A 112,137-nucleotide genomic window follows, 5' to 3' on the forward strand; every position below is an offset into this window, starting at 1 on the left:
AGATGTGACGATAGTTCATGCTTGGGTCCAAACGATCCGGGGGACGGCCGAGCGGCCATCCCCCGAAGCTTGGTAGCATATTCTCTTGCTTCGTGCGGCCCCCCGGAGCCCCACGGTTACCGGCGTTGCGCGAGAGCTAGCCAGCCATCGGATGGATGTGGGACGGGATCGTCGCACCGCTGCTGTAGGTGCGGTCAACCTCGCCCTGGACGGGGCCTCCCGTGCGCTCGAGCTGCGGGGCGATCTCGGCGGGATCCTTCACGCGGCGCGAGCGGCCGTCGAATGCGGCGCCCTGCTCGATCGATAGCAAATGGCTGTGAATATCGCCCTCGACCTCGGCGCCGGCATGAAGAACGACGTGCTGGCCCATGATGGCGCCGTTGACGCGGCCGAACACGTCCACGGTCTCCGCGGCGATGGCGCCCTGGATGATCGCTTCCTTGCCCACCTCGAGCTGGCGGCTGTGAAGGTCGGCCTGGATGTTGCCGAGAACCTTGAGCGAGCCCTTGCAGCGGATGGTGATGGTCTGTCCCTCAATCGACAGATCGTTGCCGATCACGGATTGGGTTGGAGTGCCTGCCGATGCGACGGCGTGCAGATGCTGTTTCTCGACACCGGGACCGCGGTCCATTCTGCGCAACTGAGGTGCGGGGGCTTCGGCTGGAACGGGCTCGGGCTTGCGACTGAAAACCATACTCACTCTCCCTGACGCTACACATGATCCGCACGCGCCATGCTTGCGGCTTGAGTTCGTCGAATTCATGTCAAGACTTTTGCTCGCCGCGAGACCATGGCGGACGTATGTGGAAAGCTCGCGAACGGCCCGTTTCGGATTGCGAAGATTCGATGCCATGATGCGGCGGGCTTCCCATCCGCGCCCGGCGGGTGGACGTTCGGAGGCCATGTTTTCATGACCGCCATCGACGAGGAGATGAGACCGGCGCGCGAGGCCATGGCGCGCGAGGTCGCGCGGCTGATGGCGGAGCTGGCTCCGCGCCTCAACCACAAAGCTCTCTCTGATCGCGTGCTCCGCGTTCTGGCCGACGTGCCGCGCCACCTTTTCGTTCCGCCCGATCGCATGTCCGAGGCGTATCTCAACCGGCCGGTGCCGATCGGATACGGCCAGACGATCTCTCAGCCTTTCATCGTGGCCCTGATGACGGACCTGCTCGACATCGGGCCGGACGACAGGGTCCTCGAGATCGGAACCGGATGCGGCTACCAGACCGCCATTCTGGCCGGGCTCGCCCGCTCGGTGTTCACGATCGAGCTTTGCCGGCCGCTCGCGGAGCGCGCGGCGAAAACCTTCGAGGCCATCGGACTTACCAATGTCACCACCCGCGTCGGGGACGGCTATCTCGGGTGGCCGGAGGAAGCGCCGTTCGACGCGATCGTGGTGACGGCCGCTCCGCCGAGCATTCCCGACGCCCTGCTCGACCAGCTCAAACCGGGCGGACGCCTGGTCGTGCCGGTCGGCGATCGCTCGCAGCAACTCATTCTCGTCGAAAAGAGGAGAGATCAATCGACGATCTTGAGAGAGATTATTCCGGTGTGCTTTGTTCCGCTGACGAGGCGGGACGACCGGCCGGGATAGGTCAGCGGGCTGAAACCTGGACCACAATCCGGCACCGCGACGGGCGCGCGTGGGGGAGCTTTTCAGGGAGACGACGGAATGGACGATCTCGACAGGTTCGAACCGGGGGTTCACAGCTTCAGCGGCACGGTGCGCACCTGGGCCATGAGCACGGCGGAACTCGTGACGGACAGCGGGCTGGTGGTGTTTCTCGATACGCGCGGGCAACAGCCCCTGCCGCCGGGCACGCGCGTCGCTATCGACGCGCGCAAGTACCGGCCCTGTCATTTCGTCACGAAAGTGACGCCGATCTAGTGTCTCTTCGTGTTGTCTTAGCTTCGTTTCAGATCCTGGCGACGAAGCTGTCGACGACGCGCTTCCGTCCAGCGTGATCGAACTCGATGGTGAGCTTGTTGCCGTCGACCTCGGTGACCGTGCCGGGGCCGAACTTCTGATGGCGCACTCGATTGCCCACCTTGTAGCCGGCGCCCTCCGCAGACGATGAGGCGATGAGCTGACCTTCGATGGTGATGGTCGGCTTCATGGGACGCATGCCGGCCTGGCGCTGGCGGTCCGCGTCCCGCGACCAGTTGCTGCTCTGAGACTGCTCGTAGGATTTCGCGCGCTGCCAGCCCGGCGTGTCGTAGGTCGAACCAAAGCGGGGCTGGGCGTCGTCGAAGCGGCTCTTGCCATATCCGCCCCGGCCGAAATTCCCGCCTTCGAACGGGTTTCCGAAGTTCTGATAGGCGCCGCCGAAGGGGCTCTTCGTCTCCTGCACCTCGGTGTCGCCCTCGGGCAGATCGTCCACGAAGCGCGAGGGAATGGCGGACTGATAGAGCCCGCGCGTGCGGCGGTTTTGCGCGAACGAGACCTTTGCCCGGCGCCGCGCGCGCGTGATGCCGACGTAGGCCAGACGGCGCTCCTCCTCGAGGCCCTTCTCGCCGCTTTCGTCGAGCGAGCGCTGGTGCGGGAAGAGGCCTTCCTCCCAGCCGGGAAGGAACACGGTATCGAATTCCAGCCCCTTGGCGGCATGAAGCGTCATCAGGCTCACGCGCTCGCCGTCGTCGCCCTGCTCGGTATCCATGACGAGGCTGACGTGCTCCAGGAACCCTTCGAGCGTCTCGAACTCGTGCATGAAGCGCACGAGCTCCTTCAGGTTTTCGAGACGCGACTGGGCCTGCGGGCTCTTGTCGGCCTGCCAGTGCGCCGTGTAGCCGCTCTCGTCGAGGATGAGCTCGGCGAGATCGGTGTGCTTCATGGTCTCGATCAGGCCGCGCCAGCGCTCGAACTGGAAGACGAGGTCCGAGAGCGATTTGCGGGCCTTGCCGCCCAGCTCCTCGGTCTCGACAATCTCGCGGGCCGCGCGGAACAACGGGACGCCGCGGGCGCGCGCCAGGGTGTGAATACGCTCGACGCTGGTGTCGCCGAGACCCCGCTTCGGCACGTTGATGATGCGCTCGAACTTGAGGTCGTTGGCGGGATTGTGCGCCACCTCGAGATAGGCAAGCGCATCCTTCACCTCCGCGCGCTCGTAGAAGCGCGGGCCGCCGATCACGCGATAGGGCAGGCCGGTGGTGACGAAACGGTCTTCGAAGGCGCGCATCTGGAACGAGGCGCGGACCAGAATGGCGATCTGGTTCAGCGAGTGGCCGTTCTTGCGCAGTTCCTCGATGGTGCTGGTGATGGAGCGGGCTTCCTCCTCGTCGTCCCAGACACCCATGACGGTGACTTTGTCGCCCGCCTCTCCGTCGGTGAAGAGGGTCTTGCCGAGGCGGCCCTTGTTGCGCGCGATGAGGCCGGAGGCAGCGGAAAGGATGTGCCCTGTCGAGCGATAGTTGCGCTCGAGACGGATGACGCGGGCGCCGGGGAAATCCTTCTCGAAGCGGAGGATGTTGTCGACCTCGGCGCCGCGCCAGCCGTAGATCGACTGGTCGTCGTCGCCCACGCAGCAGACGTTCTCCGAGCCCTGGGCCAGGAGGCGCAGCCAGAGATACTGCGCGATGTTCGTATCCTGGTACTCGTCGACGAGGATATAGCGGAAGCGGCGATGATAGTCGGCCAGCACATCGGGATGCTCCATGAACAGCCGTAGCGTTTCGAGCAGCAGGTCGCCGAAGTCAGCCGCGTTGAGCTCCTTCAGGCGCTTCTGGTAGGCCGCATAAAGCGCGGCGCCCTTGCCGCCCGCGAAGGCGAAGCTCTCGCCTGCCGGCACCTTGGACGGCGTGAGGCCACGGTTCTTCCAGCTGTCGATCAGGCCTGCGAGCTGACGGGCGGGCCAGCGGTCCTTGTCCAGCCCCTCGGCCTCGATCACTTGTTTCAGGAGCCGGAGCTGGTCATCGGTATCGAGGATGGTGAAGCCCGACTTGAGGTCCACCAGCTCCGCATGGCGGCGCAGGATCTTGACGCCGATGGAGTGGAACGTGCCGAGCCAGGGCATCGCCTCGACGGCCCCGCCGACCAGGCCGCCGATGCGATGCTTCATCTCGCGGGCGGCCTTATTGGTGAAGGTAACAGCGAGGATCTGATGGCTCATGGCCCGGCCGGTCGCCAGGATATGGGCAATGCGCGTGGTGAGAACGCGCGTCTTTCCGGTGCCGGCGCCCGCCAGAACGAGCACAGGGCCATCGAGCGCCTCGACGGCTTCGCGCTGCTCGGCGTTGAGGCCCTGGAGATAGGGCGGCATCATCGCCGCGCGCGCGCGCTCGGAGATCGACTTGCGCGGCGGCGCCGCGTCCGGCGCCAACGGCAGATCGAACGGCGGAAGATCGTCCTCTCCGCCTGCGTGCGAATGGCCCGGGGTCGCGTCCGAGTGCAAAGGACGGCGGGCAGCCTGTTTGTCGTCGTGCATGGGGGGCATCTATAGCACGTGCTCGGCGGCATCAATCGGGCGCGCAAAACCGCCCACATGACAAAAATATAGGATGTTCCTGGGCTTCCGCGAGGGAGGTTCGGAGCCGCAGCCATCGAATCAGTGGAATTCCCGGAAGCTCCGCCATTCTCGCGCTTTGTGCGGCGATCCGGTGTCCATATGCCGAAAAATGCTTTCGGGTGAGGCTCCTCCCCAGGAAAATGCCCCAATTGGGGGTCACACTTTTCTTCACTGTTGAGCTATGGTGTTGCGCAGTTGGCCGCCGCGTCGTTATGGCGGCCGCGCATCCGATCGGCCCCCTCTGCCCCGGACCAGCCGGCGGCGCACGGTGAGGAATGGCCGCCCGGCGCGCTTTCTGGAGCGTGCTTCGGCCCGGCAAGGGCCGGACGCTCCAAGTCATTTGCTTGTCGCATTTTCCAAGACGATTGGGGGTCTATTTCGTCGGAAAATGCCCAAGGGGGAGCCAACCTCTACGGCGTCGGGGCCTTCGGGTCCCAGAGGCAGAGGTGCGAAACGGTTTTGAGCAGATAAGACGCGGATGAACAACGCCCTTCTCTATCTCGGCGGAATTCTCATCACGGCCTTGGCGGTTCTCTTCGCAGTTCCGCGTTTCGTCGATTGGAACAGCTACCGGGGCATCTTCGAGGAGGAAGCCTCCCGCATCCTCGGACGCGAGGTTCGCGTCGGCGGTGCCGTGAACGTGCGTCTCCTGCCCGCGCCTTACGTGAGCTTCGAGCGCCTCAGGATCGCCGACCTCGGCGACGACGGCGGCAACTCCATCATCCGCGTCGAAAGCTTCACCATGTGGCTCTCGGTGCCGCCCCTGCTCAGAGGCGTGCTCGAAGCGCATCGGGTGGAGCTGCGCCGCCCGGTCATCAACCTTGCCACCAACGAAAGCGGCAGCGGCAACTGGCGCACACTCGCGATCACGCCCGGCGCCTTCCGCTTCGCGCCGAAGGAAGTGGCACTGCAGTCGGTGCAGATCACCGACGGAGCCGTGATCATCGCTGGGCCTGCACGGAACGAACTGGCCCGCTTCGACGCCATCAACGGCGAGTTCAATGCCGAAGCGCTGGAAGGGCCGTTCCGGTTCAAGGGCGAGGTCAACTGGGACGGCGCGCCACGCAATCTGCGCGTCTCAACCGCGAAGATCGACAACAACGGCGATCTCAGGTTCAAGGCCGCCGTGGACGTGGTGGGCAGCGCAAACTCCTACGTGCTCGACGCGCGCCTGAGCGACATCAAGAACACGCCGACGCTCGACGGAGAGCTGACGGCGAAACTGGCGCTCGGTTCGGGCGCGCAAGCTGCCTCCACCAAAGGCGCCCCCTCGCTCGAACCGGTGGCGGCACCGGCTGCCGAGGCGCCACACGCGGGTGGCCCCGAGGCCATTCCTCCGCTCGCGCCTGCTTCCAAGACCGCGGCCTCCCCCGGCGGGGCCAGCGGCTTCGAGCTCAAATCCAAGATCAAGGGGACGACACTCGGGTTCGAGCTTTCGGACATCGCCGTTTCCCTCGAAGCGGGCGCCACGCCCCAGCTCATCACGGGAGACGCCAAGGTCGGCTGGGCCGACAAGCTCAGGCTCGACGTGCAGCTCGCCTCGCGGTGGCTGGATCTCGATCAGCTCTCTCATGCGGCCGATCCCCGTATGCCGCTCGAAGCCGGGCGCAGCTATTTCGAAGCGCTGGCCTCCGTGCTTCCGGTGGAAGCCGATACCAATGCGCAGCTCGATTTCGACCAGCTCACGCTTGGCGGCGAGCCGATCAGCAACGTGCATCTCGCAGCTTCGCGTGCAGGCGGCCCTCTCGAACTCAAGGGCGTGCGGGCCGATCTGCCTGGCGGAGTGCGGCTCGAACTCGACGGCATCCTGACGCCCACGGGGAAAGTGCCGCGCCTCGACGGCGCGCTGTTCGTCTCCGGCAAGAGCCTCACACGCTTCCTCGCGTGGGGGTTCGGAGCCACCAACGTCGCGCGTGACCGCAACGACGGATCGTTCTCCATCGACGGCAAGTTCGCGCTCGGCGACGAAACGCTGGCGCTGACGGACACGGCGGTCGAGTTTGCCGGAACGCCGCTCACCGGCGAAGTGAAGCTCGATCTCGGCCAGCGCAAGAAGCTCGCCATGACGATCGAGGGACCGCGCGTGGACGTGGCGCAATTCGGATCGGGGCTCGTGGGTCTCAACGCATTACGCGAGCTCCTGTTCGGCGGCGACTCGCCGACGGTGCCAGCGGATACCGGAGCGGCTGAGCCGCAGGTGAAGTCCACGCTGTTCGACCCCGCGACCGCCGATCTCTCGCTCGATCTCAAGGTCGCCAAGCTGCTCGACGGGCCGCGCGTCCTCAAGGATGTCGACGCCGTGGTCCGGCTGGAGCGCGGCACGCTGTCGATCCCCCGCCTCCGGTTCTCGACGCCGGAGGGGCTTTACATCGAGGCGGAAGGCGAGGCGAAGGATGTTCCCGCCCGCCCGCAGGGTGCGATCCGCGGCCTGATCTCAGCGCCGAATGCCGCGGCAGGCCGCGCGTTTCTCACGCTTCTCGACGTGGAGGACGCCTCTCTTCCCACCTTCGACCGCTTCGCGCGGCTCGCGCCGTTTCGCCTTGCCGGTGCGCTCGAACTTTCCGGCGGCGCCGCAAACGCCAGCACGCTCGACCTCGACGGTACGCTCGGAGGCGGGCGCGTGAGCGCATCTCTGCGTCTGGATGGCGGCATCGGCCAATGGCGGACAGCGCCCCTCGACGTGCAGGCCAGCGCCGAGAACCCGGATGTCGCCGCGCTTGTCGCGACGTTGTTCGATACGCAGATCAAATCCACGGCCGCCGAGCCGCCCCGCAGCGGACGAGTCGTGATCAAAGCCACGGGCGTTCCTGCACAGGGTCTTCTTTCCCTTGCGGATGTGACGGCCGAAGGGCTGTCACTCGGCTATCGGGGGCAAGTGAAGCTGCCCGCTCCCGGCGACACGCAGCTTGCCGGCGATCTCAACGTTTCGGCTGCGGATGCACGCGTGGCGCTCGCGCTGGCGGGCGTCTCCGCAGCGGAAGGCGCCGCCGGTGTTCCGATCGGGGGCACGGTGCACGTTCGCCGCGAGGGACCTCTCCTGACGCTCGGCGGAGAAGCGATTACGCTCGGCGACAGCACCGTTTCGGGCGACGTGGCGCTCAAGAGCGAAAACGGCAAGCAAACGATCGACGCGAAGCTCGTGGCCAACAATGCCTCGTTCGCCGCCCTGCTCTCTCCCGTTCTCGGCAAGACGGACGCGCTCGCACTGGATGCGCTCAGCGAGCCCCCTGCTCCGCAACCGGCGATCCGTGGCCAGACCGGCAAGAGCGGGCAGGCGGCGCGGATGCAGGCGGGCGCGGAGACACAGGCTCCGCGCATCGTCTGGCCGGAGCAGTCCTTCGATCTCGCTCTGCTCGATCACCTCAGCGGAACGGTCGACGTCAAGATCGGCGCTCTGGCTGTGGAGCCCGGGCTTTCCATCGGCAACGCGCACGTGATTGCAGAGCTTCAGCCCGCCGCGATCAGAATTGCGAAGCTCGAAGGCGAGGCCGTCGGCGGACGGCTCACATCCGAGCTCGAACTGGGCAGGGCACCTGCGGGCGTGACGCTTACCGGCTCTCTCAGGATCGACGTTGCGAGCAAGTCGGCCCCGGCTGCGCCCGACGCCACCGCTGCCCCGGCGCAACCGGGTGATGCGGCGGCGTTCGCCGTCTCCTTCACGAGCCGCGCCTTGAGCCCGGCTGCGTTGCTCTCCGCCGTCAGCGGCAAAGGCGAACTCACGATCGGCGACGCGACGCTCAACGGCAATTCGCCCGCAGCGGTCTCGGCGGTTGCACGCGCCGCGCTCACCGGGCAGGGGCCAAGCAGCGGCAACGCCCTTGCCGAGGCCGTGAAGGCCTCCCTCAAGCAGGGCGAGGTGAACCTCGGCAAGATCTCGATCCCGGTCGAGATCAGCGACGGTGCGTTGAAACTCGAACGGGTGCGCGTCGAAATGGGCGAAGGCCGCTCCACCTTCAACACCGCTGTCGAGCTTGCTACCATGAAGGTCGACAGCGAATGGCAGATCGAGCCCAAGCTCGACAAGGGACTGGCCGTCAATCCTTCGCGCGCCTTCCTGCCGGCCGTGACCGTCGTCTACACGGGCAAGCTCAGCGAGTTTGCAAACCTCATTCCGCAGGTTTCGACCGGCGCGCTCGAACGCGAACTCGTCGTGCGCAAGATGGAGCTTGACGTGGGCGAACTCGAACGCCTGCGCAAGCTCGACGAGGAGCGGGCGCGCCAGGATGCAGAGCGGCGCAAGGCGCTGGAGGAGGATCAGGCCCCGGTCCAGTCGGCGCCTTTCCCGCTCGAGCCGCCGCCGGGCGGCGCGTCTCAGATCCCCGACAACGGCGAGCTTCCGCAGGGCGCTGTGGCAGCACCCGGTGCGGAAGCTGCCGCGCCCGAGGTTGCGCCTTCGCCTGCAGCGCAACGTCCCGCGCCGCGGCGCAAGCGGCCAGTCGAGGAGAACTGGCGTCCATTCCAGACGCCTTACTGATCGTGGGAAGATCCAAGCCGGAGGCGCGCGATCAATCGCGGTTGCCGCCGTCGTAGCTGGTGACCGCACCGGCCATGCGCACATAGTCCAGGATCCACACGCGCACGGCACTCGAAAGGCCGGCGTCGCCGCGCCGCTCATCGATGCGTGCGATCAATCCAGCGAGCGACACGCGCTCACGGGCTGCCGCTTCCTTGAGGGCCTCCCAAAAGGCGTGCTCGAGTGAGATCGACGTCCGGTGGCCACGGATCGAGAAGGAGCGCTTGACCGGGCGGACCGAACTCTCGGTCATGAGCCGGCCCCGCCGCCCTTGCTGTCGTCATCGTCGGGGTCGCTGCCTGGACGCTTGTGCGCATCGAGCCGGCGAAGCGTGAGGGTCTTTTCCGTTTCCAGCCGCTCGCGCTCGGCCTTGGTGCGGCCGAACTTCACCCGGTTCTCTTCCGCCTGCTTCACCTTCGCCAGGCGATCGCGCGCCTTGCGGGCCTTGCGGAGGTTCACGATCTCTGCGGACATGGCGGTTGATCTCAGCAACGACAAGATCGGGTACGGCGCGAAGCTCAGGCTCTCCTGCCGCACCAGACCCTATCACGGATTCGACTTCACGCACCGCGACGGCAAGCGCGATGCTCCAGCGCTCACTCCGGTCCGATCATCCGTTCCGGGCGCACGATGGCGTCGAAATCCTCGGCGGGAATGCCATCCGCGATGGCCTCCTCGCGCAGGGTCGTGCCCTTTTTGTGCGCCGTCTTGGCGATCTTGGCGGCGCGGTCGTAGCCGTACTTCTCCTTGAGCGGCGTAACCAGCATCAGCGAGTTCGCGAGGCCCTTGGCGATGTTGTCGAGGCGCGGCTCGATGCCGACCACGCAGTTGTCGGTGAACGACACGGCCGCATCCGCCAAGAGGCGCACGGACTGCAGGAAGTTGTAGGCCATCATCGGATTGAAGACGTTGAGCTCGAAATGGCCCTGGCTGCCCGCAAAACCGATGGCGGCGTTGTTGCCGTGAATGTGGGCCGCGACCTGCGTCATGGCCTCGCACTGCGTGGGGTTCACCTTGCCCGGCATGATCGACGAGCCGGGCTCGTTCTCGGGAAGCGCAAGCTCGCCGAGGCCGGCGCGCGGACCCGAGCCGAGGAAGCGGATGTCGTTCGCGATCTTGAAGCAGCTCATGGCAACGGTCGTGATTGCGCCGTGCGTCATCACCATCGCATCGTGCGCGGCGAGCGCCTCGAACTTGTTGGGCGCCGACGTGAACGGCATCTTGGTGATGGCGGCGATGCGCTGCGCCACAAGCTCGGCAAAGCCCTTGGGCGAGGCAAGGCCGGTGCCAACCGCCGTTCCGCCCTGGGCCAGCTCCATGAGCGCGGGCATCGTCATCTCGATGCGCTTGATGCCATTCTCGATCTGCTGGGTATAGCCGGAGAATTCCTGCCCGAGCGTGAGCGGCGTCGCGTCCTGCGTATGGGTGCGGCCGATCTTGATGATCTTGGCCCAGGCCTGAGCCTTGTCGTTCAGCGCATTGCGCAGGTACTGAAGCGCTGGCAGGAGGCGATGGTGGATCTCCTCTGCGCAAGCGATATGCATGGCCGTCGGGAAGGTGTCGTTCGACGACTGGCTCATGTTGACGTGGTCGTTCGGGTGCACGGGCTTCTTGGAGCCCATGGTGCCGCCCATCATCTCGATGGCGCGGTTCGAAATCACCTCGTTGGCGTTCATGTTCGACTGAGTGCCGGAACCGGTCTGCCAGACGACGAGCGGGAAGTGCGCGTCGAGCTTGCCCTCGATTACCTCCTGAGCGGCCTTGACGATCACGCCGCCGATCTGCTCGTCGAGCTTGCCAAGGGCCATGTTGGTCTCGGCTGCCGCCTGCTTCACGATGCCGAGGGCACGGATCACGGGTGCAGGTTGCTTTTCCCACCCGATCTTGAAGTTGCCGAGACTGCGCTGCGCCTGGGCGCCCCAATACTTGTCGGCGGGTACCTCGATCTCACCGAAGGTGTCGGTTTCGACGCGAACGGCTTGCTTTGCGGCGGTCTTTTTCTCGGTCATGAGCGGCTGTCCGTGATGGAGCGGTTAGCATTGGGCGTGGCCATAGCACGGGAGCGCGCCGGGAACCAAGGCGACATGGCGTGAAGAAGACATGTCGCATGGGGGGGTGAAGGGAGGAATGCGCCCGGGGCGGGCCGTTCAGCCTCATGCGGCGGCGGGCAGCGACGGCCCTCGAATTTCTCCCGCCACTGGCTTGCTCGGGCCTCCCGGGCGCGCACCGGAGATCAGCCGTTCTCTGAATATTTACAGGGTAGCGGATATAGTCCCCACTATATTTGTCCAATCGGCGCGCGGCGTATCAGCGTGATTCATTATGTCAGTTCTTGTTAAGATATTCGTCTCGGGCCGCTATCGGCGGCTCATCGATTTAACGCTGTGGCTGATCATCGCCGTGGCGTTGCTCGCGGCTGCCTTCCTCTTCGCGCGCCATCAGCTTCGTGACTCGCTCAAACGCGATGTCGCGGCCGATCTCGCTCAGCTCGACAAGCTTCACCAGGACGTGACCTCCGCCTTCGACGTGCTCGATAGCGAAGCGACGGCTCAGCCTTGCAGCGAAGAGTTCCTGCGCCAGCTGCGCCGCGTCGCGTTCAGGCCCGACGGTCTCAACGAGTTCATCTACGCGCCGGGCGGGATGGTGACGTGCTCAACCAGCATTTCGGGAACGCAGCGCCCTCTTCCCCTGGGAGAGCCGGACATTCCTCAAGTGTCGCCGGGTTCGATCTCCTACTGGATCGATACACGGCTCGAGCATGTCGGCCTACTCGGCATGTCCGGCATCGTCGTTCATCGCGATCCTTTCGCGATCGTGATCCCGCTGCAAACGTTCCGCGCCGGCATCGATGGAGCGGGGGAGAAAGAACTGGTCGCCGTCGGACCGAATGGCCACGTGTGGCATGTGAGCGGCACGCGAGATCTCTATCAGGAGGCCGCCGCCGCACCCGACGACGGGCTGATGACGGCGCGCGAAACGCTCTGCGGAAAAGACCACTCCTATTGCATCACCACGAAGTCGAACCTCGCCAGCATCATGGGAGAGTGGCAGGGTGAAATCCTGATCGCCATCTTCCTCATCGCCTTCTACGCCGTGTGGCCTGCCAGCACGCTTCAGCGCTGGCTCAACTCCTACTGGTCGCTTCCGGCCCGCTTCCGCCGCAACCTCAATATCGACTCCGTGATCTGCGCCTATCAGCCGATCCTCGATCTCAGGACCGGACAGATTTCGGGCTGCGAGGTGCTTGCGCGCTGGCGGGACGTGGACGGCTCGGTCGTCGCGCCGGACAAGTTCATCGACATCGTCGCGCATTCCGGACAGACGCTTGCCTTCACGAAGATGGTGGCGGATCGCGCGCATCTCGAGCTTTCGCAGGCACTCCCTGCCGCGACGCGGCTGCAAGTGAACTTCAACATTTTCCCGCGCGACCTCGACAGCGAAGAGCTCAAGTCGGTTTTCAGCGCCTTCGACGGCGACCGCGAGCGGTTCCAGATCGCGCTCGAAATCGTCGAAAGCGACGCACTCAGCGTGGAGGTGGCCGAACGGGAGATCGAGGCGCTCGGACGTCTCGGATTCCGCACCTACATCGACGACTTCGGAAGCGGGTATTCCAGCATTCATCGCGTGGCGTCGCTCGCGATCCACGGCGTCAAGCTCGACCGCTCGTTCGCCATGGCGCCAAGCGAAAGCATGATGGCGCGCATGCTGGTTCATGCGCTCGACATGGTGGGAAGCTGCGACCGGGAGATCGTGGTCGAAGGCGTGGAAACACAGGAGCGGCTGGATCTTCTGCTCGAAAGCGGCAGGGTCGCCTACGCGCAGGGTTACCTGATCTCTCGTCCCCTGCCGATCGAGCGGCTGGCGGAATTCCTTGCCAAGCACGATCCGGCCGCGTTCCTTTCGCGCGAGGCCCGCGAGGCGGCCTAAGGCCGTGCGCGAGGCCGTATCGCCGCAAACGGGTCAAGGGCCGCAAGCGGCGCGGCCCTTTTCCGTGGTGAGCGGCAAATCAACCATCCCATCGAGGCTGGCCGATCAACTACGAGCGGTAGGCGCGGCGCACGAGCGCGGCGTGACGCTGCTCGGCATTGCGGATCTGAATGCGCTCGGAGAAGGTGAGCTTGCCGTCGCGCCAGGCGCGGGCTTTCAGGGCCGAGAGGTTGGCGGCGCTGCGCGCGATGGCAGCCCGCTCGAAGCCGGAAACGCCCTTGTGCTTCATGGCGTACTGCGGGCCCGGCTTATAGCCGTTGGTGTGCTTGTAGCTCGGCGCGGCGACCGATACGCCGGCGGTCATCACCAGCGCGGCGAACGTGAGAAGGGCAGTCTTGGTCTTCGTATGCATTTGTCGTCTCCACTCTGTTTCTGGCCCGGCTGCCGGTGGATGCCCCGGCTTCTCTCTCGGGCTTACAAACAGAAGAACGCCAGGCACTGCGCGCTTCCGTCTCGAAAAAATGAAAAAATTTCAGCCACTTAGCTGCCATCTTCCTGAACATCCATTCATCTGCGCGATAGGCGCGGATCGCACCTAAGGAACCTTCCGGGCGGGTGCGTTTTGTCTTGTTGCGCCGGGTCGCATCTGCGCTCGGCCCAAGGAGATTCCGTCATGCGTATCTTCAAGATTTTCAGTCCCGCGATCGCAGTCTCAGCAGTCCTGATCTGTATCGCTTCATTTGCCTCCTCCTCCCTCGCAGGCCCGCTCGCTCCCGCTCAAGCCGCCGCCACGGCCGAGGCCCAGCGCGCAGGCGCCCTCCCCGTCGAGAGCATTGGTCATCGGCGCTGGTATGGTGGCGGCTGGGGATGGGGTGGCTATGGCTTCTACGGCCCGAGCATCTACATCGGACCCGCCTATAGATATGGCTACGGCTATTACCCGCGCTATTACGGCTACTACGGCGGTGGGTATTATCCCCGCTACTATCCGCGCTACTCCACCTACTACGATGACGGTTACTATTACCGGCCTTACCGCGCCTACCATCGCCGCTGGGCGCGCGAGCGCTTCGAGCATCCGCTCGGCCGCCGCTGAACGCAGTCGGGCCTCCGCACAAAACATAACGCTTCGGACCTTGGGGTCCGAAGCGTTCTCATGAGCGGATGCTCGCGATCTCTATTTCTTGCGAAACTTGTCGAGGCTGACGATCTCGGCGCCGCCCGATTTGGCGGGTGCCTCGGCATCGGCACCGCCCTCGCCGGCCTCATCGCTCGCGGCGGCCGGGCGCTTGGTCGCGGACTTGGCGGCCAGCGGTGTCGGCGAGGGAGGCGCTGCGTTGGCAGCAGACGTCTCGATGGATGCCGGAGCGGCCTCCTCCTCGGAGGCGGGCGACTTGGTGTCTGCCCCATCCTCGGCGACCTGAGATTTGCGTGCGCCGCGCGGCGTCTTGCGCGTGTGGCTCGCCCGTGTCGCGCCGGGCCGCGGTGCCATGCCGTCGAAGGAGTTGCCTTGCGCCTGTGCGCGGCCCTCAGGCGTGGCGTTCGGATCCTCGAACTGGAGGCCAAAACGCACGGACGGATCGAAGAACACCTTGATGGCCGCGAACGGCACCACGAGGCGCTCGGGGATGCCATCGAACGTCAGCTTCACCTCGAAGCGGTCCTCGGTCACGGCGAGGTCCCAGAAGCGGTGCTGAAGGACGATGGTCATCTCGCGCGGATATTTCTCCTTGAGGCGCTTCGAGAGAGAAACGCCAGGAGCCTCCGTGTCGAAGGAAATGTAAAAATGGTGGTCGCCTACCAAGCCGGACTTCGCCGTGCTTGCTATGACCTTGCGTACGACTCCGCGCATCGCTTCTTGCGCGAGTCCCTCATAGTCGATCGTCGACTCAACCGTCATGCCGTGCCGCTTCGTCCCCGATCGCGCCTCGCGTCCCCCAGGATCGCAAAGATGAGAGCGCAAAGAATGAGTGGGAGGCTTCTGTTGCCCGGTGCCCCCCAGACCGCGCCTTGCTCGGCTAGGAGCGAGGACTTTAGTAGTTAGGCATTTCGCGCCGCATTACGCAGCGAGAGCAGCCTCAGCATAGTTGTCATTGGCAACTATTCTGAATGACCCGATGACGGTGGTATCATGCCGGGCAAAAGCTAAACCCTTTACACCCTCGTCGATCCTAGTTCGCCCCCATCACCAGCTCACGGAGGAGGGTCCGTGGCCAAGTCCCAGGAGGCCTTTGAAACCCCATGAGCTTGTGGTGGAGGCGCCGGGTACTGCCCCCGGGTCCGAACGGCTTATTACGGTCGCGTTTATCGCCATAGCCGGACGAATCCGGCGATCTAAATATATGCCGGGAGGATTAGAAATAAAAGTGCCTCAAACCCGGCCCTTCCGCTGCCAAGTTGTCGCCGGATAGCAGCAAATGGCATAAGGCATCCCTCCTATCCACCTCGAGCCCTCACGCGCAAGGTATTCCCGCCATGTCCGACCCCACACTCGCCGACGGCGACAGCGCGACTTATCGGCCCGATACGCCGTGGCGGCCGGCGGGCGCGCTCCTGGTTGCACTCGTCGTGAGCCTTGCGCCCATCCTGGTCGGAATTGCCGGCGTGTTCGTCGAGAGGGCCGGTCTCCTGGGGGTAGACGGCGAAGTCATCCCGCAGGGCGGAGCGTCTCTCGCCTCGCCGTTCCTGCTCGCGCAAATGATCATCGGCCAGCTTCTCTCGCTCGCCATTCTCTGGGGAGCTGCGGGCTGGCGCGGGGCCAGGGCGCAGACCTTGCGGCTCGCCACGCCGCCGACGCCGTGGCTTACAGCCGTCGGGCTCGGGTTGCTGCTCATCGTTCTCATCGGGCCCGTCGAGATCCTGCTCTACCGGCTGGCGGGGCTCGAGCTTTTCACGGACGGGCGTTGGCTTCTCGACGGCTTGCGCTCTCCCTACTGGTGGGGCGTCGCGATCGCGGCAGTCATTCTGGCGCCGCTGTGGGAGGAGCTGACGTTCCGGGGTTTCCTGCTCTCGGCACTGGCTAAAACCGCGCTCGGGTTCTGGCCCGCAGCCGTACTCTCCTCCCTGCTTTGGACGCTGCTCCATTGGGGGTATTCTTGGCCGGGCCTCGTGAGCGTGTTCCTGGCCGGTATCGGGCTATCGTGGATCATGAAGCGCACGGGGTCGATGCGGGCCGTCGTGGTGGCGCACGCCGTCATCAACGCGTTCTCGCTCTCGATCGTCTCTCTGTTCGCGCCATAGCGGAATCGGGCTAGGACGCCACCATGCAGCAGTATCTCGATCTCCTGCGCCGCGTGCGCACCGAAGGCACCGCCAAGTCCGACCGGACGGGGACGGGCACGCTGTCGATCTTCGGGCATCAGATGCGGTTCGACCTCAGGGACGGGTTTCCGCTGGTCACGACCAAGAAGTTGCACGTCAAATCTATCATTCACGAGCTGATCTGGTTTCTCGCGGGCGACACCAACGTCGCCTATCTCAAGGCGAACGGCGTGCGGATCTGGGATGAGTGGGCACGCCCCGACGGCAGTCTCGGCCCGGTCTACGGAAAGCAGTGGCGAAGCTGGGCCGCGCCGGACGGGCGGACGATCGATCAGATCAGCGAGGTCGTGGAGACGCTGAAGACCAATCCCGACAGCCGCCGCATCATCGTCTCGGCCTGGAACCCGGCCGACATTCCGGACATGGCGCTCGCGCCGTGCCACTGCCTGTTCCAGTTCTACGTGGCCGAGGGGCGCCTCTCGTGCCAGCTCTACCAGCGCTCGGCGGACGTGTTCCTTGGCGTGCCGTTCAACATTGCGAGCTATGCGCTGCTCACGATGATGATGGCGCAGGTGACGGGGCTAGAGCCCGGCGAGTTCGTGCATACGTTCGGCGACGCTCATCTCTACGTGAACCACCTGGAGCAGGCGGACCTGCAGCTTTCGCGCACGCCGCGGCCGCTGCCCAAGATGTCGATCAACCCGGACGTTCGCTCGATCTTCGCGTTCCGCTACGAGGACTTCGCGCTCGAGGGTTACGACCCGCACCCCCATATCGCAGCACCGGTGGCGGTTTAGATGAACAGTGCTCCACAATCTACGTGCCTGGATCCCGGCCTTCGCCGGGATGACGTTAATGTCGAGGCAGGCCGCTTCTCCATCTCACAACGTCACACCGGCGGAGGCCGGTGTCTGGACAAGCATGATGTGGACGGTAGAGATGCTCTCCCCACAGCGCGGACAGCGGTTTAATCCATGCGCGTCTCTCTCATCGTTGCCGTGGCCGAGAACGGCGTGATCGGTGCCAACGGCACCTTGCCCTGGCGGCTTTCGTCGGACCTCAAGACGTTCCGGCGCCTGACGCTGGGCAAGCCCGTGATCATGGGCCGCAAGACCTTCCAGTCGCTCAAGAAACCGCTCGACGGGCGCGAGAACATCGTGCTCACCACGGACCCCTTTTTCGAGGCCCCGGCAGGTGTGAGCGTGGTCGATAATCTCGCCGACGCGCTGACCCTCGCCCGGACGCTGGCGCGCACCGCGCTGTCGTCCGCCGACGAGATCATGGTTATCGGGGGGGCGGACGTGTTCCGGGCCGCTCTCCCGCACGCCGACCGCATCTACTGGACCACGATCCACGCCCGTCCGGAGGGGGATGTTTCCTTCCCGGAGGTCGATCTTTCGGCCTGGAAGGAAGTGGAAAGCCAGCCGCTGCCCACGAGCGAAAAGGACGACGTTACGGCGACCCTCCGGATACTCGAACGCAACTAGACCCGGCCCGCCGAAAGAATTGGCGGAGCCCCGCCTTGACGGGCGGCCTGCGCAAACCAATTTCTACGCGGCGCATTTGCTTCGACCGGTCTCCTCCCCTATAAGCGAAGCGCAATCCCATCCGGGACTTAAGCGATCCAGGGCCCTTGGAAAGGGTCACCTCATTGCGCTTTCCCGGCCATCATCCACAATCGAAGGGCTGAGATCATATGCCTTGGAGCAATCAGAGCGGCGGCGGTGGAAACGGCGGCGGCTGGAAAGGCGGCGGCGGGGGCGGTGGTCCCTGGGGCCAGGGACCCGGCTCGCAACCGCCCGATCTCGAGGAAATGCTGAAGCGCAGCCAGGACCGCATGAAGCAGGTCATGCATGGCGGCGGCATTCCCGGTCCCCTGGCCTTCCTCGCGGCGATCGTCGCCTCGGCGGTCGTGGCCTGGTATGCCTTCTTCTTCCGCGTCGATCCAGATGAGCTCGGCGTCGTGATGCGGTTCGGCGAGTACGTGCGCCAGGAGCCGCCCGGCCTTCATTTCCGCTGGCCTTACCCGGTCGAGGAGGTCATTCGTCCCAAGGTCACGCGCCAGAACATCATCGAAGTGGGCATGCGCTCCGCAAGCTTCGATCGCGGTTTCGGCGGCGCGGGTGTGCAGGACGTCAAGGAAGAGAGCCTGATGCTCACCGGCGACGAGAACACGGTGGACATCGACTTCGTGGTCTACTGGCGCATCAAGGATGCCGCCCAGTATCTCTTCAACATCCAGAACCCCGACAACACCGTGAAGGAAGTGGCCGAGAGCGCCATGCGCGAGGTGGTCGGCCAATCGAACATCCAGCCGATCCTGACGGAAGCACGCCAGAAGACGGAAGCTGCCGTGTTCCAGCTCATGCAGCAAATTCTCGACGGCTATCAGTCGGGTATCCAGATCGACCAGGTGACGCTGCAGAAGGTCGACCCGCCGGGCGAGGTCATCGACGCCTTCCGCGACGTGCAGGCGGCGCGCGCCGACAAGGAGCGCTTGCAGAACGAAGCCTTCGCCTACGCCAACAAGGTGGTGCCCGAGGCCCGCGGCGAGGCAGAGCGCATTCTCCAGGGCGCAGAGGGCTTCAAGCAGCAGACAGTGGCGGAAGCGCAAGGCCAGACGGCCCGCTTCCTCAAGGTTTACGACGAGTACAAGAAGGCTCCGGAAGTCACGCGCAAGCGCATCTTCCTCGAAACCATGGAACGCGTGATGGGCGGCACCGACAAGGTGATCATCGACAGCAAGAGCGGCCAGGGCGTGGTGCCCTACCTGCCGCTGGATCAGCTCCAGCAGCGCCGCCAGACGACCGAGGGAGGCAACTGATATGCGCGCATTCCTCGCATTTCTCGTCGTCGTTCTCGGCGCCGCAGCCGCAGCCGTATATGCCTCGGCCTTTATCGTGCACCAGAACGAGCAGGCGCTCGTGCTCGAGTTCGGTAAGCCGAAGCGTGTCGTCCAGCAGCCTGGCCTTCACTGGAAGCTGCCGCTGGTCGAGACGGTCGACATCTTCGACAAGCGCATCCTCGACCTCGACACCTCGACGCAGGAAGTCACCGCGTCGGACCAGAAGCGTCTGCAGGTGGACGCGTTCGCCCGCTACAAGATCGTCGATCCGCTCAAGTTCTATCAGACGCTGCGGTTCGAGGGGGCGGTGCGCTCGCGTCTCGGCCCGATCGTGGAATCGGCCATGCGCCGCGCGCTCGGTGCCGCGACCTTCCAGGACGTCGTGCGTGACCGCCGCGAGCAGCTCATGAAGCAGATCGCAGCCAACGTGAACGAAGAGGGCCGCGACTTCGGCCTCGAGGTTGTGGACGTGCGCATCAAGCGTGCCGACCTGCCCGAGCAGAACCTCAAGAGCGTGTTCGAGCGCATGCGCGCCGAGCGCCAGCGTGAGGCTGCCGAGTTCCGCGCGCAGGGCACGGGCGAAGCGAACCGCATCAAGGCGACGGCCGACCGCGAGGTCACCGTCATCAAGGCGGAAGCAACCCGCAAGGGTGAGGAGCTGCGCGGCTCGGGCGAAGCCGAGCGTAACCGCATCTTCGCCGAAGCCTTCGGGCGCGATCCGGATTTCTTCGCGTTCTATCGCTCGATGCAGGCCTACGAGCAGGGCCTGAAGCCGGGCGACACGCGCTTGGTGATCTCGCCCGACAGCGACTTCTTCAAGTACTTCTCCGACCCTGCCGGTGCGGGAGCGGCTCTGCCTAAACAATGAGCGATCTGGTCGTTGCCCTCGGATTGGTGCTCGTGATCGAGGGCTTGATCTGGGCGCTCTCACCCGATCTCGGGCGCTATCTTCTGGCGACGGCCGCCGCCACCCCTGAGCAAAGCCTGCGCAGAGCAGGCTGGGTGGCCGTCGCGCTCGGTGCGCTCATCGTCTGGCTGGTCAGGGGGTAAGCTTCTCCTGACCATCCGCCTCTCAGCCGCGTTGACAGGCTCACGGCGATCTCACACTTTGGAGCGGGCTGGACCTCGTCCTGCCCGCTTCATGCGCTCTAGCTTCGAGCAGAACAAGAAAAGCCCGGAGCCTAAGCGACTTGACGCGCCGGGCGAGGATATGAACGAACACAATTCCGGCCGGCTTGATCATGGGTTTCGGCCATGGATCGCACGCCAGAACCTAAAAGGTCTGCCCCGATCATGGTCTGAGAAGGAGTTCCCGATGACGACCACTCTTGGGCGACGCGTATTCGGCCGGCTCCCGGCCCTCGCCTTTGCGCTCGCCGCGCTCCAGGCCGGCAGCCTCGCTGCGGCGGCCCCGGCGGCGGCAGAGCAAAGGGGGCCGCAATCGGTCGCGCCGATCGCCGAAAAGCTGATCGACGCCGTCGTCAACATCTCCACCAGCCAGATCGCGAAGGGCCCGGAAGGCGTCCCGCTGCCGAAGGTGCCGAAGGGGTCGCCGTTCGAAGACTTCTTCGAGGACTTCTTCAACAAGAAGGGCGGGCGGACGCCGCCGTCGGAACGCAAGGTCTCCTCGCTCGGCTCCGGTTTCGTGATCGACGGAACGGAAGGTCTCGTCGTCACCAACAACCACGTCATCGAAGGCGCCGACGAGATCATCGTCAACTTCCACGACGGCTCGAAGCTCAAGGTCGACAAGGTGCTCGGCCGGGACACCAAGACCGACCTCGCCCTGCTCAAGGTCACGCCCAAGAAGCCGCTGGTCTCCGTGCCATTCGGCTCCTCGGCCAATCTCCGCGTCGGCGACTGGGTGATGGCGATCGGCAATCCCTTCGGCCTCGGCGGCTCGCTCACGGTCGGCATCATTTCCGCCAAGCAGCGCGACATCAACGCGGGCCCCTACGACGACTTCCTGCAGACGGACGCGGCGATCAACAAGGGCAACTCGGGCGGACCGCTCTTCAACATGGACGGCGAGGTGGTGGGCGTGAACACCGCCATCATCTCTCCGACTGGCGGCTCCATCGGCATCGGCTTTGCCGTTCCCGCCGATACGGTCACCGCCGTCATCTCGCAGCTCAAGGAGTTCGGGCAGGTCAAGCGCGGGTGGCTCGGCGTCAAGATCCAGTCGATCAGCGAGGACATCGGCGAGAGCCTCGGCGTGCCGGAGAACACGGGCGCGCTGGTTGCGGGCGTGACGCCCGACTCGCCCGCCGCCAAGGCCGGCGTCGAAGCCGGTGACGTGATCCTCAAGTTCGACGGCAAGGACGTGACCACGATGCGCGGCCTGCCGAAGCTCGTCGCGCAGGCACCGATCGGAAAGACGGTCGATGTCGAGGTTCTGCGGCAAGGACAGAAAAAGACGCTTTCGGTCTCCGTCGGCACGCTCAACGACGAGGAGGACAACCCGCAGCCTGCCTCGACCGACAAAAAGGAAGAGAAACCCGAGCAGCCTTCGACGTCGGTCCTGGGGCTCACGCTGAGCCCGCTCACGGACGACGTGCGCAGCCGCCTCGGCTTCGACGCCAAGGTCAAGGGCGTGATCGTTACCGACATCGACCCCTCGAGCCAGGCTGCGACCAAGAACATCAGAGCCGGCGACGTTATCACGGAGGCTCAGCAGGAGCCGGTGACGACGCCGGCCGATCTCGAGGCGGCCATCGAGAAGGTCAAGAAGTCGGGCGGCAAGAGCGTGCTGCTTCTGGTCGAGGACGTGAAGGGGGATACGCGCTTCGTCGCCATTCCATTCTAACGGCTCGTTTTTTCGATATTCTGCGGCGGACCGGTCCCCGGCCCGCCGCTTTGTGGTAATTTTCTCCCGCGCGGCTCGTGCGCGCTGGATGAGGGATCAGGAGGACGAATGTCCGATCGGCATTCATTGCTCGACACTATCACCGACAGCCTGGCGCCTGTGCACCGCGACGGTCACAAGTTCATTGTCATCGGCCTCGTCGCAACGCTGCTGCTGTTCTACATCTGGCCTGCGCTCGGATGGATCGCAGCGCTGATCACGGGCTGGGTGATCTACTTCTTCCGCGATCCAGATCGCGTGACGCCGCTGCGCGAGGGGCTGATCATCGCGCCGGCCGACGGCAAGGTCTCGCTGATCGAGAAGGTGCGGCCGCCCGCCGAGCTGGGCCTCGGCGACGAGGAGCGCGTGCGCATCTCGATCTTCCTGTCCGTATTCGACGTTCACATCCAGCGCGCGCCGCTGGCGGGCCGCATCATCCGCTCGCTCTACATTCCGGGCGCATTCCTCAACGCCGCCCTCGACAAGGCGTCCGAGGAGAACGAGCGGCGCACGATCGTGATCGAGACGCCGACGGGAACCAAGGTCGCTGTCGTGCAGATCGCGGGCCTCGTCGCGCGCCGCATCGTGACGCTGGCGGCCGAGGGCGACAACATCGGCGTCGGCGAGCGGTTCGGGCTCATCCGGTTCGGGTCGCGCGTCGATACCTATCTGCCGGTTGGTGCGTTCCCGGCGGTTGCCGTGGGACAGCGGGCCATCGGCGGCGAGACCGTGCTTTCGGACCTGCGCTCGACCGAGCCGGAACGCGAAGCACGCCGTCACTAAGTTCGTTGGACGTGAGGCTTGCTTCGGGCCCGCTGGGTCCGAAGCGCTCACTGACCGGAGCGAGGAGGGCTGACATGGATCCGATCGTACCGCAGCTCGAGAAGGAAACGCGGCGCAGGCGCAGGCGGCGCATGTTCAGCCACGCGCGCATCCCGGTGCGCATGATGGTGCCGAACTTCTTCACTCTGCTGGGGCTATGCGCCGGCCTCACTTCGATCCGCATGTCCATCGAAGGACGCTACGACTTCGCGCTCGCGGCTATCGTGTTCGCTGCGCTGCTCGACGGGCTCGACGGGCGCATCGCGCGCCTGCTCAAGGCGTCCTCGCGGTTCGGCGCGGAGCTCGACAGCCTCGCCGACTTCGTCAACTTCGGCGTGGCGCCCGCCATCATGATCTTCACGTGGGGTCTCGGCGATCACAAGAGCCTCGGCTGGATCGCGGTGATGCTGTTCGCGCTCGCATCCGCGTTGCGGCTCGCGCGCTTCAACACGCTGATCGACGACGAGCGGCCGAAATGGCAATCGGACTTCTTCATGGGCGTGCCTACGCCGGCCGCCGCCATCCTGGTGCTGCTGCCGATCTATCTCGGGCACCTCGGCCTCGATCTCCGCTCCTCACCGGTGCTGCTCAACCTCGTGCTCGCCTACACGATCCTGATCGGCGTGATGATGGTCTCCATCATCCCCACCTACTCCGGAAAGCTGCTCGGCGAGCGGATCGTGCGCGACTGGGTGCTGCCCATCTTCATCCTCGCCATGACGCTGGTGGCCTGTCTCGTGACCTATCCGTATGCCACGCTGACGATCGCGACACTGCTCTACCTGGCGGCCATCCCGATGACGTGGAAGCGCTTCCGGAAGCTCGAGCAGCTCAACGCCGCAACGGCCGGCGGCGGCGCTCCGCAGCCGGCTCCGGCCGCGTCCCGGCCGAGCGAGGCGTCACCCGCCGCCCCGGACGACGCCGAGGCGCGTGCGCAGGACGCCTCCAAGCGCGGCCCCATCGGAGAAGGCGCGCGCGTCGTCGAAATCCGGCCTGGCGAGCAAAAGCGATAGCCGATCTGCACGCGGCCGTTGCGCCGATGCTACGCCCCGCTTCCTGCCGGCGGTGCCTCCAAGCTTGCGCCGCGACATCCCGGCCGCTTTCCCCTAAAGTCCGCCCGTTGGGAGCAAGGTACTCGTACCCAGGGGGTGTTGCGTCATGGCCGAAGCCGCATCGAAGCCGACCGGAAGCTGGCGGCGGCGTCTCGACTACATCTTCGGGCGCAACACGCTGATCGGCGTCGCCTCTCTGATGCTGCTGTTCCTGTCAGGCTATGCGACCTGGCACGGCATGCGGGATTTCATCGTCGGCGTGTCGGCCACGCCCACCGGCCCCGAGCCGGGATCCATGTCGATCCCGAACGACATTCTCGTCATCGGCGTGGTGGTGTCGCTCACCTTCCTCATGTGGCTCGCACTGCGTGAAACCTTCGGGGCGGGTCGCGACTTCAGCGACCGCGTCATCATGTTCGTGCTCTACGTCTTCCTCGCCATCTGGTCGATCGGCTTCGGCTACGGCTTCTGGTGGAGCCTGATCTCCGGGCAGGAGGCGACGCGCACCGGACTCTCGGGGCTGCAGGAGGATGCGCGCGACGCGAGCGCGGTGGTGGCCGCGCGCCTCGACGCCGTCCGCTCGCAGCTCGACAACGTCGTCTCGTGGTCGGAAAGCCAGATGGCACGCGAGGAGACGAGCGGAGGAAGCTGCGGCACGGCTTCGGGCGCAGGACGGGGGCCGCTCTACAATGCGCGGCGCGGGGTGCGCGATTCCGTGGCCACGCTGCGCGACGGAATGGTGCGGAGCTGGCTCGAGCCGGTGCAGGCCGAGGTGGAGCAGCTCCGCCAGAGCGCGCAATCGCTTGCTGGCGCCAGCGTCGAAGAGCGGCAGCGCAATTTCGAGACCATGGCCTCGCAAATCCGAGGCTCGGCCCGCAACATCGCGGCGCGCTCGAACGAGCTCGGAAAATCGACGGCCGCCGAGATGCGGGCACTCGCGGAAACGGTGTCCGTCGCGCCGGGACAGCCCGGCTTCTCATGCTACGATCCGACGCTCGCCCAACGCCTCACGCAGGCCGCCGACCAGGCGGGTCAGCCCGCGGATGTAAAGCTGCGCGATGCCGCGTTCAGCGAAGGGCCCGCGGGTGTCGCGAACGCGGTGAAGAACCTCTGGAAGAACATCGGCGCGTATTCGTACAGCCTCGTGCATTACGTGGTCACGCTCGGCTCGGAGCCTGCGACGACGACGGAGGCGGGCGATCCGATCACGGGGCGCGACCTTATCGCGCTGCTCGCCTCGATCGGCATCGACTTCGGTCTTCTGGTGCTCGCCATTCTCAATCCTCCGGCGCGGCGGCCGGAGATGGCGGGCGACAAGCGGCGCGAAATCCAATCCGCGATCGCGACCGCCATTGCGCGCGCGCCAGACGCGGACATCGAATGGGTGCGCCGCCATTTCATCTATCACAAGACGCACTCGTATCTCGTCATCCCGAACCTCTACAGTTGCGACACCGAGACGGAAGGCGCAAAGGCGCTGGCGATGAACCAGCTCGCGGGCGTGCTCGACGATCTCGATCTCGTGGAATGGCCGAAGCCGGGATGGGGCCCGCTCAAGAAGAGCGAGCTGCAGAAACTCAAGGACGAGGAGGCCGAAGGCAGCGATACGGACCTCACCGCCGTTCGCAAGGCTTGGCTGGACAAGCACGGCAAGACGAGCGGGCCCGATGCGGAGGCCCGTGATGCGGCCGTGCGCGATGCAGCGCCTCTCCGCAATCACGGCCTCTTTTCCAAGGCGGAACGGGCGCTCACCATCGCCGGATGGGGCGAAAGCGCGCGGCGCGACGTGGAGGTCTATCGCCTCGTGGATACGGAAGGGCTGACGCCGATTCTCGACGTGCTGAACGATTGGAGAGACGGCCCGGCCGACACCCGCAAGACAGACGCGTGAGGGTTTTCCAGGCCGCTGATCAGCGGGGAATGGTGGGCTTCAACAGGCGTTCCCTGAGCGCGAGCCGAGGGTTGCTCGGTGCGGAGGCGGCATCTGCCTGAGACGGAGACGGCGGCTCGTTGCGCGACAAGAAGCCGGACGATGCCGGCGCGGTGCGCGGAACGTCCGACGGCGAAAGCGGCCGGCGCAGCTCCACACGCGGGGCGGCCATGGGCTCGCGCGGCGCGCTCGCGACCGGGTGCCCCTGAGGCTCCGGCGCCGGAGCGCGGCGCGTATCGAACTCGTGGCCCTGCCGATCGACGTGGGTTCGCTCGGGGGCGGGTTCAGGCTGGGCTCTTTCAAGACCGAACCGCTCCGTGAGCGCGGGCTCGGCGCGGCGCGGCAATCCAACGGATGCCGGAAGGCTGACGGATTCGGCGAAGAGCTGGGCCTGGCTCGCAGCGTCGAGCTGTCCGCACACGCCGGCTGCGCGCCAGCGCTCGACGACCGCTTCGAGGAACGCCTCGTCGCCGAGCGACTCCTGCCATTTCTCCGAGAAGCGCGCCGTCGTGGAGCGCGGAAGCGCATTGGCGGGCAACTCGTCGAACTTGATGCGCACGGGGATCGGCACGCCGTCGCCGAAGGCGATGGCCTCGCGTGCGCCGAGCGCGGGAAGGAACTCGATCATGCCGGTGCCCGTATCGGCGACTGCGGACTGCACGATCGCCTGGTCACGCTCGTTCGACATGCGGAGCGCGAACACGGTGTTGCACTGGGAAAGGATGGTGGGGTCGATCTCGGCGGGACGCTGCGTCACGATGCAGAGCGAGGCGCCATACTTGCGGCCTTCCTTCGCAATCTTGGCGATGGCCCGCTTGCAGGGCTCGAACCCCATCTGGGAATTGAGAGGGACGTAGCGGTGAGCTTCCTCGCAGACCACCGTGACCGGCACCTTGCCTTCACCCCACAGCGCGAAGTCGAACGCCATGCGGCAAAGCACGGACACGACGACGTTGACGACCTCCGGCGGCAGTCCGGTCAGCTCCAGAATGGTGATCGGCTTGCCGTTCACGGGCACGCGAAAGACGCGGGAGAGCACCTGCGCCATGCCGTCGTAGACGGTGACTGAGCCGAACATGAAGGCGTAGCGGCCGTCCTGAACGAAGGTCTCGATGCGGGTCTTGAGCTGGCGATAGGGCGCGAGATCCCTGCGGTTCTCAAGCTTGCCCATGCGCTCGTCGATCAGATTAGTGAGATCGGAGATGCGGTAGGGAACCGGCGTATCGACGGTGAACTTGCTGCCGTCGAGCCCGGGCTTGCGCAGCTTCTGCGGATCGCTGTTGCGGCCGGCGCTGTAGCGGGCCTTCGCGAGCGGGATCAGATCCTGAAGGATCTCGATCTCGCCCTTGCGCTCGGTGTCGCCGACGAGAACCTCGACCGCCTCCTCGAAATTGAGAAGCCAGAGCGGGAGCTGGAGCGTGCGGGGCGAAATGACCTCGGCGCGATTGCCGAATGCGGTGGCGTACTCGTTGTGGGGATCGAGCAGAACGATATGGGCGTTCGGATTGCGCTCGAGGATGGCGCGCAGGATCAGCGCCGTCGAGCAGGACTTGCCTGTGCCGGTGGTGCCGAGGACGGCGAAATGCTTGCCCAGGAGATCGTCCACGCGGATCATCGCCGGAATGGCGCTGTCCTGGCGGATCGAGCCGATGCGCACGCATTCCTTGTCGTTGCCGGCATAGGTGAGCTGAAGCTCGTATTTGGTGGCAAAGCGAACCCGGTCTCCGAGCGTCGGATAGGTGGTGGTGCCGCGATTGAAGCCGACGGGGCGGCCGTCCGGCGCCTTCTTCAGCTCGCCCACGAGGCCGAGCTCGGCGATGCGGATCTCCTGCTCGGTGCCATGGGCGGGAACGGGAACGCTCAAGGCCGACACGGTCGCGAGCACGGTCGTCGCACCGGCGTCGATGGCGAGAAGCGTCCCCATCTCCGGGCGATCAGCACGGCTCTTGGGATCGTTCTCGTGCGTGACGTCGAGCAGCAGAATAGCCTTCGAGCCCGTGACCGAGGCGATGCGGCCGATCGAACGCGGCAGCACGTGGTACTGGGGTTCCTTTGGTGTGGCCGCGGATTGCATAATCTTGCTCTACTCGATGATTAAACGACGGCGCCGTTGCCGAACACGGCATCACGTCCGCCGAGGGGCGAAACCTGATGGGCCGGCGGAAACGTGACGGTTACGTCGGTTCCCTTATCCTTGACGCTGGTGATCACCAGCTCGCCGCCGTGCAGCTCAACTAGGGACTTGGCAATGGTGAGGCCCAGTCCGGCGCCCTCACGCCAGCGGGTGCGTGCGCCATCGACCTGGCCGAACGGCTCGAGCGCGATGCGGATCTCATCGGGTGTCATGCCGATGCCGGTGTCGCGGACGGAAATCATGACGCCGCCGTTGCCTTGCGCCAAAGCCTCGGCGGTGACCGTGCCGCCGCGCGGGGTGAACTTCACGGCGTTGGAAATGAGGTTCTTGAAGATCTGGGCGAGCTTGTCGTCGTCGCCACGGATCGGAGGGATCGAGAAGGCCGCGCGCGTCGAAAGCTCGACGCCGGCTTCCGCGGCAGCCGGTGCCGCCTCCTCCATGCAGTCGCGCAACACCGCGCCCACGTCGACCTCGAACGCATCGAGCGCGTAGGTGCCGCTGCGGAGCTTCGAGATGTCGAGAATGTCGTTGATCACAGTGAGAAGCCGCTCGGCGGAATCCTGGATCAAGCCCGCGTATTGAACGATGTCGGCGTCGGAGAGCTTGCGCTCGCCGTGCTGTCGCAAAAGCTTCGAAAAGCCCAGAACCGTGTTGAGCGGCGTGCGCAGCTCATGGCTCATGTTGGAGATGAATTCGGATTTGACGCGGTTGGCGAGCTCCGCCTCCAGGCGAGCCTGACGTTCGGCAATACGAGTCCGCTGGCGGAGCACCGCGTCGCCGATCAGCGCCGAGTACTCCTGCAGCAGTGTGTTCGTCTTGCTCTTACCAACGCCACCAGGGAGCATGTCGAAGGAACGCCAAACCTTTCAATCGTGTTCGATACGGTAGTATCCATTGGATAAGACGTGGTTAATTGGCATCTATCGTCGGAAGACACGGTAAGGGGGGCCTGTTCCGTGGCTCCGGGCCGTTGTTTTCGGGCCTGGGTTAGGCTTTGATGCAGCCCAATCGCAGCCTGGACAGCAGACTGGAGACTGGCCGATGGATCGTCGTGAGTTCCTCATCACCAGCGGTGGCGCCGCAGTTGCAGCCGCATCTCCGGCCGTTGCCCACGCCGAACAAGCGGCCTCCCCGCCTGCCGAGAGGCTGACCGGTGGCGCGAGCCTCCTCAGGTTGTCGATGCCTTGGGCGGACACGCCTCAGGGGCCCGCAGACAGCGCCCGCCGTCTTGCTGCCCGTATCGAGGCCATGACGGCCGGGCGGTTCCGGATCGAGATTGCTGCCGGACCGGGCGGCCTCCAGGAGGAGGCCGATCTCGTGCACGGCACGGCCCACGATTTCTCACGCCTTCACCCTGCCTTCGCCTATTTCGCCGGTCTCCCCGGCGCGGCAGGGCTCTGCGCCGGGGATCTTGCGCACTGGATGACGGTGGGCGGCGGACAGATGCTCTGGGACGACCTTGCCGCGCAGCATGGCTGGAAGCCTCTGCTGGCCGGGCATTCGGGCGGTACCCCTGCGCTCTGGTCGCGCGATCCGATCATCGGCCTCGCCGACCTTTCGGGCCGGCGGGTAGCCGCGATGGGTCTCGGCGCCGACGTTGCACGCGCCCTCGGTGCCGAAGGCCATGATCTTGTGCCGGAGCGGGTGGCTGCTTCCCTTCAGGAGGGATCGCTGGACGCGGCCGAGGTTGGAGGGCCCGTCACCAGCCTTGCAAGCGGCGTCGCCCGGTCCGCCCGGTATGCGACGGGGCACGGTCTCAACGGGCATGGCACGGCGCTTTCTCTCAGCATCCGCCTTTCCGTCTGGAACGGCCTATCCGAGGCCGATCGCGCCATCTTCGCGGCGGCGGCGGGCGAGGAATACCAAGCCTCGCTGGCGGAAGCGCGCGTGCACGACCGGCTGGCCCAGCGGGTTCTCGAAAGCTCGTTCGGGGTTCGCTTCGCACCCTGGCCCGCCGAGATCGCGGAGGCGCTGGATCGCGTTGCAGAGGCGACGATCGCGCATGTGGCCGGCTTCGACGCCGACGCGGCGCGTATCGACCAGAGCTACATGGCTTTCCGTAGTGCGGTGCTCGGCTCGGAAGCTCCGCTGCGGCGCGCCTCGCCTCCCCTCGCCTGAGACGTCATCGGGTAACCGGCCGGACAGTCCGGCCGGCTACGCCTTCGCTTCGCTATTTCTTCACCAGCGCGTCGCGGATTTCGCGCAGGTAGATCTCCGACGGCGGCGGGGGCGGGGCCTCGGCCGCGGCGGGCTTCTTGAACTTGTTGATGGCGCGGATGAGCAGGAAGATTGCCGCCGCCGTGATCAGGAACTTGAGAACGGCGTTGAGGAAGAGGCCGTACTTGATCAGCACGCCGTCGCCCGTGGGGGTCGGGAGGGTGATCGCGAGGGCGCTGAAATCTATGCCTGCCAGGATATAGCCGATCGGCGGCATGATGATATTCTCGACCAGCGTGGTGACGATGGGGGAGAACGCGGCACCGATGATCACGCCGACAGCGAGGTCAATAACATTCCCCCGCATTGCAAATTCCTTGAATTCGGACAGTATCGACATCGTAGAATTCCTCTAGACACCTAAAATCCCGACTCGCTCTGAGCCGATGGCCGGATGCTAGGTGAGCAGTTGACCGAGAGCAAACAGCCAGTTGGTCTGAGGCCGGCTGATCCAATAGCGTCTTCAGGCCTCTGCCTCATTGGAACCACATCTGCCCCGCACCTGATGGCGGGACAGGAACGGGGAGACTGAACACCGTCATGATCGAACGGCGCGAGAGAAAACCCTACTGGCGGCACACGAAGTGGCAGATGCTCGCGAGCCTCTTGCCATTTCTCGCGGTGATGCTGGTGCTGCCGCTCTATGCGGACCGGCTGAACTCGTCCAAGTTCATGGGGTTCCCGCTCGGCTACTTCCTCAGCCTGCACGGGCTCGTGCTGATCGCCGTCGTCACGGTCGCGAGCTTCGTGAACCGGCAGGACGCCATCGACCACTGGCACGGCGCGCATGAGGATGCGTAGCGTGCGCCTCGCCCGACCGGCGCCCTCGCGGGCACGGGACATCGCTCGCATGGAGCGCTGAGGCCATGCCGTTCTCGCATCGGACCGGATACGTAAATCCGCGGCTCGGCACCTATTTCGGCATCTTCATGAGCGCGTTCGTCGCGCTCACGCTGCTCGTTCTCATCCTCGAGGGCCTCGGCGTTTCCGACAGCACGCTGCGGCTTGCCATGTTCCTCGGGCCGATCGCGTTCTACGCCATCATCGGACTGGCCGCCTACAGCAGCGAGCCGATCGACTATTTCGCGGCGGGCCGTCGCGTGCCCGCGTTCTATACCGGCCTTGTGCTCGCGCAGACGGCGCTCGGCGCGACGGGGCTCGTGGCGCTGACAGGCGCATTCTTCCTCATTGGGTTCGATGCGCTCTGCATCGTCATCGGCGGGTTAGCCGGCTTCGTGGTGATGGCCGTGCTGCTCGCGCCGTTCTTCCGCAAATTCGGCGCATTCACGGTGCCGAGCTACCTCGGAAAGCGGTTCGAAAGCCGGGCGCTCCGGCTGGTGGCGGGCGGCATTCTCGCCGTGCCGATGCTGCTCGTCATGGCGGCGGAACTCAGGATCGGCGCCCATGCGGCCGTCTGGTTCTATCCGATGCCGTCTGGGCTCGCGGTGATGCTGCTCGTCGCCGTCATCGTGCTGACGCTCGCGGCGGGCGGAATGCGGTCGTTCGCGTGGTCGTCGTCGGCCCAGAGCATCGCGGCGTTGATCGCCCTCCTGGTGCCGATCGCCATCGTCGGTGTGATCGTGACCAACCTGCCGCTGCCGCAGCTTTCGAGCGGACCGGTGCTGCGCATGATGGGACGCGCGGAAGCTGCCCAAGGCCTGCCCATCATTCTGCCCCCCGCGCTTGCCTTCGACATGCCGGGCGAGGGGCTCGCGCCGATTGCCAAGCGCTACTCGGACGCGTTCGGCAGCGTGGGACCGCTGGCTTTCGTCATCATCATCCTGACGCTGCTCTCGGGGATCGCGAGCGCGCCGTGGCTGTTGCCGCGCGTCGCGGGCACTCCCGGCGTGTATGAAGCCCGCAAGTCGCTCGGATGGGCGACCTTCCTGTTCGGCATCGCAATGCTGACGATCGCCTCGGTGGCCATCTTCATGCGCGACTACCTCACCGATCTCGTGACGGCGGTGGGGCAGGTGCGCTTTCCGGAGTGGTTCGACGCTTTGCGGGAGCGCGGCATCCTGAGCGTGGCCGGCGATGGCCGCCCCACGCTCTCGAGCTTCAACGTGAGCCGCGACGACGTACTCCTCAGTCTGCCCATCGCAGCCGAGATGCCGGCAGCGCTCGTCTATCTGGCGGCAGGAGGCGTGGTGGCGGCAGCGCTGGCGACCGCGGGGGCGGTGGCGCTCGCGCTCGGAAATATCCTGGCCGAGGACATCGTCTACGGGCTGAGCTGGTCGCCGGCACGGACGGGCCCACGCCTCATCGTCTCGCGGCTCGCGCTCGGAACGGCGGCGGCGGTCGCGGGACTGATCGCGCTTGCAGCCCCCACAGATCCGCTGAAGCTCGTGCTCTGGGCCGTAGCACTCACCGGCGCATCGACCTTCCCCGTGCTCGTGCTTTCCATCTGGTGGAAGCGCCTCAATGCCTTCGGCGCGGTCGCAGGCATGGCGACGGGGTTCGGCGTCACTGTGCTTGCCATCATCGCGGGTGAAGCGGGGCTCACCGGAACGGACAGCGCCCTCGCGGCGGCCATCGGGCTTCCGGCGGGCGCTGTGGCGACCATCGCGGTCGCGCTCGCAACGCCCGGCCCTCAGAAAACTCTGCTCGAGCTCGTGCGCGATATCAGAGTACCGGGCGGCGAAATCCTCTACGATCGCGAGATGCGCCACCAGCGGCGCAAGAAGGCCCAGCGCACCTAGCCGCCCTGCGGGGCCTTGCGCGCTCAGGGCACCGCAAGTGAATTGGAAAGCCGATGTCGTCCCGAGAGCGTCTTACACTCTATCCGCCGCGCGACCTGTTCAACGACGGGTTTCTCGAAACGGGCGACGGGCACACGCTCTATTACGCGGAGTGCGGAAACCCGCGCGGCGCGCCGGTGCTGATCGTGCACGGAGGGCCTGGCGGAGGGTGCAATCCCGCCATGCGCCGCTTCCACGACCCGAGACACTACCGCATCATCCTGCTGGATCAGCGCGGCTGCGGCAAATCCCGGCCCAACGCCTCGATCGAGAACAACACGACCTGGCATCTGGTCGCGGACATGGAGCGTCTGCGGCACCACCTCGATATCGAGCGCTGGCAACTGTTCGGCGGCTCGTGGGGCTCGACGCTGGCGCTGGCCTATGCCGAAACGCATCCCGCGCGCGTGACCTCGATGGTGCTGCGCGGCATCTTCCTGTTGCGCAAGAGCGAACTCGACTGGTTTTATCAGAACGGCTGCAGCCACCTGTTTCCCGAGGCGTGGGACGCTTTCGAGCGCATCATTCCGCCGGAGGAGCGCGGCGACATGATCGCGGCCTATTACAGGCGCCTCACCGATCCCGATCCGCGCGTCCACATTCCCGCCGCCGAAGCCTGGAGCGTGTGGGAGGGGACGACGCTTTCGCTCATCGAGGATCCGATCCGGGTGCGCTCGTTCGCCAATCCGGCCTATGCCCTCGCGTTCGCCCGCATCGAGTGCCACTACTTCTTCAACCGCGGCTTTCTCTCAGAGGACGGCGCTCTTCTGAAGCAGGCTCACAAGGCAGACGGCATTCCAGCCGTTCTGGTGCACGGGCGCTACGACGTGGTGACGCCTGTCCGTAATGCCTGGGACCTCAAAAAAGCGCTGCCCTCTGCCGAGTTGCGTATCGTAGCCGACGCGGGACACGCCATGACCGAGCCCGGCATCATCCACGAGCTGGTGCGGGCCACCACATCTTTTCGCGAGCCAGGCGCCTGAGATTGACCGGGGATCGCCCGCGGGCCGACGACTCATGCTTAATCCTGCGTACAGCTGACGCGCGGCCCATTCGCCATACCGGCGGTTCGCGCTGGCTCCGGCGCAGCTTGGGCGGATAAAGTAACCATCATGCCGACAGAGAGCCGCCGCAACATCGCCATCGCCGACAAGAACCCCGTCGTTCGCACGGGGCTCGTCGATATCATCTCGCGAGACGGACGTTTCACGGTGGTGGCCGCCGTCGCAACAGGGGCGGCCCTGCTCAACCTCATGGAAAGCCAGGCCGTCGACATCGCCATCATCGGCTGGCAGCTTCCCGACATGATCGGAGGCGATCTGCTGTCCGAGATCAAGAAACGCGACCTCTCAGTCCGCTCCATCGTCTACACGGGCGAGCCGGGCACCGAAGTGCTGCGCCGCACCATCAAGGCGGGCGCGTGGGGCTTCATGTCGAAGAGCGACGAGCCCGAGGTTCTGCTCGAGGCGATCTCGACCGTTTCGCACGGGCGTGTTTCGTTTCCGTACGTAGACATCGATGCAGCGAGCAAGGATCCGCTCGACGTGCTCACGGTTCGCGAGCGCGAGCTGCTCGCAGCGCTGGCGGACGGCTGGTCCAATCTTCAGATCGCGGCCCGTATCGGCATCTCGCGCAATACGGTGAAGTACCACCTGAAAAACCTGTACGATAAGCTCAACGTCAACAATCGCGCGATGGCGGTCGCGCTGTTCATGGCACGGCAATCCGTGCGCGATGACCGTTGATACTTCCCGCGTCTTGTCGGATAACCGGTTTGGGTTTCTGCTCGAAGCACTTAAGCCGCAGGGTGGGTAGGCCTAAAACTACCCAAGTGGGCAATTCCCACCGCAGGCAACACCGCTCATAAGCCTACCCAAGAGATTTTCTGACGTCGCCCCTCCGGGTGTTGTGCACCGTTAAGAGGATGCTTACGAGTTGCCTTCAAGGCGCTCAGCGCATCCAACCGGTAGCTCATCCGGAGACCAATCACGACGCACAGTGAACTCAACGCTCTCGCAATGAAGGACACGGACCTTTTTTGCGCGAGCCGCGCTAGTTTGACCTTTTTGCGCGACGCCCGGCCGCTATGGGCTGACGCTTCGCAACCAAGAAGCTAAGATTGGGGCAAAAAACTCGAAGCTCGACTCTGGAGGAGACGACTATGACCATGGTGACGCCGCACCTCTTCATTCCTGGCCCGACCAATGTTCCCGATGCCGTCCGCATGGCGATGAACATCCCCATGGAGGACATGCGCAGCCCCGAATTCCCGAAGTTCACGCTGCCGATCTTCGAGGACCTGAAGAAGGTCTTCAAGATGAAGGACGGCCGCGTTTTCATCTTCCCCTCGTCCGGTACGGGCGCCTGGGAGTCGGCCATCACCAACACCCTCGCCGTCGGCGACAAGGTTCTGATGAGCCGCTTCGGCCAGTTCTCGCTGCTCTGGGTCGACATGGCAGAGCGCCTCGGCCTCAAGGTCGTTCTTTGTGACGAGGAGTGGGGCACGGGCGTTCCGCTCGAGAAGTATGCCGACATCCTCGCCAAGGACACCGCGCACGAGATCAAGGCCGTGTTCGCGACGCACAACGAGACCGCGACGGGCGTGTCCTCCGACATCGCCGGCGTGCGCAAGGCGCTCGATGCCGCCAAGCACCCCGCGCTCCTCTTCGTCGACGGCGTCTCGTCGGTCGGCTCGCTCGACATGCGCATGGGCGAGTGGGGCGTTGACGCTTGCGTCTCCGGCTCGCAGAAGGGCTTCATGCTTCCGACGGGCCTCGGCATCCTCGCCGTCAGCCAGAAGGCTCTCGACGCCAACAAGAGCCTCAACGGCCGCATGAACCGCTGCTTCTTCTCCTGGGAAGACATGATCAAGACCAACGATCTTGGCTTCTTCCCCTACACGCCGGCCACGCAGCTCATCCGCGGCCTGCGCGCTTCGCTAAACCTGATCTTCGCCGAAGGCATCGATAACATCGTTGCCCGCCACACGCGTCTCGCCTCGGGCGTGCGCGCTGCGGTCGACGCCTGGGGCCTCAAGCTCTGCGCCAAGGAGCCGAAGTGGCACTCGGACACGGTGTCCGCGATCGTCGTGCCTGAGGGCATCGATGCCAACAACGTGCTGAAGACGGCTTACTACCGTTACAACACGTCGCTCGGAACCGGCCTCAACAAGCTCAACGGCCGCGTGTTCCGCATCGGTCACCTCGGCGCCCTCGACGAGGGCATGATCGGCAGCGCCCTGTTCAACGTCGAAATGACGCTCAAGGATTGCGGCGTGCCGATCAAGTTCGGCTCGGGCACCGGTGCTGCGGCTGAGTACTTCAGCAAGACGGCGACCAAGCCCGCTCTCTCCAAGGCTGCTTGATCTTCAAGGCGGCGCGCATCTCGCGCGCCGCCTTTCCTCAATCTCCACCACGCATCGACGTGTCCCCCGGTCTCGGGCCGTTTCGGACCGTTCCGCTTTCGTATCCAGAATAAACGTCTTACTCAGAGGAAACGCCCCCATGAGCTTCACTCTCTACCCCACGCGTAAGCAGCGCTTGCAGCGTTCGTATCTCGCCGTTCCGGGCTCGAACCCGACGATGATCGATCGCGCAATCAAGAGCGCCGCTGACTACGTGTTCCTCGATTGCGAAGACGCCGTCGCTCCGCCCGAGAAGGAGCAGGCCCGCAAGAACATCATCCAGGCCCTCAACGATCTCGACTGGAAGGGCGCTGGCAAGAGCGTCTCCGTCCGCATCAACGGCCTCGACACGCACTACATGTATCGCGACGTCGTCGACATCGTGGAGCAGGCCGGCTCGAAGCTCGACACCATCCTCATCCCGAAGGTCGGCGTCCCGGCCGACGTCTACACGGTCGAGTGCATCGTCAGCCAGATCGAGGTTGCCAAGGGCCTCAAGAACCAGATCGGCACCGAAGCCCTCATCGAGACTCCGCTCGGCATGGCCAACGTCGAGGCGATCGCGTCGGCCAACAGCCGCCTCGAGTCCATGCACTTCGGCGTTGCCGACTACTCGGCCTTCAACAAGGCCCGTACCGTCGTCATCGGCGGCCTGAACCCCGACTATCCGGGCGACCAGTGGCACTTCCCGCTGTCGCGCATGACGGTCGCCTGCCGCGCGTTCGGCCTGCGTCCCATCGACGGCCCGTTCGGCGGCATCGACGATCCGGAAGGCTATAAGGCCGCTGCGCGCCGCGGCGCCGCTCTCGGCATGGAAGGCAAGTGGGCCATCCATCCCTCGCAGATCGAGCTCGCCAACGAGATCTACTCGCCCACCGCGAAGGAAGTGGAGCGCGCCGAGCGCATCCTCGTCGCCCTCAAGGAAGCCGAGGCTCAGGGCAAGGGCGCTGCTTCGCTCGACGGCAAGATGATCGACGCCGCCTCAGAGAAGATGGCGAAGAACCTCATCGCCACGGCCGCCGCAATCAAGGCCGCGGAAGCAGCCCGCGCAAAATAAGAACAGGCAGCCTGCAGGAAACACCCAAGGAGGTCCGAAATGGACATTCACGAGTACCAGGCAAAGGAGCTTCTTTCGAAGTTCAACGTGCCCGTTCCGCGCGGTGGCCTCGCCTACAGCCCGGAACAGGCCGTCTACCGCGCCAACGAGATCGGTGGATCGCGGTGGGTCGTCAAGGCCCAGATCCACTCGGGTGCGCGCGGCAAGGCCGGCGGCATCAAGGTCTGCAAGTCCGATAGCGAGATCGAGAGCGCGGCCGAAGGCCTGCTCGGCAAGAAGCTCGTTACGGTGCAGACCGGGCCCTCGGGCAAGCTCGTCTCGCGCCTCTACATCGAGGAAGCGACCGACATCGACAAGGAGATCTATCTCTCCTTCGTGATGGACCGTGCCGCCGAGCGCATCGTCGTCGTCTCGTCGGCGGCTGGCGGCATGGACATCGAGGAAATCTCCCACAGCCAGCCCGACACCATCATCAAGGTGCAGGTCGATCCCGCGGTCGGCATGCAGGGCTTTCAGGCTCGTGAAGTCGCATTCGGTCTCGGCGCAGAGCCGGAGATCATCAGCAAGCTCGAGCGTGTCATCCTCGGCTGCTACCGCGCCTTCCGCGACCTCGACGCCTCGATGCTCGAGATCAACCCGCTCGTCATCACCAAGCAGAAGCAGGTCGTCGCGCTCGACGCGAAGATGAGCTTCGACGAGAACGCGCTCTTCCGCCGTCCGCAGATCGCGGAGCTGCGCGACAAGAGCCAGGAGGATCCGCGCGAGACCTACGCCAACGACCGCGGTCTTTCCTACGTCGGCCTCGATGGCGACATCGGCTGCATCGTGAACGGCGCCGGCCTCGCCATGGCCACGCTCGACATGATCAAGCTGGCCGGTGGCGAGCCCGCGAACTTCCTCGACATCGGCGGCGGCGCAAGCCCCGAGCGCGTGACGAAGTCGTTCAAGGCGGTGCTGCGCGACAAGAACGTGAAGGCGATCCTCGTCAACGTGTTCGCCGGCATCAACCGCTGCGACTGGGTGGCCAAGGGCGTCGTCGACGCCATCAAGGAGCTCGACATCAAGATTCCGATCGTCGTGCGCCTCGCTGGCACCAACGTCGAGGAGGGCCGCAAGATCATCGATCAGAGCGGCCTCACCATGATCAGCGCGGAGACGCTGGCAGACGCCGCGAACAAGGCTGTGTCCGCAGCCAAGAATGCCGCGTAGGGAGGAACGAGAATGGCCATCTTCATCAACGAAAATACGCCGATCCTCGTGCAAGGCTTTACGGGGCGCATCGGTACTTTCCACGCGCAGGAGATGATCGACTACGGCACGAACGTGGTCGGCGGCGTGACGCCCGGCAAGGGCGGCAGCACTCATCTCGGCCGTCCGGTGTTCAACACCATGAAGGGCGCCGTGGACGAGACCAAGGCGGAAGCCTCCATCGTGTTCGTGCCGCCGCCCTTCGCGGCGGATGCGATCATGGAAGCGGCCGACGCGGGCATCAAGTACTGCGTCTGCATCACGGACGGCATCCCCACGCAGGACATGATCCGCGTGAAGCGCTACATGCGCCGCTATAAGAAAGAGAACCGCATGGTTCTCACGGGTCCGAACTGCGCCGGCACCATCTCGCCGGGCAAGGCCATGCTCGGCATCATGCCCGGGCACATCTACATGCCCGGCCGCGTCGGCATCGTCGGCCGCTCGGGCACGCTCGGCTACGAGGCCGCTTCCCAGCTCAAGGCGCTCGGCATCGGCGTCTCGACCTCGGTCGGCATCGGCGGCGACCCGATCAACGGCTCGTCGTTCAAGGACGTTCTCGAGCACTTCGCCGAGGACCCCGAGACCGACGCCGTGATGATGATCGGCGAGATCGGCGGTCCGCAGGAAGCCGAGGCCGGTGAGTACATCCGCGACCACTTCAAGAAGCCGGTTGTGGCCTACATCGCGGGCCTTTCGGCCCCGAAGGGCCGCCGCATGGGCCACGCGGGCGCCATCGTCTCGGCGTTCGGCGAGTCGGCTTCGGAGAAGGTCGACATCCTGGCGAATTGCGGCGTCGCGATCGCTCCTACTCCTTCCGAGATGGGCGCGACGGTGCAGAAGGTCCTGGCAGCGCGCAAGGCCGCGTAGGGCCCTGCGCTTACGTGCTCATTCCTGAGAAGCGGTTCCCACTTCTCAGGATGCACTTTAGGTCAGAGCTGGCGCTGCGCCCGATGGCAGATCCGGCTCAGACGACCCGGCGGTCCGAAAGGCCGCCGGGCCCCTCTCCCTGCCTTGGGACTCTCGAGATGCGAGCCCCGCTATTCCGGGGCGGATGTGGAGAACACGATGTCAAACAAGCCGTCCCCCGGCTATTCCAAGATCGACGAAACCGCCCTTCGCGCCGAGCTCAAGGCGCTTCGCTCGCAAATTCCCGATCAGCCGACGCTCAATCCGATCGTGGCGATCGCCTTCGACCTTTCCAGAAAGCTCGAATCCGGCGCGATCAGCTTCGACGATCTCAAAACGCTCGCAACGCGCCTGATGGACAGCGCCTGCATCCACCGCGCGCTCCTGCTCAAGGAGCAGATCGGCGTGGAGAGCGAGGCTGCAACCCGCAAAGAATTCTCCGACTTCGTGGCCCAGACCGCAGCGGGCAAGGATTTCGAGGCATTCAAGGCGCGCTTTGCCCGCGCCCGTAACGGCATTGTGTTCACCGCGCATCCGACGTTCGGACTGTCGGAAGCCCTTTCGAACCGGATGGCCGAGATCGCCATCTCCGGCTCGGCCGAGGGCCAGACCATCGGGCTACCGCATCGCCCCGATCCGAACCTGACGCTCGAGTACGAGCACGCACGCGTCCAGAGCGCGATCCGCAGCTTGCGGGATGCCTATTTCGACCTCCTGACCGACTTCTTCGACACCGCCTACGCGAGCTATGGCGCCCAGGCGCTCAAGGCCGACCCGCAGCTCGCAACGTTCGCGTCGTGGGTGGGATACGACCTCGACGGGCGTACGGACATCAAGTGGTCGTTCTCGTTCATCGTGCGCCTCAAGGAAAAGATGGCGGCGCTCGCGGACATCCGTGAGCGCTTTCTCGCGCTGAAGCCCCTGCTCGGCGAGGGCGGCGAGATTCAGCGGCTCACGCGCCAGATGACCGGCAAGCTCGATCTCGCGATCGCGGCAACGGAAGCGCAGATCAAAGCGCTGAGCGCCGTCGGCAAGGACGGGTTCACGCTGGCGCAGGCCGCAAACGTCATCACGCAAAGCGACGGCCACGCCATCACCAGTGCCAAGCCGCTGCTCGCGCTGTTCGAGCAGATCGTGGACACGGTGGAGGACAAGAAGGCCAAGGTCGCCGTGACGGCGCTCGCCGGCCTGCTGCGCGCCACTGGCCTCGGCATGAGCCACATCCACGTGCGCGTCAACGCGGTGCAGATCAACAACGCGTTCCGCGCCTTCGTGCACGAGAGCTGGACGCGCAATCTCACGGAGCGGCAGGCGCAGGCCCGCATCGTCGAGATGATCAACACGGTGAAGCCGGAGGATGTGAACTTCGAGACGCTCGATCTCGAGAACGCCACCGCGATCCGCCAGTTCGCGATGGTCGCCCAGATCGCCAAGCACCTCGACGCCGACACACCCATCCGCTACCTGATCGCGGAGTGCGAAAGCCCGGCCACGATCCTGATCGCCGTCTATTTCGCCAAGCTGTTCGGCGTTTCGGAGATCGTCGACATCTCGCCGCTGTTCGAGACGCCGGCCGCGCTCGAGACCGGCCCGCGCCTCATCGAGCGCCTGCTGTCGACCGACGCCTATCGCGACTACGTCTCGAAGCGCGGCCGCCTTGCCGTGCAGACCGGCTACTCGGACGCGGGCCGTTTCATCGGCCAGATCGCGGCCGGCCTCGCGCATGAGCGCCTGCATCACGGACTTGCGGAAGTGGTGCGGAAGGCGAACGTTCCGGGCGTCGAGACGCTCATCTTCTCCACGCACGGCGAAAGCATGGGCCGCGGCGCGCATCCCGGCCCGCTCCGCCGGCGCCTGCGCTACGTGTTCCCCGGCGAATCTCGCTGGCGCTTCTTCCGGCATGGCCTGCCGGTGAAGCACGAGACGAGCTTCCAGGGCGGCGACGGCTATCTCTATTTCGCCAACCGCCTGTTCGCACAGCGCGCGCTCGCCACCATCGTCATGAGCGGCAAGGACCCGGGCGAGGGCGAGGATCCGTTCTACACGGACACCAATCTCGCGCTCGACTTCCAGCTCCGTCTTCGCGACTACCAGCAGGAGCTCTTCGCGCATCCGGGCTACCGGGCGCTGCTCGGCGCGTTCGGCGCGAACCTGCTGTTCAAGACGGGCTCACGCCCGGTCAAGAGGCAGGGCGAGCATCACTCCGATCGCGGCGATCCCGCCCGCATGCGCGCCATTCCGAACAACGCCATCCTTCAGCAGTTCGGCTATGTGGCGAACGTGGTGGCCGGGCTCGGCGCGGCAGTGGGAAGTGATCGCGAGCGCTTCGTCGAAATGGCGAAGAGATCGCAGCGCCTGCGTCCGTTGATCGAGATGATCGCGCGTGCCAAGCAGCTTTCGAGCCTCAACGCGGTCGGCGTCAACGCCATCGTATTCGATCCCGGCTTCTGGGCGCAGCGCGCTTCCTGGGCACGGGAGCCGCATCTCGACGGCGCCTTCAAGTTCCTGGCCGAGCACCTGCTCGACGACGACCGGGCCCAGAAGATCAACGGCCTTGCCCACTATCTTCGCCTCGACGCCATCGAGTTGCATGGCATTCTGGAGGAGATCGGCCTCGAAGGCGGCAAGCTGCCCGACGATCATCGCATGGAGCTCGATCTGCTTCAGGCGATCCGCGCGGCGCTGATCATGCGCATCTTCATTCTCACCGCGCAGCTTCCGCGCTTCACGCCGACCAACGAGGTCACCCACGACCAGATCATTCGGCAAGCTCTCGGGCTCGAGATCCCCGAGGTGATCAACGTGGTGCGCCAGGCGTTCCCGCGGCGGGCCTCGGGCGCTTACGACGACGCCGCCTTCAACGAAAAGGCGACGTATCTTCCGAAGGGCATCGACGACTACGGCCGCATTGAGACGGAAATCCTGGAGCCGATGGAGAAGGCCTACGAGCTCGTGCGCGAGATCGGCACGGGCATCTCGCACCACTGGGGCGCATTCGGCTGATGCATCCCGTTACGGACAGACAGCGCCCGGAACGATGATGGTTTGAAATCCTGCAGGGAGGGCGCAAGCCGCGGCACAAGCGGCTGCCTCTCATCCTAACCCTCTCTCCGCGAAGGCGGGGGGAGGGTTTTTCTATCGCATCATGCCGAGCCAGCGCGGCAGCGCGAGCGAGAGGTCCGGCCAGTAGGTCACCAGGAACAGGAAGCCGATCATCGTCACGAGCCACGGAAGAACCGCGCGTGACATGGTGGTGAGGCCAAGGCGCGAGATTCCGCTCGCGACATAGAGATTGAGCCCAACGGGCGGCGTCAGCATGCCGATCTCCATGTTGACCACCATGATGATGCCGAAGTGAACCGGATCGACGCCGAGCTGGGCTGCGACCGGAAACAGGATCGGCGCCAGGATCAGCGTCACCGAAGCGGGCTCCATGAAACAGCCGGCAACGAGCAGCACGACATTCACCACGGCGAGGAACGAGATCTTTCCGAAGCCCTGCGCCACCAGCCAATCCGCGATCGCTTGCGGGATCTGCTCGTGCGTCAGCAGGAACGAGAACAGCACGGCGTTGGTGATGATGTAGAGGAGCATCGCGCTCATGCTGGCCGAGGCGAGCAGCACGCGCGGAACGTCGGAGAGCTTCAAGTCCCGATAGATGTAAACCGCGACGATGAAAGCATAGACCGCGCTTACGGCCGCCGCCTCGGTGGGTGTGAAGACGCCGCCGTAGATTCCGCCCATCACGATCACGATGAGTGCCAGCCCCCAGAAGCAATCCGCCAAAGCCGAAAAGCGCTCACTCCAGGACTCGCGCTCGCTGCGCGGATAGCCGCGCCGCCAGGCGAGCCACACCGTCGTCAGCGCCAGAATGGTGGCGAGCATGATGCCCGGCACCACGCCTGCCATGAAGAGATCGTCGACGGAGGCGGCGTAGACACGCTCTCCGCCGGGACCCTTCACCGCCATTCCGGAGGTTGCGACGGCATAGAGCACCATCACGATCGACGGCGGAATGAGAATGCCGAGGGCGCCCGAGGAGGCAACCACGCCAGCGCCGAAACTTTTCGGATAGCCGCGCGCCACCATAGCCGGGATCATGATCGATCCGATGGCGACGACGGTCGCGGGCGAGGAGCCGGACACGGCCGCGAAGATCGCGCACGCCACCACGGCCGCGAGGCCGAGCCCGCCCGGCCAGTGTCCCGTCATCGCGGTCGCGAAGCGGATCATGCGCCGCGCCACGCCGCCGTGGGTGAGGAAGTTGCCGGCCAGGATGAAGAACGGCACGCACATGAGCTCGAAGCTCTCGATGCCGGTGAAGAGCTTCAAGGCCACGGCGTCGAGCGGAACGTCGGTCACCACGAACAGGACAGTGAGAACCGTGAGGCCGAGCGCGATCGAGACGGGCATGCCGACGAGGAGCAGGGCGATGAGGACGAGGAATATGAAGGCCGCTGTCATCGGGCGGCCTCCGCGTCGGGCGCCGTTTCAACGCCTTCGACCTTGCCCGGATCGTGATGCGGCCGCTCTCCGGTGTGCCAGAACGTCCAGGCGACCTCGATAAAACGATAGCACATGAGGTATGAGCCCAGCGGAACCGCGAGATAGACGATCCACATCGGCACCTCGAGCACCGCGGATGTCTGGCCCGTCCTGGCGATGTGCCAGACGAGATGCGCACCGAGCGTGCCGATGATCACGGTGAACAATGCGCCCGCAAGCAGCCCCGCCACGATCAGGATGCGCTTCGATTGCCCGGTGAGCCGTTCCACCAGGAGATCGACGCCCACGTGGATGCCGGTGCGAACGCCATAGGCGGCGCCGAACTTCGCCATCCAGACGACCATGAAAATGCAGAGTTCCTGCGCCCAAGTAAGGCGCACATAAGCGATGGTGAAGAACAGGCTGCGCGAGAACCCCGTCAGCCACTCGATCCCTTCGGCGCGCGACCATCGATAGACAGACGCCACACCCGACAGGCCATAGCGCTGCGCCACCGCAACGAAAATGAGCGTCGTTGCTGAGGCGAGCAGCGTCGCGATGATAATTTCCTCGAGCGAATCCAGAATGCGCGCGGGCTTGGCCCTACGTTCGCTCATCGCTTCCCCCTGGCGGCCTTAGGTGACCTGGATTTCTTCTCTCTAGCGAAACCGCTATCGCACGAGTTCGCCGCCGCGTCACGATCCATCCGTGGCCGTGCGAACCCGCCCCTCGGTATTTCACTATCCCTGGCCATCCGGCACGCCGTTTCCTACTTAGGGAACGAAGCAAAGGAGCAAAGAAAGGAAGCGCTATGGCCTATGTGGATGGTTTCGTGCTCATCGTCCCCAAGAGCAACATCGAGGACTATCGCAAGATCGCGAAAAAGGCCGGAAAAGTCTGGCGCGACCACGGCGCGCTCGAATATCGCGAATGCGTGGGCCAGGATCTCGACATGCCGTTCGGCCGGCCGTTTCCCAAACTGCTCAAGCTCAAGCCGGACGAGACCGCGGTCTTCTCATGGATCGTCTATCGCTCGCGCGCTCACCGCGATCAGGTCAACGCGAAGGTGATGAAGGACGAGCGCCTCGCCGGCATGGATCCCAAGACGATGCCGTTCGACATAAAGAAAATGTCGATGGGCGGGTTCGACGTGCTGGTCAGCGCATAGCGGGCTGCCGGGCCGTGTGGCCGGTCGCGGCGTAGATGCGGTCGATCAGATCGCGGCCCACGCGGCCGGCCATCTCGTCGTGAACCGGCAGAAGTGCGGCTCGCCATGCTGCCAGCTCGGCGGGTGTGGGCTCGTGAAATGTGGTGCGGCCGGATTTCCGCATCTGCTCGAGTGCCTGCTCGTTCTCCTCGTGCGCGAGCGCATTGGCAACCGGCGTCGTCTCCGCGATGGCTCGTTCGAGGGCCGCGCGAATATCCGGCGGCAGGCCTTTCCAGAAGGCCGCGTTCGAGATCACGGCATAGCCGAGATAGCCGTGATTGGTGAGCGTCGCGTGCTTCTGAACCTCGAACATTTTCTGGTTGTACATATTGGCTGGCGTGTTCTCCGTGCCATCCACCACGCCGGACGAGAGGGCCTGATAGGCTTCCGAGAAGGCGGTGACCTGAGGCAGCGCGCCCAGAGCCCACATCTGCGCCTCGATCACCTTCGAAGCCTGGATGCGCATCTTGAGCCCCAGCACGTCATCGGGACCTAGAAGCTTGCTGTTTGCCGAAAGGATCTTGAAGCCGTTGTTCCAGTAAGCGAGGCCGATCAGGCCCTTGCTTTCAAGCTTGTCGAGAAGCTCGCGCCCTACGGGTCCCTGCGTGACGGCGGACAGCTCCTCGTATCCGGCGAAGATGTAGGGCAGATCGAAGACCTCGAAGGCCTTGATGCCGAGGGGGCCGAACTTCGAAACGGAGGGCGCCAGCATCTGCACGGCTCCGAGCTGAAGCGCCTCCAGCTCCTCCTTGTCCTTGTAAAGCTGGGAGTTCGGGTAAAGCTCCACCTTCACGCGGCCGTTGGTGTAGCTCTCCGCGAGTTGCTTGAAGTGCTCGGCTGCGCGGCTTTTGTGCGCCTGCGGGGCCGCCACATGGCTGAACTTGATGACGATGGGTGCGTCTGCCGCGCGGAGCGCAGACCCGGGCGCGAGAAAGCTCAAAACGAGGCTGATGCCCAGCAACGCCGCGAGCCGCGAGCCGAATTCGAGACTGCGCGTCGCGATGCTCATGTGCGTGTGTCCGGCGTTATGAGGGCGCGCTCATGAGCTTCGCGCTCCTTGTCCCAGGCGCGGATGACCTTGCGGGTCAGGCGGAACACGCGCCGCGCGCGGCGCCGATCCTCCCTCGGAAGGCAGACGCAGCAACAGCAGAACCCTGGCCTGCGTGCCACCTTCAACATCAGCTCGCGATGCTTCCAGGCGGTTTCCTGCGGGATGTCGTGGTTCATTGCCGTCACTCCGTCCGAGCGCCAATCTAGACCACGATTCATCCGCGCTATGTCAGACTTATCGCGATCCGCGGCCGATCCGCTTCAGGGCTTCGGCCGGGAGGGCGAACACCTCGCCCTCACTTTGCTCCGTATCGAGCCAAAGAAACGGCAAATCGGGGTATTCGGTTTCAAGCGTATCGCGCGCCATGCCAACTTCAACGACCAGAACCCCCTCGGGAGTGAGATGCGCCGCGGCCTCCGTCAGTATGCGACGCACCAGATCCATGCCGTCCTCGCCGCCCAAGTGGGCGAGCTGAGGCTCGGCCTTGTATTCCGGCGGGAAGGCGTCCACGGCGGCGGCCGTCACATAGGGTGGGTTCGAAATGATGAGATCGTAGGTCTTGCCCGCGAGGCCGGAAAACAGGTCGGAGCGATAGAGGGTCACGCGATCGGCGAGGCCGTAGCTGTCGACATTGCGCTCGGCAACCTCCAGAGCGCCGGGCGAAATGTCGACAGCGTCCACGGCAGCCTCGGGGAAGGTCAGAGCCGCCAGGATGGCGAGGCAGCCGGAGCCCGTGCAGAGATCGAGAACGCTCTCCACACCGTCCGGATCCGAAACCACCGTCGACAATGCATCGTCCAGAAGCTCGCCGATGTAGGACCGGGGCACGATCACCCTCTCGTCCACATAGAAGCGCCGCCCCTTTATCCAGGCCGTATTCACGAGATAGGGAGCCGGTTTGCGGGAAGAGATGCGCTCCTCCAGCACGGCCGAGATCTTGCGGCGCTCCTCGCGCGTCAGGCGGGCTTCGAGCCAGGGCTCGAGCTGGTCGACCGGGAGATGCAGAAGGGTGAGAATGAGGAAAGCCGCCTCGTCCAGGGCGGTTTCCGTGCCGTGGCCGAAAACAAGGTTCGCCTCGCTGAACCGGCTAGTGGCATAGCGAAGCCAATCGCGCACGGTCACGAGATCATCAATGTCGGTATCTTTCGCCGTGCTCGCCATATCCTGCCGTCTTCGCAAATTTTGCAATTTCGTGCCGCCTGCCTACCCGGGCTTGCAAACCGTCCGCGCCATATAGAGCGCTTGGACCGGTCCCTGCAAACGCCGGAACGAGGCTTGCCCGCCGCAAGCCCGGGCAATGTTCACCTTCATTCAACTATCGCACCTGCGAAGTGAAGATTGCGTCGCGTCATCGTGTCCATTTTTTAGTGAACCGCTTGGCGAAGCGCGCGCAAAAAGCCAATATCGCGGCTTGCTCCGGCCCGCATAAAAAGCGGGCCGCATCTACACAGAAACGTCCAATCGGAGGGACCCCCGTGACGGTGAAATCAGATATCGAGATCGCGCGCGAAGCCAAGATGAAGCCGATCACCGAGGTGGCGGCCAAACTGGGCATTCCGGCCGACGCGATCATCCCTTACGGGTCCACGAAGGCCAAGCTCTCATTCGATTTCATCAATGCGCTGAATACGCGCCCCGACGGCAAGCTGATCCTGGTTACGGCCATCAGCCCCACCCCGGCCGGCGAAGGAAAGACGACAACAACAGTCGGTCTTTCCGACGGCCTTAACCGTATCGGCAAGAAGGCCATGTGCTGCCTGCGCGAGCCCTCCCTCGGGCCGTGCTTCGGCGTGAAGGGCGGCGCGGCGGGCGGCGGCTATGCGCAGGTCGTGCCGATGGAGGACATCAACCTCCACTTCACCGGCGACTTCCATGCCATCACCAGCGCCCACAACCTGCTGTCCGCGCTGATCGACAACCACATCTATTGGGGCAATGCCGTCGGCCTCGACAGCCGCCGCGTGGAGTGGCGCCGCGTGCTCGACATGAACGATCGCGCGCTCCGCTCGATCGTGAACTCGCTCGGCGGCGTCTCGAACGGCTTCCCACGCGAGGACGGCTTCGACATCACGGTCGCCTCGGAAGTGATGGCCATTCTCTGCCTCTCCTCGGATCTCAAGGATCTCGAGAAGCGGCTCGGCAACATCATCGTCGGCTATACCCGCGACAAGAAGCCCGTGCGTGCGCGCGACGTGAAGGGCGACGGCGCGATGACCGTGCTGCTCAAGGACGCGCTGATGCCGAACATGGTGCAGACGCTCGAAAACAACCCCGTGTTCATCCACGGCGGCCCGTTCGCGAACATCGCCCACGGCTGCAACTCCGTGCTTGCCACGAAGAGCGCACTCAAGGTCTCCGACTACGTCGTGACGGAAGCCGGCTTCGGCGCCGATCTCGGCGCCGAGAAGTTCTTCGACATCAAGTGCCGCAAGGCGGGCCTGCAGCCGGCTGCGGCCGTTATCGTCGCGACCGTCCGCGCTCTCAAGATGCACGGCGGCGTGGCGAAAGAGGACCTCAAGCACGAGAACGTGGCCGCTGTGGCCAAGGGCTGCGAGAACCTCAAGCGCCACATCGAGAACGTCGGCAAGTTCGGCGTGCCGGCCGTGGTTGCCGTCAACCGCTTCATCACCGATACCGACGCCGAGATCCAGGAGGTGATGAAGGCCGCGGAGAGCATGGGCACGCGCGCCTTCATGTGCACGCACTGGGCTGACGGCGGCAAGGGCACGGAGGCGCTGGCGCACCACGTCGTCGAGGTTGCGAACTCTGGCAAGGCCGCATTCAAGCCGCTCTATCCGGATTCGATGCCGCTGCGCGACAAGGTGAAGACCATCGCGACCGAGATCTATCGTGCAGCCGACATCTCGTGCGACGGCGCGGTGGAAACGCGATTCAAGGAGCTCGAGGCCATGGGCTTCGGGCACCTGCCGGTCTGCATGGCCAAGACGCAGTACTCGTTCTCGACCGATCCGACCAAGCGCGGCGCGCCCACCGGCCACATCGTTCCGGTCCGCGAGCTTCGCCTTTCGGCGGGCGCGGAGTTCGTGGTGGTCATCACCGGCGAGATCATGACCATGCCGGGCCTGCCCAAGGTGCCGAGCGCCGACTCGATCCGTCTCAACGAGAACGGCCAGATCGAGGGCCTCTTCTAAAGGCTCGCTCAACGATCAAGGGCGCCGGATCCATTGGATCCGGCGCCCTTTTCTATTTCCGCAACCGCTCGCTTTCGACAAAACGCGTCTCAAGCCGCAGGCTTGCCGGGCTCCTCGCCGGTCGCGGGAGGAGGCGTATCCATCGTCGCAGGCGTTTGCTGTTGTCCGGCGGCGGCCGCCCGCTGCTCATCGCGCGCCGAGCGTAGCTCGCGCAGCTTCTGCTCCTGCTGGGGCTTCTTGATGAAAACCTGATAGGCATGAAAGGCGATGCCTGTGCCCCAGCCCAGAATAACCCACTGAATCCAGAAGGCGTCTCCCGAAATCAGATTGATGATCGCAAGGCCGGCGATAACGGCGATAAACACGATGAAGTGCGTGTAGAAGCCATTGATCGACTTGTCGCGCTCACTCTCCATGAGGTGTTCAAAGAGGTCATCCATGGCGAACCTCCCGGTTCCTGATCCAACCTAAAATTCCGGCCACTCTACACCGAACGGCGCGGAGTGACATGTTTCCTACGGAACACTTTGCGGTTCTGTGCTGCCGTCACAAGGACAGCTCGAGCACGGCCGTGGCGGGGCGCATATCCTCGAAGCCTTGTGCCACCAGTCTGCCCTCTGCCGCGTCCGACACCATCACAACACGTGTGGTTGGGTTAAGGATCGGTGGTTTCAGCCAGGAAAAATCGGGAACCACCTCCGGCATGATGCAGTGCATCATGGATGCACGCTCGCCACTCTGCGCGCCACGGGAGCGGCCTCGCCAGCCGGGAGCCTCCCAGTGATTGGCCGCCACGTTCGGCCCGACGTGAACGCGGGCGTCTGTCTCCGTGCGCTCGATGACGACGGTTTCGCTCGCTCGCGTGCCGGCGAGTGAAAAGATCGCCGGGGTCGAGATGGGCTCTGTCGTCAACCGCACCCGGGCTTCGGAGAAATCGGCCGCCGTTTCGAACACCGAACGCAGGAGGTGCGCGGGCGTGGGATGGGGCATCGTCCAGACCCGCCTGCGGCTCACTGCCCAGTCGAGCACATAGAAGCCGATCGCCTTGCGCATCGGCGCCTGATTGAGCGCGGCCGAGAAGCGGCCAGGCGCCATGCCGGTCAGCACGCCGGTGTAGCCGGGCCAGGTGAGAGTCACGAACGGCCCCTTCTCACCCTGCACGTGCGCAGCCAAAACGTGGCGGCCAAGACCTGGCGTGCGCCAATCGAGCACGCGCACGAGGCGGGCGCTCTTGCGGCGCGAATCCGGCGCGACGCGGCAGGTGCAGGCCCATTCGTAGTTCACGGAAAGAAAGTAGGCGCCGGGTCGCGCGAGACGCGCGGCGATGGCGTCGATCTCCGCCAGGTGGACGTTTTCCCATTTGGCAAGCCAGCGCCGGGAGACCTTGTCGAGCTGGCGAAGGGCGGCAGACGGAAGCGGTCCCGTTGCGAGATCGAGGAGCGCATGTGCCCGCGTCTCGTGCGCGACCAGCGTTTCCATCGCGAACGAAGGGCCGGTTTCGAGCACCGGGATCGGCTCGAGCGTGCTGTGCGCTGTGGCGGAGGAAAGCATGGAACGGGCGGCCTCCGGCCGCATGTCCTGGTGTTGCAGGGCGAGCGCTAGAGGTAGGCTTTAAACAGCGGCCGTCAAGACAGGATTGTTGCGGTGCACGGAGAAGGCAGGCTGCGGCTCATGCTCCGTCGCGCGGCATGATGAGCCAAAGCAGGAGATAGGTCAGGATTCCCGGAAAGCCGATCGAGGCGACGGTCGCCACGATGTAGACGAGACGCGTGATCGTCGGGTCCCAGCCAAGCCAGCGCGCGAGACCGCCGCAAACGCCGGCAATCATCGCACCTTCGCGCACGCGCCGAAGCGGGGGAGAAGAATTCGACACTGTGGGGTCTGCCATCGGGGGTGCTCGTCTTGTCTCGATTTTGGGTTCATTCCTCAGCCGGACGAACGCTCGGCAGCCGGTCGGGGTTCCGAGGCGCCAAAGCTCGACACCGGCAGGTTGTAGGGCGCATCTTCCCCAACAGATTGACTTTGAACGGGCTTTCCATCATAAGAGCGCCAGCGCGGCAGGCTTTTGGGCTTGCGGCGTCAAGAGCGCTGCCCGAGGCTCAGGTTGCAAATTTTGCAACCCCTTGAAAGTGTGCAGGTAATTGCACCGCCACAGGGCGCGGACGAGACCCAATGCGCTTAAAGCGCGAAGAGAGGCAAATCATGTACGCTGTCATCAAGACGGGCGGCAAGCAGTATCGCGTCGCCAAAGACGACGTTCTCACGATCGAGAAGCTCGACGGAGACGCCGGAAGCAAAATCGAATTCACGGATGTGCTGCTGGTCGGCAGCGGGGCTGACGTCAAGGTCGGCAAGTCTCTGCCGTCGGGCGCCAAGGTCACCGCGGAGCTCGTCGAGCAGACGCGCGGCCCGAAGCTCATCGCCTTCAAGAAGCGCCGCCGCAAGAACTCGCGCCGCAAGCGCGGTCACCGGCAGGACCTCACCACCGTGCGCATCACGGGCATCACTGGCTAAGCAGCATCACGGAGCGCGGCATACGCTGCTCCCAATCGAGGAACTCTCGCTATGGCACAAAAGAAAGCTGGCGGCTCAACCAAGAACGGCCGCGACTCACATTCGAAGCGTCTCGGCATCAAGAAGTACGGTGGCGAGCACGTCATTCCCGGCAACATCCTCTGCCGCCAGCGCGGCACGCAGTGGCATCCGGGCACGGGCGTCGGCATCGGCACGGACCACACCATCTTCGCCGTCGAGGAAGGCACGGTGCAGTTCGACACCAAGAAGAACGGCCGCGTCTACATCTCCGTGCTTCCCGAGAAGCTGGCAGCGGCCGAGTAACGGCCCGCGCTTAACCAACAGCCGAGGGGGGATGGGCACCATCCCCCCTTTTTCGTTCTAGCGACCCGCAGGGTCCGGTACACTCCGCGTCGAGGGCACTCGATTTTCTCAGCTTCCGCCACCAATTTCGCGACGAAGGCCAATTACTCCGTCGACCATCCATGCTGACGAGCACAAACCATCGGACCGTTCTGGCCAAGCCGATCAAAACCCGGCGGTTGGTTCTGCGCGAGCTTACCGATAGCGACACGCCGGAGTTCGCGCATCTGGCGGGTGATTGGGATGTGGCGCGGCAGACCGCCCGGATTCCCTATCCCTACTCGGAAGAGCTCGCGCGCGAGTGGATGGACACGCTCGGCCCCGAAGAGTTCGTGCGCGCGGTCGTGCATCACGGCACGCTGATCGGCGCCGTCGGCTATGTCGCGAACGAGGACCGATCGGCAGAGATCGGTTACTGGATCGGCAAACCCTGGTGGGGGCTCGGCTTCGCCACGGAGGCGGCCTCGGCTCTCGTGCGCCATTGTTTCACGACGGCCGGCTTCAAGCGGCTGACGTGCTGTCATTTCGTGGACAACGCGGCCTCGCGGCGCGTGATTCAGAAGCTCGGCTTTCGCGCGAACGGGCTCTGCACCGCATGGTGCGATGCGCGCCGCGCCGAGTTTCCCACGCAGTCCTATGAGCTCAACCGACCGCTTACGGCGATGTTCTGGAGACGTACCCCATGAAGTTTCTCGATCTCGCCAAGATCTATGTGAAGGCCGGTGACGGGGGCAACGGATGCGTCGGCTTCCGGCGTGAAAAGTTCATCGAGTTCGGCGGCCCGGACGGCGGCGACGGCGGCAATGGCGGCGACGTGGTGATCGCCTGCGTCGACAATCTCAACACGCTGATCGACTATCGCTACCAGCAGCATTTCAAAGCCCAGCGCGGCATCAATGGCATGGGCAAGAACCGCGCTGGCGCGAATGGCGAGGACATCATCGTGAAAGTGCCGCCGGGAACCGTGGTTCTCGCGGAGGACCAGGAAACCGTGCTCGCGGAGATGACGGAAGTCGGACAGCGCTTCGTGGTCGCCCACGGCGGCAACGGCGGCTTCGGCAACGCCCATTTCAAGAGCGCGACCAATCAAGCGCCGCGTCACGCCAATCCCGGACTGCCGGGGGAGGAGCTGACGATCTGGCTGCGCCTCAAGCTGATCGCGGATGCGGGCCTCGTGGGCCTTCCGAACGCGGGCAAATCGACATTCCTCGCCGCCGTGTCAGCGGCAAAGCCCAAGATCGCCGACTATCCGTTCACGACGCTGCATCCCAATCTTGGCGTCGTGCGCGCGGGCGAGCGGGATTTCGTGCTGGCCGACATTCCGGGCCTGATCGAGGGCGCGCACGAGGGCGCGGGGCTCGGCACGCGCTTCCTCGGACACGTGGAGCGCACGCAGGTTCTCCTCCATCTCGTCGATGCGACGCAAGAAAACGTGGGAGAGGCCTATCGCACCGTGCGGCGCGAACTGAAAGCCTACGACGGCGATCTCGCGAAGAAGAAAGAGATCGTCGCGCTTTCGAAGTGCGATGCGCTCGACGAGGAGACGCTCGCGGAGCGCGTGGCCGAGCTGCAGAAGGCGGCGCGAAAGAAGCCGCTCGTGCTCTCTGCGGTTTCAGGCGTGGGCGTGAAAGAGGCGCTTTTTGCCGTCACGCGCGAAATAAATCGTGCACGGACGCATGAAGCCGAGGCTGCTGAAGCGCCTCAGAAGCCTTGGCGCCCGTAAGCGCGGCTACCTCCGGTAATTTCGTCGAACGGTTTTCGGTTTTTCTGCGAAACGCGGTCCAGTCTGCCGCGTTCAGTCCATGATGTGCGCCCATTGTGGAGGTTCGAGACCACCCACGCGCAAATTTCGGAACAAGTGGAGATAATTCGATAACCGATGCGGGGTAACCTATTGAAGTCTAAATCGTCATGATCCACAAATTAACCGTTGCATGGGGCACTTAGGGTTGCCCAGCCACGGTTTTTCAAGGGCCTTCAGGGGGTACACGGTGCTTTATTTCTCGTCCCATCGCACTCGGGCGAATTTCATGTTTTCCAAGATTGCCTGCGCCTCTGTCGCGCTGGCTTTGTTCACCCAGGTCGCAGTGGTGCCCGCAGAGGCCCAGACCTCAGAGCGCAGAGCGAGGCAGTCCACCCGCGCACCTGTCGAGCAGGCCAAGCCGCTCCAGGCCGACGGTCCGCTGCTCATGCTCGTCTCGCTCAACCAGCAGCGGATGTTCGTGTACGACAAAAGCGGCTTCGTCGTTCAGACGCGCGTCTCGACCGGGCGGCCGGGCCACGAGACGCCGGTCGGCATCTACAGCATTCTCGAGAAGAAGGTCGATCACACGTCGAACATCTATCTCGACGCCAAGATGCCCCACATGCAGCGCCTGACGATGACGGGCATCGCGCTTCATGGCGGCGTCATTCCGGGCTATGCGGCCTCGGGCGGCTGCGTGCGCCTGCCGTTCGACTTCGCCCGCAAGTTCTTCAACCTCACCGACCTCAACCAGCGCGTCGTGATCGCGCCGGATGTGCAGTCTCCGGTGCAGTTCGAGCATCCGTTCCTGTTCACGGCGCTGCCGTCGGTCGGGGCTGAAAAGCCGATCGGCGACAAGGCCGAGACCACCGGCGAGAAGGCGGTGAAGATGGGTGTGGACGTTGCGGAAACGCTGCTGGGCGTCAGCTCGGCCCATGCCGCGACCGAGCCTGCTGGCCGCACACTGGAAGGTGCTGCCGAAGCCCGCCGCGCTGCGCGCCAGGGTCTCGTCGATGCCGTGACGAAGGCCGGCGAGCGCCGGACTGCGGCCACGGCCGGTGAGAAATCCGCCAGCCAGGCGCTGGCCGACGCACGGACAGGCGCGAAGCAGGCCCGCGCGACGGCGAGCAGCGCCGCGCGCGCCGCTTACAAGGCCAAAACCGCACTCGACTCGCAGGAGCGTAAGCTCAAATCCATCCTCTCGCGCATTCCGAAGGACGAAGCGAAGATCCGCGCCGACAAGCTGCAGGAGCTTCGTGCTCAGGAAGCCGCAGCGCGCGAGCGCATCGCCCCGCTCACGGCTGAAGCCCAGAGCACCGCCGAAGCCGCCAAGAGCGCGGACGAGGCTGCGAAGGCCGCCGAGAAGGCGATCGCGACGGCTCAGGAGAACCTGAAGGCCGCGAAGGCTGAGATCAAGGAAGCCGCAGTCGCCGAGACGTCCGCGAAATCGGCGGTGGCGACCTTCGATCGCCAGGAGGCTAACCGCGAGTTGCCGGTTTCCATGTTCATCAGCTCCAAGACCGGCATGATCCACATCCGCCAGGGCTTCGAGCGGGTGCTCGAGCTGCAGGCCACGATTGATAACCCGGACGTGCCGCTCGACACGTTCGTGTTCACCGCGACGGGCTGGAAGGATGAGAGCAAGACAGCGCTCACCTGGACGGCAACGGAGGTGAACGAGTACTCGACGCGCCTCAGCAGCCTCGACGACGACCTCGGCTCGCGCAAGAAGACCCGCAAGGCGGAGCAGATCCCGCAGCCGCAGCAGACCGACACGGCAAAGGCTGCCCGCACGCTCGACCGGATCAAGCTGCCGAAGGAGGCATCCGACTTCATCGCGGAAGTGATGAAGCCCGGCTCCACGCTGATCGTCTCGAGCTACGACATGGCCCGCAGCGAGACGCGCTATGCCGGCACGGACTTCGTGGTGCAGATGCCGGAGGTGGTTGCGAAGATCTCGAAGCCCACTCCGCGGCCCAAGCCCGAGGTGGTCGAGGAATCGAGCGGCGGATGCTTCTTCTTCTGCTCGTCGTATTCGTCATCGCCGGCGAAGAAGCGCAAGGTCGGCGGCGCCAAGTCTACCGTCTGGTAGTCGCTCCAAACGCCAGACCCCAGATCGACAACAAAGACCCCTGTCAGAGCTCTGACGGGGGTCTTTTCAATTGCACCGGCGGCGGCCGGCTTCAGATGTCCTGATCCTTGGCGGTCAACTGCAAGGAGCCGAGCACCGTGCCGCTCCACCGCTCGACCTTCTCCGGAAGGAAGGTGAAGCTCTGCAGCTTGTAAACGAGACCGTCCTTCATGACGGTCTGCTCCTTGCCTGGAATTGCGAGAACCGGGAGGTACGGCGCGCAGGACTGCTTTGCCACGCCCTTGTTGACTTCATTCGCAGCGATGATCTCCGTCTCGCCCCGCGCTTTGAAATTGAGGAAGGCGATCTGATCGGCCTTGGCGTCACAGAAATAACCACGAACTCGCTCGGCCTGCTCACCGCCAGCCGAAGCACCCTGCGCAAGGCACGCCACGCCGAGCGCAGCGAGAAGAGCCGACTTTTTCAGGGAAAAAGGACCGTTAACGAAGCCACCAGGCATTTGGACCTCCAAGGGTTCGAGACGGATCACGGCGTTGGCCGCGTGCCCTTCCTCGACGTGTCCGTCCCTTTGCAGGCCGTTTCTTATTTTTCCCGATAGGCTAAGTGAAACTTTGCAACGTCACAAGGATGTATTTTCAATACGCGCAGATTTTCGGCAAATGCGGGCCTTCCGTAACTTTATTGCATTGCAGCATAATATGCTGCAGCACAGCACGCGATGCGACACGGCGCTACGTCACGCAATTCGATCCGGGCGGCGCAGTCCGCCGAAAAGAACGCCAAGCACCAGCCCCGCAACGAAGCCGCCGACATGGGCCATGTAAGCGACGCCGCCAGTCTCGGTCTGGGCGGTGTCGGCGATGGAGCCCACACCACTCACGAGCTGCAGGACGATCCAGAAACCCAATACGATGAAGGCGGGCATCGCGACGACTTGGCGGCCGAGCAGCACATCCACGCGCGCCTTCGGGAACATCAGGATGTAAGCGCCGAGCACGCCTGCGATCGCGCCGGAGGCGCCGACGTTCGGGATCGAGGATGCGGGATTGACGGCGTACTGCGCGAACGAAGCCGCGAGGCCTGCCGCAATGTAAAACAGCAGATAGCGCACGGATCCGAAGCGATCCTCGACATTGTCGCCGAAGATCCAGAGGTAGAGCATGTTGCCGCCGAGATGCAGCCAGCCGCCGTGCATGAACATGGCTGAGAAGAGCGTTGCCGCATCGCTGGCCGGGTCACCCGAGAAGCGCGCGGGGATGAAGGCCCACTTGCGAATGAAGCCTTCGCCTTCCTGCAGCTCCAGCAGGAAGACCAGAATGTTTATGGCGATCAGCGCGTAGGTGACCACGGGAACGGAGCGCCGGGCGCTGTTGTCGTCACCAATCGGAAACATCTACACTCCCCGCAGAGTAGTCTAGGTCCTCAGTGCACCACGATTCACCCAGGAAAATAAGAGACGTGTGATATTTCAGCAGAGATACGGCGCGCATTTGGCACACGCTGTCGACGGCAAGTCACACACCGGTGCGGAAAAGGCGCAATGCGTTTGCGCGCGTTCTAGACGAACCCGCGCCGCAAAGCCTCCGTCATGGTGCCGATGTGGCCTCTATCGACATACGACACCTCGGCCGACGGCAGAACGCGTTGCACCGCGCGCACGAGGCCTTCGCGTCGTGCCTTCGGCAGGAACTCGTCTCTGAGACCGACCACGAAGCGGCTTCCGGGCGCGAGATTGGCAAGATTGTCCACGGTATGCATGCCTTGGAGCGACTGTGTGAAGTCGCTCAAGCGGTAGCCTTTGGCCTCCGCCCGCTCCTTTACGTGACGTGCGGCCGGGCTTTCCCAAAGCGTTAGGTCGCCGCGATCGGCCGAGGCGATGGAGCAGAGACGGGCGCCCAACTTGTTGGCGAGCAGGGTCGCGGCTGCGTTTCCGATGCTCAAACCGACAACGAGCAGCTCACGAGGTGGAATTTTCGCGCGCACGGCAACCTGTGTGGCGTCCTCGATTACGCCGTTGAGCGCGCGAATGCACAATTCTGGCTCTGAGCTGACGATGGCGCGTGGCATCTCATAGCAGGCGAGAAACGGCTTCGGCACGATGCGGGCGGCCTTCGCAAGCCGGTACGGCATCTGCCAGGGGAGGCATACGATCGTCGCCGCGTGCTGGTCGCCGTCCACGCGAACGAACTCGGTGGAAGTGTCATCCCCCGCGAAACGCTCCCACAACGCATCTTGACCCACAGTATCGAGCATGGCCTAGCAAACGCCGGGACGCAGCGTTTGTTCCGGCCTCTCGCGGGTGCCGGCTACGTCAGGTTTCCGTCACCTCGATAACGCCCGGGACGGTCGTCATGCGACCTATGGTTTTGGCCGACAAATCGTATCTCCCTCTCGGAGAAATCGGCACGGGGCGCTCGTAGTCGCGGAGCTGGAGCTCGATCTTGAGCTCGGCCTTGCCTGGGCTGAGGAGAGCCTTCACCTGCTCGATGAGGGCAGGATTTTTCGCGAGCGCGTCGCCATCGAGGATCGCTTTCACGGATCGCGGGATCTGCTCAACCGCCTCGTCGAGCGATTTCACATCCTGAACGCGCATTTTCAACGCGTCGCCGTCGCGCTCGCCTTCGACGTTCAGGAGGACTGCGGTTCCTGCCTCCAGGAGGCCGCGCGAATTGGCCAGCGTCTCGGAGAAGATCACGGCCTCGAACTGTCCGCTGGTGTCCGAGAACATGGCGAAGGCAAACTTGTTGCCTTTCTGCGAGCGGCGCTCGCGCGCAGAAATGACGATGCCGGCGAGACGGCCCGCAGTGACGCCGCGCGCGCTCGCGATCTCGAAGTCCACGTAGCGGTGCACGCCCATTTTCGCGAGCGCCTTCTCGTACTGATCGAGCGGATGGCCGGAGAGGAAGAAGCCGATTGCGTCGAACTCCTCCTGAAGCTTCTCCATGGGCGTCCATGCTTCGGCCGGCTTGAGCTTCAGCACAACGGGCGTTGCGTTCGCCTCCATGCCGCCGAGCAGGCTTCCCTGCCCCGTGCTCTCGTCGTCGGCCTTCTTGCCCGCTTCCGTCATCATCTGCTCGACGTTGGCGTAGACGAGCGCACGGTTCTTCTCGAACACGTCGAAGGATCCGGCAGCGGCAAGCGTTTCGAGCGCGCGCTTGTTCACGGCCTTTGTGTTGATGCGGGAGGCGAAATCGGCGAGCGAAGTATAGGGGCCCTTCTTGTTGCGGCTCTCGACGATGGTCTCGACGGCGCTGGCGCCAATGTTCTTCAGCGCAGCCAGCGCGTAGCGGATGGCGCCATGGGCCTCGCCCTTCTTGGGCGCTTCCGCCAGGAACTCCACGCCCGAGGCGTTGACGCAAGGCGGCAGCACGCGAATGCCGCTCTTCTTGGCTTCGGCCGCGAACATGGCGAGCTTGTCGGTGTTGCCCGCGTCGAGCGTCATGGAGGCGGCCAGGAATTCCTCGCGGAAGTTGGCCTTCATGTAGGCCGTGTGATAGCTGACGAGCGCGTAGGCTGCGGCGTGCGATTTGTTGAAGCCGTAGCCTGCGAACTTGTCCACCAGCTCGAAGATGTAGACGGCGTCCTCTTTCTTCACGCCGTTCTTCAGCGCGCCATCGACGAAGCGCGCCTGCTGCTTCGCCATCTCATCCTTGTCTTTCTTACCCATGGCGCGGCGCAGAAGATCTGCATCGCCGAGCGAGTAGCCTGCCATCACCTGAGCGATCTGCATGACCTGCTCCTGATAGATGATGACGCCGTAGGTCTCCTTCAGAATGCCCTCCAGCATCGGATGCAGGTAGTCGACCGGCTCCTCTTCGTGCTTGCGGTTGATGTAGGTCGGGATGTTGTCCATGGGGCCGGGGCGATAGAGCGCCACCATGGCGATGATGTCCTCGAAGCGGTCCGGCTTCAGGCGCTTCAAGCTTTCGCGCATGCCCGTGCTTTCGAGCTGGAACACGCCCGCCGTATCGGCCTTGGCCAGCAGCTCGTAAGATGGCTTGTCGTCGAGCGGCAGTCCGAGCAGGTCGATCTCGATGCCGCGGCCACGCTTCACCAGCTCCACCGCCTTGGTAAGCACCGTCAGCGTCTTGAGGCCCAGGAAGTCGAATTTCACGAGGCCTGCCGCCTCGACCATCTTCCAGTTGAACTGGGTGACGGGCATGTTCGATTTGGGATCTCGATACAGCGGCACCAGCTCGTCGAGCGGCCGGTCGCCGATCACCATGCCGGCGGCGTGCGTGGACGCGTGGCGATAGAGGCCTTCGAGCTTCTCGGCGATCTCGAGAAGGCGCGCGACCAGTGGATCGGCGTCGCGCTCCTCTTGCAGCTTCGGCTCGCCGTCGATCGCCTCGCGCAGCGTCACCGGATTGGCCGGGTTGTTGGGGACGAGCTTGCAGAGCCGGTCGACCTGGCCGTACGGCATCTGCAGCACGCGGCCCACGTCGCGCAATACGGCGCGGGCTTGCAGCTTTCCGTGCGTGATGATCTGGGCTACGCGGTCCGTGCCATACTTTTCCTGCACGTAGCGGATCGTGCGGTCGCGCCGCTCCTGGCAGAAGTCGATGTCGAAGTCCGGCATCGAGATGCGTTCGGGGTTCAGGAAGCGCTCGAACAGCAGGCCGAACCGCAAGGGATCGAGATCGGTGATCGTGAGCGACCAGGCGACGAGCGAGCCCGCACCCGAGCCGCGGCCCGGACCCACCGGCACGCCGTTGGCCTTCGACCACTTGATGAAGTCCGCCACGATCAGGAAGTAGCCCGGGAACTTCATGCGGGCGATGATGTCCAGCTCGTAGGCCAGGCGCTTCCTGTAGTCCTCCTCAGTGAAGCCCGGCGCGATCTCGTTCACCGCGAGGCGCGCGCGCAGGCCCTCCTCGGCCTGGCGATTGAGCTCGGCGGCCTCCGCCGCGAGCATCTCTTCATCACTCATGCCCACAGCGTCGGCGGCAGCAACGAAGCGCGGCAGGATCGGCTTGCGCTTCATCGGGCGATAGGCGCAACGCTGCGCGATCTCGATGGTGCTTTCCAGCGCCTCCGGCAGATCCGCGAACAGCGCCGCCATCTCATCGGCGCTCTTGAAATAGTGGTCCCGCGTGACGCGGCGGCGGTTGTCCTCGGTCACCATGCGCCCGTCGGCGATGCAGATGAGTGCATCGTGGGCCTCGTAGTCGTCGGGCGTTGCGAAGTAGACCTCGTTGGTCGCGACCAGGGGGATTCCGAACTCGTAGGCGAGCGCGATGAGCTGCGGCTCGATCTCCTCCTCCGACTTCAGGCCGTGGCGTTGCAGCTCAACGTAGAGGCTGCCGTTGAAGATGCGCTGGAGCCGCATGAGGCGATCCCGCGCTAGATCGGCCTGCCCTTCCGAGAGCGCCCGGCCGATGGGACCGAGAGGACCACCGGTGAGCGCAATGAGACCCTTGCTGTGCTCGGCGAGCGCATCGATCTTGATGTGCGTGGGATCGACCGGATCGGGTAGCAGGAAGGCCTGGCTCGCGAGCTTGATGAGGTTGGCATAGCCATCGGCATTCGAGGCAAAGAGGGCGAGCGGCCCCGCCGGGCGCACCGGCGGCTCGTTCTGCCCCACCCGCATCAGAGCGGCTGCTCCACCCGCCGGCGTGCCGTCGCCGAAGTCCGTATCGAAAGCACCGCCAGAGATGGGCTGGATGCCTGCGCTCGAAAGCTTGTCCGAGAACTCGAGCGCGCCGAACAGATTGTTGGTGTCGGTGAGGCCGATGGCCGGCATGCCGTTGGCTTCGGCGAGCTTCGCGATCTTGCCGATCGGCAGCGCGCCCTCGAGCAGCGAATAGGCCGAGTGCGTCTTTAAATGGATGAACTTCGGCAGCTTCGGCTCGGCGGTCATTCGTGTCCTTGGGTCTCGTCGCGCACTGTCGGCGCCGTGAACAAAATTCATGGGCTTCAAGGCTTTCTAGCCCGATTCTGGACGCGCCCCCGACTGCTGCAGATCAAGAGTTGTATCATCCCCGTGATCCACAATGGAAATATCGGCAACTCTGTCCGACGAGGCGGCTTGCCAGGGGCGGGCGGGCCAAGTACCGCTTGGGCCAGCATGGCAAACGCAATCACCAATCTTTGGCGGCTTTCGCGGGCGGGCCTGGTGCTCGCCCAGCATGGGGTGCGCTTCGTGCCCAAGGGGCAGCCGGTGCCGCTTGCGCTCCGGTTCGCGCGCCTCCTCACGCTACCGGTCCAGATCGTGGCCGCTCCTTTCAACATGGGGAAGCCGAAGCAGCGCCGCATCTCCTCCGCGCTCGCGGCGCTCGGCCCCTCGTACATCAAGCTCGGCCAGTTCCTCGCGACGCGCGGCGACGTGATCGGGCCGGAGCTGGCTGGCGATCTCGGCCATCTCCAAGACAAGATGCCGCCCTTCAGCATGGCGGAAGCGCGCCGTGCCGTGGAGGAAGCGCTCGGCGGCAAGCTCGAGGATCATTTCGTCGAATTCGGCCCGCCGGTGGCTGCCGCGTCGATCGCGCAGGTGCACAAGGCCGTGACGCTGGACAAGGGCCAGCGGCGCGAAGTGGCGGTGAAGATCCTGCGCCCCAATGTCGAGAAGCGCTTCAAGCGCGACCTCGACAGCTACTTCTTCGCAGCGCACCTGATCGAGCGGTTTCATGCTCCGTCGCGGCGGCTCAAGCCCGTCGCCGTGGTCGAGAACCTGGCTCGCACCACCGAGCTCGAAATGGATCTGCGCCTCGAAGGCGCGGCCATGTCCGAGATGGCGGAGAACATCGGCGAAGGCGAGAAGTTCCGTGTTCCCTCCGTCGACTGGAAGCGCACCTCCAAGCGCGTGCTGACGACCGACTGGATCGACGGCATTCCGATCTCCGACCACGCGCGCCTCAAGGCGGAGGGGCACGACCTCAAGCAGCTCGGCCTCACCGTGCTCCGAAGCTTCCTCACGCACGCCATGCGCGACGGCTTCTTCCACGCCGACATGCACCAGGGCAACCTGTTCGTCGACAAGGCGGGCAACGTGGTGGCCGTCGATTTCGGCATCATGGGGCGGCTTGGACATAAAGAGCGGCGGTTCCTGGCGGAGATCCTTTACGGCCTCATCACGCGTGATTATCACCGGGCGGCCGAGGTGCACTTCTGGGCGGGCTATGTTCCGCCGCATCATCCGGTCGAGGTGTTCGCGCAGGCGCTCCGTGCGATCGGCGAGCCGATCCATGGGCGTACCGCCGACGAGATCTCGATGGCCGACCTTCTCGGCCAGCTCTTCGCCTACACCGACGTGTTCGACATGGAGACGCGGCCGGAGCTGATCCTGCTGCAGAAGAGCATGGTGATCGTGGAAGGTGTGGCGCGTGGTCTAGATCCCTCGCTCAACCTCTGGACTGCCTCGGAGCCGGTTGCGGCAGAGTGGGTACAGGCCAACTACGGCGCGCGTGGACACCTCAAGAGAGCGGGCGAAGGCGCGACCACGTTGGCGCGCGTCTTGGCCGAGGTTCCGGCCATGCTGTCGGAAGCCGAGCGGGCCTCCTCGGGCCTTGCCGAGATGGCGCGCCATGGCGTGCGGCTCGACCCCGCCACGATCGCCAGCATTGCGCGCGAAACCAGCCGGCGCAATCGCTTCAGCCGCGTCGCAACGTGGATCGGCGCGTTGAGCCTTGCCGCGCTCGCGGCGAAGTATACGGGGCTCTTCTGATCACCGTTCCCGCTGACGTGTCGTGGATCCCGGCCTGCGCCGGGACGACGTTGAGGGTGGGCAGCGGCTTCCACAAACACACCGTCACCCCGACGCAGGTCGGGGTCCAGATACGTCGAAGGCACGTCTCTTGTAGGCGACGCGCCTATCCCGCGATCCGTCTATCTGCGTGCCGTGGATCCCGGCCTGCGCCGGGATGACGTTGAGGGTGGGCAGCGGCTTCCACAAACACACCGTCACCCCGACGGAGGTCGGGGTCCAGATACGTCGAAGGCATGTCTCTTGTAGGCGACGCGCCCGGTGTGATCCCGCGATCCGCCTCTCTGCGTGTCCTGGATCCCGGCCTGCGCCGGGATGACGTTGAGGGTGGGCAACGGCTTCCACAAACACACCGTCACCCCGACGCAGGTCGGGGTCCAGATACGTCGAAGGCATGTCTCTTGTAGGCGACGCGCCTATCCCGCGATCCGTCTATCTGCGTGCCGTGGATCCCGGCCTGCGCCGGGATGACGTTGAGGGTGGGCAGCGGCTTCCACAAACACACCGTCACCCCGACGGAGGTCGGGGTCCAGATACGTCGAAGGCATGTCTCTTGTAGGTGACGCGCCTATCCCGCGATCCGTCCATCTGCGTGCCGTGGATCCCAGCCTGCGCCAGGATGACGTCCTTCGAGATACCGCTGTGGTCCGGCACAGAAAAGGCGGCGCAGCCTATCCGGCGCGCCGCCTGTTCGATAGTCAAAGTTTGACGAGCTCTACTTCCCGGCGTTGTCGCCCTTGCATTCGAAGTCGAGCTTCACCCAGGGCAGGTCCAGCTTGCACTTGCCGTCCTTCTTGGTGAACACGTCGCCGAACTTGTCCTTGAGGTCGCTGAGGTCGGCGCCCTCTTCCTTCTCGTTCGAGGCGATATCCTGCTGATCGGACTTGGGAGCGGGAGCGGCCTTATCGGCCGGCGCAGCCTGCTGCTTGTTGGCTTCGGGAGCCGGAGCGCCATCGGCCTTGGGTGCCGGCGTAACTGCCGCTTCCTGCGTGGTGCAACGGGTGAGATCACCCGGGGCCTTGGTCCAGATCATCGTCTTCGACAGGAAGCTGATGCCGGCATAGCCTTTGACCTTGAGCGTGCCATCCTTCAGCGGCGTCAGCTCGACGTTGTATTTCTTCTTTTTCTCGGGGCTGTAGATCCAGGCGGAATCGCCGCCCCAGACGCCCTCGCCCGCGCTTGCGGCCTCGCCGATGATCTGGCGGCCGCAGCCGTTGGCGTCGCTGGCATCCTTCACCCAGACCACGTGGCCGCAAAGCTTGCCGCCGCAGTCCTTGATCTCGATGGCGCCGCGGCCGGTATCATTAACCCACACGCCATAGGGCTCGTTGGCCGCAAAGGCGGTGCTGGAAACCAGGAGTGTGGCCGCGAGCGCGGCGGAGCGAACAACGTGTCTCTCGAACGGCATAGCTGCCTCCTCATCTCGTCTCGATTTCAACGGCCGTGCAGGGAACTGCGTTCCCTGAGCTCTATCGTGCTTCTTGAGCGAGCATGCGCACAGCAAGTCCGTGAAACCGGACCCAAGGTCATCATCGCGCGTGCGCCCATCAGGCGCTGTTCCCCCGGAAACAAGCCTCCGAGGGAAGAAACAGGGATGTTTAGGCGCCGATTGTTACACGGCTTGCGGCGAAATTTCGACCAGATGACCGCTGTCGAGCACCACGACGCGGTCCATTCGTCGCGCCAAGTCCAGGTTGTGGGTGGCGATAAGGGCCGCCACGCCCTCGCTGCGGAACAGGCCGATCAACTCGTGGAACACCAGCTCCGAGGTTCGCGGATCGAGGTTGCCCGTGGGCTCGTCGGCCAGGATGAGGCGGGGCCGGTTGGCGAGCGCCCGGCAGATCGCCGTGCGTTGCTGCTCGCCGCCCGAGAGCTGCGCGGGGCGGTGATCGAGACGCTCGGCGAGGCCCATGGAGGAGAGCAGCTTGCTCGCCCGCTCCTCGCCCTCGCGCCGCGAGCGGCCGAGCAACATCTGCGGCAGTGCGACGTTCTCGAGCGCCGAGAACTCCGGCAGCAGCTGATGGAACTGATAGATGAAGCCCATCTCCGCGCGGCGGATACGGGTTCGGTCCTGATCGTCGAGCGTTGCGCAATCGCGTCCGGCGATAACAACATGCCCCGCGTCCGGCGTCTCGAGCAGGCCCGCGATGTGCAGTAGCGTGGACTTACCCGTGCCCGAGGGACCGACGAGGGCCACGCACTGGCCGGGCCAGACGTCGAGGGAGGCACCGGCCAGAACGTTGATCTCGCGCGTGCCCTGGTGGAAGGTCCGCTGAAGGCCGATCAGGCGGAGGACGGGGATGTGCTGTGCGTTCATGTCCAGCATGGCGCCCTCCTCACTCGTACCGAAGCGCTTCGACGGGATCGAGCCGTGAAGCGCGCCACGAGGGATAGAGCGTGGCGAGGACCGAGAGCGTCATGGCCATGGCGACGATCGACGCCGTCTCAACCGGATTGATGTCGGCCGGCAAGCGCGTGAGATAGTAGACGTTGGGATCGAACACCTTCGTGCCTGCCACCCAGGCGACGAACTGGCGGATCTCCTCGATGTACGAGCAGAACACGACACCGAGAACGAGGCCCGCGAGGGTGCCGACGATGCCGATGGAGGCGCCGGTGATCAGGAACACGCGCATGACGGCGCCTTTTGTGGCGCCCATCGTTCGCAGAATCGCGATGTCGCGCCCCTTGTCCTTCACCAGCATCATGAGGCCGGAGATGATGTTGAGCGCGGCGACGAGCACGATCAGCGAGAGAATGATGAACATCACGTTGCGCTCGACTTCGAGCACGGTGAAGAACGTCTCGTTGCGTTGTCGCCAGTCCGTCACATTGATGGTGGGGCCCGCCTCGGTGCGTATACTTCGCGCCGCCTCATCCACCGCCTCGGGGTCCTGGATGACGACCTCGAGGATATCGACCTCGCCCATCTTCGAGAAATACCGCTGGGCTTCCGACAGCGGCATGAAGATCATGGTCCTGTCGTACTCCGACATGCCGAGCTCGAAGATCGCCGTCACGGGATAGGTTTTCGAGCGGGGCGCCGTGCCGAAGGGCGTCGCTGCTCCGCGCGGCGAGATGATCGTAATGCTGTCGCCCACGTTGATCCGCATCGAGTTGGCGAGGCGCATGCCGATGGCCAGTCCGCCGGACTGGTCGAAGCCATCCAGGGTGCCGTAGCGGATGTTGTCGGAGACGAGTTTCAGCGCCTTGAGATCGCCCTCGGTGATCCCGCGCACGGCGGCGCCGGCCGCCTGCACGGTCGAGGACACCATCACCTGGCCTTCGATCAGAGGGATGGCGCGCTCCACGCCCTTGGCCTTCGCAACGGCCTTGGCGATGTCGGGGTAGTCGTTGAACGGCGCGCCGATCTTGTAGACGACCACATGGCCGTTGAGGCCCAGGATCTTGGCGAACAGATCCTTGCGGAAGCCGTTCATCACCGCCATCACGATGATGAGCGTGGCGACACCCAGCATGATGCCGAGAAACGAGACGGCGGCCGTGACGGAGATGAAGCCTTCCTTGCGGCGCGCCCGCAAGTAGCGGGAGGCGAGCAGCCACTCGAACGGCGCGAAAGGCTTCGTGTCGATCGATGCGGCCATGCGGCGCCCCCTCTTTTTTTGCGTCGCTCTCAGGCGAGAACGCGTTGGTCTATGACGCTTCGAATGGTGCGCTCGAGGCCGACCTCGATCGGCAGCGTCTCGCGCGCGCCGGTCTTGCGGTCCTTGATCTCGATCTCACCCGCCTTCACGCCCTTGGGACCGACGATGACCTGATAGGGAATGCCAATCAGGTCCATGGTGGCGAACTTGGCGCCCGCCCGCTCGTCGGTGTCGTCGTAGAGCACATCCACTCCGGCCGCTTCGAGGCGTGCCTTCACGTCGAGGGCCGCCGCATCGGTTGCCTCGTCACCAGCCTTAAGATTGACCACGGCGACCTCGAACGGCGCGACGGGCACGGGCCATACGATGCCCGCGTCGTCGTGGCTCGCCTCGATGATCGCGCCGACGAGGCGCGACACGCCGATGCCGTAAGATCCCATCTCGAGCGTCACCTGCTGACCATCGGGCCCCTGCACCCGGCACCCCATGGGCTCCGAATATTTGGTCCCGAAGTAGAAAATGTGGCCGACCTCGATGCCGCGGGCGGAGACACGCTTATCGGCCGGCACCTCGCTCTCGAAGCGCGCGGGATCATGCTTCTCCTCGGTGGCAGCATAGAGGGAGGTCCACTGGTCGAAGATCGGCGTCAGATCGCCCGTGAAATCCGTATGTGCGCCGGGGATCTCTCCCTCGATCAGGTCCTTGTGACAGAACACCTGGCTTTCGCCGGTTTCCGCCAGGATGATGAACTCGTGCGAGAGATCGCCGCCGATGGGGCCGGTGTCGGCCTGCATGGGAACGGAGCGCAGGCCCAGGCGCGCGAACGTGCGCAGATAGGCGACGAACATGCGCCGGTAGGCCGCGCGCGCCGCATCCTTGGTAAGATCGAAGGAATAGGCGTCCTTCATCAGGAACTCGCGGCCGCGCATCACGCCGAAACGGGGGCGGATCTCGTCGCGGAACTTCCATTGAATATTGTAGAGGTTCTTGGGCAGGTCCTTGTAGCTCTTCACGCTGTCGCGGAAGATCGTGGTGATGACCTCCTCGGCGGTGGGGCCGAACAGCATGTCCCGATCGTGGCGATCGGTGATGCGCAGCATCTCCTTGCCATATGCCTCGTAGCGCCCGCTCTCGCGCCAGAGATCGGCGGACTGGATCGTGGGCATGAGCAGCTCGACGGCACCGGCCCGGTTCTGCTCCTCACGAACGATGTTCTCGATCTTCTTCAGAACCCTGAGACCGAGGGGCAGCCACGAGTAGATGCCGGCAGCCGACTGGCGAACCATTCCAGCCCGCAGCATCAGCTTGTGCGAGAGGATCTCTGCTTCCTTGGGGTTGTCGCGGAGGACGGGCAGGAAAAAGCGCGAAAGATGCATGGGCCATGTCTTAGGTTGCGGCGCAAACGCGGCCGGGAGGGCGCACGGAGGCCCTTGCGGGCCGCCAGCGGGGCTCTCGAAAGCTCCGGGGCCGTCAATAGCCAGGATTGGGGTTAAGGGCAATCAAGCATCTGAAAACCGCCCGTGGATTGCCCAATCGGACGGCAAATCCCGAGGGAAGCCAAATCGCGAGCAGGGGTCCGCATCAGCTTTGGGCATCTGCGTTTTTTTGTACCTTGCCCCGTGACATAGCGCCGCCGTTCGGTTATGGTGCGCTCGTTCACGTGACAGGGGCGAGGCCAAATGATCCAGATGGCTCGGGGCCCAAGTCTAGGGAGAAAAAAGGCCTGAGGGCCGGAGCTAGTCTCTGGGAACTTCGAGCCAGAAAAGAGCAGACGGCGCGAAAAGCGCCGCCGAGTGGCAAGAGCAAGGCAGTCGCCTTGCTCTTTGCATTTCAGGCCCCCGAAACATGAGCGTAAAGCGTCAGCGAATGACGCCGCCGGGCACGTTCATCTCACCGGGAATGTAAAGCCCGAGCCAATCATACTGCAGGCCCCACCACACCGCGGCGAATGTGATTGCCGCGACGATGGTGTTGATGAAAAGCGTGCGCAGGATGCGCGGCGTGGCCGGGGCGCTGGCGGGCGTTCCCTCCACCACCTCGCCGACCTCGCCCTGGGTCTTCACGCCGAAGGGAAGCACGGCGAACAGCGTGAGCCACCAGATCATGATGTAGAGCGCGATACCGAGGCTAACGGTCATCTCAGTCTCCCTTCCAGGGCGGTGGTGCTGGGTCTGCCCGGAGCCTAGACCTGCTCCAGCTCCGTCAGCGTTCCGCAGAAGTCCTTGGGGTGCAGGAACAGCACCGGCTTGCCATGGGCGCCGATCTTCGGGTTGCCGTCGCCGAGCACGCGGGCGCCCTGCTCCTTCAGTTTATCGCGCGCGGCGAGAATGTCCTCCACCTCGTAGCAGACGTGATGGATGCCGCCGTCGGGGTTCTTCTCGAGGAACTTGGCGATCGGCGAGTTGGCGCCGAGCGGCTCGAGGAACTCGATCTTAGTGTTGGGGAGCGTCACGAAGACGACCGTAACGCCGTGCTCCGGCTGCGGAAGCGGATCCGTCACTACGGCTCCGAGGGCGTTCTTGTACACCGCAGTCGCGGCGGCCAGGTCCTTGACCGCGATGGCCACGTGGTTCAAGCGTCCAATCATCTCCGACTTCCCCGATCTCAGTAACCAAAATAGGAGCCGAGCCGCGCTCAGCCCTTTCCTTCGATCACGCTCACCAGCACCTTGACAATAGGCTTCTTGCCCCAGGCATCGGCCACTCCACTCCGCACGGCCCGGCGCACGGCCTCGGCGACCATCTCGATGTCGCGGCGGCGATCGCGGGGGATGCTTTTCAGAGTGCCCTCGACAGTTCCGAGCACGATTTCGCCCATGGGCTCGCCGCCCGCGTCCTCGGCGGGCACGCCGTCGATGGCGATCTGCGGCTCCGCCATCAGCTCGCCGCGCCGCGACAGCGCGAGCGCTACGACCACGATGCCGACGAAGGCCAGCTTGCGCCGTTCGCGCACAGGGCCGTCGCCCGAGGGGACGATCAGATTGCCGTCGCGGAACAGGCGCCCCACGGGCGCGTCATCGACGATGCGCACCGGGCCGGGCGAGAGGCGCACGATCTCGCCATTGTAGGCAACCTGAACCTCCGCGACACCGGCTTCGCGCGCGAGCTCAGCGTGCGCCTTGAGATGGCGCGCCTCGCCGTGCATCGGCACGGCGATCCGCGGGCGCGTCCAGGCATAGAGCTGGCGCAGCTCGTCGCGGCGAGGATGGCCCGTGACGTGAACCAGGGCCTCGTTGTCGGTGAGGACCTCGACCCCCATACGCACGAGGCTGTTCTGAATCCAGCCGACGGCCTTCTCATTGCCCGGGATGGTGCGCGAGGAGAAAATCGCGAGATCGCCCTTGTCGAGCGAGATGTCGGGGTGCTCGTTCTCGGCGATACGCGCCATGGCGGCGCGCGGCTCGCCTTGGCTGCCGGTGCAGAGGCAGACCACGTTGGAGCGCTTGTACTCCGAGAACTGCTGCTGATCGACGTAGCGGAAGCCTTGCGGCAGGTAACCAGTATCGATCGCAACGTCGATGACGCGATGGAGGGCGCGGCCGGCGACAACCAGCTCACGGCCCGCGGCGCGGGCGGCATCCGCCACGGCCTTCACGCGCGCAACGTTGGACGCGAAGGTCGTCACCGCGACGCGATGGGGCGCCTCCTTCACGATAGCGGTCAGCGACTTGGCGACATCACGCTCGGAGGGCGACTGGCCTTCGCGCATGGCGTTGGTGGAGTCGCAGATCATGGCGAGCACGCCTTCATCGCCCAACGCGGCCAGGCGTTTCTCATCGGGCGCGCCGCCGATCAGGGGGGTGCGGTCGAGCTTCCAATCGCCGGTATGGAGCACGAGACCCGCGGGCGTACGAATGGCGAGGGCGCTGCTCTCCGGAATGGAGTGCGACATCTCGATGAACTCGACGTCGAACGGACCGGCCTGGAAGCGGCCGTTGAGCTTGACCTCGCGGATCGGGATCGCATGTTTGCCGCCGTACTCCGCGAGCTTCGCCTTCAGCATCCCAGCCGTGAAGGGCGTGGCGTAGACCGGCACGCCGAGGCGCGACCAGAGATCCACCACGGCGCCGATATGATCCTCGTGCGCGTGCGTGATGACGATGCCGGCGAGCGCGCTCCGCTCCTCCTCGATGAAACGGAGATCCGGGAAGATCACGTCGATGCCGGGGTCGTCCTCGCCTTCGGGAAAGGTGATGCCGAGATCGACCATCAGCCACTTGCGCGCGTCGGGCGGTCCATAGCCATAGAGATAGGCATTCATGCCGATCTCGCCCAGGCCGCCGAGGGCCAGGAAGACCAGCTCGTCCTGCCCGTGAGGCCGGCCCCGTTTCGTGCGCTCTTCAGGCATTCGCCGCCTTCTGTCTTTTCTTTCTTGAACCGCGATCCCGATCAGCGCGAAAGCGAGACGTCTCCGAACGTAAATCGCCGTACGCCGCTTTCCGTTTCGAGCGTCAACGCACCTTCCGGGTCGAGACCAAGGAAGGCGCCGGAAACCCGCTCCGAGCCGGTGTGGATACTCATGCGTTCCCCTATAGGATGGGCGCGATTTAGCCAAGCCTCCCTGACGGCGGCAAAATCAGCGCCTTCGTCCCACGTTTCGAGCCAGATCTGGGTGGCGGTGGCGACCGCGGCAAGCAGCACCTCGGGAGACGGCGACACGCCATGGGCGGCCAAACTGGTCGTCGGACGGTCCGGCAGCTCAGGAGAAGAGCGGATGTTGATCCCCACGCCGATGATAGCGGCGAGGCCAGCGGGGACGGCGCTGCTCTCGATCAGGATGCCACCGGCCTTCTCGCCCCCGATCAGGATGTCGTTGGGCCACTTGAGGCGCATACCGGATGGCGCGCCTTTCATATCGGCCGCGCCGATGGCGTCGAAGACGGCAACGCCCGCAACGAGGGAAAGCTGGTAGGCTTTGGGTGCAGGCGCCTTGAGCGTAACTAGCAAGCTGGCTTGGAGATTTCCCGGCTCGGACGACCAGCTTCGCCCTGAGCGACCCCGGCCAGCCGTCTGGCGATCGGCCGCGATCCAGAGGGGGCCTCGCTCGCCCGCCACCGCGCGCCGCATGGCCTCCGCGTTGGTCGAATCCGCCTCTGCGAGGTGCTCGATCCGAAAAGCCGTCATTAGGTTGAGATCCGTCCGCGTGCGCGGCTGAGACCTGACGGAATGCGACATCTCATCCCGTCCCCTCGGTAAGCCGTCATTAAACACCTGAAATATATCATATATGACATCGATCAAGAATTAGGGCTGGCAGGCAAAAAATGGTGGCCGCCCAAAACGACAGCGCATCTCAGGAAGCACTATGTCTATCACGGCCCGCTCCGCATCTCGCAAACCTACAAACAAAGCCGGCCTGATCCAAGTGAGCGGCCGCGAGCATACCGTCGTACTGCGGGACGTGTCGAAAGTCGGCGCGCGCCTTCGCCCCGTCGGCAATCCCGAGCTTCCCGACCGATTCAAGCTCATCGCGCCCATGGAAAAGCTCGACGTCGAGTGCGTCGTGATCTGGCGCAAGGGCTACGATGTCGGCGTGAAGTTCGAGGTCTGATCCGCGCGCGATCGCGCCCGGCTCACACCGGCGATGGCTGCGCGGCCGACTCGTCGCGTCAGAAGCTGAACGATTTGGCTGCCGCTGCGGCAGCATCGATCAGCGGCGACGGATAGATCGCATACAGCAGAACGAAGAGGCCTGCGCCGATCATCACCACGCGGACATACGGCGCTGTCGTGGTGAAGGCTGGCTTCGCGTCGTCAAAGAACATCACCTTCACGATGCGCAGATAGTAGAACGCGCCGACGACGCTCGACAGGACGCCGATGATGGCGAGCCCGTAGAGCTCCGCCTTAACGGCCGCCGCAAAGACATAGAACTTGGCAAAGAAGCCCGCGAGCGGGGGAACGCCTGCCAGCGAGAACAGCAGCATGGCCAGAGTGAAGGCCATCGGCAGGTCCGTCTCGGCAAGGCCGGACAGCTCGCTGATCTCCTCTACGGGGCCACTCTCGCGACGCATCGCAAGGATGCAGGCGAACGAGCCGAGCGTCATGACGAGATAAATCGCGAGATAGATCAGCAGGCTTTGAATGCCCTCCTCGCTGCCCGCCGCGAGACCGACGAGCGCGAACCCGACATGGCCGATGGAGGAATAGGCCATCAGGCGCTTGATGTTCGTCTGGCCGATGGCGGCAAAGGCACCGAGCAGCATCGACGCGATGGCAAGGAAGATGACGATCTTCTGCCACTGCACTTCCATGCCGCCGAACGGCTCCGACAGCACGCGCGCCAGAAGGGCGAGTGCGGCCAGCTTGGGCGCTGCGGCGAAAAAGGCGGTGATGGGCGTCGGCGCGCCTTCGTAGACATCAGGCGTCCACATGTGGAAGGGAACGGCCGAAATCTTGAACGCGAGGCCCACGAGCAGGAACACGAGACCTGCGATCAGGCCGAGATTGGTGGCGGCTCCCGGCGCGGCGGCGGCCGTGGCAATCCCCGCGAACGTGGTGGTGCCGGTGTAGCCGTAAAGCAGCGAAGCGCCATACAGCAGCATGCCCGACGACAGCGCACCGAGAACGAAATACTTCATGCCCGCCTCGCTCGAGCGGACATCGTCGCGGCGGATGGCGGCCAGCACGTAAAGCGCGAGGCTCTGCAGCTCGAGGCCGAGATAGAGCGCGATGAGATCGTTCGCCGAGATCATCATCATCATGCCGACGGTGGACAGCAGAATGAGCACCGGCGTCTCGTAGCGGTTCGCGTGCGCGCGGCGCATGTCGTCAAACGAGAGCACGATGGCGGCACCCGAGCCCACGAGCACGAGCAGCTTCACGAAGCGGGCGAAGGGATCGGAGATGAACGCGTCGTTGAACGCGCGCTCGGTGCCCGTCTGGGACAGAAGCGCGACGCCCGTGACGAACAGGACGAGAATTCCGAGCCAGCCGACGCGATCCGCACGCTCGTCCGCCTCGGCACCGAAGGCGCCAAGCATGAGCAGGACCATTGCGCCCGCGGCGAGGATGATCTCGGGAAGGGCGGCGGTGTAGCTCGTCAGCTCAACAGGCATGTGGCCTAGTCCTTGGTGCTCTAGTTCGCAAGCGCTGCGGCCTGGCTCGCGGCCTCGAGCGAGGTCACGAGCGCTTTCACGGATACGGCCGTCACGTCGAGAATGGGTGCCGGGTAGAAGCCGAACAGGATGGTGAGGATGACGAGCGGCGCGAGGATCGCGATCTCACGCGCGTTCACATCCTTCATGGCCTTGAGGGACGGCTTTTCCAGCGGACCGAAAACGACCCGCCGGTAGAGATAGAGTGCATACGCCGCCGACAGGATCACGCCCGTGGTGGCGATGAAGGCCACATAGGTGTTCACCTTGAACGACGACAGCAGGGTGAGGAACTCGCCTACGAAACCGGAGGTGCCGGGGAGACCTACGTTGCCCATGGTGAAGACCATGAAGATGACGGCGTAGATCGGCATCCGCTCTACCAGGCCGCCGTAGGCCTTGATCTCACGCGTATGCAGACGGTCGTAGACGACGCCGACGCAGAGGAAGAGCGCCGACGAGATGAGACCGTGCGACAGCATCTGGAAGATGGCGCCGTCGATGCCCTGCTGCGTGAAGGTGAAGATGCCCATGGTCACGAAGCCCATGTGGGCGACGGACGAGTAGGCGATCAGCTTCTTGATGTCCTCCTGCACCAGCGCGATGAGCGAGGTGGCGACGATTGCGATCACCGACATGGCGAACACAAGCGGCGCAAGCGTCGCGCTGGCGTCCGGGAACATGGGAAGGGAGAAGCGCAGGAAGCCGTAGCCGCCCATTTTGAGCAGGATGCCTGCAAGAATGACGGAGCCCGCAGTCGGCGCCTCCACGTGCGCGTCCGGAAGCCAGGTGTGAACCGGCCACATCGGCATCTTGACCGCGAACGAGGCAAAGAAGGCGAGCCACAGCCAGAACTGCATGTCGGCCGGGAACTTCGTCGTCATCAGGGTCGGGATGTCGGTGGTGCCCGCATGCCAGTACATGGCCATCATGGCGAGCAGCATCAGCACCGAGCCGAGGAAGGTGTAGAGGAAGAACTTGAAGCTCGCGTACACGCGGCGCGGACCGCCCCAGACGCCGATGATGAGGAACATCGGAATGAGGCCGCCTTCGAAGAACAGATAGAAGAGCACGAGATCGAGCGCGCAGAACACGCCGATCATCAGCGCTTCCAGCACGAGGAAGGCGATCATGTATTCCTTGACGCGATCCTCGATGGATTGCCAGCTCGCCAGGATGCAGAGCGGCATCAGGAACGTCGTGAGGATGACGAACAGCATGGAGATGCCGTCGACGCCCATCTTGTACTTGATGGGGCCAAGCCACTCGCGCTCCTCCACGAACTGGAAGCCTGCCGTGTTCGGATCGAAGTTGATCCAGATGAGCAGAGAGATCGCGAAGGTGATGAGCGTGGTCCAGAGCGTGGCGTAGCGGATGTTCTGCACAGCCTCACGCGAGAGGAGTGCCACGAACAGCGCGCCCGCCAACGGCAGGAACGTCACGACAGATAGAATGGGAGCTCCTGCGATGCTCATGGGGCTCCCCCGCCGCCTGCCAGGATGAAGTACGTCAGAATGGCCGCAACGCCGATCAGCATGGCGAAGGCGTAGTGATATACGTAACCAGTCTGCAGCTTGATGATGCGGCCCGTTCCCCACAGCACGCTTTTCGCGGTGCCATCGATGGTTCCATCGATGACGGCGCCATCGACACCCTTCCAAAGGAAGCGGCCAATCGCAAAGGCGGGACGCACGAAGATGAAGTTATAGAGCTCGTCGAAGTACCACTTGTTGAGAAGGAACAAGTAGAGCGGACGGAAGGTGCGGGCCGTGGCTTCCGGGAGCCATGGGGCCACGATGTAGTAGAGGACCGCAAGGCCGAGGCCGGAGAGCATGGCCACGGTCGGCGCAAGGGGAACCCAGCCCGGAACCTCGTGCATGTGGTGACGGATGTCCTTGCCCGGCGCCTCGAACAACGCGGAGCGCCAGAAATCGGCATAGCCTTCGCCGAGGAAGTAATGCTGGAAGGCGATACCCGCGAACACGGCGCCGGTGGCGAGGACGAACAGCGGGATCAGCATCACCCACGGGCTTTCGTGCGCGTGATCATAGGTGTGATGATCAGCGCGCGTCTGGCCGTGGAACGTGAGGAAGATGAGCCGCCACGAGTAGAACGACGTCATGAAGGCCGCGATGACCAGCACCCAGAAGGCATAGTTACTCGGGGTGTGACCGGCATAGGCCGCCTCGATGATGGCATCCTTCGAGTGGAAGCCCGCGAAGCCGCCGACATGGGGAATGCCAACGCCGGTAAGCGCGAGCGTTCCGATCAGCATCATGATCCAGGTGATGGGCAGCTTCTTCGCCAGCCCGCCCATGCGGCGCATGTCCTGCTCGTGGTGCATGCCGTGAATGACCGAGCCGGCGCCGAGGAACAGAAGCGCCTTGAAGGCGGCGTGCGTGAAGAGGTGGAAAACGCCTGCGCCATACGCGCCGACGCCGCAGGCCACGAACATGTATCCGAGCTGCGAGCATGTCGAATAAGCGATGACGCGCTTGATGTCGTTCTGCACGAGGCCGACAGTCGCGGCGAAGAAGGCCGTGATGGTGCCGATGAACACGACCACCTGGAGCGCCGCCGGTGCCAGCTCGAAGAGCGGCGACAGGCGCGCGACCATGAACACGCCGGCGGTCACCATGGTGGCGGCGTGAATGAGGGCCGACACCGGGGTGGGGCCTTCCATGGCGTCCGGCAGCCACGTGTGCAGCAGGAACTGTGCGGACTTGCCCATCGCGCCCATGAACAGGAGCAGCGAAATCAGCGTCAGGATGTCGAGATCGTAGCCGAGGAACGACATCGTCTTGCCGACGAGCGCAGGCGCAGCCGCGAACACAGCGTCCAGGTTGATCGAGCTCGTCATCGCGAACAGGCCGAAGATGCCGAGCGAGAAGCCGAAGTCACCCACGCGGTTGACGACGAACGCCTTGATGGCGGCGGCATTGGCCTCCGGCTTCTTGTACCAGAAGCCGATCAGCAGGTAGGAGGCGAGACCCACGCCTTCCCACCCGAAGAACATCTGAAGAAGGTTGTCGCTGGTGACGAGCGCCAACATGGCGAAGGTGAAGAGTGAGAGATAGGCGAAGAAGCGCGGACGGCTGTCGTCCTCGTGCATGTAGCCGATCGAGTAGAGGTGCACGAGCGCGGAAACGGTCGTCACCACGACGAGCATCACGGCGGTGAGCGTGTCGATGCGCAGCGCCCAGGCGGTGTCGAGCTCGCCGGAGGTGATCCAGCGGAAGAGCGGCACGCGCGCCGTCTCTCCATCGAAGCCGACACGGACGAAGACGACCCACGACAGCACGGCCGTGATCATCATAAGGCCGGTGGTGATGATCTCGGAGGGGCGCGGCCCGAGCAGGCGGCCGAAGAGCCCCGCGATCAGCGCACCCGTGAGCGGCAGAAGAACGATTGCGGTGTAGATCATTGGATTCTCCCAGGCAGCAGGCGGTGGGCTGCGGGCGGCTGTGCCGCCCCGCGCCCGAACCGCGCGCCATTGCTGTTGCCTGCTGCCGGTTGCCTGCTGCTCACGGTCACCCCTTCATCATGTTGATGTCCTCAACCGCGATGGAGCCGCGGTTGCGGAAGTAGACGACGATGATGGCAAGCCCGATCGCGGACTCGGCTGCGGCGACCGTCAACACGAAGAGCGCGAACACCTGGCCGATGAGATCCGCGTGAAAATGCGAGAAGGCGACGAGGTTGATGTTCACGGCCAGGAGCATCAGCTCGACCGACATCAAGATGATGATCACGTTCTTCCGGTTGAGGAAGATGCCGAACATGCCGAGCGTGAACAGGCACGCCGCGACAGTCAGGTAATGTGCGAGCCCGATCTCCATGCCTTCCCTCCGTTCCCCCTGTTGCTCTCGCGTGCGCTAGTGGTCCGACTTCGAGTCGGGAATAGCGCTGCCGCCCGAGGCAACCTTGACCATCTTGACCGCGGTAGCGGGTCCGCGCGCGACCTGATCGGCGATGGACTGGCGCTTCACGCCTTCCTTGTGCCGCAGCGTCAGCACGATCGCGCCGATCATGGCGACCAGCAGCACGAGGCCCGCGCCCTGAAAGAAGTAGATGTACTTGGTGTAGAGGATCCGCCCGAGCGCTTCGGTGTTGCTCAGATCCTGCGGGATCGGCTGGGCGACCAGAGTGCTCGCGACCGGGCCGATGCCGCGCGCCGCGAGAAGCGCCACAAGCTCGGCCAGCACCACGCCGCCCACCAGCAGCCCCACGGGCGCGTTCTTGATGAAGCCCGCGCGCAGCTCCGCGAAGTCGACGTCGAGCATCATGACGACGAACAGGAACAGCACCGCCACCGCGCCGACGTAGACGATGATGAGCAGCATCGCCAGGAACTCGGCGTTGAGCAGAATGAACAGTCCCGCCGCATTGAAAAACGTCAGGATGAGGAACAGCACGGCGTGCACCGGGTTCTTGGCGACGATGACCGTCGCCGCGGAGGCCAGTGCCAGGACCGCGAAGAGATAGAAAAAGATCGCCGTCAGTGCCATTCCACGGTCCTTCGCGTTTCCACGCGTCCCAACCGCCTCCTTCCGCCCGCGGAAGGAGGCCAATCCCTCACCGATACCGGGCGTCGAGCGCGATGTTCTTCGCGATCTCGCGTTCCCAGCGGTCACCGTTCGCGAGCAGGCGCTCCTTCGAGTAGTAGAGCTCCTCGCGCGTCTCGGTCGCAAATTCGAAATTCGGTCCCTCGACGATGGCGTCCACCGGGCAGGCCTCTTGGCACAGGCCGCAGTAGATGCATTTCACCATGTCGATGTCGTAACGGGTCGTGCGGCGCGTGCCGTCGTTGCGGCGGGGGCCAGCCTCGATGGTAATCGCCTGTGCGGGGCAGATGGCCTCGCACAGCTTGCAGGCGATGCACCGCTCCTCACCGTTCGGATAGCGGCGCAGCGCGTGCTCGCCACGGAAGCGCGGCGAGAGGGGCCCCTTCTCGAACGGATAGTTCAGCGTCTTCTTCGGCGCGAAGAAATAGCGCATGGCGAGGAAGAACGCCGAGACGAACTCCGCCAGAAACAGCGATTTCACCCCAAGGGCCAAACGCATGGGTGAGCTCTCCTATGCCGATCTCAGGAACTGCAGCACACCGGCGACGACGACGACCATCGCGAGCGACAGCGGAAGGAACACCTTCCAGCCGAGGCGCATCAACTGGTCGTAGCGATAGCGCGGGACCATGGCTTTGGCCATTGCGAACATGAAGAACATGAACACGACCTTGGCGGCAAACCAGAAGATCCCCGGAACCATGTTCAGCGGCCAGATGTCGAGCGGCGGCAACCACCCGCCGAGAAACAGGATGGTGGCGAGCGCGCACATGGTGGTGATGGCGACGTACTCGCCGAGCATGAACAGCAGGTAGGGCGTCGACGAGTATTCGACCATGAAGCCGGCGACGAGCTCGCTCTCCGCCTCGACAAGGTCGAAGGGCGGGCGGTTGGTCTCGGCCAGGGAGGAGATGAAGAACACCACGAACATCGGCAACAGCGGCAGCCAGTACCAATCGAGCGCGGATGCCGGGAGCCCGAGCGAGGTGCCGATGCCGGTCGTCTGCGAGGTCACGACCGTGGTCAGGTTGAGCGAGCCCACGATCAGGAGCACGGTGATGATGACGAAGCCGAGTGACACCTCATAGGAGATCATCTGCGCGGCCGAGCGCAGTGCGCCCATGAAGGGATACTTCGAGTTCGAGGCCCAGCCGCCCATGATGACGCCGTAGACGCCGAGCGAGGAGATGGCGAGCAGGTAGAGAATGCCCACGTTGAGGTCGGAGATGACCCAGGTGCCCCAGCTGTTCTGGTTCATGGGGATCACGGCCCACGCGGCGAGCGCGCAGGTCGCCGTCGCGAGGGGGGCGAGGAGGAACACGCCCTTGTCGGCACCCGCGGGAATGACGGCTTCCTTGAACACGAACTTCAAGAGGTCGGCGAACGACTGAAACAGGCCGAAGGGGCCGACGACGTTGGGACCGCGGCGCATCTGAACCGCCGCCCAGACCTTGCGGTCCATGAGCAGCAGGAACGCGATGCAGACCAGGAGCCCCACGATGACGAGCAGCGACAGGCCTACCGCGATGGCGAGCCAGATGGCGTAGTCCCAGAGCATTGTGATGGTTTCGCTCGACATGCCGGTCGCTTGCTCCTTATTCCGCCGCTGCCAAGCCGGCAGCCTTACCGGCCGCCTTCTTGAGCGCGCTCATCTCGGCCATGACGGCCGAGGCGCGCGCGATCGGATTGGTGAGATAGAAGTCCTTGACCGCGGAGCGGAAGGGCTCGTCCTTGACGGCTTCCTTGGTGTCGGCCAGTGCCGCGACAGCCTTTGCGTCGGCCGGCGTGACACGGTCGAGCGCGGCCAGGACGGGCGCGTGCTTGTAGAGATCGGCCCTGAGCACGTTGATCGAGTCGTAGGGCAGCGTGTGGCCCACCAGCGGTGAGAGAGCGCGTATGATTGTCCAGTCCTCGCGCGCGTCGCCCGGCGGGAACGCGGCGCGCGCTGTCATCTGCGCGCGGCCCTCCGTGTTGACGTAGGTGGCGCTCTTCTCAGCGTAAGCCGCGGCCGGGAAGATCACATCTGCCCGGTGCGCACCGGCATCACCATGGCTGCCCTGGTAGACGACGAACGCCTTGCCGAGACGGCTCATGTCGATGTCGTCGGCGCCAAGCAGGAACAGGAAGTCCAGCGCACCGCTCTCTGCTGCCGCAACGAAGGTATCGACGCCGGTCGTGACCGGCTTGGCGGGCACGAAGCCGATATCGAGAGCCGCGACACGCGAAGCCGCCGTGTGCAGTACGTTGAAGGCGTTCCAGGAGGGATCCTTGCCCTGGGTGGCAGCGGCGGCGATCCGGGCCGCTGCGGCGAGCACCGCGCGTCCGTCCGCCCGTGCGACCGCACCGGCGCCCACGATAACGAGCGGCGTGCTCGCACCCTGAAGCTTGGCGGCGAAGGGGTGCTTGCCGTCGGCCAGCTCCCGCAGCGTCTGACCGCCGGAGCCAAGATAGTCATACGGATAAGCGAGATCCGTCTGCTCGCCGACGAGGCCGATGGCAAGGCCACCCTGGCGCCAGCGCTTGCGGATACGCGCGTTAAGCACGGCGGCTTCGAGGCGCGGATTGGTGCCGATCAACAGGATGGCGTCCGCCCGCTCGATCCCCTCGATGGTGCTATTGAAGAGATAGCTCGCGCGGCCAAGCGCGGGATCGAGCTTGGCGCCGTCCTCGCGGGCATCGACGTTGGTCGAGCCGAGCCGCGCGAACAGATCCTTGAGGGCGAACATCTCCTCGGCACCGGCGAGCGGACCGGCGATGGCCGCCATGCGGTCCGGTGACGTGGCCTTGATCTTCGCCGCAACCGCCTCGAGAGCCTCGGTCCAGGTGGCGGGAACGAGCCGGCCGTCCTTGCGAACGTACGGCTGGTCGAGCCGCTGCGTTCTGAGGCCATCGGCGACGTGACGCGTCTTGTCGGAAATCCATTCCTCGTTCACCGCGTCGTTGTTGCGCGGCAGGATGCGCATCACCTCGCGGCCGCGCACGTCAATGCGGATCGCCGAGCCGAGCGCGTCCATCACGTCGATGCTCTCGGTCTTGCGCAGCTCCCAGGGGCGCGCGTTGTGCGCCCACGGGCGGTGGGTCAGCGCGCCGACGGGGCAGAGATCGTTCACGTTGGCGCTCATCTCGGAGAGAATGCCGCGCTCGAGATAGGTGGTGATCTCCATGTCCTCGCCGCGGCCGATGGCGCCGAGCTCCTCGACGCCCGCGATCTCGGTCATGAAACGGACGCAGCGGGTGCAATGGATGCACCGGTTCATGGAGGTCTTGATCAGCGGCCCGAGGTATTTGTCCTCGACGGCGCGCTTGTTCTCGACAAAGCGCGAGCCGCCGGAGCCGTAGGCCATCGCCTGATCCTGGAGATCGCACTCGCCGCCCTGATCGCAGATCGGACAATCGAGCGGATGGTTGATCAGCAGGAACTCCATCACGCCTTCGCGCGCCTTCTTCACGGTCGCGCTCTGCGTGCTGATCACCTTCGGCGAGTTATCGCGGTTGGGCGGCAGATCGTTCACGCCCATGGCGCACGAGGCGATGGGCTTGGGGCTACCCTGCACCTCGACGAGGCACATGCGGCAGTTGCCGGCGATGGAGAGGCGCTCGTGGTAGCAGAAGCGCGGGATCTCGGCGCCCGCCTGCTCGCACGCCTGGAGCAGCGTGATGCCGTCCTCGACCTCGATCAGCTTGCCGTCGATGATGAGTTGCTTCGGCATGTGGGCTTACTCCGCCGCCTCTTTGTGCGCAGCCTGATAGGCGTCGATCCGGGCCTCGATAACCGGCCGGAAATGGCGGATCAATCCCTGCACAGGCCAGGCGGCCGCATCGCCCAGCGCGCAAATGGTGTGACCTTCGATCTGCTTGGAAACGTCGAACAGCTTGTCGATCTCGCTCTTCTCCGCCTCGCCCCGCGCCATACGCTCCAAGACGCGCCACATCCATCCCGTGCCTTCACGGCAGGGGGTGCACTGGCCGCAGCTCTCGTGCTTGTAGAAGTACGCGATGCGCGCGATGGCCTTGATGACGTCGGCCGATTTGTCGAGCACGATAATGGCCGCCGTTCCGAGACCCGACTTGAGCTTCGTCAAGCTGTCGAAGTCCATGGTCAGCGTTTCGCAGAGATCGGCCGGAATGAGCGGCATCGAGGAGCCGCCCGGGATCACCGCGAGCAGGTTGCTCCAACCACCGCGCACGCCGCCGCAATGCTCGTCGATCAACTGTCGGAGCGGAATGCCCATCTCCTCCTCGACGACGCAGGGGCGGTTCACGTGGCCCGAGATCTGGAACAGCTTGGTGCCGGTGTTGTTGGGCAGGCCGAGGGCCGCGAACCAGTGGCCGCCGCGGCGCAGAATGTCCGGGACGACAGCGATGCTCTCGACGTTGTTGATCGTGGTCGGCGCGCCGTAAAGGCCGACGTTGGCCGGAAACGGCGGCTTCAGGCGCGGCTGGCCCTTGCGGCCTTCGAGGCTTTCGAGAAGCGCCGTCTCCTCGCCGCAGATGTAAGCACCGGCACCGTGGGCGATGTAGAAATCAAAGTCCCAGCCGTGCACGTTGTTCTTGCCGATCAGCTTGGCCTCGTAGGCCTCGTCGATGGCGCGCTGGAGACGCTCGCGCTCGCGGATGAACTCGCCGCGGATATAGATGTAGCTCGTGTGGGCGCGCATCGCGAAGGCCGCAAGGAGCGCGCCTTCAATCAGAAGATGGGGATCATTGCGCATGATCTCCCGGTCCTTGCACGATCCCGGCTCGCTCTCGTCGGCGTTGATCACGAGATAGGAGGGGCGCGGATCGGCCTTGGGCATGAAGCTCCACTTGAGGCCGGTGGGGAAGCCCGCACCGCCGCGGCCGCGCAGGCCCGAGGTCTTTACCTCGGAGATGATCCAGTCGTGTCCCTTTTCGATAAAGAACTTCGTGCCATCCCACGAGCCGCGCGAGATGGCGCCTTTGAGGCCCGAGTCGTGAAACCCGTAGATGTTACGGAAAATGCGATCCTTGTCCTCGAGTAGCATCCTGATCTACCCCTTGGATTTGTCTGCGGGCTGAGAGCCGGCTGCGGCTCCCTCGTCCTGCAACTCGGGAAAGCGAGCGCGCCACGCGCCGATCTGCGAACCGTCGTATAGCGCCGGATCCACCAGCGTCGTGACGGCGCCTTCGGGGGCCGACGTCTTGCGGCCGATCTGCGATCCCGCCTTCGGCTGAGCCCCGCGCGCGAAGGCCGCGAGGATCTTCTCGAGCGCCTCCGGCGTCAGATCCTCGTAAGTGTCTTTCCAGATCTGCACCATAGGAGCGTTGGCACAGCAGCCCAGGCATTCCACCTCCTCCCACGAGAACTGGCCGTCCTCGGACAGCTCATGGGGATGCTCGGAGATGCGCCGCTTGCAAACGTCGATCAGCGCTTCCGCACCGCGCAACATACAAGGTGTCGTGCCGCATACCTGGACGTGGGCCTTGGTGCCCACAGGTGCAAGCTGGAACATCGTATAGAAGGTCGCGACCTCGTAGGCGCGGATGTAGGCGACGCCGAGCATGTCGGCGACGTATCTCAACGCGGGCTCCGGGAGCCAGCCGCCCGACTGCTCCTGTGCGCGCCACATCAACGGAATGATTGCGGATGCCTCTTTGCCGACCGGATACTTGGCGATGGTCTCCTTCGCCCACGCGAGATTTTCGGGCGTGAACGAGAAGCCATGCGGCTGGTCGGGATGAAGGCGGCGGACGGCCATGCTGGCTCCCCTCTACGGATCACCCGCGGGGTTCCGAGGCAGCACGACGCGATCTGGGCCGAGAACGCCCGATCACGCGCTACCTCTTCATGCAACACCCCCGCAGCAGCTTAGTGTTCCACTACGTCTATCGCAGCGCGAAAGCAAGCACACACGGCGTTGCTCCCACGCGCAATCGCATGAACATCACAGGGAGATTCGACGCACTGACTAAGGTCAAGAAATCCGATCTCTGGCGTCAGAGATGATCGCGGAGATCGCAGATTGGAGAGGCGATCGTCGCAAATCTTTCACGCGAGCGGCGAGTTGAGCCAGCCGGTGATCAGAAGCACGGTCGCGACAGGTGCGAGGAAGAGAGAGATCTGCGATCCGACGCGCAGAAATCCCGTCCAGAAGACGGCGAGCAGTATGCCAAAAAGTACGATGACCCAACCGCCTGCCTCGGTGCCGCGGGTGGCGGCGAACCAGAGCGCGTTCGAAATCGCGAACAGCCCGATCAAAACAGGCACGGCGGGGAAGTCGATCTGGAGTGCTCCCATCGGCCATTCCTGCCGCCGGGCAACGATGCTGTAGGTCGCGAGCGAGAGGCCCCAACCCAGCGCGGCTACCGCCAACAGAAACAAATTGTCGATCATGTGGAGCAACTCCCCCCTCAATGCGTCCACAGATTGTGCCAGGATTTCCGTCGTTTCACCAGTATCCGTTAAGAACCCGGTTAAGGCTCGTGCCGCCCGGGGACAGGCCAGCCAGGGATAATCCTGACGGCAAGGCTTGCCACCCCCTCGGCAAGACGCCATATTCCGCCCGGAGGCTGGCGGCGGACGAGTACGTCGCCAACCGGGTCAGGTCCGGAAGGAAGCAGCCCTAACGACAGGTGCACGGGTCGTTCGTCAGCCTCTTTATTCGCTCACGGGCCTGTCGCCCGACGCGGCCAAGCCGCGCCGGTTGGTCCTTCGCGGGGGCGCGGCTCGCCGCGGGCCACCTTGTGGCCTGGGCCCTTCGGGCCGAAGCGATGTCCCCCTGCTTCTACAATTGAGCGCAGAGTGGGCGGGGCGGATGGCCAAGAAGAAATCGGACAATGACGTGACGACGGGCAGCGGCGAGGCAACGGCGCCGGCCAAGCCTTACGTCGTGCTTGCGCGCAAATACCGTCCGCAGACGTTCGATGACCTGATCGGCCAGGAAACGATGGTGCGGACGCTGCGCAATGCGTTCCGGTCCGGGCGCATCGCGCACGGCTTCATGCTGACAGGCGTGCGCGGCGTCGGCAAGACGACGACGGCCCGCATTCTGGCGCGCGCGCTCAACTACGAGACCGACACGATCCATGCTCCCACCATCGACATGCCGGTGCCGGGGCGGCACTGCCTCGAAATCATGGAGAGCCGCCATCCCGACGTGATCGAGATGGACGCCGCATCCAACACCGGCGTCGACAACATCCGCGAGATCATCGAAAGCGCGCGCTACCGGCCTCTTTCCGCGCGCACGAAAGTGTTCATCATCGACGAGGTCCACATGCTCTCCAAGGGCGCGTTCAACGCGCTCCTGAAGACGCTCGAGGAGCCGCCGGGGCACGTAAAGTTCATTTTCGCGACGACGGAAATCCGCAAGGTGCCGGTTACGGTGCTCTCGCGCTGCCAGCGGTTCGACCTGCGCCGCGTGGACGTGCCACGGCTGTCGCAGCACTTGAAGTCAATCGTCGCGAACGAGGGCGCGGCGGCGGACGACGACGCACTGACGCTCATCGCGCGCGCGGCCGAAGGATCCGTGCGCGATGCGCTCTCGATCCTCGATCAATCGATCTCCACCTCGTTCGGCCCGAGCGAGGACGACGGCGGCGTGGTCACGGCCGCCTCCGTTCGCGCGCTCTTGGGCCTCGCCGACCGGGGACGCATCTTCGATCTTCTCGAAACGCTGGTGGCGGGCGAGATCGCGCAGGCGCTCAAGGCGCTGGACGGCCTCTTTCACGACGGCGCGGATGCGAGCCAGGTGCTCGCGGATCTCGCCGAAGCCGTGCACATCACCGCGCGCATCAAGGCCGTGGGACCGGACGCGGCGGGCGAAGCGCTGGCACTGGAAGAGAAGCGGCGCGCGGGTGCGCTTGGCGAACGGCTTTCCATGCCGCTGCTGGCGCGGCTGTGGCAAATGCTGCTCAAGGGGCTCGACGAAGCCGGAAAGGCGCCCAATCCCCTGGCTGCGGCCGAAATGGTGCTGATCCGCATCGCGCACACCTCGGACCTCCCTCCGCCCGACGAGATCATTCGCGCCCTCGGAGGGGCACCGGAGCGGCGGCGCAGCGAGCGTCCGGCCGCCTCCGACGCCGCCCGCAACGGCGCGGGCGCGACCGCCGAAGCAGAGGGTGGGCAGCAACCCCGCGCAACAGCGTCTCCGGAAATGGACCTCGACCTCCTGCCGGAGGAAGACCGGGATTTCGATTTCCCGGCTGAGCTTCTGGATGAGGAGGGGAGCGACGACGAGGGCGACCGCATCGCCCCGTCAGCCGGCGGGACGGTGCTCCGCCCCCTCAACACGTTCGCCGACGTCGTCACGCTGGTCGGCGAGCGGCGCGACGCCAAGCTCAAGGTCTCGCTCGAAGAGCAGGTGAGCCTCGTGAAGTACGACGGCATTGCAGGCGCAATCGATCTCTTCCTGCTGCCGGGCGCCTCTCCCGACATCGCCAACGACCTGCGCGAGAAGCTCAACAAGTGGACCAGCCGCCGTTGGGTGGTGGTGCTTTCCAAGACGCCGGGCGAACGGCCGATCGGTCAGGTGCGGCGTGAGCGCGAGGCCGAGGAGATCGCAGCGCTGAAACGCCATCCGGCCGTCGCGGCCGTGCTCGGCGCCTTTCCGGACGCAGAGGTTTCGCCCGTGAAGCCAATCGCGCGCCGGGACGACGACAGCAAGGCGGGATGACGAGGGTCGTCGGGTGGAGTGAGGCCGTGGGCAGCAGGCAGCAGGCAGCAGGCGGTAGGGGAGATTCGCTTGCGTCTTACTTTCTGCGATGCCGCACTGCTTATGGCGTCGGCCCTAAACGGGAAATGATCCCGATTTTTGCTGGCGGGAAACGCTCCCCTGCCCCGACAAATGTAACAATGTTATAGCGCGCGCCTCTTCGCCGGTGATCGCACCGGCGACTGTTCAGGGAGATATGCATGCGCTCACTCGCACTTTCGGCCACCGCGTTGCTGCTCGCGGCTGGGCCTGTTCTCGCCGCTTCGGAGGGCAAGTTCTCCAAGGCGACAGTTGACGGGATCACCAAGTCCCTCGAAGCCGACGGGTGCAAGCTCGGCGAGATCCACTCCGGTGATGGCCGCTACGACATTTCCGGAGCGCAATGCGCGGACGGCGTCTACACGGTCTCCGTCGACACCAACTTCAAGATCATCGAAAAGAAGAAGAAGCCGGAGCCGCCCAAGTAGGCGCGCACGCTCAGCGACATCCGATCGGGAGGATGGCCGGGGATCGCCCGGCCGTTCTTTTCTGGGCGATGGAACCGGCTGGCACTCTCCGGCACTACCTTCGGCAAAGGAGGAGCCGCCCGCATGGATGACGCCTTCGATCTGCAGCGCTTCGTCGATGCCCAATCGCTGGTCTACGAGACCGTGTTGCGCGAGCTTCGCGCGGGGCGGAAGACCACGCACTGGATCTGGTTCATCTTCCCTCAGGAGACCGGGCTCGGCCGCAGCGCCATGTCTGAGCGCTACGCGATTGCCTCCCTGGATGAAGCACGCGCCTATCTCGCCCATCCCATTCTCGGACCGCGGCTCAAGGCATGTACGGACCTCGTCCTGTCGCACCGCAACGTGCCGCTCGAGGACATCCTCGGCGAGCTCGACGCCAAGAAATTCAGGTCGTCGATGGACCTCTTCCGGCGGGCGGGCGCGGAGTGGGCGCGGATACCTCGGGATTCGACATGACGCGGTGCGGGCCGAGAAGAAATGATCTAGGATTCAGGTTCGGGCAGTAGGGAGTGAGGCAGTGGGCAGTCGTGATGGCGCCTTGCCTTCCCCTGACTGCCTCACTGCCAACTGCCTTTACTGCCGGCCGAGAGGAGCACCGATGAAAGACCTGATGGGCATGATGAAGCAGGTCAAGGACATGCAGGACCGCATGCAGCGCCTCCAGGAGGAGCTCGGCGCGCTCGAGGTTGCAGGCTCGGCCGGGGGCGGCCTGGTGTCGGTCACGCTCAGCGGCAAGGGTGACATGAAGCGCGTCCGCATCGACCCTTCCCTGCTCAAGCCCGAGGAAGCCGAGATCGTCGAGGACCTGATCGTGGCCGCCACGTCGGACGCCAAGTCCAAGGTCGAAGCCAAGCTCCAGGAGAAGATGAGCGAAGTCACCGGCGGGCTTCCGCTGCCGCCCGGCATGAAGCTTTTTTGACGGTTTCCCCTCCAGCACTCCGGTTGCTGAAAAAAAACTTCGCCTCAAAGGTCACGAAAGGCCTTTGAGCTGTTGTATTTCGCGAAGTTCTGCCCTATCTGCGCACGCTTGCTCAAAGTGCGGGTGCACGCGAGCTCTTTGGTTAAACTCTCATCCAGGAAGGGAGCTTCGCCTTGGACAGCGTTCTCATCATCGGTGCCGGTGCGGCAGGTTCGGTCACGGCGCAGAAGTGCGCCATGAACCGCGACGTGTTCAAAAAGGTGCACCTCGCCTCGCGGCGGCTCGAGAGCTGCGAGAAAGTCGCCAAGCAGTGCAAGACGCCGATCGAGATCTCGCAGGTTGACGCCGACAAGGTGGACGAGGTCGTCGCGCTGATCGAGCGCGTGAAGCCCGATCTTCTGATCAACATGGCACTTCCCTACCAGGATCTGCCGATCATGGACGCGTGCCTCAAGACCGGCGTGCACTACATGGATACCGCCAACTACGAGCCGCGCGACGTCGCGAAGTTCGAGTACTCCTGGCAGTGGGCCTATCAGGACCGCTACAAGGACAAGGGCATCATGGCGGTGCTCGGCTGCGGCTTCGATCCCGGCGTCTCGAACATCTTCTGCGCCTACGCGCAGGAGCACCTGTTCGACACCATCGACACCATCGACATCATCGACTGCAACGACGGCAGCCACGGAAAGTCGTTCGCCACCAACTTCAATCCGGAGATCAATCTCCGCGAGGTGACGCAGCGCGGCAAGTACTGGAAAGACGGCAAGTGGATCGACATCGATCCGCTGTCGATCTCGTGCATGATCGACTATCCGGAAGTGGGCCAGCGCAAGAGCTACCTCATCTATCACGAGGAGGAGGAGAGCCTTGTCCAGAACATCAAGGGCCTGAAGCAGATCCGCTTCTGGATGACGTTCTCCGACAACTACATCAAGCACCTCGACGTGCTGCAGAGCGTGGGCATGACGCGCATCGACCCCGTCATGTACAAGGGCACGCCGGTGATCCCGATGGAGTTCCTGAAGGAGCTGCTGCCGCCGCCGTCCTCGCTCGGCGAGAACTATACGGGCCGCACGTCCATCGGCTGCATCATCGACGGCAAGAAGGACGGCAAGCGCAAGACGGTGCTCATCTATAACGTCTGCGACCATGCCCAGTGCTACAAGGAGACGGGCGCGCAGGCCGTCAGCTACACGACGGGCGTTCCGCCGGTCGTGGGCGGCATGATGGTGTTCAAGGGCGCATGGGAGGGCCGCGGCGTGTTCAACGTGGAGCAGCTTCCCTCGAAGCCGTTCCTCGACGAGCTCGGCAAGCAGGGCCTGCCCTGGCACGTGAAGGACATCACGCCTGCCGACCAGGCCGAGCTGTTCGCGGTCAAGACCTGATCCGCGGTTACTGCGAGGTATTTGTTCGAATGGGCGGCTTCGGCCGCCCATTTTTTTATTCACATCACACGCTTTTCCAAGTGAGATGGCCGGCGGCCGAGGCGGGTATGGCTCGGCCGAATTGGGGGATCAGCTCGATGCAGGATACCGTGCAGGCTTACTTCGCGGCCGGGACCGACGCCAACGCGGCGCCGGTCATCGTGACCGTGCACGGGACCAACGACGCGCACCCCGACGACGAGGGCCAGCGCTGGTGGCAGCGCGGCTCCAAGTTCACCCAGCGTCTCGTCGACAGCCTGGCGGCGCGAGGCATTCCGCAGGCGGAAATCCTGCCGCTCCACTGGTCGGGACAGAACTCGGACTTCGATCGCCTCAAGGGCGCCGAGGATCTCGCGCGCACGCTACGCCGCCTCGACCGCGAGGGACGGCAGCACGCGGTGATCGCCCACAGTCACGGCGGCAACGTCACTGTGGAGGGGCTCACACGCGTTCCCGCCTCGCCGCGCCGGGGCGGCATCATCTCGTTCGGCACGCCATTCTTCCTGCGGCGCCTCAAGACGGTGCCGATGCTGATCGCACTGTTCCAGACCGTGCTCGGGCTCATCATCCCGCCGATCATGGCGTGGTACCTCGCGGAAGCGCTCTCGTCCGACACCAACAAGAAGATCGAAGCGGTGGTGCTGTTCGGCGGGCTTGGCGCGCTCGGGCTGTGGAGCCTCGCCAAGGGCGTGCGCAAGCTCGGGCGGCGGCACTTCGCCAACCGGCTACTCGCGCGCTCGCTCGCGCCGTCGCAATGGCTCGTCGTTCACAGCCCGCGCGACGAAGCCATGCAACTGCTCGAAACGGCCGCGCAGATCTCGCCCCAATACGTGAAGGCCAGTGCGGCGCTGCGGTCGCTCACGGCGTTCGCCTCGCTGGCCGGCGTTGCCGTCACGGTGGCGTTCTTCGCTTGGAACGCGCGCTACTTCCTCGATCCGATCATCACGAAAGTGCAGGCGGGCGAATTCGGGCTCGGGACGGCCGCGGACCTCACGTTCCTTCTGCTCGTTCCGGTGATCTACGGGCTGGTGTTCTTCACGGTGTGGGCGATCGCGCGGGCGGGCGGCGCGTGGCTCTATGCGAAGATGCTCACCAGCGCCATCCATGGCGGCGTGATCGGCGCGGCTTTTGGCGGCGACGGGCATTACAAGCTCGTCGGCGTGACGCGGCTTCCTCCCTATGTCGGCCAAGCCAAGGAGCAGCGGATCGAAGCCGTCGATCTCGGCGGTATCGACGATGCGGCGCTGTTCGTTGCCGCGCAGAGCCTTTACAACAGCGTCGTCGCCAGCGACGGACCGGAAGGCGGCATCGCCAATCCCGATCAGATGTGGAAGCGCCTTTCCGACGCGCTCTATCACAACGCCTACATGCGCGACGACGGCGTCATATCCTCCGTCGCAGACCATCTCGCGGGCACCTGGCAGAGGCGGGAACGCTGAACGCACACCAGCGTCGAGACGGAAAAATCAGCAGAGGCATGGAATAAAATATCGCCCTCGCAAGGCCGTCTTGCGGGCGATTGTGGCTTCGCACGTCCTCATTTGAATCACAGAATCGCAGGATCTTTCTTCATGTGATTCGACTCGTGCCCGCGTGGAACAAGATCGGGCACATACGCCTTTGACGTAGGTCGCATTTTTCAAAGACGAACCCTGTGTGCGTTTCGTCCCGTTGCTCGCAGCCCTGTGGCGTCAGGGGAGCCGGATCGAATTTTCGTCGAAATGCTCTTTAGAGACGGGGAACAGCCAATGGCTCATCTTTCAGAAAAACTCGCGGAAATGCACCGCCGGCTTGCCGAGAACACCCAGGAGGAGCAGGCGCTCGTCCGGGCCCTCAACGCGGCACTCAATCACGTGGACGAGAAGCTGCTTTCGGAAATCCGTCACGTCACCGCGCAGCACGAAGCGCGGCGCGCCGTGATCATGAACGAACTTCAACTGCTGGCGACGCGGCTTTGCGCCTTCCCGGTCACCGCCGCCGAGCCCATGGCCGCGATCGAGGACGATACGCATGCCGCGCGAGCCGCTGCCAACGGGCACGCGCACAGGAGCGGGGCCGCCACGCACGCGCCCGGCAACTGGCGGATCGCGGCGCAGAACATCCAGGACGACCTGGATTTCTTCACCGACCCCCAGCCGTCGAGCCACTGACGGGCACACGCCGCCCTTTGCGGGCGGTTGATACCGAAGCCGCGGGCCGTTACACACCTCGTCCCAGGTGTGTTTGAAAGGCTCGCGGTTTTTTCATGTTGTTTCGTACTCGCGTTCTCGGCGCAGCGGCGGCCTCGCTGCTTTCCGTTCTGCCCTGCGGCCTCCGCGCCGCCGACATCGATCTTTACGCGTGGCAATTTTCGGAGAATCTGGACCCCGCCGACCCGAAGGCGGCCTCCGCGCAGCTCATCTACGGCATTCCCGAGACTGACGACATTCAGGTTGCAGGCACCTGCGCGGCGGCGAGTGCCGACGACGCCGTGCCGAGCATAACCTTCGGCTTGGACGTCAGCGCGCTCCAGTCGGGTGTCGAGACCGACTTGAAATTCACGACCGGCACCGTGGAGCACACGGTCAAGGGCCGCGTTCAGCTTGCCGAGTACGAGGAAGGCCTCGATGGCGTCGTTGCATCTCTCGCGCCATCCGACCCGCTCTGGACGCTGATGTCTCAAAAGACGGAGTTTTCGTACTCCGTGGCGGGAGCGAGCCCGGCCAAGGCGTCGCTCGAGCGGGGCCGTGAGAATATCGGCAAGTTTCTCGATGCTTGCCGCAGATACGCGGCGCAGGCGACGCCTCCGGGCGAGAAGGGCAAGCCATGAGCGAAGGCGAAATCCTCTCCATCCGCAACGAATTGACGGGGCTCGTTATTTCAGTCGTCTCCGTCAGCTTCGGCATGATCTCGGCCTACATCGTGGGCCTGTGGCTGTTCCTCAAGAACGCGCCGCTGATCCTGCGCCTCCTGGCCTTCCTGCTCATGTCCTGCGGGCTCGCCTTCATGGGCGTGCTGACGGGCGGCCTCAACGCGCTGCTGCTCGGCACCGAACGGGCCTGGAGCAAGCTCGGCACCACCTCCGTGGGCATTCCGAGCTTCGGGAGTGAGAGGCCCGAGTTTCTCTATGGCCTGTCGATGTACGAGGCTTCCGCCGCCCTCGGCTGCATCGCCTTTCTCGCGATCTATATCGCCCTCTTCTTCATCACGTTCTTCTACCGCTGGCCGGAGGACGAGGGGAGGAATTAGCCAATTACGGGCTAGGCTCTGGAGCATACGATCCGAAGCCTCGGATCGTATGCTTCTGGTTTTTGACCCGTCGCATTTTCTTACGACGAACCGAGGGTCCACTTCGCCGGAAAATGCTCTAGAAGTCGTCATACGGCGATGCCATATAGCGCGCTCGACTTTGTCCTTCGCCAGATTGGTCAGCGCATGAACCCTCAGTTTCCCGATGACATCCGCACGCCCGCCTACGTCCTCGACGTGGCCGCCTTGAAGCGGAACCTCGCGACCGCGACCCGCATCAAGCGCGAGGCGGGCGTCAGGATCCTGCTCGCCACCAAAGCCTGGGCCATGCCGGCGGCGTTTCCGATCCTGCGCGATGGGCTCGACGGCACGACGGCGTCGGGAGAGTACGAGGCGCGCATGGGGCGCGAGGAGTTCGGCAAGGAGGTGCACGTCTACGCTCCCGCCTACGGACCGGGCGAGGTGGAGCGCCTCACGCACATCGCCGATCACATCTATTTCAACTCGCCCGAGCAGATCGCGCTCGGCCTGCCGCTCGCCAAGGCCGCTGGGCGCGAAGTCGGCATCCGCATCAACCCCGGCTACTCGAACGCCACTGTGGGCGGGGCGCTGTACGATCCCTGCGCGCCCTGCTCGCGCTTCGGCACGACGGCCGAGGACATCGACCAGCTTCCGTGGGACGAGATCGACATCTTTCACGCACATGCGCTCTGCGAGTCGCTGGCGGACGGATCAGCCGGCCTTATCGCGCACGTGGCGCGCAACTTCGCGCCCTACCTTAGGCGCGTAAAGGCGGTGAACTTCGGCGGCGGGCACTTCATCAACAAGCCGGGCTACGACGTCGACAAGCTGATCGCGGCGCTCAAGGCGTTCCGGGCGGAGTTCGGCATCGAGGTGTATCTCGAGCCGGGCGCGGGGCTGGTGGTCGACACTGGCTATCTGGTCTCGACCGTAATCGGGCTCACGCGCAACGTGAAGGATATCGCCATTCTCGACGCGTCCGCCTCGACGCACATGCCGGACGTGCTGGAAGTTCCGTATACGCCGCCGGTGCTCGGCGCGGAGAAGCCGGACGTGCTGGCACACAGCTACATCCTGGGCGGCAAGACCTGCATGACGGGAGACGTGATCGGCGAATACTCGTTCTCCGAGCCGCTGAAGCCCGGCTCCCGCGTCGTGTTCGGCGACATGATGCAGTACTCCTTCGTGAAGAACACGACCTTCAACGGCACGCCGCTGCCGGATCTCGCCATGCTGCACGAGGATGGGCGCTACGAGGTGGTGCGGACCTTCGGCTACGAGGATTTCCGCAGGCGGCTCGGATAGCGCGTCACCTCGGTACTTTTTTGCGGCGCGCCGGACGGCGGCATCGGTTGCAGAGCCGTCCGGCCCGTGTAACATTCCAGACGGTGGGACATAACTCGTTCGGGGGCTCGACAAACAGGAGGCCCGTGCATGTCCACGTCTGCGAAATTCGAGCGAAGCGTCCTCAGCCACGACGAGTTTGAAGTCGTCAAAGGCACGCATCATCCGGCGATCTACCAGCTCGACGACCTGAAAGCGCTTCAGGACCTGCAGGGGCGGCTGCGAACCCTTCGTAGCAAGGAGCGCACGCTCGCGCGCCAGAAGCGGCGGGAGGTGCGTGGCAAGGCCGACGCGCGCGGCAAGAGTTTTCCCGCGACCGCCGAGCAGCCGCTCAAGCGCAAGCAGATTTTCGCGGCGGCGCTGAAACGCGTGAACAACGAGATCCGTCGCGTGCGGGTTCTCGATGCGCGCGCCCAGCATGTGGACGCTGCTCACAAGGCGCTGCGCCTGCGCCGCGAGGCCAACTTCATTCATCATCCGGTGGAGAAGACGGCGAGCGAGGGGATGAACCCGCTGCCGAATAAGCGGCGGCGCTCGCACATTCCGGGTAGCCAGGTGGGCAGCGTCTCACAGGCGACGAAAGTCGCGCAGGCGAAGAAAGACGGACGCGCGAGCTGATACGGCGTGCCTCAACGTAGAAGAGGGCCGCCTCTCCTTTCCGGAGTGGCGGCCCTCGTCTCTTGCGCCGCGCGGGCTCCGCACGAAGCGAGCGACCTATTTCTTCTTCTCGGCCTTCTTCTCCACCTTCTTCACCTTCTTGGCCTTTGCCTTTTTCGCCTTCTTGGCTTTCTTGACCTTCTTCTTGTGCTCGGCTTTGGCCTCGTGCTTCTTCGCGTGTGCCTCGCGCTTCAGCGTCACCTCGGAGACGGCGCTCTCGCCATGGTGAGCAGGTACCTTCGGCAAGGCAACGGCCAGCGTGCTCGCCGCGGCCAAAGCAACCAGGGCAGCGCCGACGGCCGCCGACAACTTCAACGTCTTCATGATCTCTCCTTCACTGTGAACCGATGCCAGCCTGGAGAGAACGGCATCGGCCCCCGCCCTGCTCGCCCCCTCCATGCCGCGAATGCCTGGGGCCTGATCTTCAATCCCCCAAATCCTTCGCAGGACCGATGATCACGCTTCGGACGTACGAGATCCGGGAGCGACCATGGCCGCAGGTGAAGCTATTGAGGGGTTCGAACGGAGGGAAAGATTAAAAGCTCATAAGCAGCGCAACGCGTCCGCGCAGGAGACCATCCGGCTGCGGAGGAAATAACGTGCGACGGTGATTGAAGCGATAGCCGCGCTATCGCTGAGCGCGGCAGGACTGGAGGCAGCGCGTCAGCTCGGCGCCGCAGCTCGGGCTGTCCTTGGTGGCGCGGCGGCAGGAGTTCTCCTGCGCATAGCACCGCTTCGCGCAATCGTTGGCGACCGTCACGGATGGCAGAAGGGCCGAGAACGCGCCCAGACACAGGGCGGCGATCGCATATCGAATAGTACGGCTCATCAATCGACCTCCCTGCTGGAAAACCTTCTGTCACATTGGACTGCGCCCGCCCCGTTCCGCGCCCCTCGCGCAGGAACATGGTTTACGCTCCGCACGATGAACGCCACCTGAACCGGACGTCAAGTGACGGGCTCCATTTAGGTTGCCGAGACATGGTGGAAAGGGCGCCGGGAGTGCCGCCCACCTGTTCATAAGCGGGCTCGGCAGAAGCGGCCACGACCGCGGATTAGAACGCAAATTCCTCGAAGATATGATCGATGTTGCCGTGCCAGGGGCCCTCGAAACGTTCGATCAGCTCGTCGGCCACCGTGCGGCCCGCCGCGACCAGGCGCTGGAGCGGCGCGAGATAGATGGTTTCGTCCTGGCTTTTTGCGTTGATCTGGCGCCTGTTCTTGAGGCCCATGTGCGAAATGCGAAGCGCGGTACGGGCAAGCTCCTGCACATTGGTGTCGCGGAAGGGCGCGGCGAGCGCCAGCCGGGGCACGGCCGCTCGCAGCTCGTTGCGCTCCTCGGCGGTCCAGGTCTTCACCATGTCCCAGGCCGCGTCGAGCGCTGCCTCATCATAGAGCAGGCCGACCCAGAAGGCGGAGAGCGCGCAGATGCGCGGCCAGCGTCCGCCGTCCGCGCCACGCATCTCGAGGAAGCGCTTCATGCGGACCTCGGGGAACAGCGTCGTGAGGTGATCGGACCAGTCGTCGAGCGTGGGCAGCTCACCGGGTAGCGCTGCGAGCCTGCCCTCCATGAAATCGCGGAACGAGGCGCCCGCGACATCGATGTAACGGCCGGCGCGGTAGACGAAGTACATCGGCACATCGAGCGCGTATTCAACGTAGCGCTCGTAGCCCATTCCATCCTCGAAGACGAAGGGCAACATGCCGGTGCGGCGCGGATCCGTTTCACGCCAGACCTCGCTCCTCAGCGACTTCATGCCGTTGAGGCGGCCCTCGGTGAACGGGGAGGACGCAAAAATCGCGGTGGCGATCGGCTGCAGCGCGAGGCTGACGCGCAGCTTCTTCACCATGTCGGCTTCGCTGCCGAAGTCGAGGTTCACCTGGATGGTGGCCGTGCGATACATCATGTCGAGGCCGCGCTTGCCGACCGTCGGCATATAGCGAGTCATCACGGCGTAGCGCTGCTTGGGCATATGCGGCGTCTCAGCCAGCGTCCACTTGGGCGAGAAGCCTACGCCGAGAAAGCCGATGCCGAGGTCCTCGCCCACGTCCAGCACCTCGTTCAGGTGCTGCTGGGTTTCATCGGCCGTCTCGTGAAGCGTGCGAAGCGGTGCGCCCGACAGCTCGAATTGCCCGCCGGGCTCCAGGCTGATCGTGCCGCCCGCCTCTCCATCGGGCCGCTTCAGGGCGATGATGTTGTCGCCTTCCTTGATCGGGTCCCAGTCGTAGCGCGCCATCATGTGCTCCATGAGGGCGCGGATGCCGCGATTGCCCTCATAGGGCACGGGGCGCAGCGTTTCGGTCTGGAAGACGAACTTCTCGTGCTCGGTGCCGATGCGCCAGTCGTCCTTCGGCTTCTCGCCGGCCGCAATCCAGGCGACGAGTTCGTCGCGGGATCGCACGGGCGGGCTCTTGGCCCCATCCTGGGCCCCATCCTGGCGGGTCGACATGTGTGGGGCCTCTGGCAGTCAGAAGGATAGGCTCGGTACTCGGCACGAGTTATGGCGAGCCAAGCGCGGCGAAACAAGGGGGGTGCGGCGGCCGGGGATCTTCCCGAAACGCACCGTCAGACCGATCAGCGCACGCTTGCAGGCGGAAGGCAGGCCTCGACCTCGCGCGGATTGTCCGGAATGGCTTCCGAACGTACGCAGGCTTCGAGGCGCCGGATCATAACCGAGCCGTGGTTCGGGCGCAGACAGTCGACGAAAAGGCGAACGCCGCGCGAGGCACAACCCTCGATCTCCGCCATGATGAATTGGGGTGCATCAACATCCGGACGCCGGTCGCGCGAAATGAAGATATTCGGCTCGATGATCACGCCGGGGCGCCTGTTAGGGCGATCGTGGTCCGGGCGGCCGGGTGCCGGGCGATCCGGGCCCGGGCGATCAGGCCCTGGGCGGTCCGGGACGCCCGGACGGTCCCAGCCTGGACGCGTATCGCCCGCAGCCGGAAGCACCGCGGCCACGCAGGCCACAGCCGCGCACAGGGTTCGCAGGAACAAACTCGCCTTGGCTTGCATGACCATCCATCCGCAAGATGCGCGTAAGCCTGCCCGCAGGCTTCGCGCCAGCCCGCCATGATAGGGAGGAATACGTAAACGAATCGCTCCGGGGGCCGAGCCCGGCCCCTGCGGCTGGTCGCGAGAGGGAGGTCCGCGATGAAAAACGAGGCGCTCCTCGCCGGTGGCATCATCGTCGCTGCGATCGTCGTGGCGGCATTCACGCTCGATGGCGAGACCGTTCCGAACAAGAAGATCGCCGGCGGATCGGAGGCCTGCACCTATCACGCAGGACCGATGGACGCCGAGCTCATCGACAAGGGAGGGGACGCCGGCCAGCGCATCCTGCGCGAAATTCTGGCTCTCGATCGCAAGTGCGAGTACGTGACGCTCGCGCTGCCGGATGGGACGCGCCAGATCATGAAGCTCGGCAAGGAAGGGCGGAAGCCGGGCGAGCCCGGACCGCCCAGCATCACCGTCTTCTAGCCCCTGCTCGGGGCCTGCGGCTCGGCGGCGAGGATCTGGCGCGCCTTGGCACAATCGGCCTCCATCTGGCGCACCAGCTCCTCCGAGGTCGCGAACTTGCGGTCGCTGCGGACCTTCTCCACGAAGCTCACCTCGATCTCGTGGCCGTAGATCTTCTCGTCGAAATCGAAAAGGAACACCTCGAGCACCGGCTTGCCGTCGTCGAACGTCGGCCGCGTGCCGAGATAGGCGGCGCCTTCGAGCTCCTTGCCGTCGAGCTTCACGCGGACGGCGAAAATGCCATGCCCCAGCCCGGTTCCCTTGGGCATGGCGACATTCGCCGTCGGAAACCCTAGCCCCGTGCCCCGCTGAGCCCCGCCGATCACGGGGCCCCTCACCCGCCACTGACGCCCCAGCGCGTGGGCCGCGCCGCGAACGTCTCCTTCGGCGAGCAGAAGGCGGATGGCCGTCGAGGAGAACGGCTCGCCGCGCTCGGCAACCGGCTCGACCACAGTCACTGCAAAACCATGCGCTTTTCCGGCTTCGCGCAGCGTCTCGGCCGAGCCCGTGCGGTTGCGGCCGAAGAAGAAATGGTAGCCGACCACCACGTGCGAGACGAAGAGCGCTCCGACCAGAATGTCCTCGATGAAGCGGCCTGCATCGAGCCCCGCGAGCGTGGCATCGAAGGGAAGGACGACCGCGAGATCGAGGCCGAGCTCATCGAGTACGGCGAGCTTCTCCTCATGGGGCGTGAGGTGGAAATGCTGCTCGTCCGGCGCGAAGAACTCGCGCGGGTGGGGCTCGAAGAGAAGCACGCCAGCAGGGCGGCCGATGCGGCGCGCCTCCTCCTTGGCTCGCGAGATCAGGACCCGGTGGCCCCGATGCACGCCGTCGAAATTGCCAAGCGCCAGCACGGCGCCCTTGGCTTCGGGCGGCACGGAGCTGGAGCCGTTGACTATGAGCATGTCGTGTTCTCTCGTGCGCGGCGAGCTTCTCCGCCCGCGCATCACGCAGGGCGGCTCGGAACCATGAGCTGGGCTTCGCCGGTGAGGACGGCCTTGCCGTTCACGGCGCACACCGTCTCGAATCGCGCGCGCTTCTTTTCCGGAATGAGCTCGACGAGCTTAACAGTGGTCACCACCGTATCGCCGATCTTGACGGGCGCCTTGAAGGCCAGCGTCTGGGAGATGTAAATTGCTCCAGGGCCCGGGAGCTTCATGCCGAACACGGCAGAGATGTAAGCCGCCGATAGCATGCCGTGCGCGATGCGCTCCTTGAAAAGGGTCGTCGCTGCATAGGCCGCATCGAGATGAACCGGATTGCGATCGCCCGAGATGTCGGCGAACGCCGTGATGTCCGCATCGGTCACCGTGTTGGTCACAGATGCTTCCTGGCCAACCGCAAGGTCCTCGAAATACGTGATGTTGTTAACCGTCATGTGCTCATTCCTGCCGCTGACCTCGGTTCCGGCCTTTGTCTACCGGGCAGGCGGTCCGTGTGCAACTCGCGGAACTGCGGGCCCCGGTGCGTAAAAAGCAGACACGCAGGTGTTGCAGCCGACGGAGGGATCGCGCTATAAGGCGTAATCCCCAAATTCCTAATCCCACTATTGGCCTTCGCAGCCTGTCGCCGCGAAAGCCCGGAGAGAGCCGCTATGAGCGATCGTAAACCCCTGATGCCGAAGGCCACAGCCGTTTGGCTGGTGGAAAATACCTCGCTCTCGTTCGAGCAGATCGCAGTGTTCTGCGGCTTGCATGTGCTCGAGGTCAAGGGCATCGCCGATGGCGACGTGGCGCAGGGTATCAAGGGCCTCGACCCCGTCACCTCGAACCAGCTCACCCGCGACGAGATCGAGGCGGCCGAGAAGGATCCGAGCCGCCAGCTCCACATCGCCGAGCCCAAGGTGGTGATGCCCGAGACGGCGGTCTCCAAGCGCGGCCCCCGCTACACGCCGGTCTCGCGCCGTCACGACAGGCCGAACGCCGTGCTCTGGCTGCTGCGCAATCATCCGGAGCTGAAGACGAGCCAGATCATGCGTCTCGTCGGCACCACGAAGCCGACCATCGCCCAGATCAAGGATCGCACGCACTGGAACTCCGCGAACCTCGTGCCGCAGGATCCTGTTACGCTCGGCCTCTGCTCGCAGACCGACCTCGATAACGAAGTGAAGAAGGCGGCGCGCCGCATGGAGCGCGAGCAGCGCGAAGCACACCGCGAGGCGATCCGCGCCGGCACTCTGCTGCCGACGGAAGAGACGACCGCCACCGCAGAAGGCGAGGAGGGCTTCCGCCCAACGGCCGAGATCGTGCAGCCGAAGGAGACTTCGGAAGAGCGCGAGGAAACGCCCGCCGAGGAAGAGGCCCGCGTGTTCGCCAAGCTCAAGGAGCTTTCGTCGGGCAGCGAGGGCAAGGACGAAGGCGAGGACGACTGAACTCGTCTGCAGCGCCAGCACCGCTTGGCCTTCTAATTCCACGTACTCGAGCGCGGCCGGTTGCAGTCAACCGGTCGCGCTTTTGTTTTCGGTAAAGTGATTGGTCCAGCTCAGCTCAGCCCGGCCCACCACGACAGCAACGTGTCGGTCACCAGGGCGAGGAAGATCGCGGCGCCAACATCGCGATTGGCGCGGAAACGGCGCAGGCAGTTCTTGGCATCCGAAATGTCCAAGGTCGAGACCTGCCAAGCCATCTGCAGGCCGACGAGGGCGACGCCGAAGAAGAACATCAGATGCGTGCCCGCGAGGAAGCCGGCGGCGATCCACAGCAGCAGCGCGCCCACATAGAAGCTGCCGACCCAGAACGGCGTATCCTCTCCAAACGAGAGGGCGGTCGACTTGAGGCCGAGCATCAGATCGTCCTCGGTGTCCTGGTGGGCGTAGATCGTGTCGTAGCCGATGGTCCATAGGACCGAGCCCATGTAGAGCAGGATGGCCGGGAGAGCGAGCGAGCCCTTGACGGCCGCCCAGCCCATCAGCGCGCCCCAATTGAACGCGAGCCCGAGCACCGCCTGCGGCCAATAGGTGAAGCGCTTCATGAAGGGGTAGATCGCAACCAGCGCCAGCGACGCGATACCGAGCGCAATCGTGAACAGGTTGAACCAGATGAGGACGAAGAAGCCGACCAGCGCGAGCGCGAACGTGAAAAGCAGTGCGGCTTCCGGCGTGACCTGGCCTGAGGGAATCGGCCGGCTCGCCGTGCGCTGGACGCGGGCGTCGAAGTCGCGATCCACGTAGTCGTTATATGCGCAGCCCGCTCCCCGCATGACGACCGCGCCGATGGCAAACATGGCCAGCATCCAAGGGTCCGGATAGGGGTGGCCCATCGAGACCTCGGCCAGGGCCACCGACCACCAGCACGGAAACAGCAGCAGCCACGTGCCGATAGGACGGTCCATGCGCGCGAGCCGCAGATACGGGCGCAAAGGGGCGGGCGCGAAGCGATCCACCCAGTTGCCTTCGGCGGCATCCGCAACAGCGGCCGAGTCTCCGTCGATCGGGGGCTCGGCATCGGGGGTCGCCGCCTGCGCCGTCATTTTCGATTGATCCTCGTCTGCCATTTCCGAGCCATCCGTTGCGCGGGGGAAATTAGCCGCCGCCGTCCTCCGGGGCAACTTGCGGCACTGCCGCAAGGAGAACATCGGCCACATCCTCCGAAAAGCGCCTGCTCGTGCCCTCCATGACAACGACGCCGGAGCCTTGGGGGCCAGGATGGGCCGCCGGCAGACCGTGCGCCACGAGGGCCTCGGCGCAGCCGGGCCAGTCTCCGCCCTCGACAGGCTCGTTGCACGAGGCCCACGACAGCGTGCCGCAGACGTTGTCGCCAAACCCGTGCTGCTCCCTCCAGCTCGCCCCATGATCGAGGAGGAAGCGTGCAAGGCGGGAATCGCCCCGGAAGACGGCGTGGTTCAACGCCGAGGCGTCCCAGTCGCCGCCACGTGTGGCGACCGGCCATCCCAGCCGCACCATGAGGCGCACGGCCTCGCCCGCACCTTGCGCCGCCAGCTCCGGCAGGAGCCGAAGCTCCGACGCGGAGAGCGCCGCAAGGCTGCCCGGCCGCTCAGCCAGGAGGCGGCGTGCGGCAGGCTCGTCACCTCTCGTGCAGGCGGCCACGAACTCCTCCTGCTCGGAGAGCCCGCTCACGCTGCCGCCTGCCTCGCGCACCAGCTCGGCGACATGCGGAAGCCCGAACTTGAGGGCCAGCACGTAGGCGCTGTTTCCCTCGGGCGTCCTGGCTGACGGATCTGCGCCCGCGGCCAGCAGGGCACGCACATGCTCCGCGGACCTTCGCCGCCTGATGGCCCATAGCAGGGGCGAGCCCCACGCCGATGTGGGCGCGCCGGGCGGGCGCTCGTTAGGATCGCCTCCGTGCGCGAGCAGCAGGCGCAGCGGCTCGGCATCGTCGAGATCGAGGGCGCGATAGAGCGCGTTGGTGCCGGTAACGCGCGCTCCCGCCTTCAACAGAAGGCACGTGCAGGCCGGGCTTTCGAGCGCGTGATAAAGCGACTCGCCATCGTTCGGGTTCGCGCCCCGCTCCAGCAGAAGCTGCGTCAGCTCGGGGTCGCGGTTCTGGCCCGCCGCACCGTAAAGTGCGGACAGCGGATACTCTTCCGACGGCGCTTCCGGGGAGGCCGCCCAGCGGCTTTGCACGCTCTGGCCAGGATCGGCGCCCGCATCGAGCAGGAGACGCGCCGCCGCCATGAGACGCTCGCGATAGGCAGGCAGGCGCAGCAGGCTCGAATGCGTGACCGCGACGAGCGGGGGAAGACCCAGCGCCCCGCCCGGGCGATCTTTCCAGGCAGCGTCACGCCGCAACTCCTCGCGCAGGGCGGCGACGTCACCAACCGCGCAGGCGAGGTATGGGTCTTTGCCCGCGATCTCGGGGCTAGCTTCCAGGAGCCTCGCGGCGACCGCGGGCCGGGCGCGGTTCATGCCGCCCGCAATGTCGCCTGCATAAATGAGGCGCATGAGGGTTAGCGCCGTCGCGGCCGGATCGGACGACTGCGCCTCGCGCGCGGCAACGAAGCTCTTCAGCTCCGCCCATGATGCGAAGCCATGCTCCCGCGCGACGCACGATTGGGCGTCATGCAAGCGCAGATCGAGAGAGGCGATGGTCCGGTTATCGGCGTTGGCGGCGATGGGCAAGGCTGCGCGGAACCGCGCGAACGCGGACGCGTCGCCCTCTCTGTAGAGGGCCAGCAGGTCCTTGGCCTGTTTCTTCAAATGGCCGATATTCGGCCGGTCGGGCAGCCGCTTCATGGAAACCTCCGTGCATGGAGCGCCGACAACCCGCAAATCCGGCTGCACAAAGGTTGAAAATCTGCGTGCGAAAGCAAGTGGGCTCTGCCCTTCCCGCGGGTCCGGATGCGGCTTGCAACCGCGCGGCGGATGCTAGGGGAGAGACCGTTCCAGGTCAACGGAGCGCCAGGGCCAGCGTTTGGGGACGGTGTTGGATCGGCGGGCCGCATCGGATATGGAAACGCCATGGCGGTCCATGACTTCACCTCTCAGCGGCTTTTTGTCGATCATCCCCTCGGGGAGGGCGCGCGCATCCCGTGCACGCCCGAGCAGGCGAGCTACCTCAGGAGCGTGCTGCGGCTCGGAGAGGGCGACGAGATCCTCATCTTCAACGGCCGCGACGGCGAATGGCGGGCGCGCCTCTCGGAAGCAGGCAAGCGAGGCGCGGCGCTCGAAGCGCAGACCCTCACGCGGGCGCAGGAAGGCGGGCCGGATCTCCACTACCTGTTCGCCCCCCTCAAGCGCGCCCGGCTCGACTACATGGTGCAGAAGGCAGCCGAGATGGGCGTAGCGCGGCTGGTGCCGGTGCTCACGCGCCATACGGTGGCCGAGCGCGTCAATCTCGAGCGGATGCGCGCCAACGCCATCGAGGCGGCGGAGCAGTGCGGCATCCTGCGCGTGCCGGAGATCGCCGAGCCGGTGAAGCTCTCGAGCCTTCTCGGCACGTGGGACGCCTCCCGCAGGCTGATCTTCTGCGACGAAGCGGCCGAGCAGACCAGCCCGCTCGCGGCGCTCGGCGGTGTCGCCCCCGGTCCCCTCGCTGTGCTGATCGGACCGGAGGGTGGATTTTCGCCGGATGAGCGGGAGATGATCCGCGCTCGGCCGGAGGCGATCGCACTTTCGCTCGGTCCCCGGATCATGCGGGCCGATACGGCAGCCGTCGCCGCGCTCGCGCTCGTCAACGCGGCGCTTGGAGACTGGCGCTAAAGGCTTTCGGCAGGACGAGGCTCGACCAACGTACGCGTCATAATCCGTCATGCCGCCGTAGGCCGGCATCCAGATCGCGTCGCAATTTTCCTAGGAGTTGCCTGGACCCCGACCTTCGTCGGGGTGACGTCACAATGCGACACTGAGATAGCGCCAATACGACGGTGTCAGAATGGGAACCAGAAGAGGCATGTCATGCTCACGCTCTATCACAATCCGCATTCGCGCTCGACGATCGTGCACTACATGCTGCACGAGCTGGGCGAACCGTTCGAGATCGTGCCGGTCGACCTCAAGGCGGGCGATCACAAGACGCCGGAGTTCCTGAAGCTCAATCCCATGGGCAAGATCCCGGTGCTGGCCGACGGCGATACGATCGTGACTGAGGCCCCCGCGATTCTCGTCTATCTGGCCGACAAGTATCCGAAGGCGGGGCTGGCGCCGAAAATCGAGGATCGGGACCGCGCCGCCTATCTGCGCTGGATGTTTTTCTACGGGAGCTGCTTCGAGCCTGCCTCCATCGACTTGTCGATGCAGCGGGAAACGCCCGCCTCGACCGCGGGATGGGGCAAGCCGGCCGACATGCTCGACACGCTCTCGGCAGGCCTCAAGCCCGGTCCCTGGCTGCTGGGAGACCGCTTCTCCGCCGCAGACGTTCTGCTCGGCTCCGGCATCGGCTACATGCTCAGTTTCAACGTATTGCCTAAGCGCCCGGAATATCTCGACTATGTGGCCCGGATCGCGGCGCGTCCGGCGCATCAGGCGGCGGTTGCGGCCGACAAGGCCCGACTTTCCGGCTGAGATCGGGGCTGCCCGGCGGGCGGGCTTTGCGTCCCGGCGCCCAGGTTGGTAGAACCCCTGCAAATCATGGGCGCGGGGCGCCCTCTCCTGACATGAAAGACGGCGATTATGGCGAAGGGCAACGGCGTGGCCGACAACGATCAGACGGGCGCCGAAACATCGGGGCGGGACTGGAGCCAGACGCTCAACCTGCCGCAGACCGATTTTCCGATGCGGGCGGGCCTCCCGGACCTCGAGCCCAAGATCCTCGCCCGCTGGCAGGAGCGCGACCTCTACAAAGAGCTGCGTGAAGCGTCCAAGGGCCGTCCCAAGTTCGTGCTGCACGACGGGCCTCCCTACGCCAACGGGCACATCCACATCGGGCACGCGCTGAACAAGATCCTGAAGGACCTGGTGGTGAAGAGCCAGCAGATGCTGGGCTTCGATTCCAACTACGTGCCGGGCTGGGACTGCCACGGCCTGCCGATCGAGTGGAAGATCGAGGAGCAGTACCGCGCGAAGGGCAAGGAAAAGCCGAACTTCTCCGATCCGGCCGCCATCAATGCGTTTCGCGACGAATGCCGCCGCTTCGCCGAGACGTGGGTGGACGTGCAGCGCGAGGAATTCAAGCGGCTCGGCGTGATCGGCGACTGGGCGAACCCGTACCTCACCATGAGCTATGCCGCGGAGGCGACGATCGCCTCCGAGCTGATGAAGTTCGCCGCCAACGGCCTGCTCTATCGCGGCTCGAAGCCCGTGATGTGGAGCGTTGTCGAGAAGACCGCGCTCGCGGAGGCGGAGGTCGAGTACCAGGACTATCAGTCCGACATGGTGTGGGTGAAGTTTCCGGTGAAGTCCGGCGATCTCCCCAAAGACGCCAACGTCGTGATCTGGACCACGACGCCCTGGACGCTTCCGGGCAACCGCGCGATCTCGTTCTCGTCGAAGATCGAGTACGGCCTCTATGAAGTGACCGCTGCGCCCGAGAACAACTGGGCAAAGGTTGGCGATAAATACGTGCTCGCCGATAAGCTCGCTGCTGACGTCATGAAATCCGCGAAGGTCGAGGCCTTCGAACGGCGTGGATCTGTTGCTGGAGACGACCTCAAAGGGATCGTCGCGGCGCATCCCCTTGCCTCTCTTGGCTATGACTTCGACGTGCCCCTCCTCGACGGCGATCACGTGACCGACGACACGGGCACCGGCTTCGTGCACACGGCGCCCGGCCACGGCGCGGACGACTACAACATCTGGATCGCCAATCAGAAGGCTCTGCGCGACCGCGGGATCGACACCACGATCCCGTTCACCGTCGATGCGGATGGCGTATTGACCAAGGAGGCCCCCGGCTTCACCGGCAAGCGCGTGCTGAAGGAAAACGGCGACAAGGGCGACGCGAACGACGCGGTGATCAAGGCGCTCAGCGAAGCGGGCACCATCATCGCGCGCGGCCGTCTCAAGCACCAGTATCCGCACTCGTGGCGCTCGAAGAAACCCATCATCTTCCGCAACACGCCGCAGTGGTTCATCGCGATGGACAAGGGCTTCGGCGCGGACAAGCGCACGTTGCGCCAGGTCGCGCTCTCCGAGATCCAGGCGACGGAGTGGGTGCCGGAGACGGGCGAAAACCGCATCAACGGCATGATCGCCAACCGTCCCGATTGGGTCGTCTCGCGCCAGCGCGCGTGGGGCGTTCCGATCACCGTGTTCGTCTCGAAGCGCGATCACGACGGCCACAAGGAAGGCGACATCCTGCGTGACGAGGCGGTCAATGCCGCCATCGCCGACGCCTTCGCCAAGGAGGGTGCCGACGCGTGGTTCGCAGCCGGGTCGGCCGAGCGCTTCCTCAAGCCCAAGTACGATCCGGCCGAGTGGGAGCAGGTGCGCGACGTGCTCGACGTGTGGTTCGACTCGGGCTCCACGCACGCGTTCGTGCTGGACGATCCCGAGCAGTTCCCCGGCCTCGCGGGCATCGAACGGGTTCGCGACGGCGGACAGGACCGGGTGATGTATCTTGAGGGCTCGGACCAGCATCGCGGCTGGTTCCACTCCTCGCTGCTCGAATCCTGCGGCACACGCGGGCGCGCGCCCTATGACGTGGTGCTGACGCACGGCTTCATCCTCGACGAGAAGGGGGATGAGAAGATGTCGAAGTCGAAGGGCAACGTGCTCTCGCCCCAGGACGTGATGAAGACCTCGGGCGCGGACATCCTGCGCCTCTGGGTAGCGTCCGCCGACACGACGAACGACATCCGTTTCGGACCGGCCATCGTGCAGTCGGCCGCGGAAGCCTATCGCAAGCTTCGGAACACGCTCCGCTGGATGCTGGGCGCGCTGCACTACTTCTCTCCGGAGCTGCAGATCGCCCGCGCAGAGCTGCCCGAGCTCGAACGTCTCATGCTGCACAGGCTGTGGGAGCTCAACCGCGACGTGCGCGCCGCCTACGCGAGCTACGACTATCGCGGTGTCGTGGCCGCTCTCTCGCCGTTCATGAATACGGACCTCTCCGCCTTCTACTTCGATATCCGCAAGGACACCCTCTACTGCGACGCCTATTCGAGCGTGAAGCGGCGGGCCTGCCTGACGGTGATCGACCAGATCTTCGGCTGCGTGACCTCCTGGCTCGCGCCGATCCTGTCGTTCACGGCCGAAGAAGCCTGGATCCACCGTTACGGCGCGGAGCGCAGCGTGCATCTCGAAACCTTCCCGGAGGTGCCTGAGTCCTGGCGCGACGACGCGCTCGCCGAGAAATGGGAGCGCGTGCGTGCCGTGCGCCGCGTGGTGACGGGCGCGCTCGAACTCGAGCGCGCGGCCAAGCGCATCGGATCGAGCCTCGAGGCGGCGCCCGAGGTCTTCGTCACAGACGTCGCCACGCTGGAAGCGATCCAGGACGTCGACCTCGCCGAGATCTCCATCACCAGCGGCGCGACGCTCGTTCGCAAGCTCGCTCCGGAAAACGCCTTCACGCTTCCCGACGTGCCGGGCGTCGGCGTCGTGCCGACGCGCGCGGAAGGGCGCAAGTGCGCGCGCTCATGGCGCATCACGACGGATGTCGGGTCCGACCCCAGCTATCCGGATCTCTCGGCCCGCGATGCGGCTGCCGTGCGTGAACTCGACGCGCGGGGCGCGGCATGACGGCACCGGCTGGCGGCTTCTCGCGCTATCTGTGGGGTCCCTACTCGTCGCTCGCGCTCAAGATCGCGGCGGTGACCTTCGTCATCGACCAGGCGCACAAGTGGTGGATGCTGCTGGTCTACCAAATCGCCGAGAAGGGGCGGGTGACGGTCACCCCGTTCCTCGATCTGGTGTTCGTCAAGAATACCGGCATCAGCTACTCGATGCTCGACCAGTCCACCTACACCTGGCAGATCGTTCTTGCTTTGTTTGCGGTGGTGGCCTCGGCGGCCCTGTGGGCGTGGCTGGCCGCAGCCGGGACGGGACGCCTGATGGCGTGGGCGCTCGGCCTCATCATCGGCGGAGCCCTGGCCAACGGGCTCGATCGCATACTTATCGGAGGGGTTGCAGACTTCTTCTCTCTGCACGCATTCGGATTTTACTGGTACGTCTTCAACATCGCCGACGTGGCGATTGTTGCCGGGGTTGTAGCGCTCTTGTATGACTCGTTCCTAGGGAGTCGCAATGACGCCGCAAACCCGCGGTAGCCCGGCGTATCAGAAGCGCGGATTTGCATGGTTCATCAAAGGGACTAAGTCCAACTCGGTGAATGGGCGCAACAAGGGGCGGGCGATCTATCATGATCACGAGCTTGATCAGCAGGCGAGCCGTTAAGCGTTGGGCGGGGGCTATCGTCGTTCCTGTCGCGCTGAGCCTCGGCGCCTGCTCGGCCGATGACGTGGAGCTCAATGGCAAGCTTTTCGACGCCGTGGGCCTCAACAATCTCAAGTCCAAGTCCGCCGAGCCCAAGATGGCGGAGCGCGCACCGCTGGTCATGCCGCCCAATCTGGAGCGCGTGCCGGAGCCCGGCGCACCGGCCGAAGCCGTCGCCAACGACGTCACGGCATTGGTGGACGATCCCGACCGCAAGGCGAAAACCAACCGGGCAGAGCTCGAGCGGCAGCAGGCCGAGTACTGCAAGAAGAACTACGACGAGGCGAAGGCGCGCGGAGACGACAACGCGGATCTCGCGTCGGGTCCGCTGGGACCGTGCCGCGGCTCGGTGCTCACGGCTATCCAGCAATGGAATAAAGGGAGCGAGGACGACGACGAGTAGCGCGTCCGTCCGCTTTTCTCCTTCCGCGCCGCCCGCACGCGCGGCGACCGCCTCAATTTGCTATTTTTACCAGATCTTTATCAGCCAATCACATGCGGCTGTTCACCGGCACATGAACGGGTTGTCATTTGACAACAGAGCCACGAATGCCGAGATCTCGTGCAATCGTTTTTCTGCTCATTCCGGTCGGCGCCGGATGGCCAGATTGCCCCGCGATCTCTCGCCACCGAGGATCATATGATGCATTCACCGGGCGTTTCGCGCCTTCTTATCTGGGTCGCCTCGATCATGCTTGCCATCGTGCCTTCTCAAATCCAAGCCCAGCCGCGCACCAGCGAGTTCAAGCTCGCCAACGGTATGCAGGTGGTGGTCATTCCCGATCACCGCGCGCCCGTCGTCACGCACATGGTCTGGTACAAGGTCGGCGCGGCTGACGAGCCGAAGGGCGTGTCCGGCATCGCGCACTTCCTCGAGCACCTGATGTTCAAGTCCACCGACAAGATCCCGCTCGGTGAGTTCTCGAAGATCGTGGCGCGCCTCGGCGGCAACGACAATGCCTTCACCGGCCATGACGTGACGAGCTACTTCCAGCGCATCTCGAAGGATCGCCTCGAGACGGTGATGGAGATGGAGGCCGACCGGATGGTCAACCTCAAGCTCACCGAGAAAGAGGTTCTTACCGAGCGCGACGTGATCCTCGAGGAGCGCCGCAGCCGCATCGAGAACAATCCGGCCGCGATCATGGACGAGCAGATGAACGCTGCGCTCTACTACTCGCATCCCTACGGCATCCCGGTGATCGGCTGGGAGCACGAGATGGCGAAGCTCTCGCCCAAGGACGCGATGACCTTCTACAAGCACTTCTACGCGCCCAACAACGCGGTGCTGGTGGTGGCGGGTGACGTGACGGCGGAAGAGGTGAAGGCCCTCGCCGAGAAGACATACGGAAAGATCCCGGCCAACCCACAGGTCGGCGCCACGCGTGAGCGGCCACAGGATCCCCCGCAGCGCGCAGCGCGGCGTGTCGAATACTCCGATCCGCGCGCAGGCAAAGCGTCGTTCCATCGCGACTACGTCGTGCCGAGCTATACGACGGCCAAGCCCGGCGAGGCGGAAGCCCTGGATCTCCTGATGAAGATCGCCGCGGATGGCGCCACGAGCCGGATCTACAAGCGGCTCGTCGTGGAGGAGAAGATCGCCTCCTCCGCCGGCGGCAGCTACTCGGGCTCGGGCCTCGACAGCGGATCGATCAGCCTCTACGCGGTAGCGGCCAAGCCTTCGGATCTGCCGAAGATCGAAGCCTCGATCGACAAGGTGCTGGAGGAACTGCGCGACAACGGCGTCACCGATGCCGAGCTGACGCGTGCCAAATCCAGCTACATCGCCGACTACATCTACGAGAACGACGACCAGGCTTCGCTCGCGCGGCGCTACGGCTGGGGCCTCGCGCTCGGCCGCACGGTGGCGCAGATCGAGGGCTGGCCGGATGCGATCTCCAAGGTGACGGGCGACGACATCAAGCGGGTGGCCAACACGTACCTCGACATCCGCCGCTCGGTGACGGGCTATCTCACGCCCTCGCCGGAAGCGGGTGCGCACGCGGAGCAGCCTGCCTCCAAGAGCCGCTCGTAGGTTCGCGGGTGCTTCCTGTCGATAACCGCTCTGCACTTTACCAGAAGCAGTTCTAAGG

103 protein-coding genes and 2 other RNA genes (1 of these 105 cut by a window edge) are annotated in these 112,137 nt (G+C 64.7%); 54 read left to right on the top strand and 51 right to left on the bottom strand.

Annotation, left to right across the window (positions count from 1 at the left end):
* A protein-coding gene (locus PE058_RS17705) for a 23S rRNA (adenine(2030)-N(6))-methyltransferase RlmJ (RefSeq protein WP_020085168.1) crosses the window boundary here: on the bottom strand, positions 1-19 show its 5' end (the start). The gene continues 848 nt to the left of window position 1, outside the view; only the first 19 of its 867 coding nucleotides appear in the window; the start codon lies at positions 17-19; its stop codon lies beyond the left edge, outside the window.
* Between the two features lie 117 nt (positions 20-136).
* On the bottom strand, positions 137-694 hold the full coding sequence (locus tag PE058_RS17710; protein ID WP_198011146.1) for a bactofilin family protein: 558 nt from the start codon (positions 692-694) through the stop codon (positions 137-139).
* A gap of 216 nt (positions 695-910) precedes the next feature.
* Between PE058_RS17710 and PE058_RS17715 the strand changes: the two genes are divergently transcribed.
* Positions 911-1,594 (top strand): protein-L-isoaspartate(D-aspartate) O-methyltransferase, encoded by a 684-nt coding sequence (locus PE058_RS17715; RefSeq protein WP_245257634.1) that lies wholly within the window; start codon positions 911-913, stop codon positions 1,592-1,594.
* A gap of 78 nt (positions 1,595-1,672) precedes the next feature.
* On the top strand, positions 1,673-1,888 hold the full coding sequence (locus PE058_RS17720; protein ID WP_020085165.1) for a hypothetical protein: 216 nt from the start codon (positions 1,673-1,675) through the stop codon (positions 1,886-1,888).
* 28 nt (positions 1,889-1,916) lie between these two features.
* Here the strand turns inward: PE058_RS17720 and PE058_RS17725 are convergent, their stop codons facing one another.
* Complete coding sequence (locus PE058_RS17725) at positions 1,917-4,421, bottom strand: UvrD-helicase domain-containing protein (RefSeq protein ID WP_271028988.1); 2,505 nt, start codon at positions 4,419-4,421, stop codon at positions 1,917-1,919.
* Positions 4,422-4,980: 559 nt separating this feature from the next.
* On the opposite strand from PE058_RS17725, the gene PE058_RS17730 reads away from it, so the two are divergent.
* Positions 4,981-8,976: an AsmA family protein gene (locus tag PE058_RS17730; RefSeq protein ID WP_271028989.1), complete on the top strand. Its 3,996-nt coding sequence runs from the start codon at positions 4,981-4,983 to the stop codon at positions 8,974-8,976.
* Between the two features lie 31 nt (positions 8,977-9,007).
* Here PE058_RS17730 and PE058_RS17735 read toward each other — a convergent pair whose 3' ends face one another.
* The 3 genes from PE058_RS17735 to fumC form a co-directional block, all read right to left on the bottom strand.
* Positions 9,008-9,268 (bottom strand): ribbon-helix-helix domain-containing protein, encoded by a 261-nt coding sequence (locus PE058_RS17735; protein ID WP_020085162.1) that lies wholly within the window; start codon positions 9,266-9,268, stop codon positions 9,008-9,010.
* Positions 9,265-9,489, bottom strand: a complete 225-nt coding sequence (locus PE058_RS17740; RefSeq protein ID WP_020085161.1) for a DUF4169 family protein — start codon at positions 9,487-9,489, stop codon at positions 9,265-9,267. The genes PE058_RS17735 and PE058_RS17740 overlap by 4 nt, the downstream gene beginning before the upstream one ends.
* Positions 9,490-9,611: 122 nt before the next feature.
* A complete protein-coding gene (gene fumC / locus PE058_RS17745; protein ID WP_020085160.1) occupies positions 9,612-11,024 on the bottom strand; it encodes a class II fumarate hydratase in 1,413 nt (470 codons plus the stop codon).
* Positions 11,025-11,337: 313 nt separating this feature from the next.
* Between fumC and PE058_RS17750 the strand changes: the two genes are divergently transcribed.
* Positions 11,338-12,942, top strand: a complete 1,605-nt coding sequence (locus PE058_RS17750; protein WP_020085159.1) for an EAL domain-containing protein — start codon at positions 11,338-11,340, stop codon at positions 12,940-12,942.
* A 109-nt stretch (positions 12,943-13,051) separates the two neighbouring features.
* Here the strand turns inward: PE058_RS17750 and PE058_RS17755 are convergent, their stop codons facing one another.
* Positions 13,052-13,354, bottom strand: a complete 303-nt coding sequence (locus PE058_RS17755) for a hypothetical protein (RefSeq protein WP_020085158.1) — start codon at positions 13,352-13,354, stop codon at positions 13,052-13,054.
* Between the two features lie 261 nt (positions 13,355-13,615).
* Between PE058_RS17755 and PE058_RS17760 the strand changes: the two genes are divergently transcribed.
* Positions 13,616-14,038, top strand: a complete 423-nt coding sequence (locus tag PE058_RS17760) for a hypothetical protein (protein WP_020085157.1) — start codon at positions 13,616-13,618, stop codon at positions 14,036-14,038.
* Between the two features lie 81 nt (positions 14,039-14,119).
* Here the strand turns inward: PE058_RS17760 and PE058_RS17765 are convergent, their stop codons facing one another.
* Both PE058_RS17765 and ssrA read right to left on the bottom strand, forming a co-directional pair.
* Complete coding sequence (locus PE058_RS17765) at positions 14,120-14,842, bottom strand: SspB family protein (RefSeq protein ID WP_271028990.1); 723 nt, start codon at positions 14,840-14,842, stop codon at positions 14,120-14,122.
* A 69-nt stretch (positions 14,843-14,911) separates the two neighbouring features.
* Positions 14,912-15,312, bottom strand: a transfer-messenger RNA (tmRNA) gene (gene ssrA, locus PE058_RS17770).
* Between the two features lie 105 nt (positions 15,313-15,417).
* Here ssrA and PE058_RS17775 point away from each other — a divergent pair.
* The 10 genes from PE058_RS17775 (at position 15,418) to PE058_RS17820 (ending at position 25,658) form a co-directional block, all read left to right on the top strand.
* Entirely contained in the window at positions 15,418-16,182 is a 765-nt protein-coding gene (locus PE058_RS17775) for a CPBP family intramembrane glutamic endopeptidase (RefSeq protein WP_271028991.1), read from the top strand.
* 23 nt (positions 16,183-16,205) lie between these two features.
* Complete coding sequence (locus PE058_RS17780) at positions 16,206-17,000, top strand: thymidylate synthase (RefSeq protein ID WP_020085154.1); 795 nt, start codon at positions 16,206-16,208, stop codon at positions 16,998-17,000.
* A 177-nt stretch (positions 17,001-17,177) separates the two neighbouring features.
* Entirely contained in the window at positions 17,178-17,690 is a 513-nt protein-coding gene (locus PE058_RS17785; protein ID WP_020085153.1) for a dihydrofolate reductase, read from the top strand.
* A 209-nt stretch (positions 17,691-17,899) separates the two neighbouring features.
* Positions 17,900-19,027: an FtsH protease activity modulator HflK gene (gene hflK / locus PE058_RS17790; RefSeq protein WP_020085152.1), complete on the top strand. Its 1,128-nt coding sequence runs from the start codon at positions 17,900-17,902 to the stop codon at positions 19,025-19,027.
* A gap of 1 nt (position 19,028) precedes the next feature.
* A complete protein-coding gene (gene hflC, locus PE058_RS17795) occupies positions 19,029-19,916 on the top strand; it encodes a protease modulator HflC (RefSeq protein WP_020085151.1) in 888 nt (295 codons plus the stop codon).
* A complete protein-coding gene (locus PE058_RS17800) occupies positions 19,913-20,098 on the top strand; it encodes a DUF2065 domain-containing protein (RefSeq protein ID WP_020085150.1) in 186 nt (61 codons plus the stop codon). Before hflC ends, PE058_RS17800 begins: the two co-directional genes overlap by 4 nt.
* A 265-nt stretch (positions 20,099-20,363) precedes the next feature.
* On the top strand, positions 20,364-21,854 hold the full coding sequence (locus PE058_RS17805) for a Do family serine endopeptidase (protein ID WP_020085149.1): 1,491 nt from the start codon (positions 20,364-20,366) through the stop codon (positions 21,852-21,854).
* 108 nt (positions 21,855-21,962) lie between these two features.
* The gene (locus PE058_RS17810; RefSeq protein WP_020085148.1) at positions 21,963-22,676 is read left to right on the top strand and encodes a phosphatidylserine decarboxylase; all 714 of its coding nucleotides are present in this window, start codon (positions 21,963-21,965) and stop codon (positions 22,674-22,676) included.
* A gap of 74 nt (positions 22,677-22,750) precedes the next feature.
* A complete protein-coding gene (pssA, locus tag PE058_RS17815) occupies positions 22,751-23,728 on the top strand; it encodes a CDP-diacylglycerol--serine O-phosphatidyltransferase (RefSeq protein WP_271028992.1) in 978 nt (325 codons plus the stop codon).
* A gap of 145 nt (positions 23,729-23,873) precedes the next feature.
* Positions 23,874-25,658, top strand: coding sequence for a hypothetical protein (locus tag PE058_RS17820; RefSeq protein WP_271028993.1), 1,785 nt, complete (start codon positions 23,874-23,876; stop codon positions 25,656-25,658).
* 19 nt (positions 25,659-25,677) lie between these two features.
* On the opposite strand, the gene PE058_RS17825 is transcribed toward PE058_RS17820, so the two are convergent.
* Both PE058_RS17825 and PE058_RS17830 read right to left on the bottom strand, forming a co-directional pair.
* Complete coding sequence (locus PE058_RS17825; RefSeq protein ID WP_271028994.1) at positions 25,678-27,771, bottom strand: ATP-binding protein; 2,094 nt, start codon at positions 27,769-27,771, stop codon at positions 25,678-25,680.
* Positions 27,772-27,791: 20 nt separating this feature from the next.
* Positions 27,792-28,676, bottom strand: coding sequence for a sensor histidine kinase (locus PE058_RS17830; RefSeq protein ID WP_020085144.1), 885 nt, complete (start codon positions 28,674-28,676; stop codon positions 27,792-27,794).
* Positions 28,677-28,872: 196 nt separating this feature from the next.
* Between PE058_RS17830 and PE058_RS17835 the strand changes: the two genes are divergently transcribed.
* Complete coding sequence (locus PE058_RS17835) at positions 28,873-29,949, top strand: hypothetical protein (protein WP_271028995.1); 1,077 nt, start codon at positions 28,873-28,875, stop codon at positions 29,947-29,949.
* Positions 29,950-30,001: 52 nt separating this feature from the next.
* Here the strand turns inward: PE058_RS17835 and mscL are convergent, their stop codons facing one another.
* Positions 30,002-30,388 carry a large-conductance mechanosensitive channel protein MscL gene (mscL, locus tag PE058_RS17840; protein ID WP_020085142.1) on the bottom strand — a complete coding sequence of 129 codons (387 nt, stop codon included), beginning with the start codon at positions 30,386-30,388 and terminating at the stop codon, positions 30,002-30,004.
* Positions 30,389-30,588: 200 nt separating this feature from the next.
* On the opposite strand from mscL, the gene PE058_RS17845 reads away from it, so the two are divergent.
* The 9 genes from PE058_RS17845 to PE058_RS17885 all read left to right on the top strand — a co-directional run bounded on the left by PE058_RS17845 (position 30,589) and on the right by PE058_RS17885 (position 42,406).
* Positions 30,589-30,849 carry a DUF4212 domain-containing protein gene (locus tag PE058_RS17845; RefSeq protein WP_020085141.1) on the top strand — a complete coding sequence of 87 codons (261 nt, stop codon included), beginning with the start codon at positions 30,589-30,591 and terminating at the stop codon, positions 30,847-30,849.
* 65 nt (positions 30,850-30,914) lie between these two features.
* Positions 30,915-32,747 carry a solute symporter family protein gene (locus tag PE058_RS17850; protein WP_020085140.1) on the top strand — a complete coding sequence of 611 codons (1,833 nt, stop codon included), beginning with the start codon at positions 30,915-30,917 and terminating at the stop codon, positions 32,745-32,747.
* A 53-nt stretch (positions 32,748-32,800) separates the two neighbouring features.
* Positions 32,801-33,769 (top strand): prolyl aminopeptidase, encoded by a 969-nt coding sequence (pip, locus tag PE058_RS17855; protein ID WP_020085139.1) that lies wholly within the window; start codon positions 32,801-32,803, stop codon positions 33,767-33,769.
* 129 nt (positions 33,770-33,898) lie between these two features.
* A complete protein-coding gene (locus tag PE058_RS17860; protein WP_020085138.1) occupies positions 33,899-34,531 on the top strand; it encodes a response regulator transcription factor in 633 nt (210 codons plus the stop codon).
* A 416-nt stretch (positions 34,532-34,947) separates the two neighbouring features.
* Positions 34,948-36,150: an aminotransferase class V-fold PLP-dependent enzyme gene (locus PE058_RS17865; protein ID WP_020085137.1), complete on the top strand. Its 1,203-nt coding sequence runs from the start codon at positions 34,948-34,950 to the stop codon at positions 36,148-36,150.
* A gap of 139 nt (positions 36,151-36,289) precedes the next feature.
* Positions 36,290-37,246, top strand: coding sequence for an HpcH/HpaI aldolase/citrate lyase family protein (locus PE058_RS17870; protein WP_020085136.1), 957 nt, complete (start codon positions 36,290-36,292; stop codon positions 37,244-37,246).
* A 39-nt stretch (positions 37,247-37,285) separates the two neighbouring features.
* Positions 37,286-38,455: a malate--CoA ligase subunit beta gene (locus PE058_RS17875; protein ID WP_020085135.1), complete on the top strand. Its 1,170-nt coding sequence runs from the start codon at positions 37,286-37,288 to the stop codon at positions 38,453-38,455.
* A 12-nt stretch (positions 38,456-38,467) separates the two neighbouring features.
* On the top strand, positions 38,468-39,364 hold the full coding sequence (sucD, locus tag PE058_RS17880) for a succinate--CoA ligase subunit alpha (protein WP_020085134.1): 897 nt from the start codon (positions 38,468-38,470) through the stop codon (positions 39,362-39,364).
* Positions 39,365-39,562: 198 nt separating this feature from the next.
* Entirely contained in the window at positions 39,563-42,406 is a 2,844-nt protein-coding gene (locus tag PE058_RS17885; protein WP_271028996.1) for a phosphoenolpyruvate carboxylase, read from the top strand.
* Positions 42,407-42,538: 132 nt separating this feature from the next.
* On the opposite strand, the gene PE058_RS17890 is transcribed toward PE058_RS17885, so the two are convergent.
* Both PE058_RS17890 and PE058_RS17895 read right to left on the bottom strand, forming a co-directional pair.
* Complete coding sequence (locus PE058_RS17890) at positions 42,539-43,867, bottom strand: TRAP transporter large permease (RefSeq protein ID WP_271028997.1); 1,329 nt, start codon at positions 43,865-43,867, stop codon at positions 42,539-42,541.
* Complete coding sequence (locus tag PE058_RS17895; protein ID WP_020085131.1) at positions 43,864-44,505, bottom strand: TRAP transporter small permease; 642 nt, start codon at positions 44,503-44,505, stop codon at positions 43,864-43,866. The genes PE058_RS17890 and PE058_RS17895 overlap by 4 nt, the downstream gene beginning before the upstream one ends.
* A 194-nt stretch (positions 44,506-44,699) precedes the next feature.
* On the opposite strand from PE058_RS17895, the gene PE058_RS17900 reads away from it, so the two are divergent.
* Positions 44,700-45,056, top strand: coding sequence for a DUF1428 domain-containing protein (locus PE058_RS17900; protein WP_020085130.1), 357 nt, complete (start codon positions 44,700-44,702; stop codon positions 45,054-45,056).
* Here PE058_RS17900 and PE058_RS17905 read toward each other — a convergent pair.
* The 3 genes from PE058_RS17905 to prmB are packed head-to-tail and all read right to left on the bottom strand — an operon-like array spanning position 45,046 to position 47,307.
* Positions 45,046-46,104, bottom strand: coding sequence for a TRAP transporter substrate-binding protein (locus PE058_RS17905; RefSeq protein ID WP_020085129.1), 1,059 nt, complete (start codon positions 46,102-46,104; stop codon positions 45,046-45,048). The genes PE058_RS17900 and PE058_RS17905 overlap by 11 nt on opposite strands.
* Positions 46,101-46,322 carry a hypothetical protein gene (locus PE058_RS17910; protein ID WP_020085128.1) on the bottom strand — a complete coding sequence of 74 codons (222 nt, stop codon included), beginning with the start codon at positions 46,320-46,322 and terminating at the stop codon, positions 46,101-46,103. The genes PE058_RS17905 and PE058_RS17910 overlap by 4 nt, the downstream gene beginning before the upstream one ends.
* 58 nt (positions 46,323-46,380) lie before the next feature.
* Positions 46,381-47,307 carry a 50S ribosomal protein L3 N(5)-glutamine methyltransferase gene (prmB, locus tag PE058_RS17915; protein ID WP_271028998.1) on the bottom strand — a complete coding sequence of 309 codons (927 nt, stop codon included), beginning with the start codon at positions 47,305-47,307 and terminating at the stop codon, positions 46,381-46,383.
* Positions 47,308-47,663: 356 nt separating this feature from the next.
* Between prmB and PE058_RS17920 the strand changes: the two genes are divergently transcribed.
* Positions 47,664-49,298, top strand: coding sequence for a formate--tetrahydrofolate ligase (locus tag PE058_RS17920; protein ID WP_245257648.1), 1,635 nt, complete (start codon positions 47,664-47,666; stop codon positions 49,296-49,298).
* Positions 49,299-49,387: 89 nt separating this feature from the next.
* On the opposite strand, the gene PE058_RS17925 is transcribed toward PE058_RS17920, so the two are convergent.
* The 3 genes from PE058_RS17925 to PE058_RS17935 form a co-directional block, all read right to left on the bottom strand.
* Positions 49,388-49,738 carry a 2TM domain-containing protein gene (locus PE058_RS17925; protein WP_271028999.1) on the bottom strand — a complete coding sequence of 117 codons (351 nt, stop codon included), beginning with the start codon at positions 49,736-49,738 and terminating at the stop codon, positions 49,388-49,390.
* Positions 49,739-49,844: 106 nt separating this feature from the next.
* Positions 49,845-50,849 (bottom strand): hypothetical protein, encoded by a 1,005-nt coding sequence (locus tag PE058_RS17930; protein ID WP_020085124.1) that lies wholly within the window; start codon positions 50,847-50,849, stop codon positions 49,845-49,847.
* A gap of 118 nt (positions 50,850-50,967) precedes the next feature.
* Positions 50,968-51,186 (bottom strand): PspC domain-containing protein, encoded by a 219-nt coding sequence (locus PE058_RS17935; RefSeq protein WP_040497928.1) that lies wholly within the window; start codon positions 51,184-51,186, stop codon positions 50,968-50,970.
* Positions 51,187-51,500: 314 nt separating this feature from the next.
* On the opposite strand from PE058_RS17935, the gene rplU reads away from it, so the two are divergent.
* The 5 genes from rplU to PE058_RS17960 all read left to right on the top strand — a co-directional run bounded on the left by rplU (position 51,501) and on the right by PE058_RS17960 (position 56,011).
* Complete coding sequence (gene rplU / locus PE058_RS17940; protein ID WP_020085122.1) at positions 51,501-51,812, top strand: 50S ribosomal protein L21; 312 nt, start codon at positions 51,501-51,503, stop codon at positions 51,810-51,812.
* A 51-nt stretch (positions 51,813-51,863) separates the two neighbouring features.
* Positions 51,864-52,136, top strand: a complete 273-nt coding sequence (rpmA, locus tag PE058_RS17945) for a 50S ribosomal protein L27 (protein ID WP_020085121.1) — start codon at positions 51,864-51,866, stop codon at positions 52,134-52,136.
* Between the two features lie 161 nt (positions 52,137-52,297).
* A complete protein-coding gene (locus tag PE058_RS17950) occupies positions 52,298-52,861 on the top strand; it encodes a GNAT family N-acetyltransferase (RefSeq protein ID WP_020085120.1) in 564 nt (187 codons plus the stop codon).
* Positions 52,858-53,898 (top strand): GTPase ObgE, encoded by a 1,041-nt coding sequence (gene obgE / locus PE058_RS17955; RefSeq protein ID WP_020085119.1) that lies wholly within the window; start codon positions 52,858-52,860, stop codon positions 53,896-53,898. Before PE058_RS17950 ends, obgE begins: the two co-directional genes overlap by 4 nt.
* A 307-nt stretch (positions 53,899-54,205) precedes the next feature.
* The gene (locus PE058_RS17960) at positions 54,206-56,011 is read left to right on the top strand and encodes a L,D-transpeptidase family protein (RefSeq protein WP_020085118.1); all 1,806 of its coding nucleotides are present in this window, start codon (positions 54,206-54,208) and stop codon (positions 56,009-56,011) included.
* A gap of 91 nt (positions 56,012-56,102) precedes the next feature.
* Here PE058_RS17960 and PE058_RS17965 read toward each other — a convergent pair whose 3' ends face one another.
* The 4 genes from PE058_RS17965 to dnaE all read right to left on the bottom strand — a co-directional run bounded on the left by PE058_RS17965 (position 56,103) and on the right by dnaE (position 61,871).
* A complete protein-coding gene (locus PE058_RS17965) occupies positions 56,103-56,510 on the bottom strand; it encodes a hypothetical protein (protein WP_020085117.1) in 408 nt (135 codons plus the stop codon).
* Between the two features lie 237 nt (positions 56,511-56,747).
* Positions 56,748-57,404 carry a rhomboid family intramembrane serine protease gene (locus tag PE058_RS17970; RefSeq protein WP_020085116.1) on the bottom strand — a complete coding sequence of 219 codons (657 nt, stop codon included), beginning with the start codon at positions 57,402-57,404 and terminating at the stop codon, positions 56,748-56,750.
* A gap of 164 nt (positions 57,405-57,568) precedes the next feature.
* Positions 57,569-58,264, bottom strand: a complete 696-nt coding sequence (locus tag PE058_RS17975) for a hypothetical protein (protein WP_020085115.1) — start codon at positions 58,262-58,264, stop codon at positions 57,569-57,571.
* Between the two features lie 58 nt (positions 58,265-58,322).
* A complete protein-coding gene (dnaE, locus tag PE058_RS17980) occupies positions 58,323-61,871 on the bottom strand; it encodes a DNA polymerase III subunit alpha (RefSeq protein ID WP_020085114.1) in 3,549 nt (1,182 codons plus the stop codon).
* A 207-nt stretch (positions 61,872-62,078) separates the two neighbouring features.
* On the opposite strand from dnaE, the gene ubiB reads away from it, so the two are divergent.
* A complete protein-coding gene (gene ubiB / locus PE058_RS17985; protein ID WP_020085113.1) occupies positions 62,079-63,674 on the top strand; it encodes a 2-polyprenylphenol 6-hydroxylase in 1,596 nt (531 codons plus the stop codon).
* Positions 63,675-64,428: 754 nt separating this feature from the next.
* Here ubiB and PE058_RS17990 read toward each other — a convergent pair.
* The 8 genes from PE058_RS17990 to PE058_RS18025 form a co-directional block, all read right to left on the bottom strand.
* A complete protein-coding gene (locus PE058_RS17990; protein ID WP_271029000.1) occupies positions 64,429-65,121 on the bottom strand; it encodes a DUF2147 domain-containing protein in 693 nt (230 codons plus the stop codon).
* 204 nt (positions 65,122-65,325) lie between these two features.
* Positions 65,326-66,039 carry an ABC transporter ATP-binding protein gene (locus tag PE058_RS17995; RefSeq protein ID WP_020085111.1) on the bottom strand — a complete coding sequence of 238 codons (714 nt, stop codon included), beginning with the start codon at positions 66,037-66,039 and terminating at the stop codon, positions 65,326-65,328.
* A 10-nt stretch (positions 66,040-66,049) separates the two neighbouring features.
* On the bottom strand, positions 66,050-67,318 hold the full coding sequence (locus PE058_RS18000) for a lipoprotein-releasing ABC transporter permease subunit (RefSeq protein WP_020085110.1): 1,269 nt from the start codon (positions 67,316-67,318) through the stop codon (positions 66,050-66,052).
* Positions 67,319-67,347: 29 nt separating this feature from the next.
* Positions 67,348-68,694: a proline--tRNA ligase gene (gene proS, locus PE058_RS18005; RefSeq protein WP_020085109.1), complete on the bottom strand. Its 1,347-nt coding sequence runs from the start codon at positions 68,692-68,694 to the stop codon at positions 67,348-67,350.
* A gap of 483 nt (positions 68,695-69,177) precedes the next feature.
* Complete coding sequence (locus PE058_RS18010; RefSeq protein WP_020085108.1) at positions 69,178-69,456, bottom strand: DUF1467 family protein; 279 nt, start codon at positions 69,454-69,456, stop codon at positions 69,178-69,180.
* Between the two features lie 44 nt (positions 69,457-69,500).
* Complete coding sequence (mce, locus tag PE058_RS18015) at positions 69,501-69,905, bottom strand: methylmalonyl-CoA epimerase (RefSeq protein ID WP_020085107.1); 405 nt, start codon at positions 69,903-69,905, stop codon at positions 69,501-69,503.
* Positions 69,906-69,952: 47 nt separating this feature from the next.
* Positions 69,953-71,665, bottom strand: coding sequence for a ribonuclease J (locus PE058_RS18020; protein WP_271029001.1), 1,713 nt, complete (start codon positions 71,663-71,665; stop codon positions 69,953-69,955).
* A 41-nt stretch (positions 71,666-71,706) separates the two neighbouring features.
* Positions 71,707-72,441, bottom strand: a complete 735-nt coding sequence (locus PE058_RS18025; RefSeq protein ID WP_271029002.1) for a biotin--[acetyl-CoA-carboxylase] ligase — start codon at positions 72,439-72,441, stop codon at positions 71,707-71,709.
* A 181-nt stretch (positions 72,442-72,622) separates the two neighbouring features.
* Between PE058_RS18025 and PE058_RS18030 the strand changes: the two genes are divergently transcribed.
* Positions 72,623-72,868: a PilZ domain-containing protein gene (locus tag PE058_RS18030; RefSeq protein ID WP_271029003.1), complete on the top strand. Its 246-nt coding sequence runs from the start codon at positions 72,623-72,625 to the stop codon at positions 72,866-72,868.
* 58 nt (positions 72,869-72,926) lie between these two features.
* Here the strand turns inward: PE058_RS18030 and nuoN are convergent, their stop codons facing one another.
* The 11 genes from nuoN to PE058_RS18085 all read right to left on the bottom strand — a co-directional run bounded on the left by nuoN (position 72,927) and on the right by PE058_RS18085 (position 85,331).
* The gene (gene nuoN, locus PE058_RS18035; protein ID WP_020085103.1) at positions 72,927-74,375 is read right to left on the bottom strand and encodes an NADH-quinone oxidoreductase subunit NuoN; all 1,449 of its coding nucleotides are present in this window, start codon (positions 74,373-74,375) and stop codon (positions 72,927-72,929) included.
* A 20-nt stretch (positions 74,376-74,395) separates the two neighbouring features.
* Positions 74,396-75,883 (bottom strand): NADH-quinone oxidoreductase subunit M, encoded by a 1,488-nt coding sequence (locus PE058_RS18040; RefSeq protein WP_156827315.1) that lies wholly within the window; start codon positions 75,881-75,883, stop codon positions 74,396-74,398.
* A gap of 2 nt (positions 75,884-75,885) precedes the next feature.
* Positions 75,886-77,838, bottom strand: coding sequence for an NADH-quinone oxidoreductase subunit L (gene nuoL / locus PE058_RS18045; RefSeq protein ID WP_271029004.1), 1,953 nt, complete (start codon positions 77,836-77,838; stop codon positions 75,886-75,888).
* A gap of 106 nt (positions 77,839-77,944) precedes the next feature.
* On the bottom strand, positions 77,945-78,253 hold the full coding sequence (nuoK, locus tag PE058_RS18050) for an NADH-quinone oxidoreductase subunit NuoK (RefSeq protein ID WP_020085100.1): 309 nt from the start codon (positions 78,251-78,253) through the stop codon (positions 77,945-77,947).
* Between the two features lie 36 nt (positions 78,254-78,289).
* Positions 78,290-78,922 (bottom strand): NADH-quinone oxidoreductase subunit J, encoded by a 633-nt coding sequence (locus PE058_RS18055; protein ID WP_020085099.1) that lies wholly within the window; start codon positions 78,920-78,922, stop codon positions 78,290-78,292.
* Positions 78,923-78,989: 67 nt separating this feature from the next.
* Entirely contained in the window at positions 78,990-79,478 is a 489-nt protein-coding gene (gene nuoI, locus PE058_RS18060; protein WP_020085098.1) for an NADH-quinone oxidoreductase subunit NuoI, read from the bottom strand.
* A gap of 12 nt (positions 79,479-79,490) precedes the next feature.
* Positions 79,491-80,537 (bottom strand): NADH-quinone oxidoreductase subunit NuoH, encoded by a 1,047-nt coding sequence (nuoH, locus tag PE058_RS18065; RefSeq protein ID WP_040498021.1) that lies wholly within the window; start codon positions 80,535-80,537, stop codon positions 79,491-79,493.
* 37 nt (positions 80,538-80,574) lie between these two features.
* A complete protein-coding gene (gene nuoG / locus PE058_RS18070) occupies positions 80,575-82,689 on the bottom strand; it encodes an NADH-quinone oxidoreductase subunit NuoG (RefSeq protein ID WP_271029005.1) in 2,115 nt (704 codons plus the stop codon).
* Positions 82,690-82,695: 6 nt separating this feature from the next.
* Positions 82,696-83,982 carry an NADH-quinone oxidoreductase subunit NuoF gene (gene nuoF / locus PE058_RS18075; protein ID WP_020085095.1) on the bottom strand — a complete coding sequence of 429 codons (1,287 nt, stop codon included), beginning with the start codon at positions 83,980-83,982 and terminating at the stop codon, positions 82,696-82,698.
* 6 nt (positions 83,983-83,988) lie between these two features.
* On the bottom strand, positions 83,989-84,696 hold the full coding sequence (gene nuoE / locus PE058_RS18080; RefSeq protein WP_020085094.1) for an NADH-quinone oxidoreductase subunit NuoE: 708 nt from the start codon (positions 84,694-84,696) through the stop codon (positions 83,989-83,991).
* Positions 84,697-84,986: 290 nt separating this feature from the next.
* Positions 84,987-85,331 (bottom strand): hypothetical protein, encoded by a 345-nt coding sequence (locus PE058_RS18085; RefSeq protein WP_020085093.1) that lies wholly within the window; start codon positions 85,329-85,331, stop codon positions 84,987-84,989.
* Positions 85,332-85,502: 171 nt separating this feature from the next.
* Between PE058_RS18085 and ffs the strand changes: the two genes are divergently transcribed.
* The 12 genes from ffs (at position 85,503) to PE058_RS18145 (ending at position 95,717) form a co-directional block, all read left to right on the top strand.
* Positions 85,503-85,598: signal recognition particle sRNA small type (ffs, locus tag PE058_RS18090), an RNA gene on the top strand.
* Between the two features lie 154 nt (positions 85,599-85,752).
* Entirely contained in the window at positions 85,753-87,612 is a 1,860-nt protein-coding gene (locus tag PE058_RS18095) for a DNA polymerase III subunit gamma/tau (RefSeq protein ID WP_020085092.1), read from the top strand.
* Between the two features lie 239 nt (positions 87,613-87,851).
* Positions 87,852-88,118, top strand: coding sequence for a hypothetical protein (locus PE058_RS18100; protein WP_020085091.1), 267 nt, complete (start codon positions 87,852-87,854; stop codon positions 88,116-88,118).
* Positions 88,119-88,241: 123 nt separating this feature from the next.
* Complete coding sequence (locus tag PE058_RS18105; RefSeq protein WP_271029006.1) at positions 88,242-88,616, top strand: DUF1810 domain-containing protein; 375 nt, start codon at positions 88,242-88,244, stop codon at positions 88,614-88,616.
* A gap of 142 nt (positions 88,617-88,758) precedes the next feature.
* Positions 88,759-89,079 carry a YbaB/EbfC family nucleoid-associated protein gene (locus tag PE058_RS18110; protein WP_020085089.1) on the top strand — a complete coding sequence of 107 codons (321 nt, stop codon included), beginning with the start codon at positions 88,759-88,761 and terminating at the stop codon, positions 89,077-89,079.
* 173 nt (positions 89,080-89,252) lie between these two features.
* Positions 89,253-90,467 (top strand): saccharopine dehydrogenase family protein, encoded by a 1,215-nt coding sequence (locus tag PE058_RS18115; RefSeq protein ID WP_020085088.1) that lies wholly within the window; start codon positions 89,253-89,255, stop codon positions 90,465-90,467.
* A 137-nt stretch (positions 90,468-90,604) separates the two neighbouring features.
* Entirely contained in the window at positions 90,605-91,945 is a 1,341-nt protein-coding gene (locus tag PE058_RS18120) for a hypothetical protein (protein WP_020665366.1), read from the top strand.
* A 309-nt stretch (positions 91,946-92,254) separates the two neighbouring features.
* On the top strand, positions 92,255-92,656 hold the full coding sequence (locus PE058_RS18125) for a hypothetical protein (RefSeq protein ID WP_271029007.1): 402 nt from the start codon (positions 92,255-92,257) through the stop codon (positions 92,654-92,656).
* Between the two features lie 95 nt (positions 92,657-92,751).
* On the top strand, positions 92,752-93,315 hold the full coding sequence (locus tag PE058_RS18130) for a hypothetical protein (protein ID WP_271029008.1): 564 nt from the start codon (positions 92,752-92,754) through the stop codon (positions 93,313-93,315).
* Complete coding sequence (locus PE058_RS18135; protein ID WP_271029009.1) at positions 93,312-93,734, top strand: hypothetical protein; 423 nt, start codon at positions 93,312-93,314, stop codon at positions 93,732-93,734. The genes PE058_RS18130 and PE058_RS18135 overlap by 4 nt, the downstream gene beginning before the upstream one ends.
* 186 nt (positions 93,735-93,920) lie before the next feature.
* A complete protein-coding gene (gene nspC / locus PE058_RS18140; RefSeq protein ID WP_271029010.1) occupies positions 93,921-95,060 on the top strand; it encodes a carboxynorspermidine decarboxylase in 1,140 nt (379 codons plus the stop codon).
* Positions 95,061-95,189: 129 nt separating this feature from the next.
* A complete protein-coding gene (locus tag PE058_RS18145) occupies positions 95,190-95,717 on the top strand; it encodes a hypothetical protein (RefSeq protein ID WP_020085083.1) in 528 nt (175 codons plus the stop codon).
* Between the two features lie 96 nt (positions 95,718-95,813).
* On the opposite strand, the gene PE058_RS18150 is transcribed toward PE058_RS18145, so the two are convergent.
* The 4 genes from PE058_RS18150 to PE058_RS18165 all read right to left on the bottom strand — a co-directional run bounded on the left by PE058_RS18150 (position 95,814) and on the right by PE058_RS18165 (position 98,775).
* A complete protein-coding gene (locus tag PE058_RS18150; RefSeq protein WP_271029011.1) occupies positions 95,814-96,080 on the bottom strand; it encodes a hypothetical protein in 267 nt (88 codons plus the stop codon).
* Positions 96,081-96,384: 304 nt separating this feature from the next.
* Positions 96,385-96,585 (bottom strand): hypothetical protein, encoded by a 201-nt coding sequence (locus tag PE058_RS18155; RefSeq protein WP_156827286.1) that lies wholly within the window; start codon positions 96,583-96,585, stop codon positions 96,385-96,387.
* Between the two features lie 226 nt (positions 96,586-96,811).
* A complete protein-coding gene (locus PE058_RS18160) occupies positions 96,812-98,206 on the bottom strand; it encodes a glutamate--cysteine ligase (RefSeq protein WP_020085081.1) in 1,395 nt (464 codons plus the stop codon).
* A gap of 125 nt (positions 98,207-98,331) precedes the next feature.
* Positions 98,332-98,775: a hypothetical protein gene (locus PE058_RS18165; RefSeq protein WP_271029012.1), complete on the bottom strand. Its 444-nt coding sequence runs from the start codon at positions 98,773-98,775 to the stop codon at positions 98,332-98,334.
* Positions 98,776-98,913: 138 nt separating this feature from the next.
* Here PE058_RS18165 and PE058_RS18170 point away from each other — a divergent pair, with 138 nt between their 5' ends.
* Positions 98,914-99,240: a hypothetical protein gene (locus PE058_RS18170; protein ID WP_020085079.1), complete on the top strand. Its 327-nt coding sequence runs from the start codon at positions 98,914-98,916 to the stop codon at positions 99,238-99,240.
* On the opposite strand, the gene PE058_RS18175 is transcribed toward PE058_RS18170, so the two are convergent.
* Together PE058_RS18175 and PE058_RS18180 are read right to left on the bottom strand one after the other, a co-directional pair.
* Entirely contained in the window at positions 99,237-100,184 is a 948-nt protein-coding gene (locus tag PE058_RS18175; RefSeq protein WP_271029013.1) for a bifunctional riboflavin kinase/FAD synthetase, read from the bottom strand. The two genes, PE058_RS18170 and PE058_RS18175, sit on opposite strands and share 4 nt — an antisense overlap.
* Positions 100,185-100,225: 41 nt before the next feature.
* The gene (locus tag PE058_RS18180; protein ID WP_020085077.1) at positions 100,226-100,657 is read right to left on the bottom strand and encodes a MaoC family dehydratase; all 432 of its coding nucleotides are present in this window, start codon (positions 100,655-100,657) and stop codon (positions 100,226-100,228) included.
* 216 nt (positions 100,658-100,873) lie between these two features.
* Between PE058_RS18180 and PE058_RS18185 the strand changes: the two genes are divergently transcribed.
* Positions 100,874-101,650, top strand: a complete 777-nt coding sequence (locus PE058_RS18185) for a DUF1013 domain-containing protein (protein ID WP_026867890.1) — start codon at positions 100,874-100,876, stop codon at positions 101,648-101,650.
* A 110-nt stretch (positions 101,651-101,760) separates the two neighbouring features.
* Here PE058_RS18185 and ubiA read toward each other — a convergent pair whose 3' ends face one another.
* A complete protein-coding gene (gene ubiA / locus PE058_RS18190; protein WP_271029014.1) occupies positions 101,761-102,771 on the bottom strand; it encodes a 4-hydroxybenzoate octaprenyltransferase in 1,011 nt (336 codons plus the stop codon).
* Positions 102,772-102,799: 28 nt separating this feature from the next.
* Positions 102,800-104,470 (bottom strand): ankyrin repeat domain-containing protein, encoded by a 1,671-nt coding sequence (locus tag PE058_RS18195; RefSeq protein ID WP_271029015.1) that lies wholly within the window; start codon positions 104,468-104,470, stop codon positions 102,800-102,802.
* A gap of 225 nt (positions 104,471-104,695) precedes the next feature.
* On the opposite strand from PE058_RS18195, the gene PE058_RS18200 reads away from it, so the two are divergent.
* The 6 genes from PE058_RS18200 (at position 104,696) to PE058_RS18225 (ending at position 112,079) form a co-directional block, all read left to right on the top strand.
* The gene (locus PE058_RS18200; protein ID WP_020085073.1) at positions 104,696-105,436 is read left to right on the top strand and encodes a 16S rRNA (uracil(1498)-N(3))-methyltransferase; all 741 of its coding nucleotides are present in this window, start codon (positions 104,696-104,698) and stop codon (positions 105,434-105,436) included.
* A gap of 195 nt (positions 105,437-105,631) precedes the next feature.
* Positions 105,632-106,237 carry a glutathione S-transferase family protein gene (locus tag PE058_RS18205; protein WP_020085072.1) on the top strand — a complete coding sequence of 202 codons (606 nt, stop codon included), beginning with the start codon at positions 105,632-105,634 and terminating at the stop codon, positions 106,235-106,237.
* 108 nt (positions 106,238-106,345) lie between these two features.
* On the top strand, positions 106,346-109,351 hold the full coding sequence (ileS, locus tag PE058_RS18210) for an isoleucine--tRNA ligase (RefSeq protein ID WP_271029016.1): 3,006 nt from the start codon (positions 106,346-106,348) through the stop codon (positions 109,349-109,351).
* Positions 109,348-109,878: a signal peptidase II gene (gene lspA, locus PE058_RS18215; protein ID WP_271029017.1), complete on the top strand. Its 531-nt coding sequence runs from the start codon at positions 109,348-109,350 to the stop codon at positions 109,876-109,878. The genes ileS and lspA overlap by 4 nt, the downstream gene beginning before the upstream one ends.
* Positions 109,879-109,970: 92 nt before the next feature.
* Positions 109,971-110,447, top strand: a complete 477-nt coding sequence (locus tag PE058_RS18220) for a hypothetical protein (protein ID WP_020085069.1) — start codon at positions 109,971-109,973, stop codon at positions 110,445-110,447.
* Positions 110,448-110,684: 237 nt separating this feature from the next.
* Complete coding sequence (locus tag PE058_RS18225) at positions 110,685-112,079, top strand: M16 family metallopeptidase (RefSeq protein WP_020085068.1); 1,395 nt, start codon at positions 110,685-110,687, stop codon at positions 112,077-112,079.
* Positions 112,080-112,137 lie beyond the last annotated feature (58 nt).

Source organism: Hyphomicrobium sp. DMF-1 (assembly GCF_027886585.1).
In the GTDB taxonomy this organism is placed as follows: domain Bacteria; phylum Pseudomonadota; class Alphaproteobacteria; order Rhizobiales; family Hyphomicrobiaceae; genus Hyphomicrobium_C; species Hyphomicrobium_C zavarzinii.

Excerpts from the sequence above, each read along its gene's own strand:
- PE058_RS17710 (WP_198011146.1), bottom strand. The coding sequence starts at position 694 with ATGGTTTTCAGTCGCAAGCCCGAGCCCGTTCCAGCCGAAGCCCCCGCA.
- PE058_RS17715 (WP_245257634.1), top strand. The coding sequence starts at position 911 with ATGACCGCCATCGACGAGGAGATGAGACCGGCGCGCGAGGCCATGGCG.
- PE058_RS17720 (WP_020085165.1), top strand. The coding sequence starts at position 1,673 with ATGGACGATCTCGACAGGTTCGAACCGGGGGTTCACAGCTTCAGCGGC.
- PE058_RS17725 (WP_271028988.1), bottom strand. The coding sequence starts at position 4,421 with ATGCACGACGACAAACAGGCTGCCCGCCGTCCTTTGCACTCGGACGCG.
- PE058_RS17730 (WP_271028989.1), top strand. The coding sequence starts at position 4,981 with ATGAACAACGCCCTTCTCTATCTCGGCGGAATTCTCATCACGGCCTTG.
- PE058_RS17735 (WP_020085162.1), bottom strand. The coding sequence starts at position 9,268 with ATGACCGAGAGTTCGGTCCGCCCGGTCAAGCGCTCCTTCTCGATCCGT.
- PE058_RS17740 (WP_020085161.1), bottom strand. The coding sequence starts at position 9,489 with ATGTCCGCAGAGATCGTGAACCTCCGCAAGGCCCGCAAGGCGCGCGAT.
- fumC (WP_020085160.1), bottom strand. The coding sequence starts at position 11,024 with ATGACCGAGAAAAAGACCGCCGCAAAGCAAGCCGTTCGCGTCGAAACC.
- PE058_RS17750 (WP_020085159.1), top strand. The coding sequence starts at position 11,338 with ATGTCAGTTCTTGTTAAGATATTCGTCTCGGGCCGCTATCGGCGGCTC.
- PE058_RS17755 (WP_020085158.1), bottom strand. The coding sequence starts at position 13,354 with ATGCATACGAAGACCAAGACTGCCCTTCTCACGTTCGCCGCGCTGGTG.
- PE058_RS17760 (WP_020085157.1), top strand. The coding sequence starts at position 13,616 with ATGCGTATCTTCAAGATTTTCAGTCCCGCGATCGCAGTCTCAGCAGTC.
- PE058_RS17765 (WP_271028990.1), bottom strand. The coding sequence starts at position 14,842 with ATGACGGTTGAGTCGACGATCGACTATGAGGGACTCGCGCAAGAAGCG.
- PE058_RS17775 (WP_271028991.1), top strand. The coding sequence starts at position 15,418 with ATGTCCGACCCCACACTCGCCGACGGCGACAGCGCGACTTATCGGCCC.
- PE058_RS17780 (WP_020085154.1), top strand. The coding sequence starts at position 16,206 with ATGCAGCAGTATCTCGATCTCCTGCGCCGCGTGCGCACCGAAGGCACC.
- PE058_RS17785 (WP_020085153.1), top strand. The coding sequence starts at position 17,178 with ATGCGCGTCTCTCTCATCGTTGCCGTGGCCGAGAACGGCGTGATCGGT.
- hflK (WP_020085152.1), top strand. The coding sequence starts at position 17,900 with ATGCCTTGGAGCAATCAGAGCGGCGGCGGTGGAAACGGCGGCGGCTGG.
- hflC (WP_020085151.1), top strand. The coding sequence starts at position 19,029 with ATGCGCGCATTCCTCGCATTTCTCGTCGTCGTTCTCGGCGCCGCAGCC.
- PE058_RS17800 (WP_020085150.1), top strand. The coding sequence starts at position 19,913 with ATGAGCGATCTGGTCGTTGCCCTCGGATTGGTGCTCGTGATCGAGGGC.
- PE058_RS17805 (WP_020085149.1), top strand. The coding sequence starts at position 20,364 with ATGACGACCACTCTTGGGCGACGCGTATTCGGCCGGCTCCCGGCCCTC.
- PE058_RS17810 (WP_020085148.1), top strand. The coding sequence starts at position 21,963 with ATGTCCGATCGGCATTCATTGCTCGACACTATCACCGACAGCCTGGCG.
- pssA (WP_271028992.1), top strand. The coding sequence starts at position 22,751 with ATGGATCCGATCGTACCGCAGCTCGAGAAGGAAACGCGGCGCAGGCGC.
- PE058_RS17820 (WP_271028993.1), top strand. The coding sequence starts at position 23,874 with ATGGCCGAAGCCGCATCGAAGCCGACCGGAAGCTGGCGGCGGCGTCTC.
- PE058_RS17825 (WP_271028994.1), bottom strand. The coding sequence starts at position 27,771 with ATGCAATCCGCGGCCACACCAAAGGAACCCCAGTACCACGTGCTGCCG.
- PE058_RS17830 (WP_020085144.1), bottom strand. The coding sequence starts at position 28,676 with ATGCTCCCTGGTGGCGTTGGTAAGAGCAAGACGAACACACTGCTGCAG.
- PE058_RS17835 (WP_271028995.1), top strand. The coding sequence starts at position 28,873 with ATGGATCGTCGTGAGTTCCTCATCACCAGCGGTGGCGCCGCAGTTGCA.
- mscL (WP_020085142.1), bottom strand. The coding sequence starts at position 30,388 with ATGTCGATACTGTCCGAATTCAAGGAATTTGCAATGCGGGGGAATGTT.
- PE058_RS17845 (WP_020085141.1), top strand. The coding sequence starts at position 30,589 with ATGATCGAACGGCGCGAGAGAAAACCCTACTGGCGGCACACGAAGTGG.
- PE058_RS17850 (WP_020085140.1), top strand. The coding sequence starts at position 30,915 with ATGCCGTTCTCGCATCGGACCGGATACGTAAATCCGCGGCTCGGCACC.
- pip (WP_020085139.1), top strand. The coding sequence starts at position 32,801 with ATGTCGTCCCGAGAGCGTCTTACACTCTATCCGCCGCGCGACCTGTTC.
- PE058_RS17860 (WP_020085138.1), top strand. The coding sequence starts at position 33,899 with ATGCCGACAGAGAGCCGCCGCAACATCGCCATCGCCGACAAGAACCCC.
- PE058_RS17865 (WP_020085137.1), top strand. The coding sequence starts at position 34,948 with ATGACCATGGTGACGCCGCACCTCTTCATTCCTGGCCCGACCAATGTT.
- PE058_RS17870 (WP_020085136.1), top strand. The coding sequence starts at position 36,290 with ATGAGCTTCACTCTCTACCCCACGCGTAAGCAGCGCTTGCAGCGTTCG.
- PE058_RS17875 (WP_020085135.1), top strand. The coding sequence starts at position 37,286 with ATGGACATTCACGAGTACCAGGCAAAGGAGCTTCTTTCGAAGTTCAAC.
- sucD (WP_020085134.1), top strand. The coding sequence starts at position 38,468 with ATGGCCATCTTCATCAACGAAAATACGCCGATCCTCGTGCAAGGCTTT.
- PE058_RS17885 (WP_271028996.1), top strand. The coding sequence starts at position 39,563 with ATGTCAAACAAGCCGTCCCCCGGCTATTCCAAGATCGACGAAACCGCC.
- PE058_RS17890 (WP_271028997.1), bottom strand. The coding sequence starts at position 43,867 with ATGACAGCGGCCTTCATATTCCTCGTCCTCATCGCCCTGCTCCTCGTC.
- PE058_RS17895 (WP_020085131.1), bottom strand. The coding sequence starts at position 44,505 with ATGAGCGAACGTAGGGCCAAGCCCGCGCGCATTCTGGATTCGCTCGAG.
- PE058_RS17900 (WP_020085130.1), top strand. The coding sequence starts at position 44,700 with ATGGCCTATGTGGATGGTTTCGTGCTCATCGTCCCCAAGAGCAACATC.
- PE058_RS17905 (WP_020085129.1), bottom strand. The coding sequence starts at position 46,104 with ATGAGCATCGCGACGCGCAGTCTCGAATTCGGCTCGCGGCTCGCGGCG.
- PE058_RS17910 (WP_020085128.1), bottom strand. The coding sequence starts at position 46,322 with ATGAACCACGACATCCCGCAGGAAACCGCCTGGAAGCATCGCGAGCTG.
- prmB (WP_271028998.1), bottom strand. The coding sequence starts at position 47,307 with ATGGCGAGCACGGCGAAAGATACCGACATTGATGATCTCGTGACCGTG.
- PE058_RS17920 (WP_245257648.1), top strand. The coding sequence starts at position 47,664 with ATGAAGCCGATCACCGAGGTGGCGGCCAAACTGGGCATTCCGGCCGAC.
- PE058_RS17925 (WP_271028999.1), bottom strand. The coding sequence starts at position 49,738 with ATGGATGACCTCTTTGAACACCTCATGGAGAGTGAGCGCGACAAGTCG.
- PE058_RS17930 (WP_020085124.1), bottom strand. The coding sequence starts at position 50,849 with ATGCTTTCCTCCGCCACAGCGCACAGCACGCTCGAGCCGATCCCGGTG.
- PE058_RS17935 (WP_040497928.1), bottom strand. The coding sequence starts at position 51,186 with ATGGCAGACCCCACAGTGTCGAATTCTTCTCCCCCGCTTCGGCGCGTG.
- rplU (WP_020085122.1), top strand. The coding sequence starts at position 51,501 with ATGTACGCTGTCATCAAGACGGGCGGCAAGCAGTATCGCGTCGCCAAA.
- rpmA (WP_020085121.1), top strand. The coding sequence starts at position 51,864 with ATGGCACAAAAGAAAGCTGGCGGCTCAACCAAGAACGGCCGCGACTCA.
- PE058_RS17950 (WP_020085120.1), top strand. The coding sequence starts at position 52,298 with ATGCTGACGAGCACAAACCATCGGACCGTTCTGGCCAAGCCGATCAAA.
- obgE (WP_020085119.1), top strand. The coding sequence starts at position 52,858 with ATGAAGTTTCTCGATCTCGCCAAGATCTATGTGAAGGCCGGTGACGGG.
- PE058_RS17960 (WP_020085118.1), top strand. The coding sequence starts at position 54,206 with ATGTTTTCCAAGATTGCCTGCGCCTCTGTCGCGCTGGCTTTGTTCACC.
- PE058_RS17965 (WP_020085117.1), bottom strand. The coding sequence starts at position 56,510 with ATGCCTGGTGGCTTCGTTAACGGTCCTTTTTCCCTGAAAAAGTCGGCT.
- PE058_RS17970 (WP_020085116.1), bottom strand. The coding sequence starts at position 57,404 with ATGTTTCCGATTGGTGACGACAACAGCGCCCGGCGCTCCGTTCCCGTG.
- PE058_RS17975 (WP_020085115.1), bottom strand. The coding sequence starts at position 58,264 with ATGCTCGATACTGTGGGTCAAGATGCGTTGTGGGAGCGTTTCGCGGGG.
- dnaE (WP_020085114.1), bottom strand. The coding sequence starts at position 61,871 with ATGACCGCCGAGCCGAAGCTGCCGAAGTTCATCCATTTAAAGACGCAC.
- ubiB (WP_020085113.1), top strand. The coding sequence starts at position 62,079 with ATGGCAAACGCAATCACCAATCTTTGGCGGCTTTCGCGGGCGGGCCTG.
- PE058_RS17990 (WP_271029000.1), bottom strand. The coding sequence starts at position 65,121 with ATGCCGTTCGAGAGACACGTTGTTCGCTCCGCCGCGCTCGCGGCCACA.
- PE058_RS17995 (WP_020085111.1), bottom strand. The coding sequence starts at position 66,039 with ATGCTGGACATGAACGCACAGCACATCCCCGTCCTCCGCCTGATCGGC.
- PE058_RS18000 (WP_020085110.1), bottom strand. The coding sequence starts at position 67,318 with ATGGCCGCATCGATCGACACGAAGCCTTTCGCGCCGTTCGAGTGGCTG.
- proS (WP_020085109.1), bottom strand. The coding sequence starts at position 68,694 with ATGCATCTTTCGCGCTTTTTCCTGCCCGTCCTCCGCGACAACCCCAAG.
- PE058_RS18010 (WP_020085108.1), bottom strand. The coding sequence starts at position 69,456 with ATGACCGTTAGCCTCGGTATCGCGCTCTACATCATGATCTGGTGGCTC.
- mce (WP_020085107.1), bottom strand. The coding sequence starts at position 69,905 with ATGATTGGACGCTTGAACCACGTGGCCATCGCGGTCAAGGACCTGGCC.
- PE058_RS18020 (WP_271029001.1), bottom strand. The coding sequence starts at position 71,665 with ATGCCTGAAGAGCGCACGAAACGGGGCCGGCCTCACGGGCAGGACGAG.
- PE058_RS18025 (WP_271029002.1), bottom strand. The coding sequence starts at position 72,441 with ATGACGGCTTTTCGGATCGAGCACCTCGCAGAGGCGGATTCGACCAAC.
- PE058_RS18030 (WP_271029003.1), top strand. The coding sequence starts at position 72,623 with ATGTCTATCACGGCCCGCTCCGCATCTCGCAAACCTACAAACAAAGCC.
- nuoN (WP_020085103.1), bottom strand. The coding sequence starts at position 74,375 with ATGCCTGTTGAGCTGACGAGCTACACCGCCGCCCTTCCCGAGATCATC.
- nuoL (WP_271029004.1), bottom strand. The coding sequence starts at position 77,838 with ATGATCTACACCGCAATCGTTCTTCTGCCGCTCACGGGTGCGCTGATC.
- nuoK (WP_020085100.1), bottom strand. The coding sequence starts at position 78,253 with ATGGAGATCGGGCTCGCACATTACCTGACTGTCGCGGCGTGCCTGTTC.
- PE058_RS18055 (WP_020085099.1), bottom strand. The coding sequence starts at position 78,922 with ATGGCACTGACGGCGATCTTTTTCTATCTCTTCGCGGTCCTGGCACTG.
- nuoI (WP_020085098.1), bottom strand. The coding sequence starts at position 79,478 with ATGCGTTTGGCCCTTGGGGTGAAATCGCTGTTTCTGGCGGAGTTCGTC.
- nuoH (WP_040498021.1), bottom strand. The coding sequence starts at position 80,537 with ATGCTCTGGGACTACGCCATCTGGCTCGCCATCGCGGTAGGCCTGTCG.
- nuoG (WP_271029005.1), bottom strand. The coding sequence starts at position 82,689 with ATGCCGAAGCAACTCATCATCGACGGCAAGCTGATCGAGGTCGAGGAC.
- nuoF (WP_020085095.1), bottom strand. The coding sequence starts at position 83,982 with ATGCTACTCGAGGACAAGGATCGCATTTTCCGTAACATCTACGGGTTT.
- nuoE (WP_020085094.1), bottom strand. The coding sequence starts at position 84,696 with ATGGCCGTCCGCCGCCTTCATCCCGACCAGCCGCATGGCTTCTCGTTC.
- PE058_RS18085 (WP_020085093.1), bottom strand. The coding sequence starts at position 85,331 with ATGATCGACAATTTGTTTCTGTTGGCGGTAGCCGCGCTGGGTTGGGGC.
- PE058_RS18095 (WP_020085092.1), top strand. The coding sequence starts at position 85,753 with ATGGCCAAGAAGAAATCGGACAATGACGTGACGACGGGCAGCGGCGAG.
- PE058_RS18100 (WP_020085091.1), top strand. The coding sequence starts at position 87,852 with ATGCGCTCACTCGCACTTTCGGCCACCGCGTTGCTGCTCGCGGCTGGG.
- PE058_RS18105 (WP_271029006.1), top strand. The coding sequence starts at position 88,242 with ATGGATGACGCCTTCGATCTGCAGCGCTTCGTCGATGCCCAATCGCTG.
- PE058_RS18110 (WP_020085089.1), top strand. The coding sequence starts at position 88,759 with ATGAAAGACCTGATGGGCATGATGAAGCAGGTCAAGGACATGCAGGAC.
- PE058_RS18120 (WP_020665366.1), top strand. The coding sequence starts at position 90,605 with ATGCAGGATACCGTGCAGGCTTACTTCGCGGCCGGGACCGACGCCAAC.
- PE058_RS18125 (WP_271029007.1), top strand. The coding sequence starts at position 92,255 with ATGGCTCATCTTTCAGAAAAACTCGCGGAAATGCACCGCCGGCTTGCC.
- PE058_RS18130 (WP_271029008.1), top strand. The coding sequence starts at position 92,752 with ATGTTGTTTCGTACTCGCGTTCTCGGCGCAGCGGCGGCCTCGCTGCTT.
- PE058_RS18135 (WP_271029009.1), top strand. The coding sequence starts at position 93,312 with ATGAGCGAAGGCGAAATCCTCTCCATCCGCAACGAATTGACGGGGCTC.
- nspC (WP_271029010.1), top strand. The coding sequence starts at position 93,921 with ATGAACCCTCAGTTTCCCGATGACATCCGCACGCCCGCCTACGTCCTC.
- PE058_RS18145 (WP_020085083.1), top strand. The coding sequence starts at position 95,190 with ATGTCCACGTCTGCGAAATTCGAGCGAAGCGTCCTCAGCCACGACGAG.
- PE058_RS18150 (WP_271029011.1), bottom strand. The coding sequence starts at position 96,080 with ATGAAGACGTTGAAGTTGTCGGCGGCCGTCGGCGCTGCCCTGGTTGCT.
- PE058_RS18155 (WP_156827286.1), bottom strand. The coding sequence starts at position 96,585 with ATGAGCCGTACTATTCGATATGCGATCGCCGCCCTGTGTCTGGGCGCG.
- PE058_RS18160 (WP_020085081.1), bottom strand. The coding sequence starts at position 98,206 with ATGTCGACCCGCCAGGATGGGGCCCAGGATGGGGCCAAGAGCCCGCCC.
- PE058_RS18165 (WP_271029012.1), bottom strand. The coding sequence starts at position 98,775 with ATGCAAGCCAAGGCGAGTTTGTTCCTGCGAACCCTGTGCGCGGCTGTG.
- PE058_RS18170 (WP_020085079.1), top strand. The coding sequence starts at position 98,914 with ATGAAAAACGAGGCGCTCCTCGCCGGTGGCATCATCGTCGCTGCGATC.
- PE058_RS18175 (WP_271029013.1), bottom strand. The coding sequence starts at position 100,184 with ATGCTCATAGTCAACGGCTCCAGCTCCGTGCCGCCCGAAGCCAAGGGC.
- PE058_RS18180 (WP_020085077.1), bottom strand. The coding sequence starts at position 100,657 with ATGACGGTTAACAACATCACGTATTTCGAGGACCTTGCGGTTGGCCAG.
- PE058_RS18185 (WP_026867890.1), top strand. The coding sequence starts at position 100,874 with ATGAGCGATCGTAAACCCCTGATGCCGAAGGCCACAGCCGTTTGGCTG.
- ubiA (WP_271029014.1), bottom strand. The coding sequence starts at position 102,771 with ATGGCAGACGAGGATCAATCGAAAATGACGGCGCAGGCGGCGACCCCC.
- PE058_RS18195 (WP_271029015.1), bottom strand. The coding sequence starts at position 104,470 with ATGAAGCGGCTGCCCGACCGGCCGAATATCGGCCATTTGAAGAAACAG.
- PE058_RS18200 (WP_020085073.1), top strand. The coding sequence starts at position 104,696 with ATGGCGGTCCATGACTTCACCTCTCAGCGGCTTTTTGTCGATCATCCC.
- PE058_RS18205 (WP_020085072.1), top strand. The coding sequence starts at position 105,632 with ATGCTCACGCTCTATCACAATCCGCATTCGCGCTCGACGATCGTGCAC.
- ileS (WP_271029016.1), top strand. The coding sequence starts at position 106,346 with ATGGCGAAGGGCAACGGCGTGGCCGACAACGATCAGACGGGCGCCGAA.
- lspA (WP_271029017.1), top strand. The coding sequence starts at position 109,348 with ATGACGGCACCGGCTGGCGGCTTCTCGCGCTATCTGTGGGGTCCCTAC.
- PE058_RS18220 (WP_020085069.1), top strand. The coding sequence starts at position 109,971 with ATGATCACGAGCTTGATCAGCAGGCGAGCCGTTAAGCGTTGGGCGGGG.
- PE058_RS18225 (WP_020085068.1), top strand. The coding sequence starts at position 110,685 with ATGATGCATTCACCGGGCGTTTCGCGCCTTCTTATCTGGGTCGCCTCG.